This is a genomic window from Paenibacillus sp. Y5S-9, from assembly GCF_036894235.1.
In the GTDB taxonomy this organism is placed as follows: Bacteria; Bacillota; Bacilli; order Paenibacillales; family Paenibacillaceae; genus Paenibacillus.
Map to the genome: position 1 here is coordinate 3,575,630 of NZ_CP145887.1, position 115,343 is coordinate 3,690,972.

Below are 115,343 nucleotides of genomic sequence, written 5' to 3' on the forward strand. Positions count from 1 at the left end.
CAGTTCAAGCAACATTGCCTCTACAAGTGCAGGAAAGGGGATGTTCTGCAATGATTTCTTGATTGTGTGTGCCAGCTCGATCGGTAAAATGGCGGAGTGAAAAGAGATGGTTGCAATATAAACAGCAGGTAATGTAAAAGCAATGACAAAACTCATCATGCGAATTAACCTTAAAAAAGAACTGACAATCCAGCGACCATGATAATCATCCGGACTTTGATAAAAAGCAAAAAACGTAACTGGAGCAATAAGAGCTGACGGACTTCCTTCGGCAAGTATGGCGACGCGTCCTTCCATCAAGTTGGCAATAACCCGGTCAGGTCTTTCTGTATTGAGCTGCTGGGGAAACAGTGAGAAGGGGTTATCCTCCACAAACTCTTCAATAAAGCCTGGAGCGAGCACCATATCTGAAGATATGGATGTGATTCGCTCTTCTACTTCGTTCACTAACTCCGGATTGGCCAAGTCCTGAAGATATACAACTGCAATTTTGGTATGTGTCTTCTCGCCGACATTAAAATATCGAACGATTAAAGATGGACTGATAATTTGTCTGCGGATCAGATTCAAATTAACCGAAAGCTGCTCTACGAATCCATTGTGCGGACCTCGAATAACACCTTCGTTTTCCGGTTCGGTTGTGCTACGGACATACATTTTCTCGGTAGAAAGAATGTAAAACTCCGGGTACCCATCGATTATGTAAAGACATTTCCCTTGAATAAGTGAGTCTATTCCACGTTGCAGATCCGTATCTTTTCGACTTTCTAATGTGGTGAACGATGGATAGATTTTCGAATGGGCTTGCTCATTTAGTGCGGTTAAGACATGTGTTTGAATGATCTCTTGATCTACAAGTGAATCGATATAGAGAAGCACACTCTGTACGCCATTGAGTAGAAGCAATTGTTGTTTCAAATCGTCCGTATTATAAAGGGACTGTTCTACGTAAGAAATATTCTTTTTTAATTCAGAGAATGCCTGATTGGTTGGGTTCATTGATCCACCTCTTTATCAAATGCGACATGGATTATATTGTGCAAAATCAAGATGATTATTCAAAAGAGGCTTTTTATTCAAGAACTTATCACCAAACATTGAAAAATAGTTGCACTAAAATCCATAATTTACTATTCAATTAGAAACTTTTTCCTAAATCTAGCGTCTAATACTATGACTTTTAGAGGGGATCTAAATAAATGACTAGAGAGTAGAAGGAGCCAAAGACAACGCATGAATATGAAGAAGAAATTATCCATTTTTACCGCTTTAGCTGTTTTTCAAGCATTTGCAGTGGGTTCTGTGAATGCGCAATCAGCACCACAAGGTGACACCGCGTCAGTAAACACGGCCAATGTAGAATCAGTTGAGGTGTTAAAGCAAGAGCAGCCGATTGCAGAGCGTGAAGTGAAGACGGAGAGCAATAACAAATCTATCACTACTCCGCCCACTGAAGCCAAGGACACTCAAACCTCAACCGGCACTGAGGCAACACCTAAAACAGATAGCGAGAAACCTGCATTGGATGGGGGAGAGACCACTACTAATGAAACGGGTACAAAACCTGTAGTTCAAGAGGGAACCCCTGAGAAGGTTGAAACGCCAGCTACGCCTGCTCAGATAGAGCAACCATCCGTTGATGGGACGTCTCCTGCAGTAGCAGGTGGGAACTTGACGTTGTACATGAATAGCAACAAAATGGAGCAAGATGGAAAAACGTATCTTGCGGGCCAGCCAATGGCTGTAAAAAACGGTGTATCCTATGTTGCAATTCGTGCACTGGTTGACCGTGTGGGATACGGCGTCAAATACGATAACAAAACCAAGGAAACCATCATTATTAGTGGTGACGATGAACTCCGATTCAAGACGAACAGCAAAGACTATACGGTAAATGGAGAGACCAGAACGATGAAAGGCCCTGCGTATCAGCAAAAAAATACGTTCATGGTGCCGTTAACTTCCATTACTCAAGCTCTGAACATCACCTATAAAGTGAATCAGTCGGCTAAAACGGTTGTGTTGAATCTGAATACAAAACCTGTTGCAAGCTTTACCATTTCCCAAAAGGAGATCTTTGTGGGAGATCAAGTGGACTACGTGACTTCTTCCAGTTCACCTAATGGAATGGATATCGTTGACGAACGCTGGACAGGGCGCCAGGATTCATTCGATCAAGCAGGTACATATACGATTTCATATCAAGTACAGGATTCCAATGGTCAATGGAGTGATCCCTATTCAACTACGATTGAAGTTTTGGCTCCTAATCTTCCTCCTGTAGCTATGTTCGCCACGGATAAAGAACAATATAAAATGGGCGAAAAAATAACATACACAGACCAAAGCACAGATGATGAAAATAATATTGTTAAAGCAGTATGGGAGAACAATTCACTTGCGTTCTTTGAACCGGGTCCAAAAACGGTGACACTTACGGTTACTGACAATCACGGCGCTACGAACACGTATTCCAAAGTCATTACCATAACGAATGAGACCTTATATTCATTTACCGACTTCAATTTACTTTTCACGCCGGTAGGACAGAAATTCACCTTTAACGGCGGCGAAGTGACTACGATGGAGAAAGTCCCGTATACGTACATGGATGAGCCAAGTTTGCTGATCCGCAGTAACAGTCCGGAAACTGTGAATACGGAAGGCATTGTATATAAAGAATCATCTTCGGGGCAGACCCGTTTCATGATTCACCACGTGAACAATACAGGCAAAAGAGTAAAAATGTATGTGATTGCAACCAATAACAATCCAAATCCGGCAGTATTTGAACAACAGAATATGGGCTTTGCTGGCCCTACACCGTATGCTACCGTAGCTGGGAAATTGTCTATTGATAAATGGTTCAAGTCGATTCAGACTGGAGCGGATCAAAAGAAAGAGTACCTTCAACCTGGGGAAAGCAAACTGATTTTGACAGAACTTAATAAAACGCCAATGAAAGAAGGACAAGTCATTTCTCTCTATTCGGACGCTTATAGTGATTATTCCCTAGACTATAACGTTATCCTGGTGGAAGAAAATAAAGATCCGTTTGAGGCTCTGCCATTGTTACCTGTGCTTGATCGTGACGGAGTACACAACCGTGGTACGTACCCGAATGCGACTCGCATTATAAAGTACGATGAGCACGTGGGAATCAAACCTGCCCGTCTGCCACTTGGTGACAATTCAAGCGATCCCAATCTGGTAGGAACAGATCCGATGGCTTACACAGACGCATCCAATGCGGGTAATTTCGGCGTATTGTACAAAATCACGCTGACCAATGTTGCACCGCGTACACTTATCTCCTTTAACCCTCGTGGAGGGAAGTACTCCGGAGTAGCTCTGGTGAACAATCAGTTGGTATCGATTGCCGAAGGTAACGTTGCGGTTGCCAATTCAAGTGAACAAAGCGTGCTTTACCGCACCGGTTCAACTGGAGAGAGCGTAACCATTCTATTCTCTGCCGCACCAGGAAGCAACCTGCCGGTGAATCTGCTCTTTACACCACTCCCATCGGAGAAGTAATCTAGTTGTCTCTTATAACGAATAGTTTGAGTGGCGCGTTAATCATCGACAGAAAAGACTCCGTATGGAGTCTTTTCTTTTCACTACTTATTTCTACTAAGGAGGAATCAAATTCCGATGAATGTAGTCGTCAAGTTGATACGTGAATTCAAAGAGCGGGATACCCGGCGTTTGTTGAAAGATTATCGAGACAGAGTGGGGCTTATCAGGAAACGGAATTTGGAAGTTTGGGATGATCAGCGCCTGCAAGCAGAATCTCTTCGACTGCAAGAAGAAGCAAGATCAGGCACGCCTTTGGATGATCTGCTTGTTGATGCTTATGCTCTAGTCTGCGAGGTTGCGAAGAGAACACTCGGATTACAGCCTTACGATGTGCAAATTATGGCTGCGATTGCTTTGCACGAGAGATTCTTGATCGAGCAGCATACCGGTGAAGGAAAAACACTCTCTGCTGTTATGCCTGTTTATCTCAACGCTTTGACAGGCAAAGGCGTTCATGTGCTTACTTTTAACGACTACTTGGCAAATCGAGATGCCGAGTGGATGGGCCCGATCTATCGCTTTCTTGGGTTAACGGTAAGCTCGGTTCAAGCGGGCATGAGCCTGTTCGAGAAACGGGAAGCTTACGCCAAGGATATAACCTATGTTACGGCTAAAGAAGCAGGGTTCGATTATTTGCGTGACACAATAACATTCAATGAGGCTGATACCGTACACCGTCCTTTCCACTACGTCATCGTTGACGAAGCGGATTCATTGCTTCTTGATGAAGCACGGGTGCCGCTAGTCATTAGTGGCGATTCGAGTGCTTCCAAGAGTGATGGCAATCTTTTCGCAGAAGTGGCCCGGCAGCTGCAGCCAGGTGAGCATTACGATTTTGACGAGTTCCAACGGAACGTTTACTTGAATGAAGCCGGTGCTGCAAAAGCGGAGTTGCTGCTGGGATGCGGCAATTTGTACGATAGCCATAACAGTCATTGGTTAACGTCATTGAATTGTGCGCTGCATGTGGAATCGTTATTAAAAAAAGACGTCGATTATATCGTCCGGGACGGTGTAATTGAGCTAATCGAAGAACATACAGGTCGTGTGGCCGAAAACAGGTATTTGCCGGACGGGTTGCAAGCTGCGCTGGTGGCCAAAGAAGGGTTGCAGTGGAAGGCCGGCGGGAGAATTCTCGGCACAATCACCATTCAGCACTTTATTAGCCTGTATTCGGGAATTTGCGGAATGACGGCTACGGCGTACGCTTCAGCAATGGAATTCGAAGATATCTATGCGCTGCAGGTTGTGCGAATTCCGCCGAACCAACCCAACATACGGATTGACCACAAGCATCGAATTTACACCCACAAAGAAGCCAAATATAAGTCGCTTGTACAAGAAATCTCTTCCGTCCATAGAGAGGGACGCCCCATTCTTATTGGTACGTCAAGCGTTGAGGAGTCTGACATGTTGGCGGAGGCGCTGGCGGTTGCCGGTGTACCTTGCCAGGTTCTGAATGCAAAAAACGATGCAAAAGAAGCCGAAATCATCGCTAAAGCCGGAGAAATCGGGGCAGTAACGGTATCTACGAATATGGCTGGACGCGGCGTCGACATTCGTCTCGGTGGGGGCAACCCCGTGCAGGCAGAGGTAATTGCCAAGCTTGGCGGATTATACGTGATAGGTACATATGTGAACGAAAGTATGCGGATTGATGACCAGCTGCGCGGACGTTGCGGCCGCCAAGGTGACCCTGGAGCTTCCGTATTTTATATTAGCCTGGAAGACGAGTTGATGCTTCGGTTTGGCATTCATAAACTGTTTCGCACTCCCAATCAGGAAGAGTTTCTTGATGATCCGGCGCTTCACAGCAAAATCGAGCATATTCAGCGCGTTATTATAGGCCAAAACTTCGATATTCAGCGGGAATTGAACTGTTATTCGGATATGGTGGAGGATCAGAGGCGAATTCTATATGAAGAACGGCTCGGAATTTTGAAAGCTGAGAGACTGATGAGTCCATCGGAGCAGCGGGTACGGCTTTTTTATATCGACGAGTTCTGGGCAGACCATCTGGCATTCGTTTCTTACATTCGCGAAAGCATCCATCTCGAGAGCATTACCAGTCGCAACCCGATCGACGAGTTTCATACGCAAATCACCCAAGCATTCGAGCAAATCCCGGCTAAAATAGATCATGAGTCGGCCCAAATGCTTCGAAAACTTAAAGGTTCGAATGATCCCGAAAAATGGGAACAGTTCGGTCTGAAGAGTCCTATTTCAACTCGGACTTATATGATTAACGATCAATACAGCCAAGATAAGCGCAGTAATTGGACAGGAACGACCGTATTAGCTTTTTGGGGCAGTAAGATTTTGAAGTTGTTACTGAGGCCAGTATATAGGATGTCAAAATAGTGATGGGAGCGTGACGATCGATGAACAATAAAGAACGGTTTACGAGCCGGGTCGATTCGTATTTGAAATACCGCCCGAGTTATCCCAAAGAGGCTATTGACTATCTGTACGACATCGTCGGTTTACGTGCGAACAGTACCATATCAGACATCGGTTCAGGTACTGGGATCATCTCAAAACTACTTTTGGAACGCGGAAGCTATGTAGTTGCGGTCGAGCCAAATCAGGCAATGCGAGAAGCCGCCGAGCAAATGTTAGAAAGTGATCCGCAATTCCAGAGTATAGCAGGTTCCGCAGAATCTACTGGATTACCTGATCAGTCGGTTGATTTTATTGTCTGCGCTCAGGCATTTCACTGGTTTGATCGCTCCGCAGCCCAAATCGAGTTTCGCAGAATTCTGCGGCCAGGTGGGAGAGTAATACTCATCTGGAATTCACGTCTTACAGACGGTACTCCATTTCGTGAAGAGTACAATCAACTGCTCCATACATATGGAACCGACTATGAAAAAGTTAATCATAAAAATATTTCTCAGACGATGTTGCTCTCTTTTTTCAAGGAAGGTTCTATGCATGAAATGCGATTCAGAATGAGTCAGAAGTTTGATTTCGAAGGATTGAAAGGCCGTTTGTTATCATCTTCTTACAGCCCTGTACCCGGGCATGCAAATTACGATCCAATGATGACGGAACTGCGGAATTTATTTGATAAAAATAATCAAGAGGGTACTGTTCATTTCGATTATGAAACTGAGATTTTTTGGGGAGAAGTATAAATACGGCATGGAAAGTCGCTACTATAGCGGCTTTTTTTTATTTTAGTGGAACAAGTTTTTATCTCACTTGCCGGGATTAGCTGTTGGAACGAGCCCAGGCACACTTCCTTAAAATCTTATAAGAAATTCTTGATATTTCAGAAATTTATCCGAAAGGCGGGTGCTATTATACACATACAAACCAAGACGAGGTGATGAAATGCAAGCAAAATTGGCAGCGGACGCCATTCCCATCTCCAAAAAGCGAAAGACATGGATAAGGACGATCCAAAAGTACAAGGTGATGTATGCTCTTTTATTACCAGCCTTAATTTACTTTGCAGTGTTCAAATACATTCCTATGGCGGGAATCATGATTGCTTTTAAAAACTATAACCTGGCTTTGGGGCTATGGGATAGCCCTTGGGTGGGATTCAAAAATTTTACGGATTTTATGAACGGCGTTTATTTCTGGGACATCATGAAAAATACGATCATCATATCGCTGTATAAGCTATTGTTTGGTTTCTCCGCGCCCATCGTACTTGCTTTACTCCTCAATGAAGTGTATAGCCAATGGTTTAAAAAAATCGTACAGACAATCACTTATTTGCCTCATTTTCTGTCATGGGTCATTGTTTATGGAATTATGGTCGCATTACTAGCCCCAGGCGATGGTCTCTTTAACATGATTATGAAAGATTTTGGTTTTGAACCCATCTCGTTTCTAACGGAACCTGCCTGGGGCAGATTGCTGATCATCTTATCTGAAGTATGGAAGGATATTGGATGGGGGGCGATTTTGTACCTTGCCGCCTTGGCAGGAATCGATCCAAGCTTATATGAAGCGGCTCGAATAGATGGCGCTTCCAAATGGAGACAGCTCTGGCATATCACGTTACCTGGCATTCGAGGAGTCATTATTCTGATGCTGATTCTGAAATTAAGTCATATCCTGGATGCAGGTTTTGACCAAATATTCATGTTTGCCAACACCTTTAACCAGGAGAAGATCGATATTATCGACACATGGGTATACCGGGAAGGGTTGGAGCGTCTTAAGATTGGCTTGGCTACTGCTGTAGGATTGTTTAAAGCTGTCATCGGATTTGCTTTAGTGTTGGCAGCGAATAAGCTCGCCAAAAAATTCGATGGGCAAATCTGGTGAGGTGGTCTTTAGAATGATCCATATGACAATCGGGGAAAAAGTCTGGCAAACCGTCGTTTATGTAGTTCTTATTATATTATCCCTACTGTGCGTGCTACCCTTTCTATATGTGGTTGCTGTCTCCGTAACACCAGAATCGGAAGTATTAAGAAGAGGGATTGTGATTATACCAGAATCCTTTACCTTTCTGGCCTATAAAGAAGTATTCATTTCTCATGGGATCTGGCAGGCGTACAAAATTACGTTGTTCCGAACGATTGTAGGCACGGCGTTAAATGTGTTTTTTACAGTCATCGCGGCCTACCCGTTATCCAAAAAATATTTGCCCGGAAGAAGTCCGTTTTTACTCTTCATTGTGTTTACCATGATGTTCAGTGGAGGATTAATTCCGACTTATTTACTAATTCGTTCCTTGGGATTGTTAAACAGTCCTTGGGTATTAATCATTCCAAATCTCATTAGTGCATTTAATCTCGTGATCATCAAAGGTTTTTTTGAGCAATTACCTGGTGAAATCGAGGAATCAGCGAGGGTAGACGGTGCCAGTGAGCTTCAGACGTTATGGCGGATCATTTTACCCCTGTCCTTACCCGTCCTGTCCACCATTTCTTTATTTTATGCAGTCGGGCATTGGAACAGTTATTTTGATGCCATTGTATATATCAATGATTCCAACTACATGCCACTTCAAGTGATTTTGCGCAACATCCTGCTTAACGTTGCAACTCAAAGCGCTGATTCGCTCGCCAATTCCGGGGCTGTCAGTACGTTCGCTGTGCAGATGGCTACAGTTGTTGTAACTACAGTCCCGATATTGATCGTTTATCCATTTTTGCAAAAACATTTTACCAAAGGTGTACTCCTGGGATCCGTTAAAGGTTAAAAGGTGTTCCAACCTAACTTATTACGGGGAATCCGTGATAATATACAAGCAAAGGAGAGGTCAATATGCAGCGTAAAAAGATTTCATTGGCTATTCTGTCGGCAATCTTAGGACTTGGAACGCTTTTGTCAGGATGTGGGGGAGAAGAAGTAACATCGACATCTTCGAGTAATTCGCAAGGTCAGTCTGGCCAGTTTGCAACCAAAATGAAAATCTCAATGTTTAACCAAGGCACGTTCAATGCTGCTGCTCCGGTACCTCCACGGGATGAAGATATTCAACGCCAAATGTTGGAAGAAGAGATGAACATCGACTTGGATATGATGATTCCTCAAGCGGGTCAAGCAACAACAAAACTAAATACACTCATTGCAGGCGGGGATATTCCAGACTTGCTCTTCTTGAAGAGTCGTGCTGATCTCGCGCAATATTACGACCAAGGTGTTCTTGCGGATTTGACACCGTATATGGATCAGTTTCCTGAACTACAGAAGCGATTTGGCAACGACTCCTGGGAGGCGATGTCCTATCAAGGAAAAACGATTGGAGTTCCAGGTTATGATAATGTAAACGGTATCAGTCGAAGCTTCTTCATCCGCAACGATTGGCTGAAAAAGCTGGATATGGAGGTACCAACGACACCGGATGAGCTGTTCGAAGTTATGAAAGCCTTTACAGAGAAAGATCCGGACGGTAATGGCAAAAATGATACGTACGGATTCATCGGCGGTATGAATAAAGAAGGCAATCTGCAAACCTACGGCTTTGATAGCTTGATGTGGATGTTTGGCGTCAATCCTCCTTCGGCCGTTGAGATAAAAGATAATGAACCGGTATTTCTGTTTATCGATCCCAAAATGAAAGATGCACTTGCTTACATTAATAAAATGATGGCAGCCAAGGTGGTTGACCCGGACTGGGTGACGATGAATTCGCCTGATCTGTTGGACCAAAAGATGTTTAAGGGTAAAGTTGGCTTCATGATCAGAGATGCTCGCAGACTGGAACCGGATTATCAACAGAAAATGAAAGAAATTAGTGGAGAGGTGCCGGAATGGATCGTTATTCCTCCGATGAAAGGCCCTTACGGAGATCAAATTGTAGAGAGAAAATCATTCCAGGGCAATTCATGGGCCATATCCGCAAAAGCGGACGAGGATAAAATCATTCGGATCTTGTCCATGCTAAATTATCTCTTTACGGATGAAGAAGCTTATCCAAACTTTGCATACGGAATCAAAGGTATCCATTGGGATGTCGTAGACGGCAAGATCAAAAATAAAACCTCCGAGTTATCAAAGGAAATGAAAGAAAAGTACCTGTGGGTCGATCATTATAGAATGCCACGCCGTGGTGATGATGCGGAGTACTTCAGTTTCCAGAATCCGAAGACGGTGGAAGCTTTCAAGAACAATCAGCAATATGTGGGGCCAACATTGCCCGGAAATTTATTGACCCCAGACCCAAGCGATACCTTGGATGCTGACCGCACTCGTTTCATTAATGAAAGCTTAGTTAAATTTATGACGGGCAAAGAGCCTCTTTCCAACTGGGACAATTTCCTCCAGACGCTGGATACCAAGTTTGACATGCAGAAATATAAAGAAACAGCAATCCAGCAATTTAAAGAAGCCGGCCTTATCAAGTAAAAATAAACGAAGAGAGAGTGGCTATTCGTAGCCCCTCTCTTTATTAGCATATGCTATTCTTAGTTTAAAACGGAACTAAAAGGAAGATGATCGATGCGAAGAAGAATCAGCTTGCCTTTAAAATTATTTTTAATCGTATTTGCATTTGTATTGGGCTGTATCATCTTGATAAGCCAATTATCTTATCGTTATGTGCAAAAGGAAATCAGAACCAATGATATTTACTACACCAATCAAATATTAGACAAGGTAGACCAGTATTTCACCGTTAATTTTTCCTCCTTCCAAACGATTCTCTTCTCGGTCGAAACTTCGGTGAAAGCCAACATTAACAATACCGAAGTGATTAAAAAGCAATTAAGAGAGCTGTATGAACTCAACAGTAATTACGTTAGTAATATTTATTTGATCAAAAGCGATTTATCCATTCTAGGCGGAAGTACACCTACTCGAATATTCGATGAACCTTTATCTGAAAGAGCACCTTTATTTGATGCGGCTGACAAGAATAGAAGGACTACCTTTGTTAGTGAACCTTACAAATCAAAGTATTCCGGCTGGACCGTTACGATGGTTCGATATCTGAACAGTGCTCCATTTCCTATGGCCATTGCGGTTGATTTGGATCTAAATGCCATCGAAGAAACCTTGTTCAAGATTAATAAACAGGAACAAATGAATCTGGCTCTGATCACTGCGTCAGGTAAAATCATTGCCGGATTTTCTGAAAATAAAGGACCACTGAATATTCAAGATCATACGTTTTCGATCGGCGAGACGTCAGCGGAAGAAATTCTGGATACGGCAGAAACAAGCCTTCAACTGCATACCAAGGATGGTATTCCAGTTTCCCTTTTGAAAAAACCGACGGAGAAATTCAACTGGACCATAATCTCGATTAACGACGAATCACGCTTGAAAGCAGCATTGTCCCGATTGGAAACCTATTATATTGAGCTTCTTGCTGCAGGTCTACTCTTAAGTTTGTTCATTTCTTATTTGGTTGCCAAATATATCAGGAAACCACTCTATACGCTCAAAACAAAAATGAAGCAGGTGGAACAAGGCATCCTCACAACGACAATAACAATTGATCGAAACGATGAGTTTGGTGATCTTTCACGAGCATTTGATCGTATGCTTCAGCAGATTGTGGAACTGATTCGCCGGGCCGAGCTTCATAATGAACTTGAGCGGAAGCTGGAAATCCAGGTGTTACAGTCTCAAATAAACCCACATTTTCTGTATAACACACTTGGTTCAATCAGCAATGTGATACGTCTCGGGCAAATAGAGAAAGTAGATGTGGTGATCGGGTCACTCATTTCATTATTGGAGTATGGGATAGACGATGCATCTGAGAAGGTTTCCTTACGTCAGGAACTACGCAATGTAGCGGACTATATCGAGATCCAGAACATTCGGTATAACCGAAACTTCAATTTGATTGAAGATATCGAAGCAGGGTTAATGGATTTTCCGGTTTTCCGAATGCTGCTGCAGCCTCTTGTGGAGAATAGTATCTTCCATGGTTACAACGGTGGGGGAATTGAGGGCCCTATTACGATTCATGCCTACAGGGAGGATGGTATCGTCATCATCGAAGTTGTTGATCAAGGTGAGGGAATTCCAGCTGATAAAATAAAACAGATTTTAATCTCAGAACCGAGTGAAGAGGAAGTAAAAAGAAAAAGAATCGGGCTGAATAATATTCAGGGTCGAATAAGACTTCACTACGGAGATCAATTCGGGCTGGATATCATAAGCATACCTAAGGAAATAACCCGTATACGCGCTGTATTCCCGGCAGAATTGCCAAAAGGAGATGCATAATGGGGAGAGACTATACCTGCTTCATTGTTGACGATGAAGACCTGATCATTCAACGATTGGAATTGTTTTTTAATGAGCTCTCTCATAGGGATAGGCGATTTGTTCTGGTGGGCAAAGCGAATAATGGGCTGAATGGGATCGAGGAGATCATAAAACTTAAACCGGATATCGTCATATCCGATATCGTAATGCCGCGAATGGATGGCATCTCCATGATTGAGCAGCTAAAGGCGGAGCTCCCCCATACCCAATACATACTGCTGACCGCCTATTCATCCTTCGAATACGCTCAGCGAGCGATTCAAGCCAACGTATTGGAGTACATTGTAAAGGTTCCGCTGCGAGAAGCTGATTTGAATCGAGCGTTGGATAAGGCAACCGGAATTTTAAATGAGTTTGAGAAAAAAGAGGCAGAGTTTCACTCGTTAAACGTATCCGTGCTTGAAAATAAATACAGAGTCCGCAAGCAATTTTTTAACGAATTGATCCGAGGTGAAATTCCTACTCATCGGGCATCGGATTTTGCTAATCGCATGCAGTTTCATTTCTTTCAAGCGAACTATTGCTGCTTCATCGTTGAGATGAATACGTATGAAAGTTTCCGCAACGAATACGCGGCCGCAGATCAAAACATCTTGAAATATGCGATTACAAATATCATCGAAGAAACGGTGATGAGTGGTGGCAGCGGCGTAGCTGCAGATCTGTCCGATAATTGTTTTATTGGCTTTTTATCCTGGGAAAATAACCGCAGTGATATGGAAACGGAATATGCTTGCCTATCCTTGGGAGGGCAGATCATCTCTCATTTGCATCAATATTTGAATAAAAGGGTATCTGTCGCTTTTGGTGGTCCACACCGAGGCTGGGAATCGATCAAACAGGCGTATACAGAAGCTAAAAATGTGAGTGAGGATTTCTATTATCATACCGAAAAAGTCGTAAAAACTCCGATGCATCGGTTCCAATACCATAATGACAAAAAAGCAGACTTTCAGCAGAAGCTTGCTGATTTTCTTATACGCCTGAAGAGGAAGATTTCCAAGGAAGAGCTGGATAATGCACTTGCCGATCTGTCGCAATTTGTTACGGACCATAAAATCCACAAGTCCATCATGGTGCCAATGATTAGAGACTTGTACAGAGACATTACCGTGAAATTTAAATCGGGGAATAAAATGGCCACGGAAGTTCCAGACTTCCCCATGGAATTTATGGCTTTTCAGGAGCAGCTCGCTTATATTGGCGACTTCACATTCGAATACGTGCATGCGGGCCAACTATTACATCGTGCAGAAATCATGAGTGCTATGCATTTTATAGAGACAAACTTGAAACAACGTTTAACGTTGGAGGCAATTGCGGAGGAAGTGAATCTAGCGCCATCGTATTTTAGCAGCTTATTCAAAAAAACAATGAACGAAGGCGTGATCAGCTACATCAATCGTAAAAAAATCCATCTCGCCCTCGAGTTGTTAAACGTTCGGGATTATTCTTTATTAGAATTGTGCGAGGAAGTAGGCATCGTCAATGAAGGTTACTTTTGCAAACTTTTCAAAGAATATACGGGGGATACTCCTAAGCAATACCGGATCAAAATGACACGGTAGGAATCCAACTAAGGATGCAAAAAATGTATGATTTTTTCGCGAAATCCTGTAAAAAAAAACGGACCAAAACCATTACTATGATAGGAGTATCTAATCATGGAGGTTATCCAAATGGAGCTTATGAAAGCAGATGTAACCGTCATAGGTGGAGGAATTGCCGGGATATGTGCTGCCATTGCTGCCGCACGCCAAGGGCTACAGGTTTCACTTATCAATGATCGGCCGGTGCTTGGGGGAAATGCGAGCAGCGAGGTCAGAGTTCATATCAACGGGTCAGCATATCTCGGAAACAGTCCATCCTATTATGCTCGCGAAGGCGGATTGGTGGAAGAACTCAAGCTGAAGATCTTTCATTATAATCCGTTATACAACAAAAAACTTATGCTTTCACTTTCGGATACGGTCTTGCTTGACATGGTTTATGATGAGTCCAACATTTCTCTATTTCTGAATACATGTGTGCATGAAACGGGCATGGAGAACGGCAGAATCAAATGGGTGGAGGGCCTTCAATTGGCTTCCGAGAGAAAATTTCGTTTTGAAAGCCCTACCTATATCGATTGCTCCGGGGATGGAATTGTTGGGTACCAAGCAGGTGCTCACTTCCGATGGGGAAGAGAGGCGAAGCATGAATACCAGGAGGAGCTCGCTCCAGAAGTGGCGGATCATTACACCATGGGTGATACGATTCTGTTTCAAGCCCGTGACGTAGACTATCCCGTTCCTTACAAAAGGCCTGGCTTTGCGTATGATATTACGAAGTTGGAATTTTTCGATAGTATCAGAAAAGGATTAAACCATCGGTCTTTTCCAAGGAAAATCAACGGACTAGGCGGATTGTGGTGGCTGGAATACGGCGGACATATGGATATTATCAAGAATAATGAAGACATTGCATTGGAACTGCGGAAATTGGTGTACGGAATCTGGGATTATATCAAAAATAGCGGCGAGTTTGATGATGTAGACCATCTCATCCTGGATTATGTATGCCCGATCCCGGGAAAGCGAGAGTCGAGACGGTTTATAGGTGAACACATGCTGTCTCAAAACGATCTTACAGCAAAGCCTCATTTCGAAGATGCGGTATCCGTCGGAGGCTGGTATATGGATCTGCATGCGAATAAAGGCATCTACGATGAGGGTCCGGCTACCGCGTGGAATTATGTGCCGGGATTGTATAACATCCCTTTCCGCAGCTTATTTTCACGCAATATCCCTAATCTGATGTTCGCTGGCCGTAATATAAGCGCTACCCATGTGGCTTTTGGGTCCACACGGGTCATGGCAACCTGTGGTTGTATGGGGCAGGCGGTAGGAACGGCTGCTGCGTTATGCGTAAAATATGATACAGACCCTGCGGACATCGTCAAAGCGCATATGGGTGAGCTTCAGGCGCAGCTTCTTCGAGACGGGCAAACGATTGTAGGGCTTCAAGAGCCGTTAGATCCTTATTTCGCAGACGGATTAACGATTCGTGCCTCGTCGCAGCGAAGCTATGAACAACTTCATCCAACCGAAGAGGTCTCCTTAGACAAAGCGTTATGTTTGGTCTTGCCGATCCAGACATCTCTGGTTGAAAGCGTGCAGATCAAAATTAAAAATAGATCCGAGCATTCGGAAACGTTGCAAGTGAAGCTGTATGGCGGTGATCGGAAGGAAAACTATATTCCCACCAGCGAGCTGAAGGGCTACAACTTGGTGATTTCAGCGGGTCACGATGACTGGATTACACTGGACCTCAGCTGTAAGAAACCAGAAGACGACAAAATCTACATCGTATTGGAAGGTACGGCGGACCTCACTGTACACAGCAATGAAGAGAAAATGACTGGAGCGGTTAGCTTCCTTTATAGACCGGAAGAGCCGGCCAGGCTGAAGAAACTTAATAAGAGCATTTGCTTCAAAGACCTGATACCATCCCAGGATATGTATAATCCCGCAAATGTCGTCAACGGTTTTTCCAGACCTTATGGTTTGCCGAACAGCTGGATTTCGGAACGTACGGAAGGAAAGGAATGGTTGGAATTTGGTTTTGCAAGCCCCAAAAATCTGGATGAAATCCATCTTGTTTTCAATTCACAGCTGAATTTGGAGCATTTCGACGATCCAATCGAGCCACTGATCCAGGATTATGATGTGACCTTAACTTTAGAAGACGGAACCGAAAGCGAAATTAAAGTCCGTGGGAATTATCTTTCGTTGAATAAACATCAGGTGCATGCAAAAGGTGTAATCCAAATCCAGTTTGATTTCTGTGCAACGTATGGTTCGCCTTATTATGAAGTGTTTGCTGTAAAACTTTTTGCTCCTAAAAACGCTAAGTGAGGGCGGGTGAAGTCGTGATGAAGGAATTTTTCCCACGAAGAGGGCTGCCTAATGTCATTCAGAAGTTGGAAAATGGGGAACCCGTAACCATCGTTTATTTCGGCGGCAGTAATACACGTTCGAAAGGATATAGGGTCATGACGTCGGATTGGCTTCGAGGGCAATATCCCCATGCCGATATCCGCGCTGTGAACGCAGGCATTGATGGGACGGGATCGGACCTCGGCTGCGCCCGTTTGGAGACAGATGTACTGCGTCATCAGCCTGATCTTGTGTTTGTTGAATTTGTTGGCAACGATGGCGGAGTTCCCGAATCCAAAGCGAGGATCGAAGGCATTGTCCGACAGATTCGCAAGCACAGCCGGTTCACCGATATCCTGTTTGTGTATACGATCAAGGAGCGGGACTTGAACTTATTGCAATCCGGCGAGTACCAGAAGGGCGCTCTTATGCAAGAGGAAGTCGCCGACTATTACGGCATTCCTTCGATTCATCTGGGCGTGGCGGTCAGTCAAAGGGTTTTGGATGGAAAGCTCATTTTCACCTCAAGGGCAGACGTGGCCATTCCCGGAGCCGTTATTTTCACACATGATTCGATCCATCCAACGATTCCCGAAGGACATCAGATTTACACAGATACAATCACACGGTCGTTTGAGAAAATGAGCAAACTTCGAGATCACGTGGGAAAAGTAGAACATCATTTGCCACAAGACACTTTGGTACCAGCCAATCCTTGGGAGTATGCAAGTATGCTGCCACTGGATCGTCTTACTCAATTTTCCGCAGGATGGTCTTACATGATCCCCGATGATTTTGCCTTAGTACGCGAGTATGATTGGTTGTTCCCTGGTCTATGGCGAGCAGTTGATCCCGGAGAGACGATCACAGTGGAGTTTGAGGGAACCCACATCGGCTTATTTGATATCGGGGGGCCGGATTCTGGCAGATTGAAGGTGTCGGTAGATGGAGGGGAACCCTTCCTTGTTGATCGATTCACACCCTATAACGATCATAATCGAAATCAATATGTTTTCTTGCCAGAGCTACCAAATGGGAAACATACCGTTCGCTTCGAGATTGATCACGAGAAGACTGACAAAGCGTCGGTGTTTGAAGCTAGCGGCAATGAACGAAGTATGGAACATGTTCGGCAGCATCCTGCTTGGTATGATCAAACGGTCATTCAGCTTGGAAAGTTGTTATTGGTGCAACCGCCATTATAATTGATTGGTTCACTTGGAACACTTGGAAGACACCTATATTCTATTTGGCTGCAACTGAGCAATCAATTAGGATGTAGGTTTTTTTTTTACTTTACTTAAAATCGTATAAGAAATTCTTAAAATGAAAGAAATTTCACCGTGACGTAACATGCTAAGATGAAAACGACAGAACGGGATTTAGGCAGAAGGATAAGGTTAAGTGCTTTTTACGATCATTCGAGCAAAAGGCAATGCATTTATGGAAGCGTTATCATTACAAGGAGAGGCTGTGAATTGTATGGTCAAAAGGAAGCTGTTTTTCTTCATTGTTTTCATGTTGACAATCGTAGTCCCTTTCAGCCTGATCGGAATAAGGACCGCTTATGCGGAGACCTTACCTTATCAGACAATTATTATCGATGACGGGAGTATCAAGATCAATGATGATGTGACACCTGATGCAGGTAACGAGAACAATGGATATTCGGCTCCTAATTGGACCACAAGCACAGGGGTGAAAGGGTATGATCTTTCCAGCACCAAATATACAAGTACAGCAGGCAGGACGATAACATGGAATCCACGCTTGGAAGAAGGAACGGCGAAAATATCGTTCTATAAGCTGGACTGGGCAGATAAAGCAGATAGCAATGTGAAAATTGAGATCGTTCATAATGGAACAACGGATGTAGTCTTTATGGATCTAAGACCCTCATCTGGTGCTCCAGCAGGGTGGGTTGATTTGGGAGAGTACTATTTTTCCGGAGTTGGCGAAGAATTTGTTCAATTAACCCGGTCTACCGGCACCACAAACACGATCCTTACGCGCGCGGATGCGGTCAAGTTCGAAGGGAATATAAAGCAGAAAGAGCCACATAAGACAATTATCATTGATGATGGGAGCCTCACAATTGATAATGTCGTCACTGTTGATTCAGGAAACGTCAGTAACGGGTTCTCCGCTCCTTATTGGACGACAAGTGCAGGAGTGAAGGGATACAATAATTCTAGTTCCAAATTTACAGACGCTGTAGGTAGAAGCATCACCTGGAATCCACGCTTGGAAGCAGGGACGGCGAGAATATCGTTCTATAAGCTGGATTGGGCAGATAAAGCAGATAGTAATGTGAAAATTGAGATTGTTCATAACGGGATTACGGATGTTAAGTTTATGGATCTTAGACCTTCGTCAGGTCCATCGGTTGGATGGGTGGATCTGGGAGAGTATGAGTTTAGTGGTGATGATAGCGAATTTGTCAGGCTGACTCGAACGCAGCCTTCTACGGGTACAATTATTACGCGGGCTGATGCAGTCAAGTTCGAGGGGAATATCCGTCAACAGGCACCACCGTTGCCCCCGCTGCGGAGCCGCACATTAACGAATCTCAGTTACACAGAGAAAGGCAGCATCGAAAATGCTCACTACAAGGCAACCTTCTATGAGGCAGCATGGGATGAAGGTAGATCCATCGTTCGTGACATGTTCTATAAAAACACGGAGACCGGGAACTGGGTTCCAATCAATAATGAATCGGAAAGACTTGAGGAGCAATGGGTTTTATTAGATGGGAACGCAGGCAGCCGAACCAATTACTACGATACGATGAACAAACGTTGGATTACATTCGACGAGGTCCATTTTCCCGACAGCCAGACGGCGGTATTAACCGACTCTACACATGGCAGTGATTACGATTTTGAAGTGAACTGGTCCATGGCAGGGGATAAACCAGATGTCTCTTTTGCCTTTACGCCTCGCCGCGACGGCAATTATGTCATTGGATATCAGTCCTTCACAACAGAGACAGTCACGGGCATCAATGAAGTGTTAAATGGATTCAGGTCACATGCCAAAATGGTAGGTACGGTTGAATCAACAAGTTTAAGAGAGCTGAGCGCTCCGATGAGCTTGGTTGAGAAAAATGATGGTGCGGGAAATCCATTGACCTATGGCGTATTTGTACCTCCGACAGAGCTTCCGGTTGAATTTGAACCGACGGGAGGTGTTACGAAACAACGACTTGGCATGAGCCTGGTCAACAACGAAGGCAGCGTTCAGCCAATCCTGTATGCGCCTCAATTAGGGACTTATTCGCAAATGACCGCAGAAAGCACGTATCAATTTCATATGGGGCTTATCGCTCAAAAAAGCAATCTATATGAGTCCTACGCGGATATTCTTCGCAATGAGTACGATTATTCAGCATACCGGGAAAATGTTTCAAATAAATCGCTTACTGACGCGATGTTTAATATGATCGATTTGCTTAAGATTGAGCCGCAAGGAGATGACTCTGTTAATTATGTCCCATCACCCAGCGGGTGGTGGAGCCGTGCCAAGGGTTTTATTGATATCGAAAACGAGGACAGCGTTCGAACAAGCTCAAATGCAGTTCTTTTGGGGGCTTATTATCTAACTGGAGATGACCAGCTATACGATACGAGAGCACTGCCGTCCGTCCAGTATGGCGTATCGCGTAATGGTATTGGTTGGTCGCCAACGCAGAAGAAAGTATACGGTGTGCCTTCGTTATGGAAAATGGCTACTCTGCCGTTTGATGTTTCAAGTGTCGCCGCTGTTCATCAGATGATGAGCACTTCGGCAGGAATTGGGGCATTAGCACAGGAAGAATACCTCGTGCGTGACCCGGATCAGAAAGACCGGGGTCCTGTCATTCAGCCCCTGATGATGTATCGGATGACGGGAGATGCGCAGTATTTGCAAGCTGCGAAAGATGCAGCCGACAGTTATATCACGCAACATATCGATACGCCTGCATCCGTCGATGTGAGTAAAAATGAGTTCATTTATTATTATAGCAAGCTGTGGATGGAGATCTTGGAGCTATATGAGGAAACGCAGGATCCCAAATACTTGGATGCCGCCTATAAGGAAGCCAAACGGTATGCAACCATGTTTGTTGCTCGTCCAGTTCCTGAAGGTAACGTTACGATTCCGCAGCCGGAGACATATAATTACGCGGAGTCGTTCCATTGGCCGGAAAGTGGTAAATTTCAATATCCTAGGCTTAAGCTTCCCGAAGATATTGCCGGAGGCGTTCAAGCGGAGCGTTGGCTTGTTTCACCGAGCGGACTGACGTTTGAAGCAGGAAGTACAACCGGTTATTATCGGATGAATGCTCAGGAAGCTCCATTCATGCTGAGATTGTCGCTTTATACAGGGGATGAACTGCTGCAGGATATTGCTCATAATGCGGTTATTGGACGATATTCCAGTTATCCAGGTTATTATTATAAAGGCTTCGCCGTTAGCCAACTTGAACCGGACTTTCCTCTGGAAGGCCCAAGCGGGGCTACATCCATCTATTATCACCATATTCCGGGGCAACTCGGGCAAACGATGGATTATTTGATCAGCGAACAATCATTGAAATCAAACGGGAGCATTACGTTTCCTTCCGTTTTTGAAACGAATTTTTTATGGTTCAAATATCACCTTTATGGGAATAAACCAGGTCAATTTTATGGTAACTCCGACGTTTGGCTATGGATGCCCAAGGGAATTATTAAGACCAACCATCCTCAATTGAATTGGATAACGGGTGAGAGCGGGGATAAATTCTACATCGGGTTAAGCAACGCATCTTCAGATGAAGTTCAGACTCCAATTGAATTAAATGAACAAATCATTGGATTCAACCCGGCACAGGATTATACCGTATCGATCATCCGCGACAATGGTACACCAGAGCAAACGGTTATGAGTGGTGGAATCATTCAAGCTACGGTTTCAGGCAAGGGAATCACTGCGATCATTGTAGAGGGACTTGATATTGATGTACCGCTGCATCAGGTCAGAACGGCAGATACATCGGATGCCAGTTATTTCTTTGATACACACAGTCCAATTGATGCGGTTAAAGGCATGCTGATCGTTAAGCCTGACGAAACGGTTTATGATGCTTATGTGCAGGCCAAAACGACAAAACCAGCGACAATCCATTATTCCTTGGATGGTGGGGCCACGTATACGAGCGTCCCAGATACGGTCTATCCGATGGAATGGTCGATACGGGTGAATGATTTATCCCAAACCTTTACGTATTACGTGGAATCGGAGGGGAAACAGACCCGTAAGCGGACACTCTATCTGCCGGATCAGGTATCGGAAACTCCAGTCCAACCCGATGGGCAGGATAGTTCAACCATCATTGTGGATAATACGGAGGCGGAGACAGAAGGCGTCTGGATAAGGGATACGACGGCTAACGATTATTATTATGATAACTATGTGTATGCCAAATCTACGACCGGCACAGCGACAAGCAAAATGAGATGGCGGCCTGAGCTGCCAGAAAGTGTCACTTACAGTGTGTATTACAAGCTTCCACAGATAACTGCAACGAGTGAAAATTGGGCAACAAATGCCTCATTTACCGTTTATCACAGCGGCGGCTCCGAAACGGTGACAGTTGATGAGACAACAGCGAATGGTACTTGGGTGCATCTGGGGGATTATCCTTTTGCTGAAGGCGATAGCGGGTACGTAGAACTAACCAATAAGGCCAACAAGTCCAGAGTCGTTGCCGATGCAATCATGTGGGTGGACCCAAACAGGATACCGCAATTGGAGTCTGCTGTGATCATGTCCGATCGGAACGAGCTGCAGATGACTCAAACCGCACAACTGAGCGTAACCGGTTATTTAGATAACGGTTTGATCGGTGATCTTACACAGGCTGATGTGCAGTATTTCGTTGATCGTACGGATCTGGCTGAAGTGAATAGCAGTGGGGTGTTGACCCTTCTTAATCTTGATAGAGACACGGATCACATTGAGGTATGGGCTACTGTTACGATTGACGGTGTGACCCTAACCACAGCACCTTTGAATATCACGATCAGGGACCTAACGGTTATCGTCGATAGTACAAATACAACAGGGTTATACACGACAGAAGGGTCTTGGAGCCAAAGCAATTTAGCAGGATACAAAATTGGGGTTAAATCCCGCTATTCAACAGTTCAAGGATCATCAGCAACGTGGAAAGGCGAGTTTCCAGAGGGGAAATATACGGTCTCAATCTATAAACTCGTCCATACGACCGCAAACGATAACAATGTCAAAGTAGAAGTGAAACATAAAACGGGTACCGAGGTCACCTATATCGATGCAACGGTCGGCTCATCAGGTTGGGTTAATCTGGGAACGTTCGACTTTACAGGTGACGGCAGCGAGTATGTCCGGTTAACCAGAGTTACGCCTACAACGGTAGACCCACCAACGCTTCCTGCGGATATGATCTATACGAGGGTTGACGCAGTTATGTTCGAACGGCATTCTGATGATGATTCGGAACTGATTGCCAATGATGAGGTGCAAGATGAACCGACACTTTCTGAATAAGGGCAGTGAATTATGAATGGAAGTGGAACAACGGTACGTGATGTTAAACAAATGATTGTAAAATAACGTTAAGTGCCGGGTGGATCAAAACGATCCATTCGGCTCTTTTTGTCTAAGTTCAAGAAAGTGTGGTAAGAGGAAGGCAGTCGGCCACCTTCCTCTTACCCCCCCCCCATTATTCACTTAAGTTTGCCAAAACCAACTTTTTTGGATGCTCGTAAAAAAATTGCCGCTTTCAGATTATGTTTCGTCACACTCAAAACGTTTCTCTAGACCCACACAAATCTTCAATGGTACTATCATACACGTGCTTGAATTGAAGATTGCAGGAGGATATCATGTGGATCAACTTAAATACGATAATCTAAAGCTGGGAGAGCGCGGAGCTATCATCAGCATTATCGCCTACATATGTTTGACCGTATTAAAACTGATCGTTGGTAATATGGCCGGATCAGAAGCGCTTAAGGCGGATGGATTAAACAATGCCACCGATATTGTGGCATCCATTGCCGTACTGATCGGTTTGAAGCTTGCCCAACGTCCTGCCGACACAGATCATACATATGGTCACTGGAGAGCAGAGACCGTTGCATCGCTTGTTGCTTCTTTCATTATGATGGCAGTAGGTTTACAAGTACTGTTTGAAGCCATTGGTTCTGTGTTTCAGGGTACACATGAATCTCCGGATATCATCGCTGCGTACACAGGCATTTTTTGCGCAGTTATCATGTATCTGGTCTATCGTTATAACAAGAGACTTGCTACACGTATTAAAAGTCAGGCGGTCATGGCGGCGGCTCGTGATAACATTTCCGATGCCTGGGTGAGCACCGGTACGGTCATAGGGATCGTGGGTTCCCAGTTCGGCCTCCCATGGCTGGACCCTGTAACGGCTGTCATCGTAGGTTTCCTCATCTGCAAAACCGCTTGGGACATTTTCAAGGAAGCCACACACCATCTGACCGATGGTTTTGATGTTGAACTGATTCAGGAGTACAAAAAAACGATTGCCGGCATTGACAGCGTAGAGACGGTTAAAGACGTGAGAGCGCGGAACTATGGCAATAACGTTGTAGTAGACGTTGTCATAACAGTCCATGCTGGCCTGGATCTTCAACAAGCACACGATATCTGTACAGACGTGGAGAACGAATTAATGGAGGAGCATGACGTATATACCGTTCACGTTCATGTGGAACCTGATATGTTGGAAGAGTGCATTGGATAGCAAGCTTATAAAAGTGAGACTCGTCAAAGCAAAAAACCAGTGAGCTTTACTCATTCACTGGTTTTTGTTGATTTCAATTTTCATCTTTAAAAAGAATCCGCGCGTTATTTATTCCATACAAGATTATCTCGGCAAATTGTAGGTAATCAGATTGTTATATTTATCCGCATGTTTCTGTTCGTCCAGGATGATTCCCCACACCGTGTCTTTATATATGCCATAAGGGAGGCCAAACCATATTTTTCTATACTTCTCCACGGCGGCTAATTCACCCTGAAACGCCTTTTGCAATCCGGCAAGATAAGAGGGGACCGTCTCAACTGGCTCACTGCTTACACCCGAAATCTCCTGGCCTGTCAGATCTTTGTACATTTGGCGGAACATTTGATTATGTCCTCGTTCATCATTACGGATGCTCGTGATGATGGCAGCCTGATTGGCATCGGGTGACAACTGAATCAGTGAATCATAGAACAGCTCATCGTTTCGTTCTCCTTGCACAGCCGTTTTGATTAATTCAAGTGCTTCGGCTGATGATGTTGCCCATACCGGAGTAAAAGTGTACCTGTAACCATACGGATATGTCACATACATTACGAATCCCTCCAAGACCAATATGAGTTAGGGTATGCACGTATGCCTATCAGCGTTAACCCATATACTCAGTCCCGTCTTATTAATCGAAAAGCTTCAGTGGCACTTTTACTTGGTATACCTCAATATTTTACTGTAACCATAAGCAATAACAAATGGCAGGAGGTATGACAAAAAGGTCCAAATAATGTTCCATCCATTAAAATAAATGACATGCCCCATTATTTTGGCAACCCATTCGATTAATGTCAGCGACAATGATGCAACAAGGATCGCCAACCATGGCTTGGCACCTTTTTCTAAAATCGTATACATCATCAGGCAGCCGGCGATTGGATAGACTCCAAGATCCATTGGAAGAGCAGCAAAGGATTGATTATGAGTATTCGGAAGGATATTCCAGAAGTAATTAAACCCGATATTGTTGATGCATGCTGCTACAGCCACACCAAGTGGATAATATAGAATAAAGATGGTAAAGTTCCGACGCAAAATCCATGCACCCAATATAATGGGAATAACCATACCTAACAAAATGTTTCCTAACATGCAATTTTCCTCCAAAGCTTGTTACTTGTATAGTTCACAATAAGCCGCATCACTCCGTTGTCTTCTCTTCCAGAAGACGATCCACCTTATCTGTAAGTGCATCCAATTTTTTATCATAATGCTTGTACGTATAGAATCCAATGACGGCTTTGATTGCAAAAAAGAGCACCGCAGCAATGACAATGAGAATGTAGTTGTGGGCAATCTGCCTTAACCAATCGTTAACTGCATTTATCGGATTTCTCTCCTTTCAATGCAAGTGGTTTGTATAAGTTAACCAACTCCATGGGATATAATGCATATTAGCAAACTCGGAACAGGCATGTGTGTGTCCGAACGTCAAAAAGGCCACTTATCCAACAAGGATAAGCGACCTTTTTATTATTTATTCAAATCTTGAGGACTTAAATAGACTTCAACAGCAGATAATGTCGGACACCATCTGGATTCTTCGATGATCAAGCGGAGCTTCCTTGCTCGAACAGGGAGAAAGCGGCAAATCCGTTTGTATCCAACGATGGTACAGTCGTACAGATCACGCCATATCTCGCCATCGAGATATTCAATGTGAAATTTCTCAATGCACTGTCCAGACCGGATATGCTCCTGAAGCAGGATTGTATCAAACGTATGCTCTTCCAATAAATCAAGCTCAATGGCGGCGTGTTCGGTTCCTTCGCTGGGGCACCAATACGTCATTTTGTCCCCGTCCAGCACACGCGTGGCATCATGTTTCTCATCAAGCGATTCTGATGCAGTGGCGTGTCCTCCGAAGGCCAGGTTATGGTGAAACGTAGCGCGAAGTCGATCGCCAAGTTCTTGCATCCGTTTGGCATCATTCTCATGAATTCTGCCGCGTTGGTCCGGAGGCAAATTTAACAGAAACGTAGCATTACCACCAACAGACTTGTAATAAATATCGAGAAGTTTCTCAAGACTTCTGACCTGATCATCCTCAGCAGCGTGGTAGAACCAGCCCGGCCGAATCGAAGTATTAACTTCGGCAGGGTACCAGGTAACCTGCTTTCCAGCTACAGCATCACGGCTGCCCAGATTCTCGTCGCGAGAGTTAGCAAGCTTGGCAAACTGTCCATCATCCACATGCTGCGAAGCCTCCTGAATCTTCTCGCAATCCCTGAGTTCCTCCGGAACAACACTCCACTCGGAATCCCGTGTATGTCCTGCTTCATTTCCACACCAACGCACATCCGGACCACATACGGATATGACGGCACCTGGCTGCAGTTCGCGAATGACTTCATAGTAGCCATCCCAATCGTATACTTGTTTCAAACCGTTTGGTCCTTCACCGCAGGCACCATCAAACCATACACAGAAGATGTCTCCATAGGAGGTCAACAGTTCACGCAACTGCAGCTTGAAATATTCATTGTATTCGGAGGTTCCGTATCGATGGTCATGACGATCCCACGGGGATAGGTATACGCCAAATGCCAGACCACCCAGCCTGCAAGCCTCAGCGACTTCCTTTACCATATCACCATTGCCTTCGCGCCAAGGACTGCTCTTCACGGTATGTTCCGTATATGCGCTTGGCCAGAGACAGAAACCATCGTGATGTTTACAAGTTAGGATGAGACCCTTTATTCCTGCAGATTTGCATACCTCTACCCATTGCATGGCATCAAAGTCGGTAGGGTTGAAGAGGGCAGGTGATTCGTCACCGAATCCCCATTCCTTATCTGTAAATGTATTTATCCCAAAATGAATAAACGAATAAAATTCGAGCTCCTGCCAGGCCAGTTGACGGTCGGACGGGGTGATATTGGCAAGAGTCTGAATAGAGTGGCTCATGAGTAACATCTCCTTTAATATGAAATGAATTGAATGATTTCAGCATCATAAGGCTCAAGCTTCAACTCAGAGGCCATGGTCTGGCCTGACAGGATACCAATTGCCGTTTCCTGAAGGAGCACGGTCTGCGACTTGCCTGTTGTGTTGACATAGATGGTATTTGCATTGTCCAGATGACGAGCCACGACACCAGATGGTGTGGCGGGACCTTGAGCTATACCAAGTGTTGGATACAGACGATGTAGAAGCGCACTCAAAAACGTTGTATTGGCAGGCAAGGCCACATAGATCGCCTGACCCTGTCCGTATTTATTGCAGGTGACCGCCGGGGAAGACTCATGTGTATTCGAGAAACTGGCGATGATGCTCGCGGTACGCGGCTCAAGGATATCATAATAATCGATATCCGGCTGAATGTTTTCCGAATCCATGACGATGACCGGCTTCTCACGCTCCAGGCCAAGCTCGGTTTTTTCCAAACCTCCGGCATTCTCCCAAGGGGTATGGCTCCGCGTTCGAACAAATGCACCACAGCGGATGCCAAATACATCACTCAAGCCTCCAGGTAGGGTAGTATCAAATACCTGATTGTTCGCAGTGACTTTGGCAGAATAAGCCGTCATGATAACGGTACCCCCTTGTTCAACAAAAGCGCGCAGTGTTGCAGCCGATTCTTCATCCATGATCGCGTGTCCAGGTACGATAATCAGCTTGTAGTTTTGATGAAGGCTACGCAGATTGACGATGTTGCAATCCAGATTGGATTGTTCCAGAGCGCTGTAAGCTTGCAAAACCTGCCCCGTATAGTCGGTCTTGTAATAGCTTGGGTTGCCCGCCATAACCTTCAGTGTCTCGAAGGAGTAAGCAATGGCAATGTCCGGGTTCGTTTTTCTTGGCATATCCAGATCCTGCAACCGTTTGAATTCCTGTGCAATACGTGCAAATTCATCATATTTCCAGCCGGGTATGCCATCATGATCCACAAGACCAAACACATATTGCTCTTCGCCACCCAGCATTGTGCGCCAGGTCCAGGCACAGACGGCCTGCGCTCTGTGAATCAGAGACAGGTACGCATACATTCGCATCGCTCCCGGTGGAGAAGCGTAGCCGCCAAAGTCCCCAGTCTGGAATTCCAGACACCAGATCGGCCGATCCAACTCACCGATGCGATGGTCCATGAAGAAACACGCAGCAGTTAGCGCTTGTTTATCTTCGGGATTAGTCCCGGGATAGAAGCCAATGCCCGGCAAGTCGATCATTTCCCGGTACTGCTTCAGATAATCGAAACCGTAGCCTGGATTTTCCGACCAGTGGTTCGTTGTTTCTCTGACTTCTGGTGCTAATTCCCGCACGATGTCACTCAATCCTTGCATATAATTCAACGTCTCATCGGAGTAAAAACGTGCCATATCCAGAAGACGTTCTGGTGCACCTTTGACCTGTCCCGAAATCGGGAGGACCACATCACTGAAGCTGTTCAGTTTTCTAGACCAGCGCTGTGCACTCCAGGCTTCATTAAGCTGCTCAACTGTTCCATACTTATTGCGAAGCCAAACCTCGAATCGGTCCCGGGCTGCATGGGAATAGGACGGAGCACCAGAGCCTAATTCGTTGCATAATCCGAAAGCATAAAGGGCCGGATGATGCCGGTAGCGATTGACAAGTTTTCTGGCGAAATCATAAGCGTATTCTTGAAAGGTTGGATGACCGACATCCTCCATATATCTTGTTTGCGCTTCCATACGAAGGCCGCTCGGAGCACTCAAAGAAATTTCGGGATACTTTCTGTGCAGCCAAGTCGGAGCCGGACGGGTCGCAATATCCAGAATGACCTGAATACCCGCTTTCTCAAACAAGGTCATGACTTCGTCAAACCATGCAAAGGTGTAGTTTCCTTCGGATGGCTCGAAGCTGTCCCAGCATAAATGGCCGAGTCGAACGATTGTAAACGAAGCTTCACGCATCAAGTCGATATCATGCTGCCAGCGTTCGCGCGGCCAGTCGTGGGGGTGGTAGTTAGCGCCTGCATATAACATCCTGATCACCGCCATATAATAATATTAAATATATCAATTATTTTAATAGCTGATGATCGGATAATATATATAATAAAAAATGAAGTTCATATAATAAAATGAAACTGATTAATGGAGTTCACGAAAACGTTGAGGCGTAATATTCTCAAACTTTCGGAAGGTAGAGACAAAATGGCTCACATCCAGAAACCCCACGAGAGAAGCAACGGTTTTGATGGTCATATGTTTGTTATTCATTAAATGTTCCTTGGCTTTCTGGATTCGCAGTTGAATCAGATATTGATAAGGGCTCATTCCAGTCGTCATACGAAACAAGTAATTAAGCCGCTGTGAGCTTAAGCCTGCATATTCGGACAGATCAGCCAAGCCGATTGAGGCATCATGAAAATGCTCCTCCATGAATCGAATCAAGGGTGCCAGTCGCGAGGATTGTTGGGAATAAGAGCGTTGGTTGTCCACTTGTCCGTAACGTTTCAGATCCATTAGAAAACGATAAACAAACGTGGAACTATCCATTCCGCTGAATTCGGACTGCCGCCTCGCCAATCGGCTGGTAGTGTTATGAATTCTCGATAGCCTGGAATCGCCTTCCCAACGAATGACCTTGGATGTGGACAATCCCAGGGAAGAGATAATCGTAGGGGCTAAATCACCGCTAAATGTGATGTACCAAGTAGACCAGGGATGTGACGATGTGTAATAACGGTGCGGAACATGAGGTGGCAATAGAATTCCCTGGTTAGGCCCAAGTGTCATCGTGTTCCCCGCACATTCGAATTGCCCTTCACCGCCTGTCGTTTGCAGCCAGTGATAACAATGATAGCCATCAGGTCTATCAAATTCTTCTTGCCATTCGTTATAACCGGTTTGTTCCAAATAGATCGGCAGTGTACGGTCCAGATTAGTGACAAGCATCTGCTTCATGTAATGTTTCATGGTTTATCAACCGCTTTCATTTTTATATCTTTTTTTTAATTATAACGGATCATGTTGTTTTGTTTCATTTGATGTAGAGTGACAACCTCAGAAATGAAAAAAAACCCTTCTCTAAGAATGAAAGAAGAGAAGGGTTGATCCTAAAATATTGAATTATTATCGAATTACTGATGCTTGCTGAGAATATCAAATATGATCTTGGCATTATCTGTGTTATCAATCAAACCGGCGAAGCGATGACTTGCAGGGCCGTAGGCATAGACCGGAACATCTTCACCTGTGTGTCCACCTGTTGTCCAGCCCGTATATGAACGGTTATCAATAATTGCTTCAATGGCATTATCAATCTTTGTTACGTCCGCACTTTTAGCTGCTTCTTTCACCGATTGAATCTCTTCCGGCTTCAACTCCAGTTTCAGATAACTTTTCAGTGTTTCTTCAACCGAAGCACCTTTTGCAATTTGTGCTGCCATGAAGTCAGGCGTACGCAGTGCAGCTTTGATCGGGTCTACGTAGAAGTTATACTCTCCGTCTTTTCCGAGCGTAAGTCCGCCCGTGGAGTGGTCGGCAGTAGCTACGACAAGTGTTTCACCGTCTTTTTTGGCAAAATCAATAGCTGCCTGAAATGCTCCTGCGAAATCTTCCATTTCACTCATTGCGCCAACGATATCATTATCATGTCCTGCCCAGTCGATCTGGCTACCTTCGACCATTAAAAAGAATCCTTTGTCGTTCGAACTGAGACGATCAATCGCTGTATTGGTCATCTCAGCCAATGATGGAGTTGCAGCACTACGATCAATCAACTTGTCCAGACCTCCGTCCGCAAACAGTCCAAGCACTTGTTGATTCTTATCAGCAAGGAGAGAGGAACGATCCGTCACATAGCTGAATCCTGCCTTCTGGAACTCCTTCGTCAGGTCACGACCCTCGCGTACAAAATTGGATTTACCTCCACCAAGAAGTACATCCACCTTATGCTTGCCATTAATCAACTCATCATAATAATCGTCCGCAATTGCATCCATATTTTTTCGACTGATATCATGGGCACCAAATGCAGCTGGTGTTGCATGAGTGATCTCCGATGTAGCCACGAGTCCGGTGGACTTGCCGTTTTCTTTTGCCTGCTCAAGTACGGTTTTGACTTCCTTCTGCTCAGGGTCAACCGCAATGGCCGCATTGTAGGTTTTTACACCTGCCGACATGGCCGTTGCTGCGGAAGCGGAATCCGTCACATTTTGTTTATCATCATCCGGATAGGTCATTTGTGCTCCAACCAGATAAGGGTCAAATACGTTTTTGTCCATGCCCTTGGTTGAAGGATCATCTTTCATATAACGGTAGGCGGAAGTATAAGAGGTCCCCATGCCATCCCCAATGAGGAAGATGATGTTCTTGATTTGTTTTTTCTCCACACTTACAGCTTGAACGGCACTTGCTTGTCCGGCAGACAAGAGAGTAGAAGCCGATACAGCCAGAGTCAGCGCTACCGCTGGTAATACTCTTTTGGATAATTTCAAAATGATTCCTCCTCGTAATATCTCAAAACAAAATGAATGCATGAATCTATATTCATTTGTTCATCATTAAGAAGATTAGCATTTAATTGTAAATGAAAACCAAGAATTTTGTATACCTAAGGTAAAATAAAGGCGTTGTGTTAATTCTTTGCAACATACGAGATTACAAAAATATACTCATTCCGCTATTTTTGAAGTATGATACAACATAAGTAGAACGCTTTCATTTTTATATTACTGTTAGTATAAGAACAATTTCATTTTCAGGAGGCTCTTTACCATTGACCAAAACAACTCCAAATTATGATGGGTATCTCTTTGTACATTTTATTGGCGAACAACCAGATGGAGAGCAGGTTTATTTCTCTTATAGCGAGGATGGTCTTCACTGGAAGGACCTTAATGGCGGATCACCTGTGCTGTTTTCCGACCTTGGAGAAAAGGGGGTACGGGACCCGTTTCTGGTTCGTTCAGTCAAGGATAATAAATTTTATCTGATTGCTACGGATCTCCGCATCGCAAGCGGCAAAGGATGGACTCATGCCGTTAATGCCGGGAGCCGTGACGTAATTGTATGGGAATCCAGCAATCTCGTGAACTGGTCATCCCCATGGAACGTCACACTAGGTGTTGAAGGGGCTGGATGTGTCTGGGCACCTGAAGCTGTGTATGATGAAATAACGGATGAGTTTCTCGTATTCTGGGCTTCTGCGACGCAGGAACCTCAGGAGCAAGAACGAAAACAAAAAATATACAGCGCTCGTACAAAAGACTTTCGTACGTTCTCGGCATCGGAAAAATACATTGAACGGGATAATCATATTATTGATACAACGATTCTTCCTTCAGCTGGCTCTTACTATCGATACTCCAAGGATGAAACAACCAAAAACATACGGGTAGAAAAAGGTGACTCTCTGGACAAAGGGGCGTTTGTTACGCTGCAATCCCCAGTACTGGAGGCTGTGGCAGGTGTGGAGGGACCTCAAATCTTTAAATTCAATGACCGGGAGGAATGGTGCCTGATTGTTGATCGATTTGCTGAAGGCAAGGGTTATCTTCCTTTGTTGACTACAGATCTGGGAAGCGGAGAATTCCGAATCGTCCCTGATGATGATTTTGATATGGGAACGAATCAAAAGCGTCATGGAAGTGTCCTGCCAATCACAGCTGAGGAGTGCAGCCGGCTTCTCGCTGCTTTCGGGGATGGTCATCAGGTGCTTCCTGGACAATATGCCGATCCTGATGTCGCACAGTTTGGGGATCGTTACTATATGTATCCGACGACTGATGGTTTCGAGGGGTGGTCGGGGACAAAATTTAAGGTGTTTTCTTCTTCAGACCTGAAGCATTGGCAAGACGAAGGCGTGATCCTTGATCTGGGAACAGAGGATGTTGCCTGGGCAACCGGTAATGCCTGGGCGCCGGCAATTGCCAGCCGAAACGGAAAGTTCTATTTTTATTTCTGTGGCAAAATGCGGAACGGAGAGAGTGCCATTGGCGTTGCTGTAGCAGATACACCGATTGGTCCATTCCTGGCCGAGTCGCAGCCTTTAATCACAATGGAGCAGTTGAAACGTCTGGGCATTACCATGGGACAAGCGATTGATCCCTCTATCTATGTCGATGATAATGGAAAACCGTATCTGTTATTTGGCAATGGACATGCTGCCATTGTGGAGCTCGGTGAAGACATGATAAGTGTCGTGGAGGACACAATGAGCAACCTGGTGGGCTTGCATGATTTTCGTGAGGCGGTAACTGTGTTAAAGCAGGGGGGACTATACCATTTTACGTGGTCCTGTGACGATACAGGTAGTGAAGACTATCATGTGAATTACGGTACGTCAGAGCAATTGTACGGTCCTGTTACCTATCGATACCCGATTCTGAGCAAAAATGTCGAGAAGGGCATGCTGGGTACAGGTCATCACTGTATATTTAATGATTCCGAAACGGGTCAATACCAGATTGCCTATCACCGTTTTGTCACGCCACTATCCAGATTTTCCTCCGGTAAGGGATATCACCGCGAAATATGTATGGACCCACTTCTGTTTGGTAAGGACGGACTGATCCAGCCTGTTATACTCTAATATAAGACGTTTAATTAAATCGCTATCTATAAAGGCCTGATACAACATGAATGCCTGTCAAATGTCGCTTTTAGCGGTTTTTGCAGGCATTTTTATCATTTTTATCTTCCACCTGAAACCAGCCAAAACCGTAGGGTTGAGAGGGTATGCGACTTATTGAACGCATTAATTCCAGAATACATTTGACAGGCGAATCAATAAATCGTATTATTACGATATAACGATTTAGGAGGAATACTTTTGAACACTCCCGCTTTTGACAGCAATAACATTAAACAGTTCGATGAACCAGCTAATCTGCTCAAAGCTTTGTCTCACCCCATTCGTTTATGCATTGTTCGGGGACTGATGATGAAAAAAAAATGTAATGTCTCTTATATGCAGGAATGTCTGGATCTTCCCCAATCAACAGTCTCACAACACCTCCAAAAGCTTCGTAGTGCAGGTATTGTTGCTACGGAGCGAAATGGACTTGAAGTGAACTATGTGCTTGCCGATCAACGGGTTGAACAGATTATTAAAACTTTATTTGAAAAGGATGATTGTGAATCATGAGCAAAAAAGTACTTATTGTTGGCGGTGTAGCTGGAGGTGCTTCTGCAGCTGCACGTCTTCGCCGTCTGGATGAACATGCCGAAATTATTATCTTTGAGAAGGGACCCTATATCTCATTTGCCAATTGTGGTTTACCTTATTATATAGGTGGCACAATCGATGATCGAGAGCGTCTGCTGGTGCAGACGCCAAAAGGGATGGCAGATCGCTTTCGTATCGATGTGCGTACAAGAAGTGAGGTCGTAGCTATTGATTCGCAGAAGCGAGTGGTTAAGATACAGTCTCAGGAGCGCGGTGCATATGAAGAAAGCTATGACGAGTTGATATTGTCACCAGGTGCAAAACCGATGATTCCCGATCTGCCGGGTAAGGACAATCCACTAATTTATACCGTACGAAGTATTCCGGATATTGATCGGATCAAAGAACAGGTAAATTCTTCTAACAACAAGTCTTCGATCGTCATAGGCGGTGGATTTATCGGCGTAGAAATGGCTGAGAATCTAAAGGAAGCTGGTCTGGATGTAACGCTTATTGAGGGGAACGCACAAGTACTCACACCATATGATCCCGAGTTAGGAGCCGCATTGGCACAGGAAATGGAGAATCATGGTGTAAACCTGCTGTTTTCCAAGCGTGTTCAGGGATTCCATTCCCTAGAGCAGGGCATAGGAGTTGAACTTGCAGATGGTCATACGCTGACTGCTGACATGGTTATTCTTGCGATAGGCGTAACGCCGGACACCTATTTTTTGAAAGATAGCGGCGTTTCGCTGGGTGCACGTGGACATATTATCGTAAATGAAGCTTTGGAAAGCAGTGTGCCACATATCTATGCTGTTGGGGATGCCATCGAAGTTACGGAAACCATTCATGGAACGAAGGCAACGATTCCACTTGCCGGACCTGCCAACAAACAAGGTCGTATTGTTGCCGACCGTATCGCAGGGCTTCCTTCTACCTATAAAGGAACACAAGGTACGTCCATTATCAAAGTCTTTGGAATGACCGCAGCCACGACAGGCAGTAATGAGAGAACACTACAACGTCTCGGCGTGGAATATCAAACCGTTATCGTACACCCTGCTTCTCATGCATCGTATTATCCTGGTTCGAGCGCAATTACTCTTAAACTGCTGTTTACTCCGGAAGGTAAAATTTTAGGTGCACAAGCAGTCGGTTATGATGGAGTGGATAAACGAATTGATGACATTGCTGTAGCCATTCATTTTGGAGGACATGTCCGGGATTTGACAGAACTTGAACTGAGTTACGCGCCACCTTATTCTTCTGCCAAAGATCCCGTAAATATGGCTGGATATGCAGCAGAGAATATGATCACTGGACGTGTTCAGACCTTCACCTATAATCAACTGGCTGATCGTCAGCCGGAGCAGTCGATACTTCTGGATGTTCGCAGTGAAATTGAGCATCAAAATGGTCATATTCCGGGTTCACTCTCTATTCCAGTTGATGAGCTTCGTCAACGGTTAGATGAATTAGACCCATCCAAAGAAATCTGGCTATACTGTCAAGTCGGCTTACGTGGTTACACCGCTTCGCAAATTTTGCGCCAGCATGGTTTTAGCGCGAAAAACTTGAGTGGTGGTTATAAAACATACCGTCAAGCCCAGTTTAAGCCTGCTCCTTTTACTGCTGCAAAACAAGATCATCATGATCCTGCGGTGGACGTTAAGGAAAAAAAGTCTATTCCCACTGACTCAACACAGCCGCAACGTATTGATCATGACTTGAATGTATGCGGATTAAGTTGTCCTGGTCCGCTAATAGAAGTGAAGCAGAAAATGGATCAACTCTCGAACGGGGAAACCCTTCGCGTGAAAGCTTCCGATCCAGGCTTCTATGAAGATGTCAAAGCATGGGCCACGATGTCGGGTTCCACAATCTTGCAGTTGGAAAGAATGAAAGGCGGTACCATTGAGTCCGTCATTGTTAAAAATACAGCACAACCCGTATCGGATTCCCCCATCAGTGATCCTGCCAGCACGATGGTTGTCTTCAGTGGTGATCTGGATAAAGCGATCGCCTCACTCATTATTGCAAATGGGGCAGCAGCGAGTGGACGGAAAGTAACCCTGTTTTTCACATTTTGGGGATTGAGTATCATTCGTAAGCAGCAGCCGCAGAAGTTATCCAAAACCATGATCGGCCGTATGTTTGATATGATGTTACCTCGCGGTAGCCAGAAGCTTGGCATGTCCAAAATGAATATGCTCGGAGCAGGCCCGAAGATGATCCGTGGTTTGATGAAAAAACATCATGTACCTTCGTTGGAAGAATTGATAGAGAGCGCAATTGCTCAAGGAGTAGAGATTGTTGCCTGCCAGATGTCCATGGATTTAATGGGTATCCAACGTGAAGAATTAATAGACCAAGTGAAAATTGGTGGTGTAGGTTATTATCTTGGACAAGCATCACAAGCAAATCATAATCTGTTTATTTAAAAAATGATCATAAATTCCAAAAAGCGTTGATTCGAATTCGAACCAACGCTTTTTGGGCTTAATCATGAAGTAAACATTGACTTCATTTTTTTGCTATTATAATATAAGCATACACTTATATGTTGTTGAAGGAGGAAGTGCTATGGATTCTATGCAAGAGGTAGCGGATAAGCTTAAATTGCTGGGTGATAAAACACGCCTTACGATCCTTATACTCCTCAAAGAACGTGAATGGTGCGTGTGTGAATTTGTAGAGATTTTAGACATGTCACAACCTGGAATTAGTCAACATTTGCGCAAGCTGAAGGATCAAGGTTTGGTTAAAGAAAATAAACGTGGTCAGTGGGTATACTACTCTTTAAATGTAGAGAATACACCCTATATTACATCTGTCCTGGAATTGATGCCAGATACAGCAACTATTCTTAAATCGTTAAATAAAGAAAACTTTACTTCAGTATGTAATTAATTTTTGATCGATATATAAGCATATCATTATATGCAAATATAAATTAAGTTGAACTGGAAGGAGGTGTATATATTTGTTTTCTACGCTGTTAGCCTGCTTGATCTTTTTGATTACACTTGTACTTGTTATTTGGCAGCCTAAAAACCTGTCGATTGGTTGGTCTGCTTGTGGCGGAGCCATTCTAGCTTTACTTGTGGGTGTGGTCAATTTGGAAGATGTATGGGATGTGACACAGATCGTATGGAACGCCACGCTTGCTTTTGTCGCAATCATTCTGATCTCATTAATTCTGGATCGTATCGGATTTTTCGAGTGGGCTGCCTTACATATGGCCAAAGCCGCTCATGGCAATGGTGTTCGGATGTTTGTTTACGTCTCCATCCTGGGAGCGGTGGTTTCTGCTTTCTTTGCCAATGATGGAGGTGCACTGATTCTGACGCCAATTGTTCTAGCTATGGTACGTGCATTGAATTTTGATGAGAAAAAAGTATTTCCATTTATTATCGCCAGCGGATTTATTGCAGATACAACTTCCTTACCGCTGGTTGTAAGTAACCTGGTCAACATTGTGTCTGCCGATTTCTTTGGTATTACTTTTATGGAGTACGCGGGAAGGATGTTTGTTCCAAATCTGTTCTCACTGGCGGCGAGTATCGGTGTACTATATCTCTTTTTTCGCAAGAGTATTCCCAAACGATTTGATGCGAGTGAATTGAAACCTCCGGTAACTGCCATTAAGGATATGAAGATGTTTCGATTGTCGTGGGTGGTGTTAGGGGTTCTACTTATTGGATACTTTACCAGTGAATTTATCGGAATTCCCGTATCTCTTGTGGCAGGTATCGTCGCGATATTCTTCTTGATCATGGCTTCCCGGAGTTCTGCTGTACCGACTACACTGGTTGTCAGAGAAGCACCTTGGGCCATCGTATTTTTCTCCATCGGTATGTATGTCGTGATTTATGGTCTACGTAATGTAGGTTTGACCGATTTGTTGGCCGTTGTCATTCAGGCTGTGGCTGATCAGGGATTGTTCGCTGCAACAATGGGTATGGGCTTTATTGCGGCAATCATCTCATCCCTGATGAACAATATGCCTACCGTGTTGATTGATGCGCTTGCCATTGATGCAACAACGGCTACAGGAACGGTTCGGGAGGCGCTTATCTATGCCAATATTATTGGCTCGGACTTAGGTCCCAAGATTACCCCGATTGGTTCACTCGCGACACTGCTCTGGCTTCATGTGCTTAGCACCAAAGGTGTCAAAATTTCATGGGGCACTTACTTCAAGACGGGTATCATTATCACCGTTCCGACTCTGTTTATTACGCTAGTGGGTCTGTATCTGTGGTTAAGCATTTTATAAAAGCAATCTATAATTCAAACAACGAGGAGACGATGAACATGAGTAAAAAAACACTCTACTTCCTGTGCACAGGCAATTCCTGCCGGAGTCAAATGGCCGAAGGCTGGGCTAAGAAATATCTAAGTGAGGACTGGAACATTTATAGTGCGGGAATTGAGGCACACGGTCTGAATCCCAAAGCAGTGGAAGCCATGAAAGAAGTTAACCTGGATATTTCGACTCAAACTTCCGATATCATTGATTCAGAGTTGTTGAACAATGCTAATTTTGTAGTCACATTGTGTGGAGACGCCGCGGATAAATGTCCAATGACACCACCACATGTGAAGCGGGAACACTGGGGATTCGATGATCCTGCCAAAGCTCAAGGGTCAGATGAAGAGAAATGGGCGGTATTCCAAAGGGTTCGTGACCAGATCGGGGAACGCATTAAAACATTTGCTGAAACTGGAAAATAGTACAAACCTGCCTGAGCAGGATAATTGAATGAGTACCGAGAGAATGCCACGATGAGTGGCATTTTTTTTGTTCAAAAAAAATGAACGTTTCATTCAGAAACGGTTTTTTGACTTACCCATAACAGCAACATAGAGTGATGACAAGGACGGTATTTGATTTTACCTATAAAAGTGAGAAGCATATATACCCTTGACTTTCCCCTGTACGGGAAACTATATACTCGCATTATGTTAATTGATTGGAGATGATATATTGTTCAAAATCAGTGCGTTTTCCAGGCTAAGCAGGGTCTCATTAAAAACACTGCGTTATTATGACCAGATTGGCATACTTAAGCCGAGAAAGGTAGATCAAGATACGGGTTACCGTTACTATTCCGCAGATCAGCTTCTCGAGCTCAACCGAATCTTAATTTATAAAGAATTGGGGTTTACGTTGCCACAAATCACACAGCTGCTACAGGAACATATTACATTAGAGAATATTCAAGGCATGTTTAAGCTTAAAAGAAGCGAAATTCAGCAGATTATCGATACGGAACAAGCTAAACTCGTCCGAATTGAGGAACGCATGCAGCTTATAGAGGAAGAGGGGCATGTCGAAACCGGGCAAGAAATACGAATCAAAGAGGAAGGTGCTCGGCAGTTTCTTTTTCAGACAGGGTGCGGGAGGGAAGAGGAGATCCCGAGTTTATTTCATCAGTTTGATCAGTCATTAACAAAAGAAATGCGCCAACTAATCCACGGACCACAGGTTGTTTTGTGGAAAGAAATCGCAGGACAAGAGGAAGAGTTCGAGTTCGAAATAGGTTATTTCTTAACCTGTGAGCTGCGATCACCTCCCGACCCATTTCAATTGCGGACTCTTCCTGCTGAACCCATGATGGCCACCATAGCTTATCGTTCCAATGCCACCTTTGCCTGTAAAGCCTGTGTTCATCTAGCCACATGGATTGAGAAGAATAACTATCAGATCAAGGAAAACGAAGCTGGTAGGGAACTTTATTTACCTTTATCCCAAGAAAAAGATGCACAATTTATAGAAATACAAATTCCAATACTAAATAATTAACTGAAAAAGACGGAGTGGAGTAAATTGAAAAATAAATGGATCATCTATGTCCTCGCATTGGCTGTTTTTCTGATTGGAACCATTGAATACATTATTACAGGAGTCATTGAAATGATCGCCGCAGACTTGAGCGTATCTACTTCCGAAGTGGGTTTACTAGTGACTGTGTTTGCTCTCGCAGCGGCCATTATCGCCCCGATTCTCATTGCATTTACAATAAATATAGATCGCAAGAAGTTACTGGTGTCCACCCTCAGTGTGTTTATAGCCAGCAACGGACTTATGCTTGTAAACCTTTCTTACGAAACATTACTATGGGTGCGAATTATTCAAGGGGCGAGCGGAGGAATCGCTACCGTAGTAGCGATGGCCGTATCGACACGACTGGTTGAAAAAGAAAAAAGGGGCAATGCCATCGGCATCATTTTGATGGGGCTAAGCAGTTCGCTAGTGCTCGGTGTCCCATGGGGCACATTTTTTAGTGAAATGTTTGGATGGAGAGTTTTATTTGTAATCATTGGATTGTTAAGTGTTCTTCCATTACTTATTATCTACAAAAAGGTTCCGGCAATCAAAGAGGAAGAAAAGATCACCCTCAGAATGCAGCTCTCCATTTTAAAAAATCCACTCATTCTGACTGCCTTGCTTATTACATTATTGTATATCGGCGGCTATTCGACACTGTTCACGTACATTACGCCTTTCTTACAAGCTACATCTGCTCTTACCATGACCGAGATAAGCGGTGTTCTGTTTCTCGCGGGAATTTGCAGCTTTGTCGGATCAAAAGTGGGCGGACAATTGGCAGATGCAAAGGGATCAAAGTTTACAATTTGTCTAGGCCTTCTGTTACAAGGCATAACTCTTCTTTTGTTTGCTCTAGCTGGAGTTAATCTTATGATGTTAATCTTGGTTTTAATGATTTTTATGTTGGCAACGTGGAGCATATCTCCGGCCCAGCAACTATATCTGGTTACACTGGCACCTCGTAATCCCGACATTGCCCTTAGCGTAAATACATCGTTTATCCAATTTGGTTTTGCACTGGGATCTGGATTAGGTGGGCTTGTGATCAATCATACATCTGTCATGTATTTGAATTGGTTGGGTTTTGGAGCTGTAAGCATTGCTTTACTTCTTGCCATCTTACTATTTACGAAATCGAGAAGCAGGACTGGAACGCCAGATCCAGTGTAATTTTTTGAGTTGTAATTGACCGTTATATGTAAAATAAAAAAAGATCTCTTCAGCATTCACTGCAGAAGAGATCTTTTTGGCGTTTAACAAAGTAATAATGAGAATCACATTACATCATCATGACAGAATAGAGTATGAATCCATTAACAAATTACTGTTATATTTTTTAATGTCCACCTGTATTCGAAGCCCAGACAGGATACCAGCCCAAGGCCGGATTTTCATTGTTGTACAGCACCAGATTGCCGTCAGTTTGCATGATGAGCACATTGCCTCTAAGATTGGCTGGCACATTGTCTGCACCGTACCATTCCTTAGCCCACGCCAGGTTATCCGATGTCCAATAAGGTGTGTTTTGCGGATCTGATATGACCAACTTTCCGCTGAAATAATTAATCTGGAGTTTATGTATTCTTGTGTCTTTTGTTTTGCTGTTCCTCAATATGTTTTAAGTTACCTGTCAAATATAGCATATATATTTCTTTAATGGATAAATTTTCAATAAGGATCGACGATCTGCGAAATTCTTTTCTGGACTGATCGGTTCAGATATGTTATATTTCTGAAACGGGAGGTGTTACTTATCGCCAGGACTAAAGAATTTGACAAAAATCAAGCGTTACACGAAGCGATGCTGTTGTTTTGGAAAAAAGGATACGAGGCTGCCAGCATACCGGATTTACTTGAAGTGATGGGCATTAGCCGATCCAGCCTTTATGATACGTTTTCCGACAAGCAAACCTTGTACAGAGATGCCCTGGAGCATTATAAAAAAGGGAGTTCCAATAAGCAGACCATTCTTGAACAAGCATCAAACGTAAGAGATGGAATTCTTCAATTTTTTGAATACCATATTGCTTCAGCATACGATACGAGCCTACCGGGCGGATGTTTTGTAACGAATACAGCTACAACATTGGAGTCACCAGATGAACAGATAAATGTCTTGATACAGACTAGTTTTTCGGATTTGGAACAAGCATTTTGCGAGCTTTTGGAGAAGGGCCAACAATCGGGAGAGATAGATAAAACAACAGATATCAAAACATTGTCTTATTTATTGCTGAATTTACATCAAAGCATAAATATTATGGCCAAAACAGGTCAAAATCCAGAACGTGCAAAAGAGATGATTAGCTTTGTAATTGCAGGGATATAATTTTTTTTTAGCAATATCGGAATGATTGTTCCGTTATTATATTCCTCATATTTTGAAGGTGTCATTTGAAGAGTATCTGTAAGACCATAATTTTTTTTGATCATTCTGGAACATTCATTCCGTTATCGAAACAATCCATCAACAATAAGGAGATGCAACAAATGAAGGTATCGTTTATTGGACTTGGAAATATGGGCCTTCCAATGGCACAAAACCTGTTGAAAGCGGGTTATGACGTAGTCATCTTTAATCGGACCCCTGAAAAAGCTGAACCATTAATAAAACAGGGAGCACGGTATGTCCAAACACCACTAGAGGCAGCGAAAGAAAGCAATCTTGTAATTACCATGTTATCTGATGATGCTGCTTTGAGAGAGATTGTTGAGGGACCAACTGGTGTTCTGAACGGATTATCTGAAAATGGAATCCACGTATCTGCCAGTACGATCAGCGTAGATCTGGCTCGGAAATTATCCGCTTTGCATGCGGAGAGAAACCAGCACTTTGTGTCTGCCACCGTAATGGGGCGCCCGGATGCGGCTAAAGCAGCTACATTGCGCATTATTTTAGCTGGTCCTGAACACGCAAGACAACGAGTACTTCCCATGTTAACAGCACTAGGTCAAGAGATATTTGAGATCGGGGATCATGGCGAAGAAGGTAACATTGTAAAAATAGGCGTTAACTTTTTGATTGCTTCAATGCTGGAAGCTTTGTCGGAAGCGCAGCTCATGGTTGAAAAGCACGGCATTAAGCCGTCCCGATATATGGATGTTGTGAATGCTCTTTTTCAATCTCCGGTATATCAGAACTATGGCGCGATCATGACCGAACAGCGCTTTGAACCAGCCGGTTTTAAAATGAAGCTCGGGTTAAAGGATGTTGCATTAGCTATCGAGGCAGCCAAGTCAGTTCAAGCTCCACTACCATTAGGTCAGCTCATCCATCAACACCTCTCTGAAGGAATTACCCAAGGTTATGGTGAGTTGGATTGGACGGCTTTAATCCGTTGTCTTGAGCATTCCTCTTAAAGAAAGAAAAATAGAAGGAGAGAACAATTATGGAAATAGGTGTTACTTCATTCGTAGAAACAAAGCCTGATACGAAGACCGGAGTTGTGATGAGTCACGCTCAGCGATTGCGAGAAGTTGTGGAAGAAATTGTCCTTGCAGATCAGGTGGGACTTGATGTGTTCGGCGTAGGTGAGCATCACCGTGAAGATTATGCGGCTTCTTCACCGGCAATGGTGTTGTCCGCTGCGGCGCCCCTCACAAAACGAATTCGTTTGACAAGTGCTGTGACGGTCCTATCTTCAGCAGATCCTGTCCGTGTGTTTCAGGATTTTGCAACGCTTGACGGTCTCTCCAATGGACGTGCCGAGATTATAGCGGGTCGGGGTTCCTTCATTGAGTCCTTTCCACTGTTTGGTTATAACCTGAATGACTACGAGGATTTATTTAATGAAAACATTGAACTGCTTCTTAAATTACGGGAATCCGAGAAAGTAAAATGGAGTGGAGGCCATCGTCCAGCGATACATAATCTGGGGGTATACCCGCGTCCTGTTCAGAATTCTATACCTGTATGGATTGGTAGCGGAGGTACTCAGGAGTCTGCCATACGTGCTGGAATTCTAGGTCTGCCACTAGTTCTGGCAATTATCGGTGGAAATCCAACAAAATTTGCGCCACTTGTAGAACTGTATAAAAAGGCGGCAACTCATGCTGGTCATGATGTATCACAGCTTCGGGTAGGTTCACATTCAATCGGATTTGTTGCAGAAGATACGGAAAAAGCCGCAGAACTCTTTTTCCCGTCCACTCAGTACGGCATGAATAAACTCGGCAAAGAGCGGGGGTGGGCATATTACGATCGTTCCAGCTATGACGCTGCCCGCAGTTCTGATGGTGCGTTGTATGTAGGGGATCCGGAAACAGTTGCTCAAAAAATTATTCATCTGCGCAAGCATGTAGGAATTACACGTTTCATGATGTATGTTCCCTTAAGCACGATGCCACATGAGTTGGTAATGCGGGCTATAGAATTGCTCGGTACAGAGGTTGCACCGCGAGTACGAGAGGAAATTTCCAAGTGGGAAGCTGAAATGAGATAAGAATTAACTGAAAAAACGTACACGATCGAATTCATTATTATATTTGGAGGAATTATCATGAGTATTGAGAAACGTATATTACCAGAATTAAGAGAGGTTTATTCACAATTTCCAGGGTTTGAGTTGGAGAAAAATTTAGAGTGGAGCAGAAACTTAGTATCAGCTGTATCGGTGAAAAAATCAGAGCATGTAAACACAACTAGCCGGAAAATTCCGACAGATAAAGGTGAGATGCTGGTCAAAATATACGAACCTGCCGATCGAACAAATGATTTACTACCAGCCATGTTATGGATTCACGGGGGCGGGTACGTGTTAGGACATCCCGATATGGACGACAAATTGTGCGAGCGTTTTGTTCAGACAGCAGAATGCATTGTCGTATCAGTGGATTATAGGCTCGCTCCTGAGCATCCATATCCTGCGGGGATTGAAGATTGTTATGCTGGATTGGTATGGATGACGGAGGAAGCAGCAATGCTTGGTATTGACGTGAATCGGGTTGCAATTGCCGGTGCTAGCGGTGGTGGAGGGCTGACAGCAGCACTCGCGCTGATGGCACGTGATAAAGGAGGTCCGTCTATTATTTTCCAAATGCCATTGTACCCGATGTTAGATAATCGCAACATCACGCCATCTAGTCATGAGATTACAGAAGAGGGTTCAGTCTGGAACCGAACGGACAACGTGGCTGCTTGGAATATGTACCTTGGTGAGGAGAACGATGTCAATGGAAGTGCTTCTTATGCAGTACCTTCGAGAGCAGAGAACTTGGCCGGATTGCCGCCAGCCTATACTTGTGTAGGTCAGCTCGATCTATTCCGGGATGAGACGATGGAGTACGTGGCACGACTAGCACAAGCAGGTGTGGATGTAGAATTTCACCTCTATCCAGGTTGTTTCCACCTTTTCGAAATTCTTGCTCCAGAAACAGAAGTGAGTCAGCGCGCTGTTCAGGGTTATATGGATGCAATGGCTCGTGCACTTCATCCAAATAGAACCCTTAAATAAGGATTGATGCATCAGAACCTTTAAACTTAAAGGAAATTATAATAGGAAACTTTATGTCCGAAGAAGTCACTAAATTAGTGACTTCTTTTGTTTGGAGATATAAGTATAAATAAATAATTCAAAAAGATCGAAATGGGGTTAAGTTCCAGGCTTCCAACCAGGATAACTCGTTCTTTAGATTTCTTTTTCAATTTCGAGCTATGCCCCTATACTATAGTGAGTGACTCCGATAGAAAAGCAGGCACTTTATCTTAATCTGGTAACCAAAAGAAAACCTTGGAACACATTCCTTGGTATCAAAATAAATGAGAGCGGAGATTATTATGCGAAAATACATAATTGGAATTGATCTGGGTGGAACCAATATTAAGTCCGCCATCTTCAACCTGGAGTTTCAAAAAATTCATGAAAGAAGTGACCCTACGGAGGCGGCAAAAGGGCCGTTCCACGTATTAAACCGAATGGTAGACATTATTCAAGAAATGCTGACTTATGAGGGAATCCAGCCAGCTTCTATTCTGTGCATGGGTATGGGCATTCCTGGATTATTAGATCCGGAACAGGGATTATCCATATTTTCACCTAATTTTCCAGACTGGGAAAACATTCATGTCGTGGATTATATGAAAAATCATTTCGGATTCCCTGTTTATATCGACAATGATGTTCGGGTAAATCTGTATGGTGAATGGCTGTTTGGTGCAGGCACTGGATATAAAAACCTGATATTGATTACGTTAGGCACCGGTCTGGGATCTGGTATTGTCAATGACGGAAAAGTTCTCTACGGTACGACATCAAGTGCGGGCGAAATCGGTCATATGAATATGTACCGGGAGGGGCGGCCTTGTCGTTGTGGAAGTTCGGGTTGTCTGGGGAGATACGTGTCCGCGATAGGCATCATTAAAACCTTTACAGACAAGCTTGAGGAAGGCCGGTCAAGTATGATTATGGAATGGGTGGGAGAGGATTGGACGACAATCACTGCCCGTATGATCTCTGAAGCTTACGATCTTGGAGATTTACTTGCTATTGAAGTTATGCATGAGACCGGTAAGATTCTCGGATTTGGTCTTTCCAATGTAATCAATCTGTTCAATCCAGAAGTGATTATTGTTGGTGGAGGAATGTCGGCAGCTGGTGATCGCTTGCTGAATACCGTGCGTGATACTGTTGAGAATCATGCGTTAAGGCTTTCTTCCAGGGCATGTAAAATAGTGCAAGCAAAATTAGGCGGACAAGCAGGGATGATCGGTGCAGCTGCATATGCGAGGAATAAGATGCCCTTATAAGGTATCACAATATGATAATTGATCAATCATGACTGAGAATATGTCATTGCATCATACAGCCTAAAACCTTAACTTAAAATGACAGCAGAGAACGCTAACAACCTCGATGACGTTTATACCGATTGGATGGCTAAGGTATGTGTAAACACCCATTTGATCAGAGTGGGATTTTCCATAGATCTAAGTACATCCCCTTTAAGAGTGAGATTTATATTCAAACTCTGTTATGTCAGCCGGGATAGCTTCGCGTCGTTTATGAAACTGCTTAGGCGAGGAACCGGTCACTTGTTTGAACTGCCTGCAAAAATGTTCGACATTACGGTAACCGCATCGATCGGCAATCTCTGCAACCGTATACAAATGATGTCTGAGATATTCTTTGGCCAAACGTATTCTGCTATGAATAACATCCTCCATACACGAGAGGCCAAATGATTTCTTGTACATCAATTGCAGGTACCCCGGACTGACGTTTATGATCTTCGCCATTTCAGATACTGTCCAAGGATGGCTGGGATGGTTATGAATTGCCGTTCGAAGCTTCAACAGAGGATAGTGCTGAGGACTAATATCCTCTTGGACACAAGACTCAAGCAATTTATTGAACAAGGTTCGCAGCAGGAAATTGATGGATGATTCCCGGTAATCGTTCTGAAAAGAATGCTCTGCAACAAGCAATTGGAACAGCTTATGACAGTATTCCGGATCATCCAGCGGGAAAGGTGTGCCAGCCGGAAGGGAGGTATCGGTTACAAACGGTTCATCACTTTCAAAACGAATCCAATCATTTATATAGTGCTCTGAACAAGCCCGATAATATATTTTTTGATACGGTTTGAAAAGTACGGCACAATGAGCCGGGTAATCCTTAAGTTGTCCATCAACCCAAAACTGGGCAGGGGTCTTTGTAATGACCAATAGCCAGGCATCATGCCCTTCAGGGATATCAAAAACAAAATGGTTCTGATGTACCGCGTCACATTCCACGTAAAAAATAGAGGTCACGGTTCTTCTCCTTTCTCTTTAATTTGTAGAAATGAATAGTCACTACACTACTTAAGCTATTTTCTATTATACGAGAGTTATCTTTATTTCATAGAACGAATGTACTATTACGATTGTATGAGGAGTGTAAGTTGAATGAATAAACAAGGTTTGAATCCATACCTTCCATCCTGGGAATATGTCCCTGACGGCGAGCCTTACGTATTTAATGACAGAGTATATGTGTACGGTTCACATGACCGTTTTAACGGACATGCCTTCTGTCTGAACGATTATGTATGCTGGTCTGCACCCGTAAATGACCTTGGGAATTGGAGAAATGAGGGCGTGATCTACCGGAAAACAGATGATCCGCTGAATCCGGATGGCGATATGTGTCTGTATGCACCAGATGTTACGCTAGGTCCCGATGGACGGTATTATCTGTATTACGTGCTGGATAAAGTACCCGTAGTTTCGGTGGCTGTATGTGACACACCTGCTGGCAAATTTGAATTCCATGGGTATGTACAATATGCCGACGGCACTCGTCTGGGCGAAAGAGATGGGGATGAGCCGCAGTTCGATCCCGGCGTGATGACTGAAGGATAACATACCTATCTGTATACCGGTTTTTGTGCACCTGGAGACCAATCCAGACATGGCGCGATGGCTACGATACTCAGTTCAGACATGCTGACGATTATGGAGGAACCCGTATTTGTGATACCTAGTCAATCTTACAGCGAAGGCAGTGGTTATGAGGGACATGCATTTTTTGAGGCGCCTTCCATCCGAAAGAGAGGCGACACCTACTACCTCGTATATTCCTCTATCGTTATGCATGAATTATGTTATGCCACAAGTCAGTTTCCAAACAAAGGATTCCAATATCAGGGCGTTATCGTAAGCAACTGCGATCTCCATATCGACTCGTACAAACCTGCCGACAAGCCCATGTATTATGGGGGCAACAACCATGGCAGCATAGTCGAGATCAATGGAGACTGGTATATCTTTTATCACCGTCATACCAATGGGGACGCATTCAACCGGCAGGGCTGTATCGAGAAGATATTTTTTCAGGAGGACGGAAGAATTCTTCAGGTGGAAATGACCTCCTGCGGCCCAAATGGTAGACCGTTAGAAGGAAAAGGCGAGTACTCTGCATATCTTGCATGCAATCTTTTTACCCAGGATGATCAGAGCTATACTGGAGGTTTCGGAGCAGGAGCCTGGCTGGACAGCCGCTTTCCGAAGATAACCCAGGATGGTAGAGACGGTGATGAAGAGACTGGTTATATTGCCAATATGGTTGAATCCGCAACTGCAGGATTTAAGTATTTTGATTGCAAAGGAATTCGCGAAGTTTCAATCAAGGTGCGCGGATATTGTCACGGGGTATTTGAGGTCAAAACCGCATGGGACGGTCATGTCCTGGGTACAATCCCGGTACATTTCACCAATCATTGGAAACCCTACTCAGTCGAGATGACCATTCCGGATGGTATACAGGCTTTGTATTTTACGTACAGAGGTTCGGGAAGTGCAAGCCTTGCATCCTTTATTTTAGCGTAATCCTCAAACACATGATCTGAGCAATCCAGACAAAACAAAGCAGCTGCTGGTCATCCAGTAGCTGTTTTGTTGACCGATAAGCCTCTGCGGCTCAGACAATTGGGGTTTTTGTGATTAAACTTTTAGTTACCCGCATGGTTGGCTTCTCCGCCCTGCTGCGAATGACTGCGGAATTCACTTGGCGCGATGCCTGTCCACCGCTTGAACTGGCGGCTGAAATGCGCATTAGTCTTGTACCCCAGCATCATCGCAATATGGTCTATGTTCAGGTCCGTTTGTTTTAACAGCCGCTGCGCTTCGTTCAGAAGGGTTTCGGATAGAAACTTACGCGGAGCGATGCCGTATACCTGCCGAAATATACGATTAACCTGTGACGGGCTAATGCTCAGCGATTTGGCAATATCCTGAATCCAGGTTCGATCACTCTCCTGAATTTCCCCGTGAAGATGGATATATCTTACCGAATCCTCAATGTGCTCGGCAATCTGATGGGCAATGGTTTCTTTTCTCGACAACGTAATGGAGGCTTGCTGAGATAACTGGCCGACCAGGGAGCCAAGCAGTTCAAACACAGCGGCATGTACCTTCATTTGTTTGGAGGAAGATAGCGAGCTAGACAAATGCTCTGTGGCCAAACCATACAAGGTAGACAGGGAAGGGGAGAGCCCCAGAGCCAAATTCGAATTTGCCGGATAATAGATGTCTTTGCAACGGTTAAGTTCTCTGCAAAAGGACGTATCGTGTATGCTGAAATGTACGGAAAAATAAGTGAACCCCTCCGGTCCGGCTCCGGTGCAAGAGTGGGTCATACCAGGCCGGATGAACAGGAGGTCACCAACCGACTGAAGATAAGACTGCCCATTAATGACCATGTTCATCTCGCCGTCCATCATCCAGTGTACTTCATACATGGAATGTTCATGGGACGGATACGTCCAGTTGGAATCTACTTTTCTGGCATGCAGCCCCAATAGTTGAAAAGACATGCGAACATCGGGCAGACGACCTAAATACACAGCATCCGAAAGCTTGGTCACAGCAAACCAACCCCCTTGTACTATTCTATATACCAACATCCTGTCATCGGATTTTCCTTGTAAATTACTTTTGTTTAATGGATCTAACCTCATCTTAACAGAAAAAAAATGCGTGAAAAGGGTAAATCGTCGGAGTGATTAGAACATCGTCATGAACCATAGCGAATGCTATGGTAGTATTATCAACCCGATGGGGAAAAATGGAGGCAAGCTTGAATGAGAATTATTCGATTTCTGGACGGACAACAGAAGTGGCTGGCAGCCGTTACGGATGATGAACAAGCCTATCGTTTGCCGCAAGCAGATTTTATGACTTTGATCTATCAAGCAAGAAAGCAGGAGATTTCTCCAGTTCAACTTGTTGAAAGCGCTTTTAAACCGTTAAATAAGTTAACTGACGATTGGACTTCCTTGCATCTAATCACTCCATTGGAAGCTCCGGAAGTATGGGCGGCGGGTGTGACTTATCAGCGCAGCCGGGAAGCGCGAAATTATGAAGCAACGGAAGGCAAGCTGGATGCAAAGACCTTTTACGATAAAGTTTATGATGCCGAAAGGCCGGAGATCTTTTTTAAATCCACAGCAGCCCGCACTATAGGACCGCTTGAGGCGGTCACGCTTCGCAGCGATTCCAATTGGCAGATCCCGGAGCCTGAGCTGGGCTTGGTGCTTGCCGCGGATGGCAGCATTGTGGGATACATCGTTGGCAATGACATGAGCTGCCGCGATATTGAAGGAGAAAACCCACTGTATCTGCCGCAAGCAAAAATGTGGCGCAATTCCTGCTCCATAGGTCCGGCCATTCGTCTAGCAGAGACGGTGCAGAATCCATATGCGTTCAGCATCGTCTGCGAAATATATCGTGAAGGTGAAATAGTTGTCAAAAGCGAGGCAAGCACGAGTGAGTTAAACCGAAAACTCGATGAGCTGGTTTCTTTTCTGGCAAGAGATAACGATCTGTTTGACGGTACGGTTTTATTGACAGGCACAAGCATCGTGCCACCCAATGATTTTACACTTGCACCCGGGGACCGCATTGAAATATCCATTAGCGATATCGGGACACTTATTAATACAGTCATTTCAAACTAATGTATAAGGAGGATGAATAGGATGACTACATTTCAGGTAGAGCAGACATACAGCAATTACATTAACGGAGAATGGGTGAAGGCGACGTCCGGTGAAACCGAACCAAGCATCAACCCGGCGAATCGGAAGGAGGTAGTTGGCTACGTACCCACCTCCGGCGTAGAGGATCTGAACCGGGCTGTTGCAGCCGCGAAGGAAGCAGCAAAAGATTGGCGGAGGTTATCGAGCGCGGAACGCGGAAACTATCTATTTCAAGCAGCCAATGTGCTAGAACGCCGGGCCGATGAAGTTGCAGAGGCGATGACCAGAGAAATGGGCAAAACACTCCCAGAAGCCAAAGGAGAGACACTGCGTGGTGTCGCGATCTTAAGATATTACGCTGGAGAAGGCATGCGAAAAACCGGTGATGTCATTCCATCAACGGACAGTGAAGCGCTGATGTTTACGACCCGTGTACCCCTTGGCGTTGTAGGGGTTATTGCTCCTTGGAATTTCCCTGTCGCCATTCCGATATGGAAAACGGCTCCGGCCTTAATTTATGGCAATACGGTTGTGTTGAAGCCGGCTCAGGAAACTGCGGTCACCGCCGCTAAAGTCATGGAGTGTTTTGAAGAGGTAGGCATCCCCGCAGGTGTTCTTAATCTGGTATGCGGCAGAGGTTCATTGATCGGATCTGCACTTGCTGAGCATCCGGATGTGGGCGGAATAACGTTCACAGGCTCCAATGAAGTGGGAAAACGGGTCGGTGGCGCAGCACTGGCACGTGGGGCCAAGTATCAACTTGAAATGGGCGGGAAAAACCCGATTATTATCGCGGCTGACGCTGACCTGGATTTGGCTGTGGAAGCGACGATCAGCGGTGGGTTGAAATCTACCGGGCAAAAATGTACGGCTACCAGCAAGGTCATTATTGAACGAAAAGTATACGATGCCTTCAAAGAAAAGCTGCTCTCGCAAATCCAGGAAATCCGGCTGGGTGACGGTATGTCTGCTGGAAGCTGGATGGGTCCATGTGCAAGCGAAGGACAGCTCAATACCGTGCTGAGTTATATTCAAAAAGGCCAGGATGAAGGTGCCGTTCTGCTCGCTGGTGGAAAAAAAGCGGACGGTCCGGGATTGGAAGAGGGATTCTATGTACAGCCGACCGTATTTGAAGGGGTCGAATCCCATATGTCCATCGCCCGAGAAGAAATCTTTGGCCCGGTCCTTGCCTTGATTGCGGTAGATTCCCTGGAGGAAGCCATCGAAGCGGCTAATGATAGCGATTATGGCTTGAGTGCTTCCATCTATACACAGAACGTCGGAGCCATGTTGTCTTTCATCCGGGACATGGATGCGGGACTGGTCAGAATTAATGCAGAAACGGCCGGCGTAGAGCTGCAGGCTCCGTTCGGCGGAATGAAGATGTCAAGTTCACATTCCAGAGAACAGGGGCAAGCAGCTATCGAGTTTTTCACGGCCATCAAAACGGTCTTCGTGAAGTCATAAACTGTGGGAGGCTACCATGTACGAACAGATTACGTCGATTATGGGAGAGACGGCATCCAACTGCTTTGATATCATAGCACATGCTCCAGGGGCTGCCGGACGTCTGCCTTTAACGGATGATTTACTGCGGAATGCTCCAAGCGGCGACTTGTTCGGCATGTCCCAGAATGTTGGAATGGGCTGGAAACCCGGGGAATTGAACGGAAAACAATTTCTGATCTTAAGTACACAAGGCGGCATACGCAATGAGGATGGTAGTCCCACAGCCCTTGGTTACCATACCGGCCACTGGGAGGTCGGCCTGTTAATGAAGGCTGCCGCAGAAGAACTGTCAAGCCGGGGAGGAATCCCGTTTGCCGGATATGTCAGCGATCCGTGTGACGGCAGATCACAAGGAACGACCGGCATGTTCGACTCGCTTCCGTACCGGAACGATGCCGCTATGGTATTTCGCAGACTGATTCGCTCGCTGCCAACGCGTAAAGGCGTGCTTGGTGTTGCCACTTGTGACAAAGGTCTTCCAGCGATGATGCTTGCGCTTGCCGGCATGCCGCAATTGCCTGGCGTAATCGTTCCCGGTGGCGTCACACTTCCGCCTACCGATGGAGAGGATGCCGGTAAAATTCAGACCATCGGTGCACGGTACGTCAACGGGGAGCTTTCTCTGGAAATGGCGTCCGATTTAGGATGCCGAGCTTGTGCTACACCGGGAGGAGGCTGTCAGTTTCTAGGTACCGCGGCTACAGCCCAGGTTGTAGCCGAGGCAATGGGTATGACAGTGCCACATGCCGCGCTTGCACCTTCCGGGCAGCCCATCTGGTTTGAAATGGCGCGCCAATCGTCACGTGCACTCATCCATATGGAGTCTCAGGGGATGAGGATGGCAGAAATTGTCACGGATGCATCCATTCGCAATGCGATGACCGTTCATGCTGCGTTTGGCGGATCGACCAATCTGCTTCTTCACATACCGGCGATTGCCCATGCCGCCGGTTTAAACGTACCCACGGTACAGGACTGGATACAGGTCAACAAAAATGTTCCGAGGCTGGTTAGTGCCCTGCCAAACGGACCGATCTTTTATCCGACCATACGTGTCTTTCAGGCTGGAGGTGTACCAGAGGTCATGCTTCACCTCAGACAGCTGGGTCTGTTGGATGAGTCTGTACCAACGGTTACAGGTACGTCATTGGGGGAGGTACTGGACTGGTGGGAATCGTCGGAACGCCGTCATCTCATGCGGAAGCAGTTGAAAGAGCAGGACGGCATCGATCCGGACAGTGTCATCATGAGTGTAGAACACGCTGAGCGGCTTGGAATCTCTTCGACCGTAACATTTCCAACCGGGAATATCGCTCCAGAAGGTTCTGTCATCAAATCCACCTCTATTGATCCTGATGTGCTGGATGAGCATGGCGTATACCGTCATCGTGGCAGAGCCAAGGTATTTACTACCGAACGTGAGGCGATCCATGCGATTAAGACCGGAGGTATTCTGGCTGGCGACGTTGTTGTGCTTCTCGGGCGAGGTCCATCGGGAACCGGTATGGAGGAGACGTACCAGCTTACATCTGCGCTTAAACATTTGCCTTTTGGCAAATACGTGTCACTGATTACGGATGCCCGGTTCTCCGGTGTTTCCACCGGAGCGTGTATTGGTCATGTTGGCCCCGAAGCGCTGGCAGGCGGACCGATTGGCAAGCTGCGGAACGGAGACCTGATTGACATCGCGGTTGATCGTAACACGCTGGAGGGCAGCATTAACTTTGTCGGAGAAGGAGAGATCGAGGTTTCTCCGGAAGAAGGTGCTCTCATCCTGGCACAAAGGTCCTTTCATCCCGATATGCGTCCAGATGAAGCTTTGCCGGATGATACAAAGCTCTGGGCTGCATTGCAATCGGTCAGCGGTGGGACTTGGAGAGGGAATGTATACGATGTAGAGCGGATCATAACCGCTCTGGAAGCCGGCAAAAAAGCGCTGGGCTGGTACTGATATCCACCTTTTGTGTATCTGCTGTTGTACAGATCATTACTTTCATACCGGAGGTTTCTTCCATGAATAAGATCAAGAAAATGATCACCAATCCCATCCTTCCCGGTTTCCATCCCGATCCGTCCATATGCCGAGCAGGGGAGGATTATTATATCGCTACTTCCACCTTTGAATGGTTCCCTGGTGTACGGATTCACCATTCCCGGGATCTGGTTCATTGGCGGCCAATTGCTTCTCCGCTGACTCGTGTAACGCAGTTGAACATGGAGGGCAACATTAATTCCGGAGGCGTATGGGCACCCTGTCTTAGTTACGACAACGGTGTGTTTTACCTGATCTACACCGATGTCAAAAGCCGGGTAGGCGCTTTTAAAGATACCCACAATTACCTTGTGACAGCAACGGATATCGAGGGCCCTTGGTCCGATCCGGTGTATCTGAACAGCAGCGGTTTTGATCCTTCCCTGTTTCATGATGAAGATGGGCGTAAGTGGCTGGTCAATATGATCTGGGATCACCGTAAGGGCAACAACCGGTTTGCAGGCATCGTTCTTCAGGAATATTCTGTTCAGGAACATAAGCTGGTTGGTCCTGCGGTGAACATTTTTAAGGGAACCGCATTAGGACTAACCGAAGCACCGCATCTGTATAAACACAAGGACTATTATTATCTCATTACGGCTGAAGGGGGAACGGGGTATGAGCATGCGGTTACAGTAGCACGTTCCCGTACATTACAAGGCCCGTACGAGGTTGATCCTGCCAATCCGATCCTTACTTCATACGGCAGACCGGATTTAACTCTGCAGAAGGCAGGCCACGGCAGTCTGGTCGAAACGCATACCGGTGAATGGTACATGGCTCATCTGGTCGGACGACCTGTTCATCACAAATATTGCATTCTTGGACGTGAGACCGCACTTCAGCTCTGTACGTGGAGTGAAGACGGCTGGCTGAGACTTGCGAGCGGTGACCGATATCCGGAGGTTCAGGTGCCTGCACCGATGATCCCGTCCCATACGTTTGAGCCGATTGCTGAAATGGATCATTTCGATCACTTCGAGCTTCGGCAGGATTGGAATACACTTCGTATCCCACCCGACTCGACTTGGCTCAGCTTGACGGAACGTCCAGGTTACTTGCGTTTGCGCGGAATGGAATCAATGAGTTCAACGCACAGGCAAAGCATGATCGCACGGCGGCTTCAATCCATGAAGTGTGAAGCCGAGACATGTCTGGAATTTGCGCCAGACCATCCACAGCAAATGGCCGGATTGATTTTGTACTACGATACCCAGGACTATCTCTATTTACGTGTAACGTATCATGAAGAGAAAGGGTTGTGCCTGGGAATTATTCAGTCCAAATACGGGGTATACGACGAACTGTTGGAGGATATTCCGCTGGAATCGGTAGATACACTTTGCTTAAAGGCTGTAGTTGATCAAGATCGCGCTCGCTTCTACTATTCGTTAAATAGTGACTCGTCTTGGAATCATGTAGGCGATTGGGTTGATATCACCCATCTGTCCGATGAATCTCCTGAGTATATCCGGTTTACCGGAACCTATATCGGTCTTTGTGTGCAAGATCTTGGCGGAACCCGAAAACATGCCGATTTTGACTATTTTGTGTATAGAGAAACAAAACATGAAGAGAGTGTGTTAGGTAACATATAGATTCTCCTGCTGGTACGTCTGGAGAGTTATCAGAAGCTTAGAAGATTGTGTCAGCCTATGATATTCTGGAAACAGACCTATGATAAAAAGTTTATATTTTTTATTGAGATAAGCCAGAGCCCCTTGTGATGGGGTTCTGGCTTATCCTAACAGGGATGAATAACTACATAAAAATATGATATTATGTTTGTCGGTAACAGGTCGAATATAATAGTTGGAGGCATATTATGAAATTATATAAAGTTATTGAACCCCATAATTCAAACTATCCTGATCCCATCGTTTTATCTAAAGGAGATTCGATCCTATATGGGAGAGAAGATACTGAATTTCCAAACTGGATTTTCTGTGAATCTGTCCATACCCAAAAATGCGGCTGGGTACCGAAGCAAATATTAAGCACCCCCAATGAAGAACATATCGCGACTGCATTATCAGACTATTCTGCACACGAATTAACCGTAAAAACCGGTATCATTGTTACAAAAGAGTTTGAATTAAATGAATGGAGCTTTGTTCATACCCCAGAAGGTGAGAAGGGCTGGTTACCAAATAAGGTATTGACTCCATCGGAATTATAATGGACGGCATAGTGAACCTCTTGCTCTACATCACAATTGGGTATGTTTCGCAGTTGTAATGCTCTCTTTCATTATCAGGCATACATTTACCTTGAGGATTTTATTCCTCTCGTATAAATGACATGCCTGTTCTTTATTTGTGCTGTAAATCCCTTGTGATTTTGCGTCCCGTTGGTGTCTGGGCGAGGCCGCCGCCGGCTGTTTCGCGAAGAGATTCAGGCATGGCTGATCCAACCTCCAGCATGACCTGCACTACCTCATCCGAAGGGATGACGCTGCGTACGCCAGCAAGAGCCATATCGGCGGCTCCCAGAGCAGTAATTGCACCAAAGCCATTACGCACGATGCATGGTATCTCGACCAAGCCGGCTACCGGATCACAGATCAGGCCCAGGGTGTTTTTCAGAGCAAGTCCAACGGCATGAATCGCCTGAGAAGGGGACCCGCCCCGGATATCCACCAACGCCCCAGCTGCCATCCCGATGGCAGAACCCACTTCCGCCTGACAACCTCCTTCCGCACCAGAGATGAACGAATTGTTGGCGATGACGTAACCAATGGCTCCAGACGCGAACAGGCCGTAAACCATTTGTTCATCGGACCACCCAAACCGTTCCTGGCTGCTAATAAACACACCGGGAATGATGCCGCAGGAACCCGCCGTCGGTGTAGCAATAATTCGACCCATCGAGGCGTTGACCTCAGAAACTGCAAGGGCGTAACTCATCGACAGACTGGCATGGTTGCCAAGTAAGGATTGTCCATCTGCACGGTAACCCATCAGTTTGCGGGCATCTCCGCCAGTCAAGCCGCTTTTGGAAGTAGTATCGGTATGCAGACCTTGATGCACCGCACTTCTCATAATTTCATAGTATTCTTGCATTTGGTTGAAGACAGCATCCTTGTCTTCGCCCGATTCATGACATTGCTCTTCCAGCATGAGCTGGCCGAGGGTGAGATTACGGGTCTCCGCCAGTTCAGCAAGTTGTTTTAAGGTTCGAAAATTCATTGGCGAAACTCCTTTTTTTGAGAAAGCTGAAGTCAGATATTTAAGCTAAAGACAGAGTAGAGTGACTTCCTGGACCTTTGGAATGACTTCGATCTGGCGGACCACGGCAGGATCCACCTTGCCATCACATTCCAGTACCATCATGGCTTCGCCGCGCCGGTTCTTTCGATCCACGGACATGTGTCCAATATTAATGTGATTATCCACGAGCAACCGAGTGACGACAGCAATGACGCCCGGTTCATCGCTGTGACGGATGATGAGTGTAGGATAGAGCGCCGTCAACTTCAGGTTGTAGCCGTTGATCCGGACAATTTCGATATTTCCCCCACCGATCGACGTGCCTACCATATTCAATGTACGATTTCCGGCAGCGTTGGTTAATACAATCTCGGCTGTGTTTGGATGAGGGTACAGACCTGTCCCCGGACGGATGATGGTTTCCATACCGGCAGTATCTGCATGGGCAAACGCTTCAGGCAGTCCGGGATCATCCGTGTCCATGTCGAGCAGACCGCCGACAATGGCGGTGTCGGTTCCGTGTCCTTTGTACGTTGCGGCAAAAGAACCAAACATGAGGATCTCAGCATGCGAGGGACACTCCCCGAACAGATGTCTAGCTGTACGTCCAATCCGTGCTGCTCCAGCGGTATGGGAGCTTGAAGGTCCAACCATGGCTGGACCAATAATAGAAAATACGTCTTTGAACCTCACGGTCTTATTCTCCCCGTTTCGGAGGTTGCACATCTGCCGGAACAAGACAGTCGTAGGTTTCCCCGCCGAGTCTGTCCAGTAATTCCTGCTGTGCTTCCTTGATGATCTCTGGATGTAAAATGGACTCAATGGCCGTAGCCGCCATCGCTTTGGCTGCGAGCAACATGCCCTTGTGAGCAAAGCTGCTCTTGCCCTGAGCAACGGTTTGCCATGCGTGAAGTGGCGTGCCAAAGGCCATCGTTGAGGTGATACACTGTGCCGTGGGCACATTCCAGCTGACATCTGCTACATCGGTTGAACCGCCCATGAACGTTTCCCGCTCATCCGAATACGGAGCTATGAAGTTAGGTAGAGGTCGTTCAGCTAAAAGAGGCGCAAGTTCAGGGCCAACTAACGCGCCAGCTTCCTGTTGGTTCTGTAGGGGCAGCGTATCGTAGATCGCTTTGGCGTAGGTGTATTCTTGCTCTTCATACTCAGGTGCGCCGAAGGCAACGAGATGCTGATGCATTATTTTCTCAAGCGTACTGTTCGGAATCAGGTTGGCGCAGGCGCCTTCATATTTGAAGTCCATCGTTGTTTCGGTCATCAGGGCAGCCCCTTCGGCCACTTTCACCAGACGTTCAAACAGACTACGTACCTGTGCGCTCTTGGGAGCTCGAACGAGATAAGTGACCTCGGCTTCCGCTTGCACTACATTGGGAGCCAAGCCGCCTGAGTTCGTGATCGCATAATGAATTCTGGCCTGATCAATCATATGTTCACGCATATAGTTCGAACCGATATTCATCAGCTCAACCGCATCGAGAGCACTACGTCCCAGGTGAGGAGCGGCAGCGGCATGAGCACTAATGCCTTTAAAGGTAAATGTGCCGTGAATGACAGCATTGGAGCTTCCATGCATAACGGCATTTAAGGAATGAGGATGCCAGGAGAGAGCGGCATCTACATCTTTAAAATAACCTTCGCGAGCCAGATAGGTTTTACCATATCCACTTTCCTCGGCAGGACATCCGTAAAAGCGCACCGTTCCTGGGTTTTCCGGATGTTCCTGAAGATAGTCTTTGACCGCAACTGCAGCAGCCAATGCACCAATGCCGAGCAGATTATGCCCGCATCCATGACCGTTTCCACGCGGCTGAACAGGCTGATATGTGCTGATTCCGGCTTCCTGGCTGAGATCAGCCAGGGCATCGTATTCGCCCAATAGAGCAATAACGGGCAACCCCGAACCATAGGTAGCGATAAACCCGGTTTCCAATCCTGCCACACCTTTATCAATCGTGAAACCTTCGGATTCCAGCATTCCCATAAGCAGCTCTGCTGATTGAAATTCATCGAAACGTGTCTCTGCAAAGCCCCAGATTTGGTCACTGGCATTGGTGAACATATCGCGTTTTCCTTCAATGGCTTCCGAGATATATTGGGTCAAATCTACAGTTGTAGTCATAATTCATAGCACCTCTTATTCGTTAAAATGGTTGTATTGTCGTATAGAACATGAACTAAATGTCGAAGTAACATGTGGCGGCAAACTCTTGTGTTTATACAGCTTTTGCTTGCATCTCAGTTGTGTTATCCTGATCCGAATTCGAACGACGAGAGAACATCAAGGTAATGGAGCAGATCAGAGCGAAAGCAATCAGCATCATAAAGGCGGTGGCATAAGATCCCCCGGAAGCTTCAACCAGGAATCCGATCAGCATCGGAGTCAGAAAACCTGCAAGCTGAGCTCCTGTGTTAATGAATCCATTGGCTGTTGCGACGACAGATTCGGGCATCGTTTTAAGGGACTTCGAAATGATCAGAGTTGAGATAAATCCGGCCATTGCCGTAACGATTGTCATGTACGTAATGAATGTGGTGATGCTGCCCGCGGAGCCCATCAGATACAGGAACAAGGCCACAAGTACACCAAACACGGAAGCGATAATTCGATCTTTGCCTGCCGGGATACGGTCAAGCACATAGCCGCTGAGAATCATGGTGAAAATGCTGACCAAAGCCGGAATGGCGGCGAGCAGTCCCATTTGAGTCATATCCAGTCCTCGGACATTGACCATGTACGTCGGCATCCAGGATTGAAGTCCCCAGTTCACTGCATAAATGCTGAAATAGCTGATGAACAAATTCCAGATCATGGGCGTCTTCAGGACGGTTTTCAGTGACGTTTTGGGTTGTTGGCCCGAACGGGAGTTCGCAAGTGCAGGCTTGACGGGTTCTTTTAATAAAAAGAACATCAAGGCTGTGATGAGAATCCCTACCGCACCAATGATATAGAACAGGTTGCGCCAGCCAATAGTCACAAGGGCATGTCCGGTAAGAATCGGAGTAATTACCCCCATAATGGCTGCGGATGATAGCATAATGGACATGGCTCCACTGCGCTGATTAATGGGAAAGTTCGTGGCAATCGCCTTGGAACCGGAAGGGAAGAAGCTACCTTCTCCAATCCCAAACAGGAAACGGACAAAGATAAGAGAGAACAACGACCAGGCTGAACCCGTCAGAATAGTGAATACAGACCAGGAGAACAAGGAAACGAGAATAACTTTCCGATAACCGAAACGGTCGGCGAGTGCTCCGCCTGGAATTTGCATAATGGCATATCCGAGAAAAAAGCTGCTGAGGATGATTCCTTGTGCAGAAGCACCTAGGCCCAGATCCTGAGTAATGCCTACAATGGCATAGTTGATGACGAAACGATCCAGGTTGCCAAGACACCAGCCGAGAAACAAGAGAGTGAGAACAATGTACTTGAAGTGTTTACTGTGCATGATTTTAGACATCGCGTTACCTTCTTTCTCATCAAATGTTAACTAAATTTCTGTGTTGCTTTAAAGTTACATGATGTAGGGGTTTCAAGACAATGTATATCTCTGTATAATTATCTGAATCATGATGTGAAAACCTACATTGACAGGAGGCGGCTGCATTGAATGGAATCTTACATAAAATCATGCAAGAACGCTTGGGGAACTGCGATTATGAGGTATGGATCAGCAGTAACTGGGCGGATTGGGTACTGATCGAAGCGATAGGCAGAAGAGAAAGTACACCGCCTTGTTTTGCGGAACAGCTTCCACTGCAACATCCCAAAGTAGAACGGGAATCAGAAGAAAATATGTTAGTTTTTCTTCCATACAATAACAATATATGTGTGGCTATCCGGGTGTTTAAGAACTGGGAGTTTTCTGCGGAAGATTTAGTTACACTGTCGTCTTTGCTTTACCCATACTATACGGAAGCTGTGGCAAGCAAGAATGAACGAGCCTTGAATGAAATCATGAACAGCATCAGGGATGTGACTCAACTTCTGGATCTGAACGAGTTGCTTGGACGGATTTTGGTAAGTGCACTATCGGTTATCCCTTATGAGTGCATAGGTGTGTTGTGGAGATATGACCCTGCGATCGACGCGTTGACGGTCAAGGCAAGAGCAGGGGAGATGGGTGAAGGCATGCTGAGAATGAAACTGAAGCCAGGTGAAGGGATCATCGGGAACACCTTTAAGCGAGGTACACCAAAGCTCTACAACGGTTTATCTACAGTAGAAGACGACTTTGGCAATATGACATCGGAGAACAAATATCATCTGAATTCGGCGTATAATTTTCAAGATATAGGTTCAATTATTTCGGTGCCGATCAAGGTAGAAGGCCAATCGGATTGTGTGTTAATCGTTTATCAAAAAGGAAGGGTCCCGCTATTCACGGAGTCGGATGTGCGACTGCTGCAAAGCTTTGCAGATCAGGTTTCGATTGCGATCACAAATGCCAAACTGTACGAGAATCTGAGCAAACAGAACGAGACACTCATGAAACGGGATGAGATTCACTCCTCGCTTATGCGGCTATCGCTGCAAAATAAGGGCGTGGTATCTATTGTTAACGAACTGACACGTGTTATTGGCGTACCGATGACCTTTGTGGATTTTATCGACAACGAATGGATTCCGAAACGCAGCAAAATCATGAATGGCTGGAATACAGAAAGTCTTCGCAGCTTATACGAATCCTTGCATCATCCAGATTATCTGACGTGTATCGAGGGAGAAGCCGACCGATCGTATCAATATCTGTATCCAATCGCTTCAGCCAATCAGTGCCTTGGTTATCTCATTATCCAGATGAACACAAAGCTTGAACCATTGCAGTTGATTGCGCTGGAGCAGGGAAGCTCCATTTTGGCCCTGGAATTGATGCGCAAACAGTCCCTGGCCGAATTTTATTTTAAAAAAACACAGCAATTTTTCAACGATTTGAGGCTCAGTCAGGATTCAGAGGATTATTGGCAGAAGTCCGGGGAGATCGGAATCGTTCCTTCAACCTCCATCGTGGTGGGACTGCTGGAGTTTGCGGAGTGGGTCAACCCTTCTACGCTTAGCGCGTTGTCTGTTCAATTGGTAGCTTATCTAAGAGACAAAATGCCAGCAGGAGCGCTGCCCATTGCGTTTGGCAATGAAAGACGAATTACAGTACTGCTTATGCTAAACGAGTCGCACAAGCCAGGCAAACTGGAACAACAGTTCAGCGCATTGCTGCCGGAGTGGGAACATCGTAATCATGTGAAATTGTTGGGGGGATTAAGTTCAGTGCGGTCTGGGGTTGATGCCATTAATACGGGATACCAGGAAGCGGACAAGGCGCTTGCATACCAGAAGACAAGAGGAGAACAGGGGACAATCCGATATACGGATATTGGTGTCAACCGGTTGTTTATCCGGCAACCGGCTGAGGATTTAAATGCATTTATGGCAGAGATATTTGAGCCGCTTCGGCCTGCCAAAGGGCAGACCGGCGGACTAGAGGAAACTCTCATGACGTATATGGCGTGCGGAAGTTCTGCGGTCCAAGCTGCGGCAGCACTTCATATTCATATCAATACTTTGTATCAGCGTATTCATAAAATCGAAGAGATTCTGGGCATGTCCCTGAGTAATCAGGAGCATCTGCTCCATCTGCAACTGGCCTGTTATCTAAGGCAGACATATCGTTCATCGTGATGTTCAAATCAACTTACTTGAGATCAAGAATCAAACGTGTTACCGACATAATGAAAAGAGTGAATATGCGTTTTGGTGAGTTCAATCACGTTTTTGATAAATGCCTCGCGTGATTCACGATATCCGCTTAATATCCAATTGTTCAACAGTCCAAAAAAACCGTAGGCGGTATAGTACTTGAAATAGTCCATGTTCACTGGGGAGTTGTTGATCGTCTCAAAGACAAATTGCTCCTGATAGATTTTGAGTATGGTTTGTGGAAAGCCTGTATGTAAACCAGGTAACGTATCATCGTATTGAATCAGTTCGAAGAAGTCACGGTGTTCGTAGATATAATCCACGATTTGAAAAGATTCGGCATCCAGCTTGTTTGTTGAAACCTTTTGACCGTGCCAATAGGGTTTGCCTACTGCGCCCCTCAATCCTTCGAGTGTCATACTCAACAACTCTTCGGCGAGAATATATTTATCCTGGTAGTGTAAATAAAATGTGCTGCGATTATAACCCGCCTGATCAACGATGTCTTTGACAGAAACACCATGGAATCCTTTTTTCTTAATGAGCTGAATCAGAGCGGTTTTTAGGTGCTCCTTGGTTCGATTACGATGTTGAGATGTCACAATAAGTTCATTATTCATTCAAAAAAACTCCTATAAATATAGACATAGTTTTATAAAGTGTCTACGAGGTAGACACTTGGTCACATCTTAATGATTGGATTGTTACAATTTTAAGCATAGAATTAGTTTTGTAAACATCATATAGCACTATTTATATAGGCGCTATTCAAAATATTATACTGGGGGATTTATTCATGGGCAAACTTCAAGATAAAGTTGCAGTCATCACAGGAGGCGCATCCGGGATTGGTGCAGCGACAGCTCGCTTATTCGTTTCCGAAGGAGCTAAAGTGGTATTGGTGGATCTGAATGAAGAAAAAGGCAAGGCGTTTGAGCAGGAACTGAAAGCGCTTAAAGCAGAGGCTCTCTTTATTAAAGCAAACATAACAAGTGAAGAAGAGGTTTCTGAGATTTTCAAACAAACCGTAGAAACATTTGGTCAAGTGGATATCGTATTCAACAATGCGGGAATCGGACGTGTTCATCCGACGCATGAGCTTGATTATGCCGAATGGCGCAATACGGTCAATGTTGATCTGGACGGCGTATTCTTGGTTGCACGTGAATCGATTCGCGAAATGCTCAAAATTGGCGGAGGTACAATCGTCAACACGGCTTCCATGTACGGATGGGTTGGTTCGCCTGGTTCAGCAGCCTACAATGCAGCTAAAGGCGGCGTTGTGAATCTGACTCGTTCCCTCGCGCTGGAGTATGCTGAGCAGAATATTCGGGTGAACTCCCTTTGCCCAGGCTTCATCGATACACCGATTATCCCGGAAGAGAGCAAGCAAGCACTTTCTGCGGCAACACCAATGAAACGTCTGGGTCAAGCAGAAGAAATGGCCAAAGCCGTTCTGTTCCTAGCTAGTGACGATTCTTCATATATGACAGGAAATAGCCTGATCATAGACGGAGGATACACCGCTCAATAAGTGCAGCAGTGTCGAAGTACACAAGAAAGAATATAGTTCCATTAAAAGTCGCTATTCTAGCGGCTTTTTTTGTTTTATTGGTACAAGAGCAGTTCCCGAGCCAAGGACAACTAGCAAACAGCGAGTTTAGCTATTCATAATAGATGGCCTCGTAAGGAAACTCTAGCTTATTCATGCGATATTCTTTGGGAGACATGGACATATATTGACGGAAAACTTTGCCGAAATAGCTGGGACTCTCAAAGCCGCATTGTTGACCAATTTGGGAAATCGGAAGTTCCGTTGTACGTAGTAATCGTACTGCAACCTCAATGCGTCTGTCTTTGAGATAGGCTAGCGGTGATGTTTTTTCGGATTTCTGAAATAACCTGCACAAGTAGTGTTTATTGATATCACAATGACTGGCCAGCAGATCCAGTGTCAAAGGGGAGGCATAATTCTCTCGAATGAACTTTTTACATTTCTCAATCGTTGTTATGGATAAGGCACCGATATCCTTCTCCGCATCCCGACTCGTCTGTACCAAGATAAGCAACCACCGATAGACTTGCATGGACAAGCGATACTTGTCCGTAACTTTCTCTTGATGAATCAAATGGATAATTTGCCATAACTCTTGAATCAAGGGAGAGTCCGCGTTTCGTCGAATGACATGTCCCTCATTATCATGGATCATATCCCAAATTCGGTTAGCTTCATCCCCGCGAATGTTGATCCATATAAATTCCCAGGGTTCGTTGTTCTCTTGTTTATAGTAATAGCAATGTTCTCCAGAGATTTTAACAAGTAGGGCATGTCCTTTTGGTAAAGGAATCGTTTGATTTTCAATATCCAGATAACCCTGACCATTAAGTGTGTATTGAAAAACGACGTGCCCCGGGTCCGGTCTATCATCACTTGGACAACGATATTCTTCGCTAGAAACGATCTGCCATCCAATAGAGTCAAGTGTCATGATTGATGTATCGTCATTACGAAAAGCATAAGAAACCGTATGAACCATCGTTTCATCTCCTTCCTAAAAAAGTCAATTATTTTATATAATACGTCACATTTTTTAGATTGTCTGTCTTTTTTTAGACCTGTAAGATAAATGTAAGCGGTAACATAAAGAGGAGGTGGCTGTAAATTGTGTTCATTTGACAACAAACAGGGCAGGATCGAACTGATGATTCTAAAAATGAATTCTTAGATAAGGAGGAGTTAATCGAATGATCCGAAGAACTGTTTCCATCCAGAAATCGATGTTTGTATCTTTTTTAGCACTCCTTATGGTTATTTCACTGGCTGTTCCTCCGGCACCGATGCGTGCAGAGTCATCATCCAACAGCCTGCCGGGTCGCCAAGCAGAATACCTGAATCGGGGTTTGGTTGCGGTTCTTGTAGACAACAGCGTTTTTTTAAGCTGGAGGTATTTAAACAACGACCCAGATGATATCGCTTTCAATATATATAAAAATGGAACCAAAGTGAACGCATCACCCATAAGCGATGTGACGAACTTTGTGGACACGACTGGTTTCGACAGCTCACAATATCAGATCTCCACCGTTATTGCAGGCAAAGAGCAAATGCAACCGGAGGTTGTATCGGTCTGGCATAACGATTATTTGCCTATTCCGCTCGATAAACCAGCCGACGGACGGACTAAGGACGGTGGAACCTACTCCTATTATGCAGGTGACGCTTCCGTAGCTGATTTGGACGGGGATGGCGAATATGAAATCGTCTTCCTGTGGAGTCCGAGCAACTCCAAGGACAATTCGCAGGCCGGTTATACGGGAAATGTCTATATCGACGCCATCAAACTGGATGGCACAAAGCTGTGGAGGATTGACCTGGGAGTCAACATCCGCGCCGGAGCGCATTATACGCAGTTAATGGTGTATGACCTCGATGGCAACGGAAAGGCCGAGGTTGTTGTCAAGACGGCGGACGGCACAAAGGATGGCCAAGGCACGGTCATTGGTGACGGCACGAAAGATTATCGCAACGACGGCGGATACATACTGTCAGGACCGGAATATCTCACACTGTTTAACGGTGAGACTGGCGCGGCTGTATCCACCGTGAATTATGATCCGCCAAGAGGAAACGTCAGTGATTGGGGTGACGGCTATGGCAATCGTGTAGACCGTTTCCTTGGCGCCATCGCTTATCTGGACGGCACGAAGCCAAGTGTCGTGATGAGCCGGGGTTATTATACCCGCACAGTGCTTGTTGCTTATGATTATGTTGGCGGGGAACTCGTTAAGCGCTGGACGTTCGACACAAACGAAGCAGGATCACAATATCAATCACAGGGCAACCATAATCTAAGTGTGCTGGATGTCGACAAGGACGGCAAGGACGAAATTATGTTTGGCGCCTTGGCCATTGACGATGACGGCAGCTTGCTGTACAGCACCGGACTCGGCCACGGTGATGCCATGCATGCCGGCCAGCTCAATCCGAACCGGGAGGGCTATCAGGTCGTAAGTGTGCATGAGCATTCGGATGCAGCATACGGACTGGAGATGCGCGATGCGGCAACAGGTGAAATCCTTTGGGGTGAGAAAACAGGTTTTGACACCGGTCGCGGGATGTCGGCGGACATTGATCCGAACTATCCGGGTTACGAATCATGGGCCACGACCGTTACCAACGGGCAAAGTGTCCCTGTAACCAATACTTATTCAGCTGCCGGAGAAGCTATCTACACTGTGGACGAAGGGCCCAAAACCGCCAATTTCGCCATCTGGTGGGATGGAGATCTTCAGCGGGAGCTATTGGACCATGAGTGGGATAATAGCACAGCCAAAGGAATTCCGCTCATCTATAAGTGGGATTACCAAAACAAAAAGCTGAATGAAATCTTCCGGGCAACCGGTACGTTAACGAACAACCATACCAAAGGCAATCCGGCACTTCAGGCGGACATTCTGGGCGACTGGCGTGAGGAGCTTTTGCTGCGGAGCGAAGATAGTTCGGAGTATCGTCTCTACACAACGACCATTCCTTCAGACTATCGCATCCCTACGTTGATGCAGGACCCTGTGTATCGACTTGGCGTAGCCTGGCAAAATGTAGCCTACAACCAGCCGCCTCATACCGGCTTTTATCTTGGAGCGGAAGCTACAGCATTCCCTAAAGCCGATCTGGCGCTGACTCGCGAAGCTGAAATGCCGGAGCCGATCTACCGCTTTAATTTCGGTACAGAGACTGCGTCAGGAAGTACAAACATACAGGATACGCTCTACGCACAAGATCCGGGATACGGCTTCAAGGATACAAGTGGTGTTACGGTAGGGGCAAACCAGGTTTCGGTCGCGGCAGGCACGACATTTGCCGTTGATCTGCCCAATTCAAACTATAAGGTGACGCTGCGATTGGGCAATGATGCAAATGACTCGAACGTTGGAGTCAAATCCGAATTCGTCCAGAAGCTCGCCGTAACCAATGTGACAGCAGGAGCACCACTGGAGTATTCCTATGATATTGCTGTGGTGGATGGACAGCTCGATCTTATATTCACGGGTACAGCCATAGACATCCAAGACGTCATAATCGAGAAATATCCAGAGAAAGCGGCTGGTGCGGCAACAACGATCTATATGGCTGGTGATTCAACCATGCAATCTTATAGTGAAGCGCAGGCTCCTCAAGAAGGATGGGGCCAGCAGTTCGGACGTTATTTCTCCAATGGGGCAGTCGTCGTGAACGATGCGATCGGTGGCCGAAGCAGTAAATCCTTTATGGTAGACGGTCGTTTGGATACAATCCTGCAACGAATTAAGCCGGGGGACTTCTTCTTCATTTCCTTTGGTCATAACGACGCTAGTGCAGGGATACCGGACCGGTATGCATCCCCTGAGGATTATAAGATCTACTTAACTCGTTATGTAAACGGTGCCAAACAGCGCGGCGCTACACCCGTATTGCTCACTCCGGTTGGACGCAGAGATTTCAACACGGTGACTCAGGAGTTCAACGTCAGCTTCCCAGCATACGTGCAGGCTGCCAAAGAAGTGGCAGAAGAGCTTGACGTGCCGCTGATTGATCTGAGCAAGTTAAGTATTGCGTACTACGACAAAATTGGTAATACAGCTACTGAAAAAGTATTCCTATACGCTAATCCGGGTGAATATCCGAAATACCCGAATGGAATCAACGATAATACCCATTTCAGCAGCTATGGTGCACAGAAAATTGCCGGACTCGTTGCTGGTGCAGTCAAAGACATGGAGCTGAGTATCTCATCGCTGGTCATTGACCCAGATATTACCGAGCCAGAACCAGAGCCAGAAACCCAGCTCTATGAGGAGGATTTTGAAGGCGACGCTGCCAACTACCAGTATGCGATGGTCAATGCTACGGGTATCGCAGGAACCATGGCGGGAACGGTAGTTGAACAGTCCGGAAATAAGGTACTGTCCGTCACAGGGTCCGGATCGGGCAATCGAGCCAAGGTGTTCCGTCTGTTTGATGCAGTAAACGGCGATCAGGTGAATGTGAACTTTGACTGGCAATCCGGTAATGTAAGTGCCTATCCGTCAGAAGGTCATCTCACGGTCCAGGATTCGAACGAAAATGCCCTTTTCACGCTGTTTACGAAAACTGGAAGCACCAAAATTCATTATTTTGTCGGTGCGTATAACCCAGACTACGGCACAGGGGATACAGCCATACCTGAAGGGGGAACGGCTACAGATATTTCCAAGAACCAGTGGGTCAATGTGGATGCTACCGTTAATTTTGCCGAGAAAACACTTGATCTGACATTAACGAACCTAGCGAATCCGACACTTACACAAACGATTCAAGGTATCCCACTGAGTTCCGCCGCATATGCGGACAACGTCAGATCCATGCGGTTCTTAGGCACCAGAAAAGGTGGTGGAGGCACGTTGAACTGGACTACCCAGATCGACAACGTGCGAATTGAAGGCACTCAGCTCTCTTCAGAGGGTGGCGATCAGACTGCATTGATCGCTCTGTATGATGAGATCAAAGCACTAGATCTGTCAGATTATACAGATGCGTCGAAGGCCGTGGTGAACCGGGCTTTGGTAGCTGCGGAAGCCATTTTCAATACGGAAGCTACCCAAGCTCAAGTTGACCATACGTTTAACATGTTAACTGTTGCGAAGGATTCTTTGACAAGTGAAGCGAGCGAAGAGATAAACGAATACAAATTTGACTTTGGTTCTGGTGGCGCAGCCGACGGATACATCAAAGTAGATGCCAAAAGAGCATACATCGAAGGCAATGGGTACGGCTTTGCTGATACTGCGCTGACCAAAGATGAGAACCGGGAAACCGGAGATTTGCTCAAGGAAGATTTCACACGAGTAAACGGTACCTCTTTCCTCGCGGAAATGGAGCCGGCGAATTACCGGGTAACGATGACCATCGGGGATGCGGAGGAATCAACCAGCGCAAATGTTGTTGTAGAGCAGATGACAAAGCTGCCGCTCACAAGCATTGCCAAGGGCGAATTCAAAGAAATCACATATGACATTGCCCTGATCGATGGGGTATTTAACTTCAATTTCACCGGAAATGCACCGAAGATCAATGCGCTGAAGCTGGAGCGCCTGCCAGATCACAGTGCAAGCGATAAACCGGTTATTTATCTGGCCAGCGATTCGACTGTGGCCAATTACGCGGAGAACTATCGTCCGCAAGCAGGCTGGGGAGAAACATTGGGTGGATATTTTGATCCAAATGAAGTCAGTATTGATAACCGGGCAGTTGGAGGTTTGAGCAGCAAAACCTTCCTGGTCGGTGGATATCTCAACGATATTTTACTCGACATTCAAGAAGGCGATTATCTGTTCATGCAGTGGTCTCATAATGATTCCACACCTTCACGTCCAGAGCGTTATCTCACGCCCGAGCAGTTCAAGATATATTTGAAAGAATACATTAACGGCGCTCTGCAGAGAGGTGCGATTCCGGTTCTGGTCACGCCAGTGAATCGTCGTGATTTTACCGGAGAGGTGCTGAACAAAAGCTTCCCGGAATACGTACAGGCGATGAAAGAAACGGCGCAGGAAACGGAAACGCTTATCATCGATCTGAACCAAGCTAGTTGGGAGCATTTCCAGGAGCTTGGCACAGAAGGAACCAAATCGATATTCATGTGGGTAGGCACAACGGAAGACAATACACATTTGCAGATGAATGGCGCAATCAAGGTTTCTGAACTCGTGGCACGACTTGTGAAGGAATTAAATATTCCGCTATCTGATTTTGTTACGTTGGAAGGAGAAACTCCGGAGCAGGAAGCCCCGCATACTAAGGCAACTGTGGAAGGAGAATTGCAGAACGGCTGGTATACTTCTCCGGCACAAGTAACCTTCACAGCAAGCGATGAAGATTCCGATATCGAAGGGACTTATTATCAAATTAATGGTGGCGAAACGGTGAGTGGCACACAGTTGACCCTAACTGAAGAAGGTACACATACTATCACCTACTGGAGCGTCGATGTTGACGGTAACAAAGAGAGCGAACAATCTTTGTCCATATCCATTGATCTCGTACCTCCAACCATTGAAATTCATGGTCAAACCGAATACACCATTGATCAGCACGTGGAAATTGGCTATACAGCTTCCGATACGGTATCCGGTGTGGCAGAACCGGAAGGTGTGCTCCTGGACACTCCGGCGTATGCACTGGAACCCGGCCTGAACCAGGTTACGGCAACCGTCTCCGATTTGGCAGGCTGGGAACAGACGGTAGAATATAATTTTGGCGTTATTGCCACATTCGACAGCCTGATCAATCTGACCAACGCCTTTGCTGATGAATCGACCGATCCTAATGCCGGCGCTCTTACTGATCAGCTTACAAACACGTTAAAGCAGGCCAAACAGGCAGCAAACGATCGTGAAGGAGCAAAAGCGCGTCAATTGCTTGCATCCTACGGTAATGACGTTCAAGCAGCTAGAGGAACCGTATTTACGGATGAGCAAGCAAGTGTGCTGATTAAGTGGGAAGAATGGCTCCATCAGACAACGCCACTTGCAAACGGTGCCCCTGGCACTCCGGTGTTATCTGATAATAATGGTTACGACACAGGGCTCAAGGACGGAGACTATACAATCACGATGAATCTGTGGTGGGGGAATAACGGCAATCAGTTCAAGCTGTATGAGAATGGTGAATTGATTAAGGAAATTTCTCTGGTCGATCAATCCCCGTCCGCCCAATCTGTTCAAGTTGATATTACTGGAAAGAAAAATGGCACCTATATCTATACTGGAGAATTGATCAATGCACTGGGTTCAACCATGAGTGTTCCGCTGACAGTCATCGTCATGGATGCTTCCCCGGGGCAAGCTGTTCTGTCGAACGACAACTGGGACGGTGACGGCAACTATAATGTCACCATGAATCTGTGGTGGGGAACAAACGCAACCGAATACGAACTTTACGAAAATGGTGTATTGATTGACACACAATCGCTGCAATCTCATTCGCCTGCTGCACAGTCTGCGGTTACCTCAATCTCTGGAAGGATACCTGGAATCTACGAGTATGAAGCTGTACTTCGTAATTCTTCAGGGGAAACCAGATCACACAAATTAAATGTGACGGTACGAGAGTAGACTGAAATGTGTGAGCATTCCATTAACAAGAAGTAATTACAACTGAAGTAAAGTACGCATATAAAAGTGCTATTCCTCATCATTTTGAGGAGTAGCATTTTTTATATACGCACAATATGAAAGCGTTTGACTTATTTGAATATCAATCTATAATGATGAAAGGAAATTGGACTTGGACGAGGCCTATGGAGAAAGATAACCGGCATAGCTGTATGTATATTCACAGCAAGCTTCCATACGCAGGAGGCTTGCTGTTTCATTTTCAGAAGGAGAATAGGTCCCCATGACACTCAAAAAAAGAATCTTTTTATTGTTCTTTCTCAGTGCGTTTATCCCCTTTATCAGCATATTTGCGATTTCTTATTATACGATTGACTCCATTTTCGCAAATAAGATCGATGATGGCATTCGCAGCAATTTACAGCAGGTGACATCTTCATTGGAGAATTCCATCACCAATCTAAATCACGTTACTCAGCAATTATCTTACGGTGGTACTGTAGGCAAAAGGTTGGATGAATTTTTGAATCCGTCCTCCGATATCTTCGAATTAATCGAGGCCAGGGACGAATTAAAGAGCGAGTTAAGTGTGGTCACGTTTACTAATCCGAATATCGGATTGACCTTATATTATTTCCAGAAAGAAGGCACTACGCAGTTCGGCAACTTTCCGATTAAGGATCATTTTTCTCCTGAATCTTTGCCAGTGCTCTTCCAAACTTATGGCATTAAGTATTATGGTCCCCATATCAGCATGAACCGGTTTGATGACCAACTCGTTCTGTCTGCCATGCGAAAAGTACAACTGCCCAAAAGGGACGACGTGTACATATACGTAGAATCCGGATTTCGCCTTACACAGGATATCTTGGGTTACAATCAATACAACGGAGCATTATCTCATCTCATTCTGGATGGTACAGGAAACATTGTGTACAGTGAAATACCGGAGGCCATGAAGGTCGGGGAGAATTTCTCCAGCTTAACGGTCGATCCTGCCAAGGACGGAATATCCCGTGGGTATCACTGGTTCAAGGAGGATTCCTCACAGAAATGGAGCGTTGTATCTGTCATTTCGCAGGCTCAATATCAACAGGAGAAAAACCAGTGGTTGCTTCAAATATTGCTGGTCGCTTTATTTTTCCTCGGCTTTACCGTGTTTCTTGCTTGGCTTCTGTGGAAGATGGTCTACAAACCTCTCGGTCTGTTCCATTCGGAAATCAACGGGATGTCCAAAAATCCACAAATGACAGGGAGCCGAGCTCGCACTCAAATTCCAGAATTTGATTTTCTGCTCAGTGAATTTTCCAATATGCAACATCAAATTGGTGACCTCTTCAGGGAAGTGCAGCAGAAAGAGAAGATTCGTGCAGACCTGGAAGTGGAAAAGCTGCTCTATCAGATCAACCCGCACTTTCTAATGAATACGCTAGATACAGTGCACTGGCTGGCCGTCATGAACGGACAAGGGGAGATCGACAAGCTGGTGCAATCATTGAATAAGCTACTCTATTACAATCTGGGCAAATTAGGACAAGTATCCACAATGGAAGAGGAGATTGATGCGCTAAGACAGTATCTGATTTTGCAGCAAATTCGCTATGATTTTGAATTTGATGTCCGCATTACTGCAGATGAGCAAGTGCTTCAAATTCCTGTGCCCCGCTTTATTCTGCAACCGCTGGTTGAAAATTCGCTATATCATGGATTGAGTGACGAAGGTTTTATTCAGATTGAAGTGACATGCACTGCAACGTTGAACATTATGATTCAAGATAATGGCGCAGGTATGACTGAAGAAACCATTCATAATCTGCTGAACAATCGTGAAGCTGAACAACAAAAAGTTGGGATGGGCATCGGACTCAATTACGTTCACCGCATGTTGAAGGCACAGTACGGGGACCAAGCACAGCTGGTGATCGAGAGTGAATTGGGAACAGGGACAAGCATACTGCTTGTATTGCCTATTAAAGGAGAAGATATCTCGTCATGATTAAGGTATTGATTGTAGATGATGATAAGTTGGTACGCAAAGGCATTAGCTCTGCGATGCCATGGAACGAGTTCAATATGGAGGTTGTAGGAGAGGCCAGCAACGGGGCGAAAGCACTGGATTTCCTGAAAACCCAACCGGTCGATCTGATGCTGACGGATCTTGCAATGCCCGTTATGTCAGGGATTGAACTGATGCGAGCTGCGAGTCAGCTCTATCCAGAACTTCATATCGTTGTGTTAACACTGCATCAGGATTTCGATTATATCCAGGAAGCGCTAAGACTCGGAGCCATCGATTATATAGCCAAAGTCCAGCTGGAGAAAGAGCAATTTGAACATGTTCTGCAACGGATACATACCCGAATTAACGGGTTGACAAGCGCGATAAGAAAGATGCCTTCGCAGAATGAAGTCAATTTCCATTATCAAAATGTGTATGCCCTTGTGTCACAGGATCGCAAATCAGAGCATCAATGGCCAATGGAGCTAACTGCGCATGAAGATGAGATAAGATGGGAGGTTGAGCGTAATAGCTGCATGTGGGCTGCACCCCCGTCCGAAGAAGATCAACTATTTTATCAATTGAAGGAATCACTGCATCAAGTTCCCCAGAGTACGTTGTTGGTTTTGTCTGATGTGCAAGACCGAACATGGTCACAAATCAAAAACTGGATTAGGAATTATACAGAGACGTCTTTATTCTATGTGTACAACTCCAATAACCAAGTTATTGCCGTATCGATGAATGAGGAAGACACATGTTCAAAAGAACCTCATGATGAGGACCTTGATCGGATTAAGCAAAGTTGGTTCCAGACACCATGGACCCACCACGACAGTTACTATAACCAACTCATTGACCAGTTTATATCCTTACGATTACATAAAGGTCAGTTGATGGGATTGCTGTACTCGATCGTGATGGAATGGAACCACCTTTTTGCTCAAACTACGCTTGGAAAAATCTCGATGATCCATTCTTTCGAGTCTTGGTACGAGGTTGAAGAATGGATCAAACAGACTGCTGTAAGCATTCGAAAGGCTGATGAACAGACTTCGTATTCGCAGGAAATCATCGATGCCGTGAAAAAAGCAGTGATGATCGTGCAGCATGATTTGGAACAGGCCTATACAGCTTCAGGTCTCTCCCAACAACTCAATATCAGCCGAAGTTATTTCAGTCAATGTTTCAAAGATCTGATGGGAAAAACCTTTAATGAGTACTCCCGGTTCATCCGGGTAGAGAAGTCCAAGGAGTATTTGCTCAATACAAACAACACAATTTTCTGGATTGCGGAACGAGTGGGTTATACGGATGAAAAATATTTCAGCCGGATTTTCCGCGAACTGACAGGTCTTCTGCCAAGCGAATATCGGCAGCTAGGTAGAGGGAATAAATAGCCGACAGCTTCCTGTTTTGGGAGCTGCCGGCTTTTGTTTTGGATGAAGAGCAGGGGTAGTTAGACAAATGTAGATCAGTAGGTAGGGTAAATGCTCACAAGTTAACCATACTTCATCATACGGACTGAAAACTGTACACATTTCTCTATCCAAACGGACGTGTAATCCCTATCTCGATAGGGCTTCACTTCATTTTATAATGAAAGCGCAAACAAATATTGAACATCACAACAAAGGGGAATCGAACTAGATGAGAACAAAATGGTCCATGAAAAGCAACCTGTTAACGAAGCGTCTGGCGGTGCTGTCAATGTCTGCCTTGATGGTTGCAACCCTCGCGGCATGTGGAGACTCTTCCACTCCTCCTACTGCAGAGGAAGCAGGCAAATATGAGGTAACACCGGGAGATCCGTTCAGTGCCTATAAAGACGAAATTACCGTAACGATGGGACGGGTCACCACAGCCAATCCCAAATTGCCGGCTGGTGATACCTATGAGAATAACGCATATACTCGGCTGGTCAAAGACACGTTTAACGCTCAGATTACAGATCAATTTGAAGCCAATGGCGAAGATTATAGCCGTCAAGTTTCGCTCGCTATCGCATCCGGGGAATTGCCTGATATGATGCGCGTTGATTCCAAAGATGAACTGAAAGAACTGGTGGATAACGATCTGATTGAGGATCTGACCGCCATTTATGATCAGTATGCTACGGATAACATCAAGCAGATGTACGATTCCTATGATGGACGTGCTTTAGAAAATGCAACGATTGATGGACGTTTAATGGGACTTCCGGCGACTTCTCTGGATTCCGCACCAACGATGGTTTGGGTCCGTCAAGATTGGCTGGATCTGCTGGGGATTCAACTGGATGCCGATGGAGACGGCGCCATTTCACTGAATGAAGTGGAGAAGACCGCGCTTGAATTTCTGAAAAGAGATCCTGGCCAATCCGGGAACCCGGTAGGTATTCCTTTTGTGAACACGATGAATACAACAGATTACAATGGCTCCGCTTATACGATGCTGGGTGTGGCCTCAACCGAGGGAGCCTTCCCGCAATATTGGATGAATGGTGAAGACGGCAAAATCGTGTATGGTTCCACGACAGAAGAAACGAAGCAGATGCTGGGCATCATGGCGGATTGGTTCAAGAATGGTATCATTGACCCGCAATTTGGAACCCGCACGTTTGACGATATTACCGCACTCTACGCCAATGGCCAAAGCGGTATTGCTTTTGGACCGTGGCATATCCCTGACTGGGGACTGATCAGTGCAAAACAGATGGATAAAAATGCGAAATTCTCGGCTTATACACTGGAGGATGCAAACGGCAAGGTCAACGTGGCGCATGCCAATCCTTCCAATCAGTTTATCGTGGTGAGAAAGGGATATGAACACCCTGAACTGGCCGTTAAGATTCTTAACCTTTTCTACGATAAACTGGCCAATGATAAAGATGCCGCATCAACCATGCCGGAAGCTGCCAAGTATCAGGAGACCGGGGTAGACGGATCTACGAGACCTTTTAATATCGAAGTTAACTCGGCTACATCGCTGCTGGATGATTACTCTGACGTTGTTCGCGGGATTAAAGGAGAGATCGGCCTCGACGAGGTTCGCACAACCGAATCAAAAAACAACATCGGAAGCATTAAAACCTATTTGAGCGACATGGATACGGATGATGTAACTGCTTGGTCAAAATATCATTCACGGATCAACGGAGTGGGACTGATCGACAAACTGACACAGGAAAACAAATTTGTATGGATGACACCTGCCTACTCTGGTACTACACCAAGCATGAAACAGACGTGGGCCAATCTGACAAAGTTGGAGCAGGAGTCGTTTATCAAAATCATAACGGGTTCGGAACCGCTTGATTACTTCGATACATTCGTCAGTAACTGGAAAAAACAAGGCGGTGATCAAGTCATTCAGGAAATTCAAGACGAGATCGCATCGAAACAATAATATCCATGAACAGTAGCAGGGCTGCGATACGCAGCCTTTCTTCAACGAAAGGGGTTCATCCATGAAACAGCGGAATTTGAAAGCGAGAGGGCGGCTCGGCCCAGGTGCCATGTACCATATGATGATGCTGCCGGGCATTTTGTTTTTGCTTGTATTCAGCTATATCCCAATGGTCGGCGTCATCACAGCTTTTCAGGACTATGTACCGGCGAAGGGGATGTTTGGCTCCGAATTTGTAGGGCTGAAACATTTTGTTTATATGTTTAAGCTGCCGGATATCGCGCAGGTCGTCAGCAATACGCTAGTGATTGCGATTGGCAAGATTTTGCTCGGAACGATGATGGCTATCATTTTTTCCGTTTTATTAAATGAAATTCGTATCAAATACGTTAAAAAGTCCGTGCAGACGATTGTTTATCTGCCGCACTTTCTATCCTGGGTTGTACTCGCATCCGTCGTTGTCAACATGTTCAGTTTGGACGGCATTGTGAACCAAATGCTCGCGTTCTTTGGCCTGGAGAATATTAATTTCCTTGGCAGCAACACCTGGTTCCAGCCACTGATTATAGGTACAGACGTATGGAAAGAGTTTGGCTACAGCTCTATCGTCTATTTGGCGGCGATTACCTCGATTGATCCCGGTCTATATGAAGCGGCAGGAATGGATGGAGCCAGTTGGTGGAGAAAAGTGTGGCATATTACATTGCCAGGCATGTTGCCTATTATTCTGCTCATGGGTGTAATGAGCCTGACCAACATTTTGAGCGCTGGTTTCGATCAAATCTATAACTTGTATAACCCGGTTGTCTATGAGTCGGGCGATATTCTGGATACATACGTCTATCGGATCGGTCTCGTTGGGCGACAGTATAGCTTCGGTACGGCTGTTGGTTTGTTCAAGTCCGTAATCGGCATTGTATTGCTTATGTCTGCCAACCAGTTGGCCAAAAAATATACGGATCGAAAAATATTCTAAGGAGGCCAAACCTGTGTCCTATTCTGCAAACTTCAAAGAACGAATTGGCCGGTTTGTCATCTATGCCATCGTCATTATGCTGGCATTGGTCTGCCTTCTTCCGTTATGGAATATCGTTGCCATATCATTCAGCAGCAGCGAGGCGGTATCGGCTAATGCAGTAGGTCTCGTTCCGGTCAATTTTACAACCGCAGCGTATACCAAAATTATCGATGATGCACAGTTCTGGCGGTCCTTTGGCATCTCCATTCTACGTGTCGCGCTTACCCTTGTGCTTAACATGATATTGATTATTTTGATGGCTTATCCGTTATCCAAATCAAAAAGGGATTTTAAAGGCAGAAACATTTATATGAATATCATGATTTTTGCCATGTTGTTTAGTGGAGGCATGATTCCGAGTTACCTGCTAATCAAAAACCTGGATATGCTAAATACGATTTGGGCACTGGTTCTGCCAGGCGCTGTCCCGATATTCAGTGTTATCCTCGTGATGAATTTCTTCTCCGCTGTACCTAAAGCGCTTGAAGAAGCAGCGTTCATTGATGGAGCGAATCCGCTTCAGGTTTTGTTCAAAGTGTATGTTCCCGTGTCCATTCCTGCGCTGGCGACAGTTGCTTTATTCAGTATCGTGGGTACATGGAATGACTTCTTCAGTGGTTTGATCTATATGACCAAAGTCAGCAATTATCCGCTAATGACCTATATTCAGTCCCTTAACGTGAATATTGCCGACTTGCTTCAAGCAGGCACAAATTCCAGCGAACTCAGCAACCTGACTGAAATTTCGAACAAAAATCTGAACGCAGCCAAAATCGTAGTTGCTGTTATCCCGCTATTGCTGATTTATCCGCTGCTGCAAAAATACTTTGTGACTGGCATTGTCGTAGGATCGGTCAAAGAATAACATTAGAAAGGTTGAATGAACATGGAAAATAAAAAATGGTGGAAAGAAACCGTTGTATATCAAATATATCCACGCAGCTTTCAAGATCGTAACGGAGATGGCATCGGCGACTTGAAGGGCATTGTGTCCCGATTGGATTATTTACAGGAACTGGGCATTGGCGCGATCTGGTTATCACCTGTCTGCAAGTCTCCTCAAGATGATTACGGATATGATATTTCAGATTATCAGGATATTGATCCGATGTTCGGGTCTTTGGATGATATGGAAACGTTAATTCTTGAAGCCAAGAAACGCGACATTCGGATCATCATGGATTTGGTGTTGAACCATACGTCGGATGAACACCCCTGGTTTCAAGAAGCCAAAAAAGGAAAAGACAATCCGTTCCATGACTACTACGTCTGGAGAGATGGTGTGGAAGGAACCCCTCCCAACGACTTGGGGTCCACCTTTGGTGGTTCAGCCTGGGAATGGGTGCCTGAGATCGGGCAATATTATTTGCATCTATTTTCCGTAAAACAGCCCGATCTCAACTGGGAAAACCCAAACGTCCGGCAGGAGATATACGACATGATCAATTGGTGGATCGACAAGGGGGTTGGTGGTTTTCGACTTGACGTAATCGACTTAATCGGTAAAGAACCGGATTCGAAGATTACGGGAAACGGGCCTAATCTGCATAAATATATCAGGGAACTGAGCAAGGAGACGTTTCAAAAAGCGGAAGACCTGCTAACGGTTGGAGAAACATGGGGCGCCACTCCGGAGATCGCCAAACTGTACAGCAACCCGGACGGCAGTGAGTTTTCAATGGTCTTCCAATTTGAACACATCAGCTTGGATGAACAAGAAGGCAAAGGAAAGTGGGCTCTTAAACCTTTGGATGTGATGGCATTAAAAAAAGTACTGTCCAAGTGGCAGACGGAGCTCAAAGGAGATGCCTGGAACAGTTTGTTCTGGAACAACCACGATTTACCTCGAATTGTATCCCGTTGGGGAAATGACGGAGAATTCAGAGTTGAATCGGCTAAAATGTTGGCTACCCTTCTTCATGGCATGCAAGGTACGCCTTACATATATCAGGGTGAAGAGCTGGGTATGACAAATGTTCAATATTCGATCGAGGATTATCGGGATATTGAATTGCTCAACTTTTATAAGGAAAGAATGGGGAAGGGTTGTCCTGAACAAAGCGTGATGGAGTCGATCTACGCCAAGGGCCGAGATAACGCACGAACACCTATGCAATGGGATACTTCCGATAACGCAGGTTTTACACAAGGGGAACCTTGGATTAAGGTGAATCCGAATTATAAGCATATCCATGCCGAGGAAAGTTTGAATAATCCCGAATCCATATTTCATTATTACCGGAAGTTGATTCAACTTAGAAAAGATCATGAAGTCATTGTATATGGTGATTATGAGCTGATCTTTCCAGAGAACCCAGACGTGTTTGCATATACCCGCACGTTGAATGGTGCTACGATTCTTGTGGTATGCAATTTCCAGGGATATACGACCGAACTGCCGCTTCAGGAGCAATTAACAGAGTCCAATCAGCTTTTGATATCCAATTATACAAGTGAACTCTCGGACAGCAAATTACGTCCATATGAAGCAAGAATGTACCTTATTCATCATTAAAGCATATTACGTAATATGTTATATCATGTTCAGTTCTCAAGAAAGAAGGATTATATTCAATGAAAAGAGTATGGTGGAAAGAAGCCGTAGCCTATCAAATCTATCCGAGAAGTTTCATGGATTCCAACGGTGATGGGGTTGGTGACATCAAGGGGATCCTATCCAAACTGGATTATATTCAAGATCTCGGTATTGATCTGATATGGATCTGTCCGATGTATAAGTCACCCAACGATGATAATGGTTATGACATCAGTGATTACTGTTCCATTATGGATGAATTCGGCACGATGGCGGACTTTGATCAATTACTGCATGAAGTGCATCACCGCGGCATGAAACTTATTATGGACTTGGTGATCAATCATACAAGTGACGAACACCCGTGGTTTATTGAATCCAGAGCTTCGCTGGATAACCCCAAACGAGATTGGTACATCTGGAGAGATGGGAAGAACGGAGACGAACCGAATAACTGGGAGAGCATCTTTGGCGGTTCTGCTTGGGAATATGATGAAGTCTCCGGACAGTACTATCTCCATCTGTTCTCCAAGAAACAACCAGACTTGAATTGGGCAAATAAAGAGGTTCGGAATTCCATATATGAAATGATGAATTGGTGGCTGGATAAAGGGATTGATGGTTTCCGTGTGGATGCAATCAGCCATATTCACAAAGAAGAGGGTCTCTTGGACATGCCAATCCGAGAAGGCGTCAAATACGTCTCTTCTTTTGAAAAGCATATGAATGTGAAGGGAATCCAGAGTTATCTGCAAGAAATGAAAGAGAACACATTATCCAGATATGACGTCGTGACTGTTGGGGAAGCGAATGGAGTTAAGGTAGAGGACCAAGAAGATCTGCTGGATTGGATCTGTGAAGTCAGAGGGAAATTTAATATGGTCTTCCAATTCGAACACCTGGACCTTTGGAAAAACAGTACAGACAGGCAACTGGATATTCCCAAATTGAAAAACGTCTTGACCAAGTGGCAAAAATCACTGGAAGGCGTCGGTTGGAATGCTTTGTTTATTGAAAATCACGATCAGCCTCGTAAAGTTTCAACTTGGGGAAATGATACAGAGTATTGGTATGAAAGTGCCACAGCACTTGGAGCCATGTACTTTTTCATGCAAGGAACGCCATTCATATATCAAGGGCAAGAGATAGGTATGACAAACGTGGCTTACCCTTCCATAGAGGACTATAACGACATAGCCGATCGGAATTTATATCAGATCAAACGCGAAGAGGGGATGTCGCATGAGGAGATCATGAACATCATCTGGGCTTCGAGTCGCGATAACTCCAGAACGCCGATGCAGTGGTCTTCGGACAAACAGGCCGGGTTTACCACGGGTAAGCCATGGTTAAAGGTGAATGACAATTACGTCAAAATTAATGTAGAGAAACAACTCCAGGAACCAGGTTCCATTCTGTACTTTTATAAACAAATGATTCAGCTGCGAAAAAAACACGATACGTTGACTTATGGAATCTATGAGCTTCTTATGCCGGATCATCCGAGTGTATATGCATATACACGTACATTGGTAGATCAAAAGGTGCTGGTAGTCATCAATCTTTCTGAACACATCGTGGAGCTTGACGAAGATGAGCTTGGCCTCAACTTCTCAGAGATCTGGCTTACCAACTATGAAAATGGCATGCTGCCACTGGTGTTGCGACCGTTCGAAACCATTGTTGGATTAAGCGATAAAGTATAAGGTGGATACGTAAAAAGGCGTCTATATCATGGTCTGAATGATATAGACGCCTTTTATTGTTGTGTAACCATATAAAATCAGCTGCGAATATTCGCTTTATTGATGGAGAACATCCGCGTATTCGGAAATACGCTCGAAACGTCCTTTGGCAAAGGGGCATAAAGGTAAAATCTTAATACCGTTTTCCCGCGCGTATTCCACCATAGCTTTGATAAGTTCATCGCCAAGCCCTTGTCCTCGGTATGCATTTTCAACCAATGTGTGATCAATTATGTATAGCTCTGGACTCGAGATTACATAGGTCATCACCGCAGCAATATCACCGTTATCTTGAATAAGAAATCTCTTATTGGCAGGTTCATGTTCTACGTTATGCATGTTCATCCTCTTTCTTTGTTGAATATTCACCGTCCAGAAGCTTATAGGTCAATGCTCCGCTTGGACATGTGTCAATATGCCGGGCAATGGCCTCCGAAGTGTCACCATCAGGATCAACCCAGGGACGCTTGCTCAAATCAAACACAGCAGGGAGGCCCTTTACGCAAATACCGGAATGAATGCAGACATCCGAATTAAACATGACCTCGATATCTTTACCGTAGTATAACTTTTGTTTACTCATAATTCCTCACATCTTTCACTGTTGAGTTTGTTTATGATCCATATTCCAGGCTTTCATGGCAAGTAGTACCTGGCTCTCAATGTCCCAATAATAAATGAGGAATCGTTAATAAGTCAACGCGCTAATCATATTCAATTTGTGGAATCTGAGACAACACGTTAATGAGATTGAGAACTTATTTAGTGACTTCGATCTGAAATTGATCGGAATATGATTTCAGGTTGCCAGCAAGGCCAGCGAGCTGCCCGGAGATGTTAGACAGTTCACTCGCCGATCGCTGCTGTTCCTCAGCACTGGCCGTGACTTCTTCAGCCATGGCTGAAGTTTCCTCGGTTGCAGAAGCGATATAGCTCAGGTGCTGTTCCACTTCCTGTCGAATGGAGTGCATATCCATCGTCCGGTTTGCCAAACGCTGAGCAAGCTCGTGCACTTCAGTCGATAATTGACTAACCTGTCTGAATGCCTGAAGGCAATCAGCGATCTGTTCTTCCTGTTCCTTGACCGCCACCATGTTCGCTTCAAAATGACTGCCCATCCGGTGGATTTCTTGAACAAATGAACTCAGGATCACATCAATCTCCTGGATCGAATGTTCGGACTGCTGAGCAAGCTGTCCCATTTCACCAGCAACGACAGCAAAACCTTTACCTGCCTCGCCAGCACGGGCTGCCTCAATTGAAGCATTCAGCGATAAAATCTGGGTTTGTTTCAGGATATTGTGGATTTGTCCACTAATAGAGGAAGCGAGTTCCGATTGCGTTGTTAGAGACCTGGAAATTTCCTGCTGATGCTCAACCCGCTTGGCATTCTCCCGGCCTTTTTCAAGCAGAACCTCATGTTCACGTGTAACTTGTACTTGTACGGCAGACAGTTGCTCTGAAGTATGGGTAAACTGTTGCACATAAGAACCGACTTCATCCATAATTTTGCCGAGATTCTCCGAATGCTGGACAGAATGTTCGGTTTCTTCTGCCTGTTTCATGGAGCCTATGGCAATTTCCTCAATAGCTCTGGAAAGTTCTTCGCTCTGACGCTGGTTCGTCTGAGCGGTTTCCGAAATATCTTTTGATGACTGCTGTAACGTATTTGATCCTTGCTGTATTCCCATCAGAATGTTCGTCAATTGCGCAACCATGATGTTAATCAAATCACTGATGTCACCGAGTTGATCATTGGTCATATGTGTGGATACGACTTTAAGATTCCCATCAGCAACCTGCTCGAGGCTTGACTTAATATCGCGTACTTGTCTAAGAATACCTCGTACTACGAATAACATCATGACCAAAGAAAGAATCAGTACAACCACAAAAATCGGGATAATGGTCTGATAGGCATTATTCACAGATGTCGCGGAGACTTGATTCACTGCTCCAGCAGAAATATCAATGCCCAGATAACCAATAACAACGCCTTGCGAATCCTTGATTGGTGTAAAGGAGGACAATAACTGGCCCCAGGTTGGATCGTCTACAATACCTGTTGTGATGACTTCTCCGCGTAATAAGCGTTCCTGAATCTGGGGGTTGAATTCCATGGCAGTCCCGTAAGGGCTATATTCAGTATCGTCCCAATCCGCTCCATCCACAGTGTAGCTCCACCCGTCTGAAGTTTTGTTATACATATAAACATACAAGGCACCCGATTGAAGCCTAACTTTAACGAGTTCGTCTCTAAGACGTTTATATTCGCTACTCTCCTCCGAAGCAGTAGAGGACAATGTCTTGATTAATTCAGATTCCTGGCCTAGTTGAGAGGCAGTATTCACGGCCAGCTGCTGATTGTTATGCTGCATGGTCATCAGTGACGCATTTTTACTGGAATCTATCGTGGTCCACATGATTAGACCGCCCATGGTCAGTAGTGGAACCAGAATGATCAAATACAGTTTGAACCTTAAATCCATCTTTTTTTTGCGAGTCTGTCTCACGTTCTGTTCCCCCTTGGATGTAATCAAAAAATATAGTTATTTGTATAACCCCATACTATTTATCGTAATATTGAAGGGGGAAATGAAGACTAACACTAAATTTGTATATACATATTCGTTGGAGAATGTGATCATTTGTGGTGCCAGTGCATTCAAACCGAATGTAAAAGTTACGTTTTGCATCAAGAAAAAAAGGCTCCACCAGCTTTATGCCAGTGGAGCACTTAATTTTTCTCTAAGACATTCTGTTCAATATACATACATACTCATGGATGTTTATTGCAGAAACGGTCGATATAATCTGAACATTGCCCAGGTTCATCTTCCATAACGAAATGACCAGCTTTTGGAATGACATGTAGACAGGCATGAGGGATGTCCTGGACAAGCCTCTTTGCATAAGCGAGGGGCTGCCATTCATCTTCTTCCCCCCATATTATTTGAACGGGGACTTTCAGCTTAGGTAAATCTGTTCCATAGGATTCAGTATATTTTGCATTATAGTGAGCTACCTGATGGGAGAAAAAAGAGGCTTTCCCCAGTGAACATGCATGGGGTTCCAGATATGCATCCAGTGTATCTCCAGTCATCAGCTCTTTATTATACACTGCCATGGGTAATTGTTTCTTTAGCATGGTATCAAAATCAGCACGGGGCATTTGTTCAACCTGTTCAAGCTGTTCTTCGATAATTTTCTTCCAGGTTGGTGAGGGCCACGAATCATAGCTAGGCATGTTGAGTAACGTAAGCGATTGTATACGCTCAGGTTGTTCCTGAGCCAGTTGGAGGCCAACAACTCCACCCAGATCGTGGGCTGCGACATGTAAACGATCCATTCCAAGTTCGTCTAAAAGCCGACTGAAAATCCTATATTGTGCTGCCACAGAAGTATCTGCTTCGATTGGTCTTTCGGATGCTCCATATCCAAGAAGGTCATGAACGTAGACTTTATACCCTTTTTGAACCAGAGAGGGTATTACTTTTCTCCATTCATAGCTATAGGACGGTGTTCCATGAAGGAGCCATATGGGAGAGCCTTCTCCATATTGCTCATAAGCGATTCGATATCCATTAATCAAGATGGATGACGTTGCTGCCGTTTGCATAGTGATTACTCCCTTCCATAAACGATTGAGATTAAAAATTAAATGGGCTCTTAATGAGCTAGATTGAATATAAACGTTTGCATTATATTAGTAAAATTGATACTTTAGATGAAAATGATCATTTTTAATGATGTTAAAAAGAAGGGAGCCAATGATGGAAATACGTCATTTGGTTACATTTATTACAATTGTGGAACACGAGGGATTTACCAAAGCTGCTGAGCATCTTGGATACGCGCAATCTACAATTACATTGCATATCAAGGCGTTGGAAGAGGAGATTAACTACCCTTTATTTGATCGAATTGGTAAGCGGGTTATTTTAACGGAGACTGGGAAAAAATTGTTGCCACATGCCCAAAAAATGCTTGATCTGTATCATATGATTAAGGAAGTGACTGCTGCACAAGGTGAATTAACGGGTAATATCGTGATCAGTATTGGGGAAACGTTGTTGATCTATCGTTTTCCTCCTATTATTGAAGAGTTCAAAAGATTGCATCCTCATGTCAATATCGAGTGGCACCAATTAGATTCCGTTCATTATAAAGAGAATTTGATGCAAGGTAAAAGTGATATTTCCTTCATGCTTGGGACAGAGGTACACGACCCCAATCTGTACAGTGAGAAATTGGCTGAGGAGCCCATGATGTTGTTGTACCCCAATTCGTTTGAGTTACAACGGGACATTGGGCGAAGCAATTTACTTTTTACCGAAAGAGGTTGTGGGTATCGCACATTGTTTGAACAATGCATTGAGGAGTATCAGATTGGGATTACATCCAATATTGAATTCTGGAGTATTGAAGCTGTGAAACAGTCGATATTGAGCGGGATGGGCATATCCTTGTTACCACGAATTACGGTAGAGAAGGAGCTGAAGGAAGAAAAACTTTCAGGTCAGCAGTACAAACAGAACCTGGCTACGCAGTTGTTATATCCCAAAAACAAGTGGATCTCTCCCCAAGTAGAAGCTTTTATCGAGATCGTTAGAAAGCATGCCTCCCTCTGGTAAGAAATGAGGAAACACGCGTTTATTCTAATATAAGGATTAATAGAGCCGCTATTGTAGCGGTTTTTTTCTTTTTCATCATTTGACAATTGTACTCACGTGTACTATATTGTACTTATTCAACAAGTACAATTAAGCACACAGTACAGATCTGTATTTTTAACAGGAAGACCGTGTTTAAAGTAAAAGCTAGGAGGAGAACGATGAAAAATGTACCTCGATTTGGAGTGGAGCATACTCAAGCGGAAAGTGCAGTAATGACACAAGTGATCACTGACAAAGAAACTGGAGTGCAATATCTACTAGCTATTTTCCCTAATGTTGGATCAGGACTTACCGTTTTACTGGATAAAGAGGGAAAACCTTTACTAAAAAAATAATCTAATCGGAGTAATGATATGGAGATTATCATAAGCAGCAATACAAGTAAGCCCATCTATGAACAAATAACATCACAGATCAAAGCGATGATTATGAGTGGTCAATTAAAGACTGGCGACCCCATTCCATCGATGCGATCTATGGCAAAATCTATTCATGTCAGTGTGATTACTGTTCAAAAAGCCTATGAGGATTTGCAGAGGGACGGTTTTATAGAGACTACCGTAGGACGGGGAAGTTTCGTATCCGCACAAAACAAAAATTTCTATCAAGAAGAAATTCAGCGCAAAGCTGAGGGACTTTTGCAAGAAGCCGCAGATATTGGGCGCACAAATGGTATTCCTGTCGAAAAACTCATCGAGTTATTAAAGCTATTCTATGAGGAGGAGTAAGAATCATGAATCATGCTTTGACTGTAAATGGACTGACAAAGGCGTATCACGACTTTGTTCTGGACAATGTATCGTTTCATGTGCCTCGCGGGTCGATTGTGGGGTTGATTGGCCAGAACGGGGCAGGAAAAAGTACAACGATCAATTCGATTCTTGGATTGAAAAACAAGGATTCCGGCACGGTGACGATTTTGGGCAAGCAGGATCAGGAAATTGATAATGCCGTTCGCAATCAGATTGGTGTTGTTTTTGACGGAAGTAATTTCCCGGAAGGATTATCACCTAAAAAGCTAAACCGTGTATTCCAAAATATCTTTGCAGCTTGGGATGAAGAAAAATACTATTCTTTACTAAATGAATTATCCTTACCTGCGGGCAAAAAGATCAAAGAGTTTTCCAAAGGGATGAAAATGAAGCTGTCTATCGCTGTCGCACTTTCTCACGGCTCCAAACTTCTGATCCTGGATGAAGCGACGAGCGGACTTGATCCTGTTGTCCGTGATGATATTTTAGATATGTTTTTGGATTTTGTGCAGGACGAAAGCAACTCTATCCTGGTATCCTCACATATCACAAGTGATTTGGAGAAAGTCGCTGATTATATCGTATTCATTCATAACGGCAAGGTTATTTTTAACAAACCAAAGGACGAATTGCGATATAAGTACGGGATCATTAAATGTGGTGCAGCACAGTTTGATGCTCTCGACGAACAAGATATAATCTCTTCCCGAAAGCAGGATTATGCTTGGGAAGTATTAGTTGCTGATAAAGATTTGGCACAAAAGAAATACCCGAATGCAGTGATTGATCCTGCCACAATTGATGATATTATGCTGTTGTATATCAAGGGGGAGAGAACATGAGAGGACTTATGCTTAAAGATTTCTATGCTATTAAGGATGCGTTGCTTATCCCCCTATTATTAATGGTCGTCATTGGAATCGTTTTGTCCGTCGTAAGCTCTCCTTGGCTTTTGATTGTAATCGCGGGAACCTCATTTGGAATGATGGCAGTAATGAGCATTCAAAGTGACAAAACAGCCCAGTGGGATAAATTTTGCGCAACACTCCCTGTCTCAAGGATTCAAAGCGCTTCAAGCAAATATGGTTTGTATGTGCTCCTTAGTTTATTTGGAATTTTGATTGCCACGATAATTTGTGTTATTGCTTCTATAATATTATCGAGCTTTGAGTTATCTGCTGTATATGTGAATGTATCCTTTGCGTTTATTCTTGCATTTCTTCCAGCCAGTGTGAATATCCCTAGTTCTTTTTTACTCGATGGAGAAAAAAGTATTGCCGGAATAATCCTTTCTTATGTAGTCACTGCCCTTGCCATTGCAGGATTAAGAACATTGCTAGGCTATTATATGAACATAGAAGAAAATCTACTTTTATTATACGGAGTAGTAGCTGCGTTTAGTGTTGTCGTATATATACTCTCATGGATCATATGCCCAAGATGGCTAAGCCGTAAAGAATTATGATGCAAAAACAGGTAACATTAATCAATATAGTACAACTGAATGTATCCGTTATCTCAGAGCCAGACGTTAAAGCGCAGAGCCGATGACCGCGAGCAGAATCGCAGTTGTCGGCTCTCTTTACATTCATTCATAACGTTCGATACTCATTTTTACACTGGAGGGCTAATAGACACGAAGTGAGGGTAAGGGCTAAAAATCGATTGTACTTGGGGGTAAACAGTGTTACTCTAAAAGTCTGTGTTCGACAATATATTCAATACTAGCCACCAATTTAGTTGTAAAGAAAGGTAACACTATGATAAAAGTTGAAAACTTATCCTTCTCATTTCCACAAAAGGAACTATATAAAAACATTTCATTTACGTTTGAAGAGGCACAACATTGTGCTTTTATCGGAACAAGCGGCAGTGGGAAAAGTACACTGATCGATATCCTGATGGATCCGGAACGATATTTGTTTGAGGGCAAGTTAGAGATAGACCCCGATTGCAGAATCGGGTATGTGAGTCAGTTTTTGCAAGTAGACAAAACAAAAGAAATGACCGTTTTTGAATATATCGCAGAAGAATTCATCAAGATACAAGATGAAATTACAGCGATTTATGCGGAGATGGCTACCACATCGGATATGGATTCCCTGATGGAAAAGCTTCAATTGGCTTTGGATGCTTTCGAGGCGATGGATGGGGATAATTTCGAAAAAAACATCAATAAACAGTTAAACCTTGCCAACCTCATGAAGCTCAAAGATCTTAGTATATCCGCCATAAGCGGCGGGGAATTCAAACTTATTCAAGTGATGAAGGAAATGCTGAATCGTCCAGATTTAATGATTATGGACGAACCTGATGTATTTTTAGACTTTGAAAACCTGAACGCGCTTAAAAAATTGATTAATTCCCACAAGGGAATGCTGCTGGTCGTTACGCACAACCGATATCTATTGAACCATTGTTTCAACAAGATCATACACCTAGAAAACACAGAGCTCCAAGAGTTTGACGGGCGATATATTGATTATAACTTCTCGCTGCTTCAGACGAAGATTGAGCTGCAAGAAATCGCGGTTGCTGAAGCTGAAGAAATTGAGAGATACGATCACATCATCGACAATCTTAGAGAGATCGCCACGTATAATTCGGAAGCCTCCAGAGGCAGAGCGTTAAAAGCCAGAGTCAAGTTTCAAGAGAGATTGGAAGCACGTCGAATAAAAGAGCCATTTGTCGATATCAAACAGCCGAATATCCGTTTTGGGATCGCTAAGGAAATGGAAGACACCGTTGTGGTTAACGTCAACAACTATAACGTTTCCTTTGACGAATTGCTTTTGGAAAATGTGAACTTTGAGATCAAATCAACAGATAAAGTAGCCCTGATCGGTCCTAACGGTACCGGGAAAACGACTTTACTCCGAGAAATCTTTAAAAACAATCAGGATTCCATTGAAATAAATGCTGATGTTAACGTGGCTTATTTATCTCAGATTCAAGGCGAAATGCTAAAAGATTCGAATACCATACTAAATGAATTCATTGATTCAGGGTTTCAAACGTATGACGAGATTAGATCGTATCTTCCAAACTATGGCTTTGAAGGAGAAATCCTTGATCAAAAGATTGAATCGTTATCTGGCGGAGAAAAAAACATGCTTCAATTGGCTAAAGTGTCTGCCAGTCAAGCCAACGTATTGCTTCTGGATGAACCGACAAGCCATTTAGACATCTATAGCCAAATCGCATTGGAGAAAGCTATTGAGGACTACAAAGGTGCGATTCTCATGATTTCTCATGATTTCTATTCGGTTGTCAATGGTATGGATTATGTTTTAATTATCGGGGACAAAACGATTAGTAAAATGAGTATAGAAGAATTTAGAGAGATGATTTATACGAGTCATTTTGATGAAAACTATCTAGAAAATGAACAAAAGAAAAAGTCTGTTGAAATGAAAATTGAATTGGCTTTAAAAGATACTAATTTTGAACTTGCAAAGAGTTTGGTTGATGAGCTAGAAAAGCTGATTAAGTTGCTTTAGACAAGGTGAATATTCCATAAATCTAAATCCCCCTGTATGTGGATTAATCCGCATACAGGGGGATTTACTTCTAGAAACAGCTAAACGAGCTGATTCGCTGCAGATCAATGCCGGTGTATAGCCAGAAGAAGCCATTCCAACGGAAGCCAGCCACCGAATTTCTACCTACAAATACCGGGTACATCCAGAAGCCGGGACCACGATCCGGCCAAATATATGTGTAGCGAAACAGACAGCCTGATATGGCTCTTGGATCTACCGCATATAACGAAGCGGGTTGCTGTGGAATGAATGATGGTGGCGGTCCGGTAGGTGCTTGCACGCCTTGTGGTCCGCCACCTCCACCCCCGGGGAACGATGGCGGACCAGGAAATCCGCCGGGTCCTCCTGGTCCTCCGGGACCCCCAGGGCCGCCGAACCCTCCACCAGGTCCAAAAGGAGGTAAAAATGTCATATCACATCACTCCTGTTCATTAGTCTAATGTATTGTATGTAGGCAATTGAGCAGGGGAATGGGTGAAAGCCTATAAAAGGCCGCTAATTTGGTCATAAGCTTGTCAGGCGCATATTCAAAATAGAGAAATGCTCAAGCATAATAGATTTATACGAACTGCAAAAATGCACTGGAAGCAATCACGGTGCATTCTCCTTTTAAGATGAGCGATAAGCCCAGAATTTTTTTGCCATTCATTTTGTTAACGAGTACGAAACTCCTGTGGTGTGCAACCATGATGCTTTTTAAATATTTTGATAAAATGCGGCGGAGCCAAAAAGCCAAGCGCCTTGCTGACATCTGCAATTTTGAGGTCTGAGTTCAATAACAGGTAAGATGCTCTGTTCATACGTAAGCCGTACAAATAATCACCTATCGTTTCTCCGGTGACCGTTTTGTACACCTTGGACAGGTAGACGGGGTGCAGGCCGATATAGTCGGCAATGACCTGAAGGGAGATGCCTTCTGCCAAATGCTCCTGAATGTAGGTTCTCACTTTAGACGTAATTTGTTCGTGCGCATTCATCAACTGGTTAGAAGCCTGCTTGCGCCGATGATTAATCATTTTCTCTGCCCAGCTATATATGCGTTGGCCGGATAACTGGCTTTTTTTCCGAAGCAAAAATTCGAACTCCTCCCCCAGCATTTCCTCTACCGTCGTGTCTTGAGATTTTAGTGAAATCGAGAATGTGGAGGACAGGTAGAGTAGTACTGTAAACAACTGATCGTGGGACAGTTCTTTGCCAACTTCGTTCAAAAAAAGAATTCTGGAAATTTTGCTGATGGCCTCATCCCAATTACCTGATTCCAGCAAGTTAGGGAGCAAGGGTGGCTCATACAAATTAATGAGATTTTGCTGCTCATGGGAATCCGCATCCTTTTTGTCCAACGTAATAAAATAGCTTTTGTTGCTACCCACATTCCGATTGATGGCTGACACGGAGGCTAAATACAGATCGGAGAGGTGGTCAGGGAAACATTGCTCTTTACTCAGACAAATGGAGATGGCTCCCTTTAAAAATTTTTGTACATTGTTTTGCAGTCTGACCGCGTGGGAGTCAACTGAATCAAGTGCATGAAGATCACTGTTTTTGATCAGAAATACCAGATATCCCTGCTCTGTAATACAATGCCACAGCTTGAACGGATGCTGAAACACTTCTTCGGCTATATTGGTTACAGCATATTCGAGCAAGGATAATGACCGAAGATCATAACCGGAGAATTCTTCCTCCATCCGAATGACCATCATAATAAAGGGGTCAGAGGACGCAAAGGGAATCTCCAGCATATTGAGACGCTCGGCCAGAATCTGATGGCTCATGGCTTTGTTCTGAAGGAGTTCCTTGAGAAGTTGATTGCGCAACAAGGGCATATTGGCGTGAAGGGCATGCTGAATTTGCTGAAATGAACTGATGCGCTCCCATTCGTGCTCAATATTGGCGATAGCCTTTGTTACAGCTTGGATGAGCTCATCGGTATTAATCGGCTTCAGGAGATAATTAGCAGCCTGATACTGAATTGCTTTTTGGGCATATTCAAACTCATCGTGACCAGACAAAATAATGCATCTAATTTTACTGGAGAATCGTCGAATCTCCAAAATAAGCTCCAACCCGTCCATTTCAGGCATGCGAATATCGGTAATCATGATATCAACAGCGTATTTGGAAGCGATATCGAGAGCCTCCGCAGCAGAGTAAGCTCTATGTACTTCCTGGATGCCATAATCTTCCCAGGGAATTGTCAGCGCGAGACTATCAACAACCGATTTCTCGTCATCCACTATTAATAAACCGTACAAGCTAATTCCCCCTCTATAGACAAGCTGTTACAACACTTATTGTATTGTATGATGGCCGAACTATCATTTCAATGCATGCAGCCTCGGCTAACCTGTAATCTTAAGAAAACGATACAGATGTTCAGATATACTTATGCGAATTAGCGTTGCAAGTGGCCAGCGAGGCATGAGAGATCTTTCTTTTTATTCGGATTGCGTTATATCACATTAAGAAAGCGCTATTTCATGTCATTAAACCAACCAGTACTATTAAAAAGAGAACTAAACTCAAGCCCTATAATATTATGCGGGACCTTACATAGCCGTATTACATGTCAAGGATACCTGCCGATAGATGAAGGAGTGTCTGGATAATGAATCGTGATATCAAGCAAATTGTGAAACAGTTAACCTTAAACGAAAAGGCAACACTCTGCTCAGGTAGCAGCTTTTGGACAACGCATGCTGTAGAACGTTTGGATATTCCATCCATTATGATGACGGATGGTCCTCATGGATTGCGCAAGCAAGCAGGTGATGCCGACCATTTGGGACTGAATGCAAGTGTACCCTCCACTTGTTTTCCCTCGGCGGTTGGGCTGGCCAGCTCCTGGAACCGGGATCTTGTACAGCTTGTCGGGGAAACCATTGGTAGAGAGGCGCAGGCGGAGGATGTCGCCATTCTGCTCGGCCCAGGGGCGAACATCAAGCGTTCCCCGTTGTGCGGGCGCAACTTCGAATATTTCTCAGAGGACCCTTACCTGACGGGTGAGCTGGCTGCAGCTCATATCTCAGGTGTGCAAAGCCAAGGTGTGGGTACCTCACTTAAGCATTTTGCAGTGAACAATCAGGAGCATCGCCGGATGACTACCGATGCGGTGGTCGATGAACGGACATTAAGAGAAATCTATCTGACAGGCTTTGAGAAAGCGGTCAAGCAGGCGCAGCCATGGACAGTAATGTCTTCTTACAATAGAGTGAATGGAACATATGCATCGGAGAATGAATATTTGCTGAATACCATTTTGAAGGAAGAATGGGGACATGAGGGCTTTGTTGTGACAGACTGGTCCGCAGTGAATGAGATCGCAGCCAGCATCGCTGCGGGACTTGGACTGGAGATGCCTTCCTCCAACGGAGAAGGACCACGCAAAATTGTGGAGGCGGTGAATGGCGGCGAGTTATCCGAAGAAAAGCTTGATCAAGCCGTGGAACGGTTGTTAGCTATTATTTTCAAGGCGGCAGAAAATAAACGTCCAGAAGCAACCTTTGATTCTGAGCAGCATCATCAGATTGCTAGAGAGGTAGCAAGAGAAACGATGGTGTTGTTGAAAAACGAGGACGATATTCTTCCGCTGAGCAAGAATAGCCGCATCGCCGTTATCGGAGAGCTGGCTGAGAAGGTCAGATATCAGGGCGGTGGTAGCTCGCATATCCATCCGACTAAACTGGACAGCGCTTATGAACAGATGGTTTTACTTGCTGAAGCGGATGCATCGGTGACTTATGCTGCGGGCTATAAGCTTGCTTCAGATGAAAGTGACTCGTTATTGATGAAGGAAGCCATCGAGACGGCCAAAGCAGCGGAAGTCGCTGTGCTGTTCATCGGTCTGCCTGACCGCTATGAATCGGAAGGATATGATCGGTCTCACATGGACATTCCAGCTAACCAATCGGCGCTAATCAAAGCCGTTGCAGCAGAGCAGCCTAACCTTGTTGTTGTGTTAAGCAATGGATCACCGATTGTGATGCCATGGCTTGATGATGTGAAGGGAGTACTGGAGGCGTATCTGGGTGGTCAAGCAGCTGGAGGAGCAATGGCGGATTTGTTGTTCGGAGAAACCAACCCAAGCGGTAAGCTGGCGGAAACGTTCCCGCAATCGATGCATCATAACCCTTCGGCTCTGTTCTTCCCCGGAGACGGAGATCGTGTGGAATACCGTGAAGGCATATATGTTGGTTATCGCTACTATGATCGCAAGGACATTGAACCGTTGTTCACGTTTGGTTACGGATTGAGCTATACGCAGTTTGAATATACCGGTCTGAGCCTGAGCGATACACAGTTCGAGGATACGGATCGGGTTACGGTAACTGTTACGATTCGAAACACGGGCACTCGTTACGGCCAAGAGGTTGTGCAATTGTATGTGCGGGATCAGCAAACCGTAGTAAGTCGTCCGGACAAGGAACTGAAAGGTTTTGCCAAAATCGGACTGGAGCCAGGTGCTGAGGGCAGCGTTTCCTTCACACTGGACAAACGCAGTTTTGCCTATTACAACGTTGATTTGATGGATTGGCATGTAGAGAGTGGCTCCTATGATATTTTGATTGGCTCATCCTCTCGTTCCATTCTGCTGCAACAGACGGTCAACGTGGAGTCCACGACAACCGCGCCAGTACCTACCTTTGACCGTAATACAACGCTGGGTGAGCTGCTCGCCAATCCAAAAACGATGGCTGTCATGAGTCAATTACAGGGACTGGCTCCACAGGGAGCGGAAGAGGCCCAATCCGATGCCATATCCTCCGAGATGATTCAGGCATCCATGAAATATATGCCGCTTCGTGCGTTGATTCCGTTTACGGGAGGCGCTCTTACAGAGGAAACTCTTTCCCAGTTGCTTGCTGGATTAAATGCCGCTGTTCGTCAGTAAAACACTACACAGCAGCTTTCACTATACAACATCGAAAAACGCTCATAAGTCATGACTTATGAGCGTTTTTCATTTAAGATGTTATGGGACGTTAGCTCATGCACGAAAGGGCATGCACCAACGTACATACAAAAGGACAACCATCCGTAATATAATCATTGGAGAAGAGGTGAACTTATGAATGAGAGGACGGAACGATCCAGCTTCTTGCAAATGAGCGAGGATGCCGAGGATGACCGAATCGCTTCATCCAGACTTCCCATTGCGTTATGGATTTTAATGGTCACTATGGTTACGGTAGCGATGCAAACCTTGTTAGAACCGTTGCTGTTGCCCAGCCTGTTTTTTGTATGCTTGATGGCGGCGCATATTCAGTTATACTGGCGAGTGAGCAGGTTGATTCAGGTATCCAAGGTGTTATATCTGATTCTTCAGGCCGGCTTGATTTTCGGGAGCGCTGCCTTGATGCCAGATGGTCTTCCCGTTGTACTCATTGGTCTGATTCCCGTATTGATTGGACAGACCGTAGCTATTTTGTTTGAACCCAAAAAGGTTGTTTTTTTTGCGTTTGTACTCTATTTCCTTTTCTGTCTGGTTACGCTTTGGATTAAGGATGCTAAGGATCTTGCACTGTTTATCCCCTTGTTATTCCTGATGATTGTTGTGGTAATGGCCTATGCTATTCTGTACTACAGGCAGGTTAATGCCCGGGTGCGCACACAAACGTTTTTGCGCGATCTGGAGCTGACACATCAGAAAGTCGAGGAGCTTACACTCGCTAACGAGCGCCAACGTATGGCGAGAGATTTACATGATACACTCGCTCAGGGACAGGCAGGTCTCATTATGCAGCTTGAAGCCGTGGATGCATACCTCAGCCGGGGAAACATCCAGCGTGCTCACGAGATTGTTCTGACATCGATGGGGCAAGCTCGGCAAACGTTGGGTGATGCAAGAAAAGCAATTGATGACTTGCGAACAAGGGCTACTCCAGTGTTTGATTTCAACGAGGCAGTACAAGACCAATTACAACGCTTTCGAATTGCTACAGGCGTTCAAATCCAACTGGAGTTGCAGGTTCATTCCGCTCTGACCGGGTTTACGATGGAACATGTATTACATATTTTGAGTGAAACACTTATGAATGTGGCACGACATGCCCACGCCGATCAGGTTCATATATCCATTATAGAAATCTCCGACTCACTCCAAATGGTGATTAGGGACAATGGCAGAGGATTCAATACAGTAACTATCGGAAAAAAGACCGGGCATTACGGGCTCATTGGTATTTACGAACGAGCCAGACTCATCGGAGGACAGATTCAGGTTGAAAGCAGCGATACGGGTACATGTATAACCTTATCTATACCATTTTGAATAGAAGGGAGGACATAAACAATGAGTCATAAAGTTCTGATTGTAGATGACCACTGGGTTGTACGTGAAGGCATCAAAATGATTTTGGGGACGGACGACAATTATGAAGTGATTGGCGAGGCTGAAGAGGGACACACGGCGCTGGAGCTGATGCAGAAACTTCAGCCTGATGTCATCCTAATGGACCTGAACATGCCTGGCGGCTTGAGCGGTCTGGATACGTTGAAACAGATGAACGTAGAACAAATCAACATTCCGGTTATTATATTGACGACCTACAATGAGGATGAACTGATGATCAATGGGCTTGGGCTGGGGGCCAAAGGGTATTTGCTCAAGGATACAAGTCGTGATCATTTATTCCGTACGCTGGAGTCGGCCCTTCGCGGTGAAACATTGCTGCAACCTGAAATTTCGGCAAGGGTATTTGCCTTTCACCAGAAGCCGGCGGTAGTGCACAAGCACAAAGATACATTACTGACAGAAAAAGAACTTATAATTCTTCAGGCAGTCGCTCGCGGACTGCGAAGCAAGGAGATCGCATTTGATATGGGCATTGCAGAACGAACAGTAAAAGCTCAGCTGACTAATATCTATAATAAGCTGGGGGTAGACTCGCGCTCCGAAGCGGTTGCTGTATCCGTAGAGAGAGGCATTCTGCATCTGTAGAATATAGAATAATGTTGTAGGTTTCAAAGGGCAGCCTGTACGCAGGCTGCCCTTTGGTTCTACCCGATTGTACATGAAGGGCATGCCCCTACGTACGATTTTTTTTGTTTTAGTTTCCACTATGATGATGTCATGAGGTTGTCCGAACAAGAGAACCTGAGTTTCAGATTAGAAGGGAGCTATCCATATACATGGCTAAATTTTTGTATCGATTAGGTGAATGGGCTGTAGCCAAGAAAAAAGGAGTAATCACAGGAGGGCTTGTCATCCTGCTGCTGTTGGCAGCAATCGGCATGGGGCTGGGAACCTCCTTTACCGGAGAGATGACGATTCCCGGAACAAAGTCCGAACAGGCGGCTGATGTATTGAAGCAGGAATTCCCGTCATCAGATGACGGTGGACAGCTTCGAATGGTATTTAAATCGGAGAAGGGCACGCTTGAATCCGATGCCACCCAAAAAGCAATTCTCGCAGCGCTGAAAGAGGTTACGTCCGATTCCTCTGTAAAAGCCGTTGTTAACCCCTATGATGGGGGAGCGATCAGTGCAAGCAAAGAGATTGGTTATGCGGATATTACATATACGCAGCCAGCCGCAGATGTAAGTGAGACGTCCAAAGAGCATATCCTTGATGTTGTCAATACGCTACGTGGTAAGGGTGTTCAAACCGAACTTGCAGGAAGCGTAGCCTTTTCAGAGATTGAAATTGGCGGCGTGTCCGAGGTGATTGGTATCCTGATTGCATTTGTGATTCTGGCGTTCACCTTTACGTCTTTCCTTGCCGCAGGACTTCCCATTTTGACTGCGGTTGTTGGGCTTGGCATAGGAATCATGATTATCATCATCGGCTCCAACACAGTATCGATGGCTTCATTCTCGATTACGCTGGCTGTTATGCTGGCACTTGCGGTAGGGATCGATTACGCCTTGTTCATTATGTCCAGATATCGGCAGCAATTGGCCGCAGGTTATGATCGGACTACCGCTATTGCACAAGCTAATGCAACCGCAGGCAGCTCCGTTGTATTTGCAGGCTTAACCGTTATTATCGCCCTCGTAGGGCTGTCCGTTGTACAGATTCCATTCATCACCATGATGGGACTCGCTGCGGCAATCAGTGTACTGGTCGCTGTATTGATCGCTATTATATTTACCCCGGCGCTGCTGGCAGCAGCAGGAGATCGCATCCATCCTGCTCGTGAGAACAAATGGCTGCGCAAGTGGTCTGGTCGCAAAAAATCTGCCGAAGCAGAAAATCGTTGGGGCAAAATGGTTACTCGCAAGCCATGGCTCACAACCATTCTGTGTATTGCGATTCTGGCGGTGTGTACCGTTCCATTCACACATATGCAGCTTGGCCTACCCGATAATGGTCTGAAATCCAAAGAAACGACAGAACGCCGAGGTTATGATCTGCTTTCCGAAGGTTTCGGCAAAGGATTTAACGGTCCGCTCATCGTCGTTGCCAAGGCTGCAAACAGTGAGGAGGGACAGGCAGACATTACAAAGGCAACCACATTCATCAGCAAACTTCCGGATGTAGCCTCTGTAGCTCCGCAGATCCCAAGTCCTTCAGGTGCTACGGCGATTATTACGGTGTTACCCAAATCAGGACCGAATGATATTAAAACAACCGAACTTGTTCAAACGATTCGTGATCAGGCAGAGCAGGTCCTCAAGGATCATGATGTCGAGATCATGGTTACAGGTGGAACGGCCGTTAATATCGATATTTCAGAGAAGTTGTCCGAAGCTTTACCAAAGTTTGCTTTGTTGATTGTTGGTCTTGCTTTTGTTCTGCTCATGCTTGTATTCCGTTCCATTCTCGTTCCCATCAAAGCTGTAGCCGGATTTTTGTTCACTCTGGGTGCAACGCTCGGCTTTATTGTCTGGGTCATACAGGATGGCTATCTGGGAAGTTTCTTCGGAATCCCTGAGCCAGGACCTGTACTAAGCTTCCTGCCAATTTTGGTTACAGGTATTCTGTTTGGTCTGGCAATGGACTATGAGGTATTTCTCGTGAGCCGGATGCGTGAGGATTATACGCACACCGGAGATGCTGTGAAATCGGTAAGAAGCGGTATAACCCATAGCGGTCCTGTAGTCACGGCTGCCGGATTGATTATGATCGCAGTATTTGCCAGCTTTATTTTTGCAGGGGATACAATTATCAAATCGATGGGACTTGCGCTGGCGTTTGGTATCCTTGTTGATGCATTTATCGTAAGAATGACCCTTGTTCCAGCGCTGATGACACTCATGGGTCGGAGTGCATGGTATTTGCCAAAATGGTTGGATCGTTTGTTACCTAACATTGATATTGAGGGAGAATCTGTGATGAAAGAGGCGCAAGGACATCACTCATCCAATACCTCGAGTAATGACAACAAATAAAACGTGGTTTGCTTCTCATATATCATAAAACACGTTGAGCAGGAGGAGTCCAATGGCTAATGTTCGCATTTTCACAGACAGTATCTCTGATATACCCAAGGAATGGGTAGAAAAGTATGATATCGGGATTATTCCACTATATATCGTTTTCCAGCAAAAATCGTATTTGGATAGGATCGAAATCACTCCACAAGAGATGTATAACATGGTCGAATTATATGAAGAGCTGCCCAAAACGGCGGCTCCTCCACCGGCAGATTTTATGAAGGCTTTCAGCCCGGTCATTGAAAATGGAGAAGATATACTATGCATCAGTATGTCCTCTCACCTTTCATCTACGTATCAGAATGCATGTAGTGCGGCCAGAGAGTTCCCCCCGGGCAGAGTAACAGTGGTGGATTCTCTCAATGTATCGGCAGGCACCGCAATGCATGTACTGCTTGCAGTGCAGATGGCTAGGGAAGGGAAGAGCGCACTAACCATCGCTCAGGCTTTGGAAGCAGTACGTCATGAGGTACAACTAAATGTGCTTGTGGATAATTTGGATTATTTGCATCGGGGAGGAAGAGTCAGCAGCATTCAGCATATGCTGGGCAGCTTGCTGAGAATTCGACCGGGCTTGTATGTTCGAGATGGACTGGTTCATGCCGGAGTCAAATACAGAGGCAGCAAGGACAAAGTCGTGAACAAGTTGTTAGATGACATGTTGAGTCAGATCCACCGTATTGATCACGCGCAGGTCATTATCGCCCAAACATTAGAGGAAGAGAAGGCGGAGTGGGTCCGCAACTTCATCCAGGAACAAACCTCCATTCAACATGTGCACATCATCGAAGGAGGTTGCTCTATCTGCTCTCACAGCGGTCCTCATAGCATAGCTATCAGTTATATCTTAAAATCGGAGCCACTGTTCAGGGCTTGAGATGATCCAAAAATATGTTCTTTAGGATATTAAATTGCTCGGCTTCGTCCACTTTTGTTTGAAAGGCTTCAATGCCATGGAGCATCGCTGTTTTTTTGGAGAAGTTGCCAAAGACATTAATCATCGTGTTGATCGTTTCAACCACATTGGCGTCGTTACGAACAGATCCATCCTTTTGACCAAGCTCAGCCAGCTCTGCACAAAGCATAATAATCTGTTGGTAGTTAGAATGATACATCTCGATATCCTCCAACGGGGACTTGGACATTGCGACGTAACACTCAAACGCTTCTATTAATTTGGAGCTTCGCTGGCTTTCCACCTGCTGGAAAAAAATAAGCGAGTCAAAAAGGCGGCCAAGCTTGTCGTAGCAGGTGCCTTCACCTCTGATAATATCGGAGAATACCAGCACCTCAGACTGAACAATATCTGATGCTACGGCAACAATAAGCTGCTCTTTCCGCGGAAAGTAGCGGAAGATTGTTGCCACCCCCAGGATTGCCTCGTCCGCAATATCCTGCATGGTCGCTTGCTCGAAGCCTTTATTCAGAAACGCAATTTTAGCTGCTTCAATTATAGCTGCTCGTCTTCTTGTTTTGAGGTCACTTCGCTCTTGTTGAAGCCGTTGACGGGGTTCTATTGTAAAAACCTCCTTGTTGGAATGAACTCAAACTATGCTATCAAACTAGACTCTTTTCTGTCAACGCAAGGATTCATTCTGCCAATTGGCGATCGAAAAATTACTATTAAGCCAAACAATGCCTCTGCCTTCACTCGAAGTGATGATCAGAGGCATTGTTCTATTATACAGTGTTTTCTTTACCCTACGATTTTGCGAGCGACCATTTTAATCGCACACGCATGCCCCCAAGGGGACTCTGTTCAAACTGAAGACCCGAATGGGTAGCATCATGAATACGTAGACGCTCTGCAATGTTCCAAAGCGCGCATCCCATCGTGTCCACAGGTGGCTCGGCTATTCTTGCCTTAAGTGCGTTAATTTCTTCCTCCGTCATGCCTTTCCCGTCATCATCAACCACAATACAAATCCCTTGTTCCGTACGCTCAACGGAGACTTGGATGGAACCAGAATCACGCTTGGTTTCTATGCCGTGGATAATACTGTTCTCTACCAAAGGCTGAATGAGTAGTTTGGGAATCGGGACAGATCTTAGCTCGTCCGGTAGCTCGATCTGATAAGAGAGACGGTCCATGCGTAAGCTCTGTATCTCAAGGTAATTACGGACGATGCCCAACTCTTTTTCCAAATGGGTCATCGGCTCATCAAGGCGTGTGGTGTACCTGAAATATTCGGCCAGATTCTGAGTCATCGCAGTAACCGCTTCCTCATTGCCCAATCTTGTCATATTATTAATGAAAAAGAGACAATTATATAAAAAGTGAGGATTAATCTGAGCTTGTAGTTGTTTCAGCACCGCTTCACGAGCGACGATTTTTTCCTTGTATACCTTTTCAATCAAATCCTCAATCTGTCCGGCCATGTCGTTGAATTGACCATATAAGTAATCAAATTCATTACCGCTCTGTCGTTGAATCCGATAAGAGAAGTCGCCGTGCTTCAAAAGACGAACACCTTTTAATAGAGCAAGTATGGGAATCTGTACCTTGCGGAAAAGAACAACAATAATCGTGACACCCGCCATAAACAGCATGACACAGGCAGAGTAAAACCAGAATTGAGTCATTCGTATAGGCTGCAATGCTTTATCAAGTGGCATAAAATCAATTAAATACCAGCCGATCTGATGAGAGTACACATAATTGACAATGTACTGGGCTCCGTTAACCGAAACGGTTTTTGTACCGGAGGATGGTTGTAGATGACCGGTTAGCTCTTTCATGATAAGAGGGGTAATGGGATTGGCCTCTTTGCGAGTAATCAACTGCTCGTTAGGGTTATAAAATAACGTCTCATTCTCGCCCTGATGTGAGTTCTCAACCATATCCTCCAGATTGCTACGCGGGAACTCCAACCGAATTATGATCTGTGGACTGACCTTGTATTTATAATATTTAGCTGTAGCTGCATCATAGTTCCAACCTGATTTCAGTGAATTTACAGAGGGAGTCTTCATATTTAACTCCGAAGCAATGATCCATTGATTCAACAGAACCGAGTAGACCGATATTTTGTTATTCCATCCCTCGGACAGACTTTGCAGATTAACTCTCGCAGCAACATTTTGAATCAACTGTACCTGTTCAAAGGAACTCATCACGTCAATGGATCGCAGCAGGGCAATAGAATTGTCCGTTTCCATGGAGATGGATAACATATTCAGCCGATTTATGCTCTGATCAAGTGAGTTAACAACAAACTGCACGCGATTGAGATTGTTTGTTTCGATATCCTTTTGAACGGTATCCAGACTGGATTGAACCGAGAAGGTATACATGACCAGGACGGCGACAAGCATAATCAGCGTAATGGTCACCATGTTTATAAAGGTCCTGTATTTCTTTTGCAACCCTCAACGCCTCCTGCCAATGATGTAAATTCACCTTATTGTAGGCTGGCATTGGATGAAATACAAGTGATTTGGAATGTAATATAGATGAAGGTTAAGAATGAATTATCCAATGTTGGAAAAGCGTTATTTCGACTGTACAACTGGCACGATATGATGAAGATGAATTAGAAGAAGGAGCGCATTTCGCATGAGCTGTAGCAAAATATACCTGTCTCTTTCTGTTGCTTGTTTGATTCTGTTTACCGCCGCATGTAGTGGTAAAGCACAGGAGCCCGAGTCTGTAAAAACAGGTGTGATCGTAACAACGGTCAAAATGAATGATCCAACCACGATCTACAAAAATGGCCAAACCGCCGCAGATAATGTCCATATCCGTTGGGCCAGAGAAACACTTGGCGTGGATATTCGGACCAAATGGAGTGCTCCTGTCGATGACTACGATATGAAGCTTCGATTAATGCTCTCTGCCGACAATACGTTACCTGATGTGTTCTCATCCAATGTCATGGACACGGTCAATGGATTTATGATCTCAGGCAAACTGTTGGACGCTGGACAAGCCTTTGATCGATATGCTTCATCCACCTGGAAAGCGGCTATGGCTGAAGTGCCAGAGGCATGGAAGCCCTTTGAGATTGACGGGAAACGGATGGCGATTCCGATCATTACGGAGCAAGCCACGCAGTCCGTACTCTGGATTCGCAAGGATTGGCTAGATCATCTGAACCTGAAGGCACCAAGCAATCTCGACGAACTGGAAACGGTAATGAAAGCCTTTACGATTGATGATCCAGACGCTAATGGCATACAGGATACCTACGGTATTGATTTTGCAATCAAGGACCAGTATCTGGCCTCGCCTACAGGAGACATATCCTGGGTATTTGGTGCGTATGGAGCGATTCCAAGTATATGGAGCAAGAATGCACAGGGCAAGCTCGTGTACGGAAGTATCCAGCCTCAGATCAAAAGCGCGCTGGCAAAACTGCAAGACTGGAAGAAAAAAGGATATGTGGGCAATAACATAGCTCTGCAAGACTTCAATCAGGTCAATAAAAATATCATTGATGGCAAAGTTGGCATGGTTGCTGGTCCACGCTGGTTTGGAGATTATCCGCTGCAACAACTTAATGAAAAGGATCCGAAGGCTGAGTTTGTACCTTATCCGATTCCTGCAGGAATGGACGGAACCACAGCGAGATTCAAAGGAAACTCTTACAGCGGGGCCATAATGATCAGCGCTGACATTTCTGAAGAAGCCCTGCAAGCTTTTTTCAAGTATCAGAACTATCTGTATGAGGCCACCGTGACGGATAATCCGTTGTATCTGAGTGCGTATCAGAATGGATATGATTATGTGCTGAACCCGGATGGTTCAGTGGATAGTGACAGCCGCGATATTCCCGGGGGGAAAGTGATAACGTTCAAATATACCCTCATGGGACAATATGCGAGTTACCCTTCCCGATTTAGAGCAGCTCTTCTGAGAATGGGCAAGGGAGAAGAGCTCAGCTCGCATGATCGCGCCATTTTGTTCAGTATGGGAATTGACCCTAAGGATGAGAAGCAGTATCCCATTATGAAGGCAAACGTTGTAGAGACAAGGCAGCGGCAGATTGATCGAGTCAATCTGTTTCAGGGGCCCCCGACAAAAACAATGCAAGCTCGAAACACTTATTTGCAAAAAATGGAACTAGACACCTTCAACTCCATTATTTATGGAGAGGAGCCACTCACCATTTTTGATGAGTTTGTGAAAAAATGGATGGATTCAGGTGGAAAGCAGATCACGAAAGAAGTGAATGAATGGTACCAATCGGCACAGACTCAGCCTTAAAACAGGATGGTTAAACGTTCCGAAAGGTAATCGACAGCGGGAGGTTTCATCGATGAACATTACTCATATGAAAACAAATCACATCACTAATCCGCTCGGTTTTGCGGTAATCAAGCCAACCTTTTCGTATACCGTTACGGATACGACAGCAACAACGCAGATCGCCGCACAGGTAGAAATTTCACTAAATGAATCCTTTACAGAGCTTGTATTTGATAGCGGAATAACAGAGGATATGGATTCGCTCGCGTATTCGCCGGATCTGGAATTGGCTGCACGGACACGTTACTTCTGGAGAGTTCGAGTATGGAATGAGCTTGGAGAAAAGGCGACCAGTGAAGCGGCTTGGTTTGAAACAGCGAAGCAAGATGAGCCATGGACGGCAAAGTGGATTACACCTGAGATGGAACCGACGATTCATCCTGTCCTCCAAAAAACGTTCGAAGTCAAAGGTCCCATCGCCAAAGCACGTGCGTACATCTGTGGTTTGGGCGTATACGAGTTGGAGCTAAACGGAGTCAAGGCTGGGGATGAATACTTGGCACCGCATTATAATGCCTATCACAAATGGCTTCAGTATCAAACCTACGATATTACAGACCTACTGCAAGAAGGGGCCAACGCGATAGATGTTCGTTTGGGGAATGGCTGGTATAAGGGACGATTTGGTTTTGAAGGAGATACCACTGCCAATTTATATGGTGATCATTTTGCATTGCTGTCCGAGCTGGTGATTACGTATACGGATGGAACAGAAGACGTTGTTCCGTCCGATCTGTCCTGGCATGCCATCCGCTCGAATGTCTTGGACGGAAATATCTATGACGGAGAAATCTATGATGCCACGCTGGAAGCGAACGAGACTTTCACCGTTCGGGAAAGTGATCTGGGCTATGAGCGCCTGCAAGCAAGAAAAAGTCTCCCGGTCGTGATCAAGGAAACCTTAAAGCCGATCGAAATTTTAACCACGCCTGCTGGCGAAACGGTCATTGATATGGGCCAAAATATGGTAGGCTGGCTACAATTCCGTACTACGGCATCAAGCGGAACGGTCATTCATCTGCAATATGGCGAAGTGTTGCAGGAAGGTAATTTCTACCGGGAGAACCTTCGCTCGGCTAAGGCGGAGTATATCTATACAGCAAACGGTGAAGAAGCTATTGTTCGTCCGTATTTCACATTTTACGGATTCCGATATGTTAAGGTTGAAGGCTGGGCAGGCGAACTGGATCTAAATGACTTTACAGGCTGTGTGGTTTACTCGGATATGGAGCGCACGGGATATCTGGAAACTAGTCATGCTGGCGTGAATCGTTTGTTCGAAAATGCACTATGGGGGCAAAAGGGAAACTTCCTAGATACCCCTACCGATTGTCCACAGCGCGATGAGCGCATGGGCTGGACAGGGGATGCACAGGTATTCTCCGGTACAGCAAATTATAATATGGACACGTATGCCTTTTTTAACAAGTATGGATATGATCTGTGGATGGAACAGGAGGATCGGAACGGTATGGTTCCGATGGTCATTCCGGTTGGACGTGTGCAGGGCGGAGGGTCCAGCGCCTGGGGAGATGCGGCAACCATTATTCCTTGGAATACGTACCTGCATTCCGGGGACCAGTCCATTCTGGAGCAGCAGTTTGACAGCATGAAGGCATGGGTAGATTATATCAAGCATTCAGATGACGAATCCGGTGGTACACGTTTGTGGACGGTAGGTTTTCACTTTGGTGACTGGCTCGCGCTAGATGGGGATGATCCGAACTCTCCGATGGGGGGAACAGATAATTACTTTATTGCCTCAGCCTACTATGCCTATTCTTCAGATATCGTAGCCAAGGCTGCCAAGGTACTTGGTCATCATGATCTTGCCGCATCCTATGAGCAGTTGGCGCAAGAGGTTAGAGCTGCAATTCTGAAGGAATACTTTACTGCAAATGGACGTCTGGCAGTAGATACACAGACCGCATACGCTGTAGCGTTGTATATGGATCTCGTTCCTGAACAACATAAGGCACGGACTACAGAGGCTATTCGCTTGCGTGTACGAAAAGATCAAAATCATCTGAGAACCGGCTTTGTAGGTACGCCTTATTTAAACCGAGTGCTGTCAGCGCATGGCAGCAATGATATCGCCTATACACTTCTGCTCAATGATGATTATCCAAGCTGGTTATATGCGGTCAATATGGGAGCAACAACAATCTGGGAGCGTTGGAACTCCATTTTGCCAGATGGTACAATCAGTGAAAATGGTATGAACTCGCTCAATCACTATGCCTACGGTGCCGTTGTTGAATGGATGTATCGTCATATGGCGGGGATCAGTCCAGTAGAGGATCGGCCTGGCTTCCGCCATGCACTGCTGGCACCGATGCCTGATTTCAGAATCCAGTGGACCAAAGCCCGCATTGACACCACAGCAGGAACTTATCGCAGTGAATGGAAATTTGACGAAGCAGGCAGGCTGTATTTAAGCTTCTCTGTTCCGTTTAATGCAACAGCAACGATCAAGCTGCCACGTGCCGTGGTTGATCAGGTGATGATAAACGGAATTACACTTTCGGATGCAGGTCTGACTGTTGTTCAGGGTGAAGATGAAGTGATCATCGAAGTGGTGAGTGGCACGTATGATTTCAGCTATGTACCGTCTGTTCCTTACAAACAAACGTTAAGTACGCGAACCCCGCTGAATGTGCTGCTTCGTAATGACGAAAGTCGCAGCATGCTGAACGAGCTTTCACCGATGCTTGCTTCGCTGGACCCGGGAACAATTGGCCCGATGGGGGAAGCAAGCCTGCGTGAGCTATCCAGCTATCCTTCGTTCAGTACGCCAGAGGAAGAACTCGACCAGCTCGATCTCAAGCTGGAGACCATTCAACTCGTTTAGAATAAATCATTGTTGGTTGATACGAAAACGAAACACAATGACGTTTCTTTAAATACAAATCATCTCATCCCGATGCACACAAGTTGATCTTGTGTGCATCTTTGATTAGCAGAAAATGAGTAATTTATCAAAATTTGAAAGCGAATTGGTGAAATGATAGAATCTATATTGTATTGATATCCACTCTATCATTTAGGAGGCGTTATGATGTTTACAAACGAGAGCAAAAACGATCCCCAGTCCAAGGTTGATTTTATGGATAGAACGTTTATTCAAAATCCGTTCCCGGTATATGAACAGTTGCGTACAGAAGATCCGGTTCACCGTTTTCTTCTGCCGAGCGGTCACTTTGCCTGGTTAGTGTCTGGCTACGATGATGCTTCTGCCATTTTGCAGGACAACAAACGCTTTGTAACCAACTCTCCGTACATGGGAGAAGCTGACGGCTCAGTCCCAACGCATCAGGAGATTATCTCTCGCAACTTGCTTAGTGTGACGCCAGAGGACCATCGTCGGTTGAGAAGGTTGATCCAGAAGGCCTTTACACCACGTATGATTGAACGTCTCCGAGGTCGCATCCATGAAATTAGTGAAGATTTGCTTGATGGTGTACTCGCCACAGGTAAAAGAGAAATGAATCTGATCGAGGACTACGCCTTTCCTCTGCCAATCATTGTAATCTGTGAGATGTTAGGGGTTCCTCACGAGGATCAAGAGCAGTTCCGTGAATGGTCCAATACAATTATGGAAGGTTTCAATAACCCAGAAATGAGTGAACAGAGTGATCAAGTCATGCGTGCCTTTGTCGAATATTTGCAGAAGCTCATTGCAGAACGAAGACAATCTCTTCAGGAGGACCTGATTAGTGACCTCATCAATGTAGAAGAGGAAGGGGACGTATTGTCCGAACAGGAGTTGTATGCCCTTGTTTTTGTCCTCATCATTGCAGGGCATGAAACCACTGTAAATCTGATTGGCAACGGTATACTGGCCTTGCTCGAAAATCCGGAGCAGAAGCGTTTGCTGCTGGAGAAGCCAGACATGATTGGACCCACTATTGAAGAGATCTTGCGATATAACGGGCCTGCTGAGGTGAGTAATATTCGCTGGGCTACAGAGGATGTCGAATTCGGGGGCAAGCATATCCGTAAGGGGGACATGCTCTTTGTTTCCTTTTCCTCAGCCAACCGGGATGAGAATCAGTTCGCTGACCCGGATGCGTTTGATATCACACGGAAGGTCAATCATCATATTGCCTTTGGTAAAGGTGTTCATTTTTGTCTTGGAGCCCCGCTCGCCAGACTTGAAGGAGAGATCGCTATTAACGCATTGCTTCGTAAAATTCCGGATATTCAATTTAAGACACAGCCTGATTCACTGGAATGGCGTCCAGGCATGATTATTCGCGGACTGTACGATTTTCCGGTTTCCTTTTAATCCAATTACAATAATTCGTTATAAGACAGGATAGCCTTACTTAACCGCGATTTCGCGGTTTTTTCTTTGTCTTTGACTGCAATGGGCTTGAATTACGCTACACGATCTTTGCATCGCGTTATAGTCGATCGTCTCACTTGAAATCTACAATAGAAGTATCCTTTTAGCCCTGCCAATCCACTGAGTTAAGGAGACAGATTTTAAATGAACATACAATCGGTTACCCTGAGCAATACAAACGTCACATTGACCGCCTACCTGCTGGATTCTTCACCCGAGATGCCAAATATTAAACAGCGGCCAGCGGTACTTGTGCTTCCAGGTGGAGGGTATAGAGCTTGTTCTGATCGAGAGGCTGAGCCCGTTGCCATGGGTTTTCTGGCTGAAGGTTACCAGGTCTTCATTCTGCGATATTCGCTCAATCAGCATGCTGTATTTCCGAAACCATTGAACGATGCGGAGGAAGCGTTGACTCTCATACGGGCCAACAGTGCGGACTGGAGCATTGATCCTCAAAAAATAGCGGTATGCGGCTTCTCCGCAGGGGGCCATCTTGCTGCAGCGTTGGGGACGATGGGTTCCACTCGGCCTAATGCGATGATTCTTGGTTATCCTTGTATTCTGGAGGAGATGAGTGCTATTTTCCCTGCGCCCGTTCCAGGCGTTGATCAGGAGGTGGACGAGCTTACACCACCAGCGTTCCTATTCCATACGTTTGACGACAGACGTGTACCTGTACAGAATTCCCTTTCGTTTGCCGATGCGCTTAACCGCAAGAATATTCCATTTGAAATGCATATTTTCCCTACAGGTACCCATGGGCTGTCCCTTGCCCGTCCACTAACATCCTCGGGTCTCCAGAGTATGGTTGAACCTGCCGTTGCCCAATGGTTTGGTCTATGTACACGGTGGGTCAGCAGTGTGTTTGGCGAATTTCCCTCTTCTATTGATCCTGTTCTCGATGAAGAGGTCCACGAGTACAGTCTCGATGTGAAGCTGGGTCATTTATGGAACAACGATCAATGTAAAAAGCTGATTCTTGCCGCTATCCCTGAAATCGGGGAAACTCCACATCCTGATGCGATGGGAGTGCCACTTCGTACGATTTTGAGTTATGGCGGGGACCTGTTGACTGAGGAAGAGCAGAAGCAGCTTAACGACGGGCTAAAGACTATTTCAGTGATAAAACCTGAAGGCAACACAGCAGAAGCAGGATGACCCTTTAACCATTTTCGGATTCGTTCCAAATCTATTAAAACGACGAATTGCAAAAATCGACATGGAATGATAGTATTTATACCAATATAATAGTTAAACTATCAAAAAGAGAATCTGGAGGAAACAACTATGACAACTTACAATGATAACATTAAAATTTCGGAACTATTGAATAATGATGAAGCAACAGCATTGCTTACCAAACATCTGCCTGAATTCATTAACGAGCCATCATTCAAAATGGCTTCCCATTTTACGCTGGACCAGCTCGCAGCCATTCCACAGGTTGATCTGCCAGAAGACATTTTGTCCGCACTGAAAGCGGATCTTGCTAACGTAACCTTCGAATCCGCAGCGGCTCCTAAAACGAGCAAAGCTATGAACCTCAAATCCGATTCGCTGGCAGGCAAAGTGATTACCATCACAGGCGCTGGCAGTGGTATTGGCCGAGCAAGTGCAGTGTTGATGGCATCGAGAGGAGCAAAGCTTGTTCTGGTGGATTACAACGTAACAACAGGGGAAGAGACACTTGAGCTTGTGAAAGAACAAGATGGCGAGGCGATTTTTGTTCAAGCCGATGTATCCAAGGAAGAGGATGTAAAAAACTATATTCAAAAAGCAGTTGAAACATTTGGTAAAATCGATGTCGCGTTCAACAATGCAGGCATCATTCAGAAGTTCCAACCGTTTCACGAAACGTCTCTAAACGATTTCTCACGAATCATCGACGTTAACCTGAAAGGGATCTTCCTGGGGATGAAGCACGCTCTCAACGTGATGGTTCAACAAGGCTATGGCCACGTGATTAATACCGCATCAACAACAGCACTTCGCGCTGAGCATAGTCTGGCCGCTTATACAGCGAGTAAACACGGTGTTGCTGGATTGACAAAAGCCGCAGCGATTGAGTACGTCAGAAAAGGCATTCGTGTGAATGCCATCTGCCCTGGGGGTGTAGCCACTACGCTGACCGCAGCTGTTCCACAAATGTTGCAAGAGAGCGACTACATGCCTGAAGAATTCCCGAATATGAGAATTGGGCGTTTTGCAGAGCCGGAGGAGCTTGCTGAACTCGTTGCATTCTTGGCATCGGACGGCTCCAGTTATATGACAGGCTCCATCATTGTAGCAGACGGTGGATTGACACTTTAAGGATGAACAGCAAGTCTTTCGATCATGTTTCTAGCGATTTTAAAGCAGATTCCTGATCTATTTCGTTTCATTTTATTCATAAGAATCGTGCATAAAATATAAAGACAAAAAACTGATTCAGCATACCTGAATCAGTTTTTTTGTCGTTCAAACAGCAGCAATACTTTCTGTTTGGATTGCGTTATTTGATCTTAACAATGCGCTATATCTGTTATATGTGCCAGGACATAAAATGAAAGTATAGAAGAGGAAGAGAAATTCAACATGAAGAGTAACGGAGGCGAGTGTTATGGGAGTTGCAGTGAATGAGAAGCATATTAAAGTAGATAATACGCCGACTCAGCCACCCCGGGAAATACCAACGAAAAAGTTAATTGGTGATTCAATGGGACAGTTCGGGTTAAACATTTCAAGTGGATTGTTAGGTTTGATCACGTATTATTATACGGATGTCGTTGGTGTATCTGCCGCTGTAGTCGGTACAGTAATGCTGCTGACCAAAGTTTTGGATGCGTTTGCAGACATCGGTATGGGTGTACTGGTAGATCGAACCAAAACCAAATATGGGCAAGCCCGTCCCTGGTTGTTATGGATGACCATTCCAATGTTCATCTCATTATTCTTAATGTTTTCCGTGCCGGATATAAGTTCCACAGGCAAAATCATATATGCGATTATTACGAATCTTGTGTTCTACATTTTGGTGTTCACTCCAACCTCGATTCCATATACCAGCTTGATGGCGTTAACAACGCGTAACAGTTACGAGCGTTCCTTAATGGGTATCATCCGTTCAAGCAGCGGGTATTTGGCAGGTATGGTTGTTGCCGTTGCATTTGTTCCAGTCGTTACAGCCATGGGGAATAGCAGAAGTGACTGGACGTTGCTCGCAGCAATTTTTGCTGGTGTTGCAGCAATCGGGATCTTCATTGCATTCCTGTCCAATAAAGAAAAGTACAATAATGTTCAACTGGACGAACTCGGTATGTTTCAGGATAAAACGCCGATTCGTGAAGGACTGAAATTGCTTTTTGCCAATAAATACTGGGTGTACATGTTCTTCGTAATGGCTCTCGCCAACATTTTGTTTGCTCTGGGTGTAGCAGCAGGAAGTTATTATGCCAAGTACATTTGGGGTAATGTCAGCCTGATCGGCATCATGGGCGCTATTGGTTTGATTCCCGTAATTATCGGATTTGCCTTATCCGGACCGTTTATCAAACGTTACGGCAAGCGTGCCACGGCCCTTGGCGGTATTGTTATCGGATTCCTCGGAGCAGCTGTTCGGTTAGTCGCTCCAGAGAGCATTACATTGGGTCTGATCTGTTCAATCTTCCAAACGCTTGGTACGATTCCACTCATGGCAGTAGGTGGAGCACTGGTTACAGACACGATTGAATACGGTGAATGGAAATTTA

Annotated in this window: 81 protein-coding genes and 1 pseudogene (2 of these 82 running past the window's edge); 58 read left to right on the plus strand and 24 right to left on the minus strand. The window is 45.1% G+C overall.

Annotated elements, in window-relative coordinates:
* On the minus strand, positions 1-999 hold the 5' portion of the coding sequence (locus V6669_RS15850; RefSeq protein WP_338586841.1) for a spore germination protein. Its footprint begins 465 nt before the window's first position; the window shows 999 of its 1,464 coding nt (coding positions 1-999); it begins with the start codon at positions 997-999; its stop codon lies off the left edge, out of view.
* Positions 1,000-1,233: 234 nt separating this feature from the next.
* Here V6669_RS15850 and V6669_RS15855 point away from each other — a divergent pair, with 234 nt between their 5' ends.
* The 12 genes from V6669_RS15855 to V6669_RS15910 all read left to right on the plus strand — a co-directional run bounded on the left by V6669_RS15855 (position 1,234) and on the right by V6669_RS15910 (position 23,967).
* Positions 1,234-3,534 carry a stalk domain-containing protein gene (locus V6669_RS15855; RefSeq protein ID WP_338586843.1) on the plus strand — a complete coding sequence of 767 codons (2,301 nt, stop codon included), beginning with the start codon at positions 1,234-1,236 and terminating at the stop codon, positions 3,532-3,534.
* A gap of 117 nt (positions 3,535-3,651) precedes the next feature.
* A complete protein-coding gene (locus V6669_RS15860; protein ID WP_338586844.1) occupies positions 3,652-5,937 on the plus strand; it encodes a DEAD/DEAH box helicase in 2,286 nt (761 codons plus the stop codon).
* A 20-nt stretch (positions 5,938-5,957) separates the two neighbouring features.
* The gene (locus V6669_RS15865) at positions 5,958-6,713 is read left to right on the plus strand and encodes a class I SAM-dependent methyltransferase (protein ID WP_338586845.1); all 756 of its coding nucleotides are present in this window, start codon (positions 5,958-5,960) and stop codon (positions 6,711-6,713) included.
* Between the two features lie 199 nt (positions 6,714-6,912).
* Entirely contained in the window at positions 6,913-7,860 is a 948-nt protein-coding gene (locus V6669_RS15870; RefSeq protein ID WP_338586846.1) for an ABC transporter permease subunit, read from the plus strand.
* 13 nt (positions 7,861-7,873) lie between these two features.
* Positions 7,874-8,743 carry a carbohydrate ABC transporter permease gene (locus tag V6669_RS15875; protein WP_036615551.1) on the plus strand — a complete coding sequence of 290 codons (870 nt, stop codon included), beginning with the start codon at positions 7,874-7,876 and terminating at the stop codon, positions 8,741-8,743.
* 65 nt (positions 8,744-8,808) lie between these two features.
* A complete protein-coding gene (locus V6669_RS15880; protein ID WP_338586848.1) occupies positions 8,809-10,392 on the plus strand; it encodes an extracellular solute-binding protein in 1,584 nt (527 codons plus the stop codon).
* A gap of 93 nt (positions 10,393-10,485) precedes the next feature.
* The gene (locus tag V6669_RS15885) at positions 10,486-12,225 is read left to right on the plus strand and encodes a histidine kinase (protein WP_338586849.1); all 1,740 of its coding nucleotides are present in this window, start codon (positions 10,486-10,488) and stop codon (positions 12,223-12,225) included.
* Positions 12,225-13,835, plus strand: coding sequence for a response regulator (locus V6669_RS15890; protein WP_338586850.1), 1,611 nt, complete (start codon positions 12,225-12,227; stop codon positions 13,833-13,835). Before V6669_RS15885 ends, V6669_RS15890 begins: the two co-directional genes overlap by 1 nt.
* Before the next feature lie 96 nt (positions 13,836-13,931).
* Complete coding sequence (locus V6669_RS15895; protein ID WP_338586851.1) at positions 13,932-16,163, plus strand: FAD-dependent oxidoreductase; 2,232 nt, start codon at positions 13,932-13,934, stop codon at positions 16,161-16,163.
* A 17-nt stretch (positions 16,164-16,180) separates the two neighbouring features.
* Complete coding sequence (locus tag V6669_RS15900; protein WP_338594966.1) at positions 16,181-17,389, plus strand: GDSL-type esterase/lipase family protein; 1,209 nt, start codon at positions 16,181-16,183, stop codon at positions 17,387-17,389.
* Positions 17,390-17,588: 199 nt separating this feature from the next.
* Positions 17,589-22,736 (plus strand): hypothetical protein, encoded by a 5,148-nt coding sequence (locus V6669_RS15905; RefSeq protein ID WP_338586853.1) that lies wholly within the window; start codon positions 17,589-17,591, stop codon positions 22,734-22,736.
* Positions 22,737-23,076: 340 nt separating this feature from the next.
* The gene (locus V6669_RS15910; protein WP_338586854.1) at positions 23,077-23,967 is read left to right on the plus strand and encodes a cation diffusion facilitator family transporter; all 891 of its coding nucleotides are present in this window, start codon (positions 23,077-23,079) and stop codon (positions 23,965-23,967) included.
* Positions 23,968-24,090: 123 nt separating this feature from the next.
* On the opposite strand, the gene V6669_RS15915 is transcribed toward V6669_RS15910, so the two are convergent.
* From V6669_RS15915 to V6669_RS15940, 6 genes are all read right to left on the minus strand, one after another.
* The gene (locus V6669_RS15915) at positions 24,091-24,561 is read right to left on the minus strand and encodes a ferritin-like domain-containing protein (RefSeq protein WP_338586855.1); all 471 of its coding nucleotides are present in this window, start codon (positions 24,559-24,561) and stop codon (positions 24,091-24,093) included.
* Between the two features lie 108 nt (positions 24,562-24,669).
* Entirely contained in the window at positions 24,670-25,110 is a 441-nt protein-coding gene (locus V6669_RS15920; protein WP_338586856.1) for a CBO0543 family protein, read from the minus strand.
* 381 nt (positions 25,111-25,491) lie between these two features.
* On the minus strand, positions 25,492-26,925 hold the full coding sequence (locus V6669_RS15925) for an alpha-L-fucosidase (RefSeq protein ID WP_338586857.1): 1,434 nt from the start codon (positions 26,923-26,925) through the stop codon (positions 25,492-25,494).
* A 14-nt stretch (positions 26,926-26,939) separates the two neighbouring features.
* A complete protein-coding gene (locus tag V6669_RS15930; protein WP_338586858.1) occupies positions 26,940-28,964 on the minus strand; it encodes a beta-galactosidase in 2,025 nt (674 codons plus the stop codon).
* A gap of 108 nt (positions 28,965-29,072) precedes the next feature.
* Positions 29,073-29,900: an AraC family transcriptional regulator gene (locus tag V6669_RS15935; protein ID WP_338586860.1), complete on the minus strand. Its 828-nt coding sequence runs from the start codon at positions 29,898-29,900 to the stop codon at positions 29,073-29,075.
* A 164-nt stretch (positions 29,901-30,064) separates the two neighbouring features.
* Positions 30,065-31,426, minus strand: coding sequence for an alkaline phosphatase (locus tag V6669_RS15940; protein WP_338594968.1), 1,362 nt, complete (start codon positions 31,424-31,426; stop codon positions 30,065-30,067).
* Positions 31,427-31,704: 278 nt separating this feature from the next.
* On the opposite strand from V6669_RS15940, the gene V6669_RS15945 reads away from it, so the two are divergent.
* From V6669_RS15945 to V6669_RS15980, 8 genes are all read left to right on the plus strand, one after another.
* Entirely contained in the window at positions 31,705-33,519 is a 1,815-nt protein-coding gene (locus V6669_RS15945; RefSeq protein WP_338586861.1) for a family 43 glycosylhydrolase, read from the plus strand.
* A gap of 240 nt (positions 33,520-33,759) precedes the next feature.
* The gene (locus tag V6669_RS15950; protein WP_036615511.1) at positions 33,760-34,074 is read left to right on the plus strand and encodes a metalloregulator ArsR/SmtB family transcription factor; all 315 of its coding nucleotides are present in this window, start codon (positions 33,760-33,762) and stop codon (positions 34,072-34,074) included.
* Positions 34,071-36,539 (plus strand): FAD-dependent oxidoreductase, encoded by a 2,469-nt coding sequence (locus tag V6669_RS15955; protein WP_338586862.1) that lies wholly within the window; start codon positions 34,071-34,073, stop codon positions 36,537-36,539. The genes V6669_RS15950 and V6669_RS15955 overlap by 4 nt, the downstream gene beginning before the upstream one ends.
* Before the next feature lie 142 nt (positions 36,540-36,681).
* On the plus strand, positions 36,682-37,008 hold the full coding sequence (locus V6669_RS15960) for a metalloregulator ArsR/SmtB family transcription factor (protein ID WP_338586863.1): 327 nt from the start codon (positions 36,682-36,684) through the stop codon (positions 37,006-37,008).
* A gap of 73 nt (positions 37,009-37,081) precedes the next feature.
* Positions 37,082-38,377, plus strand: coding sequence for an arsenic transporter (locus V6669_RS15965; protein ID WP_338586864.1), 1,296 nt, complete (start codon positions 37,082-37,084; stop codon positions 38,375-38,377).
* A 38-nt stretch (positions 38,378-38,415) separates the two neighbouring features.
* A complete protein-coding gene (gene arsC, locus V6669_RS15970; RefSeq protein ID WP_338586865.1) occupies positions 38,416-38,835 on the plus strand; it encodes an arsenate reductase (thioredoxin) in 420 nt (139 codons plus the stop codon).
* A gap of 253 nt (positions 38,836-39,088) precedes the next feature.
* Positions 39,089-39,907 carry a helix-turn-helix domain-containing protein gene (locus V6669_RS15975; RefSeq protein WP_338586866.1) on the plus strand — a complete coding sequence of 273 codons (819 nt, stop codon included), beginning with the start codon at positions 39,089-39,091 and terminating at the stop codon, positions 39,905-39,907.
* A gap of 24 nt (positions 39,908-39,931) precedes the next feature.
* On the plus strand, positions 39,932-41,104 hold the full coding sequence (locus tag V6669_RS15980; RefSeq protein ID WP_338586867.1) for an MFS transporter: 1,173 nt from the start codon (positions 39,932-39,934) through the stop codon (positions 41,102-41,104).
* Positions 41,105-41,270: 166 nt separating this feature from the next.
* Here V6669_RS15980 and V6669_RS15985 read toward each other — a convergent pair whose 3' ends face one another.
* Entirely contained in the window at positions 41,271-41,546 is a 276-nt protein-coding gene (locus V6669_RS15985) for a hypothetical protein (protein WP_338586868.1), read from the minus strand.
* Positions 41,547-41,678: 132 nt separating this feature from the next.
* Between V6669_RS15985 and V6669_RS15990 the strand changes: the two genes are divergently transcribed.
* The 5 genes from V6669_RS15990 (at position 41,679) to V6669_RS16010 (ending at position 46,679) form a co-directional block, all read left to right on the plus strand.
* Positions 41,679-42,263: a TetR/AcrR family transcriptional regulator gene (locus tag V6669_RS15990; protein ID WP_240768019.1), complete on the plus strand. Its 585-nt coding sequence runs from the start codon at positions 41,679-41,681 to the stop codon at positions 42,261-42,263.
* A 137-nt stretch (positions 42,264-42,400) separates the two neighbouring features.
* Positions 42,401-43,294, plus strand: coding sequence for an NAD(P)-dependent oxidoreductase (locus V6669_RS15995; RefSeq protein WP_338594970.1), 894 nt, complete (start codon positions 42,401-42,403; stop codon positions 43,292-43,294).
* Between the two features lie 29 nt (positions 43,295-43,323).
* Positions 43,324-44,376 carry an LLM class flavin-dependent oxidoreductase gene (locus tag V6669_RS16000; RefSeq protein WP_338586869.1) on the plus strand — a complete coding sequence of 351 codons (1,053 nt, stop codon included), beginning with the start codon at positions 43,324-43,326 and terminating at the stop codon, positions 44,374-44,376.
* 57 nt (positions 44,377-44,433) lie between these two features.
* Positions 44,434-45,387, plus strand: coding sequence for an alpha/beta hydrolase (locus V6669_RS16005; protein WP_338586871.1), 954 nt, complete (start codon positions 44,434-44,436; stop codon positions 45,385-45,387).
* Positions 45,388-45,710: 323 nt separating this feature from the next.
* Complete coding sequence (locus tag V6669_RS16010) at positions 45,711-46,679, plus strand: ROK family protein (protein ID WP_338586872.1); 969 nt, start codon at positions 45,711-45,713, stop codon at positions 46,677-46,679.
* Between the two features lie 195 nt (positions 46,680-46,874).
* Here V6669_RS16010 and V6669_RS16015 read toward each other — a convergent pair whose 3' ends face one another.
* The gene (locus V6669_RS16015; RefSeq protein ID WP_338586874.1) at positions 46,875-47,684 is read right to left on the minus strand and encodes an AraC family transcriptional regulator; all 810 of its coding nucleotides are present in this window, start codon (positions 47,682-47,684) and stop codon (positions 46,875-46,877) included.
* A 135-nt stretch (positions 47,685-47,819) separates the two neighbouring features.
* Here V6669_RS16015 and V6669_RS16020 point away from each other — a divergent pair.
* Positions 47,820-49,241 (plus strand): annotated as a pseudogene (locus V6669_RS16020) (family 43 glycosylhydrolase).
* A gap of 122 nt (positions 49,242-49,363) precedes the next feature.
* Here the strand turns inward: V6669_RS16020 and V6669_RS16025 are convergent.
* Positions 49,364-50,278 carry an AraC family transcriptional regulator gene (locus V6669_RS16025; RefSeq protein ID WP_338586875.1) on the minus strand — a complete coding sequence of 305 codons (915 nt, stop codon included), beginning with the start codon at positions 50,276-50,278 and terminating at the stop codon, positions 49,364-49,366.
* A 216-nt stretch (positions 50,279-50,494) separates the two neighbouring features.
* On the opposite strand from V6669_RS16025, the gene V6669_RS16030 reads away from it, so the two are divergent.
* From V6669_RS16030 to V6669_RS16050, 5 genes are all read left to right on the plus strand, one after another.
* Positions 50,495-51,370, plus strand: coding sequence for a fumarylacetoacetate hydrolase family protein (locus tag V6669_RS16030; protein WP_338586876.1), 876 nt, complete (start codon positions 50,495-50,497; stop codon positions 51,368-51,370).
* A gap of 21 nt (positions 51,371-51,391) precedes the next feature.
* On the plus strand, positions 51,392-52,858 hold the full coding sequence (gucD, locus tag V6669_RS16035) for an alpha-ketoglutaric semialdehyde dehydrogenase GucD (RefSeq protein WP_338586877.1): 1,467 nt from the start codon (positions 51,392-51,394) through the stop codon (positions 52,856-52,858).
* Between the two features lie 16 nt (positions 52,859-52,874).
* Positions 52,875-54,851, plus strand: a complete 1,977-nt coding sequence (locus V6669_RS16040) for a YjhG/YagF family D-xylonate dehydratase (RefSeq protein ID WP_338586878.1) — start codon at positions 52,875-52,877, stop codon at positions 54,849-54,851.
* A gap of 62 nt (positions 54,852-54,913) precedes the next feature.
* Complete coding sequence (locus V6669_RS16045; RefSeq protein ID WP_338586879.1) at positions 54,914-56,530, plus strand: glycoside hydrolase family 43 protein; 1,617 nt, start codon at positions 54,914-54,916, stop codon at positions 56,528-56,530.
* 227 nt (positions 56,531-56,757) lie between these two features.
* Positions 56,758-57,111: an SH3 domain-containing protein gene (locus V6669_RS16050; RefSeq protein WP_338586880.1), complete on the plus strand. Its 354-nt coding sequence runs from the start codon at positions 56,758-56,760 to the stop codon at positions 57,109-57,111.
* Between the two features lie 133 nt (positions 57,112-57,244).
* On the opposite strand, the gene sdaAA is transcribed toward V6669_RS16050, so the two are convergent.
* The 4 genes from sdaAA to V6669_RS16070 all read right to left on the minus strand — a co-directional run bounded on the left by sdaAA (position 57,245) and on the right by V6669_RS16070 (position 61,620).
* Positions 57,245-58,120 (minus strand): L-serine ammonia-lyase, iron-sulfur-dependent, subunit alpha, encoded by an 876-nt coding sequence (gene sdaAA / locus V6669_RS16055; protein WP_338586881.1) that lies wholly within the window; start codon positions 58,118-58,120, stop codon positions 57,245-57,247.
* Between the two features lie 45 nt (positions 58,121-58,165).
* A complete protein-coding gene (gene sdaAB, locus V6669_RS16060; RefSeq protein WP_338586882.1) occupies positions 58,166-58,834 on the minus strand; it encodes an L-serine ammonia-lyase, iron-sulfur-dependent subunit beta in 669 nt (222 codons plus the stop codon).
* 4 nt (positions 58,835-58,838) lie between these two features.
* The gene (locus V6669_RS16065) at positions 58,839-60,281 is read right to left on the minus strand and encodes a M20 family metallopeptidase (protein WP_338586884.1); all 1,443 of its coding nucleotides are present in this window, start codon (positions 60,279-60,281) and stop codon (positions 58,839-58,841) included.
* Positions 60,282-60,375: 94 nt separating this feature from the next.
* Positions 60,376-61,620, minus strand: coding sequence for an MFS transporter (locus tag V6669_RS16070; RefSeq protein ID WP_338586886.1), 1,245 nt, complete (start codon positions 61,618-61,620; stop codon positions 60,376-60,378).
* A 146-nt stretch (positions 61,621-61,766) separates the two neighbouring features.
* Here V6669_RS16070 and V6669_RS16075 point away from each other — a divergent pair, with 146 nt between their 5' ends.
* Entirely contained in the window at positions 61,767-63,836 is a 2,070-nt protein-coding gene (locus V6669_RS16075) for a helix-turn-helix domain-containing protein (protein ID WP_338586888.1), read from the plus strand.
* Positions 63,837-63,859: 23 nt separating this feature from the next.
* Here V6669_RS16075 and V6669_RS16080 read toward each other — a convergent pair whose 3' ends face one another.
* Positions 63,860-64,474 carry a TetR/AcrR family transcriptional regulator gene (locus V6669_RS16080; protein ID WP_338586890.1) on the minus strand — a complete coding sequence of 205 codons (615 nt, stop codon included), beginning with the start codon at positions 64,472-64,474 and terminating at the stop codon, positions 63,860-63,862.
* A gap of 176 nt (positions 64,475-64,650) precedes the next feature.
* Between V6669_RS16080 and V6669_RS16085 the strand changes: the two genes are divergently transcribed.
* On the plus strand, positions 64,651-65,388 hold the full coding sequence (locus tag V6669_RS16085) for an SDR family NAD(P)-dependent oxidoreductase (RefSeq protein WP_074095227.1): 738 nt from the start codon (positions 64,651-64,653) through the stop codon (positions 65,386-65,388).
* 130 nt (positions 65,389-65,518) lie between these two features.
* Here the strand turns inward: V6669_RS16085 and V6669_RS16090 are convergent, their stop codons facing one another.
* Positions 65,519-66,391: an AraC family transcriptional regulator gene (locus V6669_RS16090; protein ID WP_074095228.1), complete on the minus strand. Its 873-nt coding sequence runs from the start codon at positions 66,389-66,391 to the stop codon at positions 65,519-65,521.
* Between the two features lie 208 nt (positions 66,392-66,599).
* Between V6669_RS16090 and V6669_RS16095 the strand changes: the two genes are divergently transcribed.
* The 8 genes from V6669_RS16095 to V6669_RS16130 all read left to right on the plus strand — a co-directional run bounded on the left by V6669_RS16095 (position 66,600) and on the right by V6669_RS16130 (position 83,632).
* Complete coding sequence (locus V6669_RS16095; RefSeq protein ID WP_338586892.1) at positions 66,600-72,986, plus strand: GDSL-type esterase/lipase family protein; 6,387 nt, start codon at positions 66,600-66,602, stop codon at positions 72,984-72,986.
* Positions 72,987-73,269: 283 nt separating this feature from the next.
* Positions 73,270-74,982, plus strand: coding sequence for a histidine kinase (locus V6669_RS16100; RefSeq protein WP_338586893.1), 1,713 nt, complete (start codon positions 73,270-73,272; stop codon positions 74,980-74,982).
* A complete protein-coding gene (locus V6669_RS16105) occupies positions 74,979-76,385 on the plus strand; it encodes a response regulator (protein ID WP_338586894.1) in 1,407 nt (468 codons plus the stop codon). The genes V6669_RS16100 and V6669_RS16105 overlap by 4 nt, the downstream gene beginning before the upstream one ends.
* Before the next feature lie 250 nt (positions 76,386-76,635).
* Complete coding sequence (locus tag V6669_RS16110; protein WP_338586895.1) at positions 76,636-78,372, plus strand: sugar ABC transporter substrate-binding protein; 1,737 nt, start codon at positions 76,636-76,638, stop codon at positions 78,370-78,372.
* Positions 78,373-78,433: 61 nt separating this feature from the next.
* Positions 78,434-79,348 carry an ABC transporter permease subunit gene (locus tag V6669_RS16115; protein WP_338586896.1) on the plus strand — a complete coding sequence of 305 codons (915 nt, stop codon included), beginning with the start codon at positions 78,434-78,436 and terminating at the stop codon, positions 79,346-79,348.
* A gap of 13 nt (positions 79,349-79,361) precedes the next feature.
* Positions 79,362-80,255: a carbohydrate ABC transporter permease gene (locus tag V6669_RS16120; protein WP_338586897.1), complete on the plus strand. Its 894-nt coding sequence runs from the start codon at positions 79,362-79,364 to the stop codon at positions 80,253-80,255.
* A gap of 21 nt (positions 80,256-80,276) precedes the next feature.
* Entirely contained in the window at positions 80,277-81,905 is a 1,629-nt protein-coding gene (locus V6669_RS16125) for an alpha-glucosidase (RefSeq protein WP_338586899.1), read from the plus strand.
* Positions 81,906-81,964: 59 nt separating this feature from the next.
* Positions 81,965-83,632, plus strand: coding sequence for an alpha-glucosidase (locus V6669_RS16130; RefSeq protein WP_338586901.1), 1,668 nt, complete (start codon positions 81,965-81,967; stop codon positions 83,630-83,632).
* Between the two features lie 96 nt (positions 83,633-83,728).
* Here the strand turns inward: V6669_RS16130 and V6669_RS16135 are convergent, their stop codons facing one another.
* The 4 genes from V6669_RS16135 to V6669_RS16150 form a co-directional block, all read right to left on the minus strand.
* Positions 83,729-84,010 carry a GNAT family N-acetyltransferase gene (locus tag V6669_RS16135; protein ID WP_036615433.1) on the minus strand — a complete coding sequence of 94 codons (282 nt, stop codon included), beginning with the start codon at positions 84,008-84,010 and terminating at the stop codon, positions 83,729-83,731.
* On the minus strand, positions 84,003-84,254 hold the full coding sequence (locus tag V6669_RS16140; RefSeq protein WP_091020981.1) for a (4Fe-4S)-binding protein: 252 nt from the start codon (positions 84,252-84,254) through the stop codon (positions 84,003-84,005). Before V6669_RS16140 ends, V6669_RS16135 begins: the two co-directional genes overlap by 8 nt.
* 175 nt (positions 84,255-84,429) lie before the next feature.
* Positions 84,430-86,184, minus strand: coding sequence for a methyl-accepting chemotaxis protein (locus V6669_RS16145; RefSeq protein WP_338586902.1), 1,755 nt, complete (start codon positions 86,182-86,184; stop codon positions 84,430-84,432).
* A 266-nt stretch (positions 86,185-86,450) separates the two neighbouring features.
* Positions 86,451-87,290, minus strand: a complete 840-nt coding sequence (locus tag V6669_RS16150) for an alpha/beta hydrolase (protein WP_338586903.1) — start codon at positions 87,288-87,290, stop codon at positions 86,451-86,453.
* A 151-nt stretch (positions 87,291-87,441) separates the two neighbouring features.
* Between V6669_RS16150 and V6669_RS16155 the strand changes: the two genes are divergently transcribed.
* From V6669_RS16155 to V6669_RS16180, 6 genes are all read left to right on the plus strand, one after another.
* Positions 87,442-88,305 carry a LysR family transcriptional regulator gene (locus tag V6669_RS16155; RefSeq protein WP_338586904.1) on the plus strand — a complete coding sequence of 288 codons (864 nt, stop codon included), beginning with the start codon at positions 87,442-87,444 and terminating at the stop codon, positions 88,303-88,305.
* 200 nt (positions 88,306-88,505) lie between these two features.
* The gene (locus V6669_RS16160; RefSeq protein WP_338586905.1) at positions 88,506-88,682 is read left to right on the plus strand and encodes a DUF6440 family protein; all 177 of its coding nucleotides are present in this window, start codon (positions 88,506-88,508) and stop codon (positions 88,680-88,682) included.
* A gap of 18 nt (positions 88,683-88,700) precedes the next feature.
* Positions 88,701-89,075, plus strand: coding sequence for a GntR family transcriptional regulator (locus tag V6669_RS16165; RefSeq protein ID WP_338586907.1), 375 nt, complete (start codon positions 88,701-88,703; stop codon positions 89,073-89,075).
* A 5-nt stretch (positions 89,076-89,080) separates the two neighbouring features.
* Positions 89,081-89,941 (plus strand): ABC transporter ATP-binding protein, encoded by an 861-nt coding sequence (locus V6669_RS16170; RefSeq protein WP_338586908.1) that lies wholly within the window; start codon positions 89,081-89,083, stop codon positions 89,939-89,941.
* The gene (locus tag V6669_RS16175; protein WP_338586909.1) at positions 89,938-90,564 is read left to right on the plus strand and encodes an ABC-2 transporter permease; all 627 of its coding nucleotides are present in this window, start codon (positions 89,938-89,940) and stop codon (positions 90,562-90,564) included. The genes V6669_RS16170 and V6669_RS16175 overlap by 4 nt, the downstream gene beginning before the upstream one ends.
* A gap of 295 nt (positions 90,565-90,859) precedes the next feature.
* A complete protein-coding gene (locus tag V6669_RS16180; RefSeq protein WP_338586910.1) occupies positions 90,860-92,599 on the plus strand; it encodes an ATP-binding cassette domain-containing protein in 1,740 nt (579 codons plus the stop codon).
* Between the two features lie 70 nt (positions 92,600-92,669).
* Here the strand turns inward: V6669_RS16180 and V6669_RS16185 are convergent, their stop codons facing one another.
* The gene (locus V6669_RS16185; protein WP_047843165.1) at positions 92,670-93,053 is read right to left on the minus strand and encodes a hypothetical protein; all 384 of its coding nucleotides are present in this window, start codon (positions 93,051-93,053) and stop codon (positions 92,670-92,672) included.
* A gap of 241 nt (positions 93,054-93,294) precedes the next feature.
* The gene (locus tag V6669_RS16190; protein WP_338586911.1) at positions 93,295-94,896 is read right to left on the minus strand and encodes a response regulator; all 1,602 of its coding nucleotides are present in this window, start codon (positions 94,894-94,896) and stop codon (positions 93,295-93,297) included.
* 353 nt (positions 94,897-95,249) lie between these two features.
* Between V6669_RS16190 and V6669_RS16195 the strand changes: the two genes are divergently transcribed.
* The 5 genes from V6669_RS16195 to V6669_RS16215 all read left to right on the plus strand — a co-directional run bounded on the left by V6669_RS16195 (position 95,250) and on the right by V6669_RS16215 (position 102,896).
* Positions 95,250-97,532, plus strand: a complete 2,283-nt coding sequence (locus V6669_RS16195; protein ID WP_338586912.1) for a glycoside hydrolase family 3 C-terminal domain-containing protein — start codon at positions 95,250-95,252, stop codon at positions 97,530-97,532.
* 177 nt (positions 97,533-97,709) lie between these two features.
* Positions 97,710-98,912, plus strand: coding sequence for a sensor histidine kinase (locus V6669_RS16200; protein WP_338586914.1), 1,203 nt, complete (start codon positions 97,710-97,712; stop codon positions 98,910-98,912).
* Between the two features lie 21 nt (positions 98,913-98,933).
* Complete coding sequence (locus V6669_RS16205) at positions 98,934-99,581, plus strand: response regulator transcription factor (protein ID WP_338586915.1); 648 nt, start codon at positions 98,934-98,936, stop codon at positions 99,579-99,581.
* 191 nt (positions 99,582-99,772) lie between these two features.
* On the plus strand, positions 99,773-101,974 hold the full coding sequence (locus V6669_RS16210) for an MMPL family transporter (RefSeq protein ID WP_338586917.1): 2,202 nt from the start codon (positions 99,773-99,775) through the stop codon (positions 101,972-101,974).
* 52 nt (positions 101,975-102,026) lie between these two features.
* Complete coding sequence (locus tag V6669_RS16215; RefSeq protein WP_338586919.1) at positions 102,027-102,896, plus strand: DegV family protein; 870 nt, start codon at positions 102,027-102,029, stop codon at positions 102,894-102,896.
* Here V6669_RS16215 and V6669_RS16220 read toward each other — a convergent pair.
* Both V6669_RS16220 and V6669_RS16225 read right to left on the minus strand, forming a co-directional pair.
* On the minus strand, positions 102,886-103,536 hold the full coding sequence (locus tag V6669_RS16220) for a helix-turn-helix domain-containing protein (protein ID WP_338594971.1): 651 nt from the start codon (positions 103,534-103,536) through the stop codon (positions 102,886-102,888). The genes V6669_RS16215 and V6669_RS16220 overlap by 11 nt on opposite strands.
* 184 nt (positions 103,537-103,720) lie before the next feature.
* Positions 103,721-105,385, minus strand: coding sequence for a sensor histidine kinase (locus tag V6669_RS16225; protein ID WP_338586920.1), 1,665 nt, complete (start codon positions 105,383-105,385; stop codon positions 103,721-103,723).
* A 190-nt stretch (positions 105,386-105,575) separates the two neighbouring features.
* Here V6669_RS16225 and V6669_RS16230 point away from each other — a divergent pair, with 190 nt between their 5' ends.
* The 6 genes from V6669_RS16230 to V6669_RS16255 all read left to right on the plus strand — a co-directional run.
* The gene (locus tag V6669_RS16230) at positions 105,576-107,225 is read left to right on the plus strand and encodes a hypothetical protein (protein WP_338586921.1); all 1,650 of its coding nucleotides are present in this window, start codon (positions 105,576-105,578) and stop codon (positions 107,223-107,225) included.
* A 52-nt stretch (positions 107,226-107,277) separates the two neighbouring features.
* On the plus strand, positions 107,278-110,118 hold the full coding sequence (locus tag V6669_RS16235) for a family 78 glycoside hydrolase catalytic domain (RefSeq protein WP_338586922.1): 2,841 nt from the start codon (positions 107,278-107,280) through the stop codon (positions 110,116-110,118).
* Positions 110,119-110,322: 204 nt separating this feature from the next.
* Entirely contained in the window at positions 110,323-111,555 is a 1,233-nt protein-coding gene (locus V6669_RS16240) for a cytochrome P450 (RefSeq protein WP_338586924.1), read from the plus strand.
* Positions 111,556-111,759: 204 nt separating this feature from the next.
* Positions 111,760-112,773, plus strand: coding sequence for an alpha/beta hydrolase (locus V6669_RS16245; protein ID WP_338586926.1), 1,014 nt, complete (start codon positions 111,760-111,762; stop codon positions 112,771-112,773).
* A gap of 378 nt (positions 112,774-113,151) precedes the next feature.
* Positions 113,152-113,925 carry a glucose 1-dehydrogenase gene (locus V6669_RS16250; protein WP_338594972.1) on the plus strand — a complete coding sequence of 258 codons (774 nt, stop codon included), beginning with the start codon at positions 113,152-113,154 and terminating at the stop codon, positions 113,923-113,925.
* Between the two features lie 289 nt (positions 113,926-114,214).
* Positions 114,215-115,343: the 5' portion of a glycoside-pentoside-hexuronide (GPH):cation symporter gene (locus V6669_RS16255; protein ID WP_338586927.1), read on the plus strand. The gene runs 278 nt beyond the window's last position; only the first 1,129 of its 1,407 coding nucleotides appear in the window; the start codon lies at positions 114,215-114,217; its stop codon lies beyond the right edge, outside the window.

Bases quoted from the DNA above. Each gene is read 5' to 3' on its own strand.
- V6669_RS16205 (WP_338586915.1), top strand. From the start codon at position 98,934: ATGAGTCATAAAGTTCTGATTGTAGATGACCACTGGGTTGTACGTGAA.
- V6669_RS16150 (WP_338586903.1), bottom strand. From the start codon at position 87,290: ATGCAAACGGCAGCAACGTCATCCATCTTGATTAATGGATATCGAATC.
- V6669_RS15915 (WP_338586855.1), bottom strand. From the start codon at position 24,561: ATGTATGTGACATATCCGTATGGTTACAGGTACACTTTTACTCCGGTA.
- V6669_RS15890 (WP_338586850.1), top strand. From the start codon at position 12,225: ATGGGGAGAGACTATACCTGCTTCATTGTTGACGATGAAGACCTGATC.
- V6669_RS16050 (WP_338586880.1), top strand. From the start codon at position 56,758: ATGAAATTATATAAAGTTATTGAACCCCATAATTCAAACTATCCTGAT.
- V6669_RS16155 (WP_338586904.1), top strand. From the start codon at position 87,442: ATGATGGAAATACGTCATTTGGTTACATTTATTACAATTGTGGAACAC.
- V6669_RS16185 (WP_047843165.1), bottom strand. From the start codon at position 93,053: ATGACATTTTTACCTCCTTTTGGACCTGGTGGAGGGTTCGGCGGCCCT.
- V6669_RS16240 (WP_338586924.1), top strand. From the start codon at position 110,323: ATGATGTTTACAAACGAGAGCAAAAACGATCCCCAGTCCAAGGTTGAT.
- V6669_RS15875 (WP_036615551.1), top strand. From the start codon at position 7,874: ATGATCCATATGACAATCGGGGAAAAAGTCTGGCAAACCGTCGTTTAT.
- V6669_RS16140 (WP_091020981.1), bottom strand. From the start codon at position 84,254: ATGAGTAAACAAAAGTTATACTACGGTAAAGATATCGAGGTCATGTTT.
- V6669_RS15880 (WP_338586848.1), top strand. From the start codon at position 8,809: ATGCAGCGTAAAAAGATTTCATTGGCTATTCTGTCGGCAATCTTAGGA.
- V6669_RS16065 (WP_338586884.1), bottom strand. From the start codon at position 60,281: ATGACTACAACTGTAGATTTGACCCAATATATCTCGGAAGCCATTGAA.
- V6669_RS16135 (WP_036615433.1), bottom strand. From the start codon at position 84,010: ATGCATAACGTAGAACATGAACCTGCCAATAAGAGATTTCTTATTCAA.
- V6669_RS15860 (WP_338586844.1), top strand. From the start codon at position 3,652: ATGAATGTAGTCGTCAAGTTGATACGTGAATTCAAAGAGCGGGATACC.
- V6669_RS16040 (WP_338586878.1), top strand. From the start codon at position 52,875: ATGTACGAACAGATTACGTCGATTATGGGAGAGACGGCATCCAACTGC.
- V6669_RS16030 (WP_338586876.1), top strand. From the start codon at position 50,495: ATGAGAATTATTCGATTTCTGGACGGACAACAGAAGTGGCTGGCAGCC.
- V6669_RS16200 (WP_338586914.1), top strand. From the start codon at position 97,710: ATGAATGAGAGGACGGAACGATCCAGCTTCTTGCAAATGAGCGAGGAT.
- V6669_RS16090 (WP_074095228.1), bottom strand. From the start codon at position 66,391: ATGGTTCATACGGTTTCTTATGCTTTTCGTAATGACGATACATCAATC.
- V6669_RS16235 (WP_338586922.1), top strand. From the start codon at position 107,278: ATGAACATTACTCATATGAAAACAAATCACATCACTAATCCGCTCGGT.
- sdaAA (WP_338586881.1), bottom strand. From the start codon at position 58,120: ATGAATTTTCGAACCTTAAAACAACTTGCTGAACTGGCGGAGACCCGT.
- V6669_RS16160 (WP_338586905.1), top strand. From the start codon at position 88,506: ATGAAAAATGTACCTCGATTTGGAGTGGAGCATACTCAAGCGGAAAGT.
- V6669_RS16110 (WP_338586895.1), top strand. From the start codon at position 76,636: ATGAGAACAAAATGGTCCATGAAAAGCAACCTGTTAACGAAGCGTCTG.
- V6669_RS15920 (WP_338586856.1), bottom strand. From the start codon at position 25,110: ATGTTAGGAAACATTTTGTTAGGTATGGTTATTCCCATTATATTGGGT.
- V6669_RS15930 (WP_338586858.1), bottom strand. From the start codon at position 28,964: ATGTTATATGCAGGCGCTAACTACCACCCCCACGACTGGCCGCGCGAA.
- V6669_RS16000 (WP_338586869.1), top strand. From the start codon at position 43,324: ATGGAAATAGGTGTTACTTCATTCGTAGAAACAAAGCCTGATACGAAG.
- V6669_RS16215 (WP_338586919.1), top strand. From the start codon at position 102,027: ATGGCTAATGTTCGCATTTTCACAGACAGTATCTCTGATATACCCAAG.
- V6669_RS15855 (WP_338586843.1), top strand. From the start codon at position 1,234: ATGAATATGAAGAAGAAATTATCCATTTTTACCGCTTTAGCTGTTTTT.
- V6669_RS16105 (WP_338586894.1), top strand. From the start codon at position 74,979: ATGATTAAGGTATTGATTGTAGATGATGATAAGTTGGTACGCAAAGGC.
- V6669_RS16230 (WP_338586921.1), top strand. From the start codon at position 105,576: ATGAGCTGTAGCAAAATATACCTGTCTCTTTCTGTTGCTTGTTTGATT.
- V6669_RS15955 (WP_338586862.1), top strand. From the start codon at position 34,071: ATGAGCAAAAAAGTACTTATTGTTGGCGGTGTAGCTGGAGGTGCTTCT.
- V6669_RS16250 (WP_338594972.1), top strand. From the start codon at position 113,152: ATGAACCTCAAATCCGATTCGCTGGCAGGCAAAGTGATTACCATCACA.
- V6669_RS16130 (WP_338586901.1), top strand. From the start codon at position 81,965: ATGAAAAGAGTATGGTGGAAAGAAGCCGTAGCCTATCAAATCTATCCG.
- V6669_RS15960 (WP_338586863.1), top strand. From the start codon at position 36,682: ATGGATTCTATGCAAGAGGTAGCGGATAAGCTTAAATTGCTGGGTGAT.
- V6669_RS15885 (WP_338586849.1), top strand. From the start codon at position 10,486: ATGCGAAGAAGAATCAGCTTGCCTTTAAAATTATTTTTAATCGTATTT.
- V6669_RS16245 (WP_338586926.1), top strand. From the start codon at position 111,760: ATGAACATACAATCGGTTACCCTGAGCAATACAAACGTCACATTGACC.
- V6669_RS16165 (WP_338586907.1), top strand. From the start codon at position 88,701: ATGGAGATTATCATAAGCAGCAATACAAGTAAGCCCATCTATGAACAA.
- V6669_RS16010 (WP_338586872.1), top strand. From the start codon at position 45,711: ATGCGAAAATACATAATTGGAATTGATCTGGGTGGAACCAATATTAAG.
- V6669_RS16095 (WP_338586892.1), top strand. From the start codon at position 66,600: ATGATCCGAAGAACTGTTTCCATCCAGAAATCGATGTTTGTATCTTTT.
- V6669_RS15925 (WP_338586857.1), bottom strand. From the start codon at position 26,925: ATGAGCCACTCTATTCAGACTCTTGCCAATATCACCCCGTCCGACCGT.
- V6669_RS16100 (WP_338586893.1), top strand. From the start codon at position 73,270: ATGACACTCAAAAAAAGAATCTTTTTATTGTTCTTTCTCAGTGCGTTT.
- arsC (WP_338586865.1), top strand. From the start codon at position 38,416: ATGAGTAAAAAAACACTCTACTTCCTGTGCACAGGCAATTCCTGCCGG.
- V6669_RS16125 (WP_338586899.1), top strand. From the start codon at position 80,277: ATGGAAAATAAAAAATGGTGGAAAGAAACCGTTGTATATCAAATATAT.
- V6669_RS16080 (WP_338586890.1), bottom strand. From the start codon at position 64,474: ATGAATAATGAACTTATTGTGACATCTCAACATCGTAATCGAACCAAG.
- V6669_RS16045 (WP_338586879.1), top strand. From the start codon at position 54,914: ATGAATAAGATCAAGAAAATGATCACCAATCCCATCCTTCCCGGTTTC.
- V6669_RS15895 (WP_338586851.1), top strand. From the start codon at position 13,932: ATGGAGGTTATCCAAATGGAGCTTATGAAAGCAGATGTAACCGTCATA.
- V6669_RS15900 (WP_338594966.1), top strand. From the start codon at position 16,181: ATGAAGGAATTTTTCCCACGAAGAGGGCTGCCTAATGTCATTCAGAAG.
- V6669_RS16195 (WP_338586912.1), top strand. From the start codon at position 95,250: ATGAATCGTGATATCAAGCAAATTGTGAAACAGTTAACCTTAAACGAA.
- V6669_RS15935 (WP_338586860.1), bottom strand. From the start codon at position 29,900: ATGAAACATTACATGAAGCAGATGCTTGTCACTAATCTGGACCGTACA.
- V6669_RS16210 (WP_338586917.1), top strand. From the start codon at position 99,773: ATGGCTAAATTTTTGTATCGATTAGGTGAATGGGCTGTAGCCAAGAAA.
- V6669_RS16175 (WP_338586909.1), top strand. From the start codon at position 89,938: ATGAGAGGACTTATGCTTAAAGATTTCTATGCTATTAAGGATGCGTTG.
- gucD (WP_338586877.1), top strand. From the start codon at position 51,392: ATGACTACATTTCAGGTAGAGCAGACATACAGCAATTACATTAACGGA.
- V6669_RS16005 (WP_338586871.1), top strand. From the start codon at position 44,434: ATGAGTATTGAGAAACGTATATTACCAGAATTAAGAGAGGTTTATTCA.
- V6669_RS16070 (WP_338586886.1), bottom strand. From the start codon at position 61,620: ATGTCTAAAATCATGCACAGTAAACACTTCAAGTACATTGTTCTCACT.
- V6669_RS16115 (WP_338586896.1), top strand. From the start codon at position 78,434: ATGAAACAGCGGAATTTGAAAGCGAGAGGGCGGCTCGGCCCAGGTGCC.
- V6669_RS15870 (WP_338586846.1), top strand. From the start codon at position 6,913: ATGCAAGCAAAATTGGCAGCGGACGCCATTCCCATCTCCAAAAAGCGA.
- V6669_RS16170 (WP_338586908.1), top strand. From the start codon at position 89,081: ATGAATCATGCTTTGACTGTAAATGGACTGACAAAGGCGTATCACGAC.
- V6669_RS16085 (WP_074095227.1), top strand. From the start codon at position 64,651: ATGGGCAAACTTCAAGATAAAGTTGCAGTCATCACAGGAGGCGCATCC.
- V6669_RS15865 (WP_338586845.1), top strand. From the start codon at position 5,958: ATGAACAATAAAGAACGGTTTACGAGCCGGGTCGATTCGTATTTGAAA.
- V6669_RS16180 (WP_338586910.1), top strand. From the start codon at position 90,860: ATGATAAAAGTTGAAAACTTATCCTTCTCATTTCCACAAAAGGAACTA.